A 111,518-nucleotide genomic window follows, 5' to 3' on the forward strand; every position below is an offset into this window, starting at 1 on the left:
GGTCAGCCGTCAGACCGATCTGGCGCTTGAAGGTGCGGAAGTTTTTCCGTCGCTGGCTGCGGCGGTGGAACGGGCCGAGGCCTGGGCGCTGGAGCAGGGCGTGGATGAGCTGATGCTGATCGGCGGTGCGCAGTTGTATGCGCAAGGGTTGGAGCAGGCGGATCGCCTGTATCTGACGCGGGTTGCGTTGAGCCCGGACGGGGACGCGTGGTTTCCCGAGTTTGATCTGAACCAGTGGAAGCTGGTGTCGAATGTCGAGAACCCGGCCGAGGGCGATAAGCCCGCGTACAACTTCGAAGTCTGGGAAAAAGCCTAAAAGCATCGGGGGCAAGCCCCCTCCCACAGTTGACCGAGTGAACGCGATCAAGTGTGGGAGGGGGCTTGCCCCCGATAGCGGTCTATCAGGCCTGCGCTAACTCAGCGTGCTCATCGGCATTGAGCAACGCTTTATCCGTCTGCCCCATGATCTGGCTGGTAATCGCGCCCGCCGTCATCGAACCGTTCACGTTCAGCGCCGTACGGCCCATGTCGATCAGCGGCTCCACGGAAATCAGCAGCGCCACCAGTGACACCGGCAAGCCCATCGCCGGCAGTACGATCAGCGCGGCAAAGGTCGCGCCGCCGCCAACACCGGCCACACCGGCTGAACTCAAGGTCACGATTGCGACCAGCGTCGCGATCCACAGCGGGTCGAGCGGGTTGATGCCCACGGTCGGTGCAACCATCACCGCGAGCATGGCCGGGTAGAGACCGGCGCAACCGTTCTGGCCGATGGTCGCGCCAAACGAGGCGGCGAAACCGGCAATCGATTGCGGGATACCCAGGCGGCGGGTCTGCGCTTCAATGCTCAGCGGGATGGCGGCTGCGCTGGAGCGGCTGGTGAAGGCAAAGGTCAGCACTGGCCACACCTTGCGGAAGAAGCGCAGCGGGTTGACCCCGGCCAGCGACAGCAGCAGGCCGTGCACCACAAACATCAGGCCCAGCGCCAGGTACGACACCACCACAAAACTGCCGAGTTTGATGATGTCTTGCAGGTTGGAGCCGGCGACCACTTTGGTCATCAGCGCCAGCACGCCGTAGGGCGTCAGCTTCATCACCAGGCGCACCAGGCGCATCACCCAGGCTTGCAGGGTGTCGATGGCGTTGAGCACTTTCTGGCCTTTTTCCACGTCGTCCTTGAGCAGTTGCAGTGCGGCAACCCCGAGAAACGCAGCAAAAATCACCACGCTGATGATCGACGTCGGCTTGGCCCGGGCCAGGTCGGCAAACGGATTGGCTGGCACGAACGACAGCAGCAGCTGCGGGATATTCAGGTCGGCGACCTTGCCTGCGTAATCATTCTGGATCACTTGCAGGCGCGCCATTTCCTGGGTGCCGGCCACCAGGCCTTCGGCGGTGAGGCCGAACAGGTTGGTCAGGCCGATACCGATCAGCGCCGCAATTGCCGTGGTGAACAGCAGCGTACCGATGGTCAGGAAGCTGATCTTGCCCAGGGACGAGGCGTTATGCAGGCGTGCCACGGCGCTGAGGATCGAGGCGAATACCAGCGGGATCACGATCATTTGCAGCAACTGCACGTAACCATTGCCGACCAGATCAAACCAGCTGATCGAGGCTTTGAGCACCGGGTTGCCGTCGCCATAAATCGTGTGCAACGCCGCGCCGAACAGCACGCCGAGCACCAGCGCGAACAGGACCTTCTTGGCGAGGCTCCAGTGTGTGCGGCGGGTTTGTGCCAGGCCCAAAAGCAGGGCCACGAACACCAGTACGTTGAGAATCAGGGGCAGATTCATTGAAGCTCCGTTGAGAAGGCAGCCAATCGCGTGAGCCTGCGATTGCGAACCAGAAAGCCTAACAGCTTGAAATATATTGATTTAATACCGATATGGAATGGTGACTGTCGTTTTTGGAATAAGCCTTTGACGCTCAGGCACACGCCCTTGGCGCAATCACGACGCAAGCGGTCGTGCTCGGGCGATAACTGTCACACAGATTTGTTAGCGTCGATGTCTTTCACTCAGGGAGAAATCGCTTATGAAGTTCGCGCCAACACTACTGGCCGCCGCCTTCTGCTTGGGCCTCGCCAGCCAGGCATTTGCCGCCACCGAGTTGAAGCACTGGCCGGCGCCTGCCGCCGAGCAACTGAACAAGATGATCGCCGCCAACGCCAACAAGGGTAACTTCGCGGTGTTCGACATGGACAACACCAGTTACCGCTACGACCTCGAAGAGTCCCTGCTGCCGTACCTTGAGAACAAAGGCCTGATCACCCGCGACACCATGGACCCGTCCCTCAAGCTGATTCCGTTCAAAGACACCGCCGACCACAAGGAAAGCCTGTTCAGCTACTACTACCGACTCTGCGAAGTGGACGACATGGTCTGCTACCCGTGGGTTGCGCAGATTTTCTCCGGCTTCACCCTCAAGGAACTCAAGGGCTATGTCGACGAGATGATGGCGTCGGGCAAGCCGGTGCCGGTCACCTATTACGACGGTGACGTGGTCAAGACCATGGACGTGCAGCCGCCGAAAGTCTTCACCGGCCAGGCTGAGCTGTTCAACAAGCTGATGGAAAACGGCATCGAGGTGTATGTGATGACCGCCGCGTCCGAGGAGTTGGTGCGCATGGTCGCTGCCGATCCGAAGTACGGTTACAACGTCAAACCCGAGAACGTCATCGGCGTGAGCACCTTGCTCAAGGATCGCAAGACCGGCGAGCTGACCACCGCGCGTAAGCAGATCGCCGCCGGCAAGTATGACGAGAAGGCCAACCTCGGCCTGGAACTGACCCCGTACCTGTGGACCCCGGCGACCTGGATGGCCGGCAAGCACGCGGCGATCCTCACCTACATCGATGAGTGGAAAAAACCGGTGATCGTGGGCGGTGATACACCGACCAGCGACGGTTACATGTTGTTTCACGATGTGGACGTGGCCAAGGGTGGCGTCCACCTGTGGATCAACCGCAAGGATAAATACATGACCCAACTCAACGGCATGATGGCCAAACACGCGGCGGCCCAGGCCAAGGAAGGGCTGCCGGTGACGGCGGACAAGAACTGGGTGATCGTCAAGCCGGACGAGATTCAGTAAGACCGAGCCGCCTGCTTCGCGAGCAAGCCCGCTCCCACATTTTGACCGCATGCTCATGGTGGAACCCGGTCACCTGTGGGAGCGGGCTTGCCCGCGAAGGCGGCGTGTCAGGCCCTACATGAGTCGTCGGACCCACCGCTATCCCAGGCAAGCCAGCTCCCACATTCGACCGCATACTTAAGTTCGAACCCGGTCACCTGTGGGAGCGGGCTTGCCCGCGAAAGCGGTGTGTCAGTCAGTACAAGAGTCGGCTGGCCCACCGCTATCGCAGGTCAGCCCGCTCCCACATTCGACCGCATTCTTAAGGTGGGACCCGATCCACTGTGGGAGCGGGCTTGCTCGCGAAGGCGGTGTGTCAGGCAGTACATGAGTCGTCGGGCCCACCGCGATCGCAGGCAAGCCAGCTCCCACAGGGGGGTTCAGTGTTCTGAAGGGTTTATCCAGACAAAAAAATGCCCCGCACGTGGCGGGGCATTTTTATGCGCGGGGCTTACAGGCCGTCGAGCATCGCTTTGTTACGCACAGCGCCTTTGTCGGCGCTGGTGGCCAGCAAGGCGTAAGCCTTCAACGCAGTGGTGACCTTGCGCGGACGCTTCTCGACCGGTTTCCAGCCTTTCTTGTCCTGCTCAACCCGGCGGGCGGCCAGTTCTTCGTCGCTGATCAACAGGTTGATCGAGCGGTTCGGAATGTCGATCAGCACTTTGTCGCCGTCCTGCACCAGGCCAATCGCGCCGCCGGCAGCCGCTTCTGGCGAAGCGTGGCCGATGGACAGGCCCGAGGTGCCGCCGGAGAAACGGCCGTCGGTGAGCAGGGCGCAGGCTTTGCCCAGGCCTTTGGATTTCAGGTACGACGTCGGGTAGAGCATCTCTTGCATGCCCGGGCCGCCTTTCGGGCCTTCGTAGCGGATGATCACGATGTCGCCGGCTTTGACTTCGTCGGCAAGGATGCCGCGCACGGCGCTGTCCTGGCTTTCGAAGATCTTGGCGTTGCCTTCGAACACGTGGATCGACTCATCCACACCGGCGGTTTTCACCACGCAGCCATCCAGTGCGATGTTGCCGTACAGCACGGCCAGGCCGCCTTCTTGCGAGTAGGCGTGCTCGACACTGCGGATGCAGCCGTTTTCACGGTCGTCATCGAGGGTGTCCCAGCGGGTGGACTGGCTGAACGCCGTTTGCGTCGGGATGCCGGCCGGGCCTGCCTTGAAGAAGTGATGCACGGCTTCGTCGGTGGTCTGGGTGATGTCCCACTTGGCGATGCCCTCGGCCATGCTCGTGCTGTGCACGGTCGGCAGGTCGGTGTGCAGCAGGCCGCCACGGGCCAGCGAGCCGAGGATCGAGAAGATCCCGCCGGCGCGGTGCACGTCTTCCATGTGGTACTTCTGGATGTTCGGCGCGACTTTGCACAGTTGCGGCACGTGCCGGGACAGACGGTCGATGTCGCGCAGGTCGAAATCGATCTCGGCTTCCTGAGCGGCGGCCAGCAAGTGCAGGATGGTGTTGGTGGAACCGCCCATGGCGATGTCCAGGGTCATGGCGTTTTCGAACGCCTTGAAGTTGGCGATGTTGCGCGGCAGCACCGACTCATCGTTGTCGGTGTAGTAACGCTTGCACAGCTCGACGATGGTACGGCCGGCCTGCAGGAACAGCTGCTCGCGGTCGCTGTGGGTGGCCAGCGTGGAACCGTTGCCCGGCAAGGCCAGGCCCAGGGCTTCGACCAGGCAGTTCATCGAGTTGGCGGTGAACATGCCGGAGCACGAGCCGCAGGTTGGGCAGGCGCTGCGCTCGTATTCCGCGACTTTCTCGTCAGACGCGCTGGAATCGGCGGCGATGACCATGGCGTCCACCAGGTCGAGCCCGTGGGAGGCCAGTTTGGTCTTGCCGGCTTCCATCGGGCCGCCGGAGACGAAGATCACCGGGATGTTCAGGCGCAGGGCAGCCATCAGCATGCCGGGGGTGATTTTGTCGCAGTTGGAGATGCACACGATGGCGTCGGCGCAGTGGGCGTTGACCATGTATTCCACGGAGTCGGCGATGATCTCGCGGCTCGGCAGCGAATACAGCATGCCGTCATGGCCCATGGCGATGCCGTCATCCACGGCGATGGTGTTGAATTCTTTGGCCACGCCGCCGGCGCGTTCGATCTCGCGGGCGACCAGTTGGCCCAGGTCCTTGAGGTGGACGTGGCCGGGTACGAACTGGGTGAACGAGTTGGCAATCGCGATGATCGGCTTTTTGAAGTCGTCATCTTTCATCCCCGTGGCACGCCACAGTGCGCGCGCGCCGGCCATGTTGCGGCCGTGGGTGGATGTTTTCGAGCGGTAATCAGGCATGGAGCACTCCGGGCGGCTAATCAAGTACTAAAGGGAAGTGAGCTTCTATTGACGTCTGGAACACTCAGAAAATGGCCGTGTGTCCAAACGTTGCCACTCGCGTCGCGGGATCGCCGCGTGCTTGGGCCTCGAGCTCATAAACCCGCCGGGGGATGACTGGCGATGAATAGCGTCGATTCTACACCGCTGGCGGCCGGAGGGAATGGCCGCCAGCGTGTAGATAGCGCTTACGAGACGTGTGGGTGTGCAAGTTTCATGGTCAGCGGCCGACCCGCGCGTTCGTCATCACGCCCCAAACGCTGAGCACGATGAAGCTGATGGCGATGGTCATCAGCAGGTTGGCCCCGGCTTGGGCGAGGGCGGCGCTGCTGACGGCAGCGGTGATGAACATGATGCTGTTGCCGGCCGAGGCGGCGGTGCCGGCGCTGCTGGAGAACAGCAACATGGCGGCGGAAATCGCGGCGGGGCGAACCAGAGTTACGGCCAGGGCGCTGATCAGCATCGGGATCAGCAGGGTGATGGTGGTGATGGCTCCAAGACCGACGATCAGCATCAGAAGCACGCCTGCGATAAGCAGCAATCCAAGGCCGATGTTGATTTGCCGGGACAGCGAGATGCGTTTTTGAAGATACGACGCCGCCAAGCCACCGAGCAGATAGGCCACGCCATACACCATGAGTACCAGTGCGTACTGGTATTCGGAGAGTTTCAACGAGTCCATGAAAATCAACGGTGTCACGCTGATCAAGGCGAAGTAGCAGGCGAACACCAACGCGGCGATCCACCAGTAACGCAGGAAGTCGCGATTGGTCGCGACATCTTTCAGCGTGCCGATGATCGACACCGGCGTGCGGTGCGGGCTGGCGGACTTGGAGGGCAGTATGCAGAACGCATGGATCAACATCCCCAACGCCATCAGTGCGAATCCATAGAAACTACCTTGCCAATCGAAGGTGGTTTGCAACCAGGAGCCGATCAGCGGTGACAAGGCGACGAACGAGCCGCTCAGGGTCATGTAGTAGAGGCGCACACGGGCTCGATCCTGTTCTTCGAACAGGTCTTCCACTAACGCGTGGCCCAGTACGAAGAAGCCGCAACCCATGGCCTGGACCGAGCGAAACAGCAGGAAACTCAGGTAGTCCGTCGATAATGCGCAACCTATCGCACCCAGGATCGACAGCGTGATGCAACCGAGCAGGACTTCCTTGCGGCCCCATTTATCCGACAGCGGGCCGGCAACCAATTGGGACACTGAAAACACCAGCGTGAACAGACTGATCGACAGTGCGATTTCTGCGGTAGGTGTGTCGAACCTGGCAGCCAGTGCGGGAAACGAGGGAAGCAGAATGTTGATAGGGAAAAAGCTGATCAGGGAAATGCAGGTGATGAGGATGAAGCGGGAGAGGTAGGGCCCAGACATTGTTTTGGTTTCCGGAGTAATTCCAGAAACCGATACTAGTCTGCGAAATGTGGAATTCAATCAAAACCGTTGAAGGAAGGTTCCCGAATTGTTGTGGTTTGCGGTGATAGGAAAGTTGCCCTGACACACCACAAACCAAAATGTGGGAGCGGGCTTGCTCGCGAATACGTAGTGTCAGTCAACTCATTCATCGACTGACTTGCCGCTTTCGCGAGCAAGCCCGCTCCAACATTTAGCCCGCGTTCAATCAGCTATTAGGCAACAACCGGCACGTAATGCTCTTGATGTAGCGCGTTTCGGCAATCGCCGGGTGCACCGGGTGATCCGGCCCCTGGCCGCCGCGTTCGAGCATCTGGATATTGCGGTCCAGGTGACGGGCGCTGGTCAGCAGGATGTTTTGCAGGTCGTCTTCCGGCAAGTGCATCGAGCAGGATGCGCTGACCAGGATGCCGTCCCTGCTGAGCAGGCGCATGGCTTGCTCGTTCAGGCGGCGGTAGGCGCCTTCGCCGTTTTTCATGTCTTTTTTGCGTTTGATGAAAGCCGGTGGGTCGGCCACGATCACATCGAAGCGTTCTTCGCTGGCTTTCAGCTCTTTGAGGGCTTCGAACACATCGCCTTCGATGCAGGTCATCTTCTCGGCAACGCCGTTCAGCGCAGCGTTGCGCTCCACGCCGTCGAGGGCGAAGGCGGAGGCGTCGACGCAGAACACTTCACTGGCGCCGAAGGCTGCAGCTTGCACGCCCCAGCCGCCGATGTAGCTGTAAAGGTCCAGCACGCGTTTGCCTTTGGCATACGGCGCCAGGCGGGCGCGGTTCATGCGGTGGTCGTAGAACCAGCCGGTCTTCTGGCCCTGAATTACCGGGGCTTCGAATTTCACGCCGTTCTCTTCCAGCGCGACCCACTCCGGCACCAGGCCGAACACGGTTTCAACGTAGCGGTTGAGGCCTTCGGCGTCGCGCGCGGCGGAGTCGTTCTTGAACAGGATGCCGCTTGGCTTGAGCACTTGGGTCAGGGCGGCGATCACGTCTTCTTTGTGGGCTTCCATGGTCGCCGAAGCGATCTGGACGACCAGGATGTCGCCGAAACGGTCAACCACCAGGCCCGGCAGCAGGTCGGAGTCGCCGTACACCAGGCGGTAGAACGGCTTGTCGAACAGGCGGTCACGCAGCGACAGCGCGACGTTGATGCGGTGCACCAGCAGCGACTTGTCCAATGGCAACTTGATGTCGCGCGACAGCAGACGGGCACAGATCAGGTTGTTCGGGCTCATGGCCACGATGCCCAGGGTCTTGCCGCCGGCCGCTTCCAGGATAGCCTGGTCGCCTGCCTGGAAGCCGTGAAGTGGGGTGGCGGCCACGTCGATTTCGTTGCTGTAGACCCACAGGTGGCCGTTGCGCAAACGACGATCGGCGTTGGCTTTGAGACGCAGGCTTGGCAGGGACATGACGTCGCTCCGGAAAAAAGAGCGGGAGTATACCGTGTTGTGCATGAATTCGCGGCGCCGCCGGACATGTGGGAGCGGGCTTGCTGGCGAAAGCGGTGGATTAGCCACTGTATTCGGTGACTGACACCGAGCGTTCGCGAGCAAGCCCGCTCCCACATTTGATCCGGTTTCAGTTCGGCATTTGGGTGTCGGTCAAGTCTTCATAAGGGTTAGAATCGCCGCCTAGCCCAGAGTGTGTACTTATGTCCCAAGAGCTTTCCGCCGAACAGATCCAACAGGCCCTGCAAGGCATCAGCGTGCCGCCTCAACCGCAAATCATGGTGGATTTGCAGATGGAGCAGTACATGCCCGACCCGGACCTGGAAGTGATCGCGCGGTTGATCTCCCAGGACCCGGGCCTGTCCGGCGCATTGCTGAAGATCGTCAACTCGCCGTATTACGGCCTGAGCAACAAGATTGCCTCGATCCAGCGCGCGGTGAACCTGCTGGGCAGCCGTTCGATCATCAACTTGATCAACGCACAGTCGATCAAAGGCGAGATGAGCGACGACACCATTGTCACCCTCAACCGCTTCTGGGACACCGCCCAGGATGTGGCCATGACCTGCCTGACCCTGGCCAAGCGCACCGGCTCGCAGGCGGTGGACGAAGCTTATGCCCTGGGGCTGTTCCACGATTGCGGCGTGCCGTTGATGCTCAAGCGGTTCCCCAATTACATGACGGTGCTGGAGCAGGCCTACGCCAATGCCGGGCCCGATTGCCGCGTGGTCGACACCGAGAACAACGCGTTCAACACCAACCATGCCGTGGTCGGCTACTACACCGCCAAATCCTGGCGCCTGCCGGAGCATGTGACCGACGCGATCGCCAACCACCACAACGCGTTGGCGATTTTCAGCGATGAGTCGTCGCGCACGCCGCAACTTAAAAACCTGCTGGCCATCCTGAAAATGGCTGAGCACATCTGTTCGTCCTGTCGCGTGCTGGGTAACCAGGCCGTGGACCATGAGTGGAATGCCATCGGCCATCTGGTGCTGGATTACGTGGGCCTGTCGGACTACGACTTCGAAAGCATGAAGTTGTCGATCCGCGAACTGGGCGCGCACTGACCCTTTTTTCACGAGGTACACATGCCCGAGTTACCAGAAGTCGAAACCACCCGGCGCGGGATTGCGCCGCACCTGGAAGGCCAGCGCGTCAGCCGTGTGGTGGTGCGTGAGCGGCGCCTGCGCTGGCCGATCCCGGAAGACCTGGATGTGCGCCTGTCCGGGCAGCGCATCGTGCTGGTGGAGCGGCGGGCCAAGTACCTGTTGATCAATGCCGAAGTGGGCACTTTGATCAGCCACTTGGGCATGTCGGGCAACCTGCGGCTGGTGGAAGCCGGTTCGCCCGCGCTCAAGCATGAGCATGTGGACATCGAGCTGGAGTCGGGAATGGCGCTGCGCTACACCGACCCGCGGCGCTTCGGTGCGATGCTCTGGAGCCAGGACCCGCACAACCATGAATTGCTGATTCGCCTGGGGCCGGAGCCGTTGACTGACCTGTTTGACGGCGAGCGGCTGTTCCAGCTGTCTCGCGGCAAGTCCGTGGCGGTGAAGCCGTTCATCATGGACAACGCGGTGGTGGTGGGCGTGGGCAATATCTATGCGACCGAAGCGCTGTTTGCCGCCGGGATTGATCCGCGTCGCGCCGCCGGTGGCATTTCACGCGGGCGTTACTTGAAGCTGGCAGTTGAGATCAAGCGTGTGCTGGCCGCCGCCATCGAGCGTGGCGGCACCACATTGCGGGACTTTATCGGCGGTGACGGGCAGCCGGGGTATTTTCAGCAGGAACTGTTCGTCTACGGCCGGGGCGGCGAGGCGTGCAAGGTCTGCGGCAGCGAGTTGCGCAATGTGGTGTTGGGGCAGCGGGCGAGTGTGTTTTGCCCTAAGTGCCAGAGCTGAGTGTTGTGTGAGGGGCTGATGCCGCCATCGCAGGCAAGCCAGCTCCCACACTTGACCGTATTCACACGTTTAAATGTGGGAGCTGGCTTGCCTGCGATGAGGTCCGGATGGGCGCCACAGAGTCTCAGGCCTTACCGGTAATCTTCCGGTACTTCTCCATCAACTGCTCTTCAGTCTCAGGGTGTGCTTCATCCAGCGGAATGCAATCCACCGGGCACACTTGCTGGCACTGAGGCTCGTCGTAGTGGCCGACACATTGGGTGCACAGGTTGGGGTCGATCACGTAGATCTCTTCACCCTGGGAAATCGCAGCGTTCGGGCACTCAGGTTCGCAGACGTCGCAGTTGATGCAATCGTCGGTGATGATCAGGGACATGGAAACTCCTGCCAGGGCTGTCAGCCAGGGCATCTGAAAACGAATGCGCGCAATTGTGCCGCATTGGCGCCCGCAGTGCGAGCTGTGGCGATCGCTGGGCTTGTTGTAGGGAGCGCCGTGCCTATTGTGGCGAGCTCCGTGCTTGTTGTGGCGAGCGGGCTTGCCCCGCGTTGGGCTGCGAAGCGGCCCTGAAAACAGGCGGCCGTGTTTTGACTGAAACTACGCGGTGGGTTTATTGGGGCTGCTTCGCAGCCCAACGCGGGGCAAGCCCGCTCGCCACAATAAGCCCGCTCAGCACAGACAAACCAGGCTCAGCATGAACAAGTCAGGCTCAGCACAGACAAGCCCGCGCTTCAGAAATTATTTCTTGAAGCGCAGTGTCAGCGCATCCGCCACAGCCGGGTGTACGAACTTGGTGATATCTCCGCCCAAAGCGGCGATTTCACGGACCAATGTCGAGGAAATGAACGAGTAACGCTCCGACGGCGTGAGGAACAGGCTTTCCACGTCCGGCGCCAATTGGCGGTTCATGTTGGCCAGCTGGAATTCGTATTCGAAGTCCGACACCGCGCGCAGGCCACGCAGGAACACATTGGCGTTCTGCTCCTTGGCGAAGTGTGCCAGCAGCGTCGAAAAACCCACCACTTCCACATTAGGCAGGTGTTTGGTGACCTCACGCGCCAGCTCCACGCGCTGTTCCAGGGGAAACAGCGGGTTTTTCTTGGGGCTGGCAGCGACCGCGATGATCACATGGTCGAACAGGCGAGAGGCGCGTTCGACCAGATCGCCATGGCCTTTGGTAATCGGGTCGAAGGTACCTGGGTACAACACTCGGTTCATCGCGTCGTCCTGGCGGAGTCCGTTGGGGAACCGGATGGTATCGCAGCCATCCCGGTCGGCCAAGTCAACTTATGCAGAAGAAAGCACTATAGACACCGCGAATAACCTGTTTTTTCACGCTGTTTTCAGACGTTCGGCCAACGCTGTCGCCAGTTGCGCGGTTAATCCATACACCGACAATTGCGGGTTAGCCCCAATGCTGGTGGGGAATAACGAGCCATCGTGGATCGACAGATTGCGCAACTGGTGATGGCGACCGAGGCTGTCAGCCACGGCGTTTTTCGGGTCTTCGCCCATGGCGCAACCGCCCATCACGTGGGCGCTGCCCAGGGTGGTTCGATGCAGTTCCAGGCTCAGGCCGTCGATCAGGCTGCGTGCCTCGGCCAGGGTGCTGACGTAACGCGCGTCGTGATGCAACGGCTTGACCGACTTGGCGCCCGCCGCGAACTGGATCTCGGCCATGCTGTGGAAGGATCGGCGCAGGCCGTCCCAGGCGTAGGGCGATACTGCGTAATCGAGAACCGGCGTACCGTCACCGCGTAATTCCACCGTGCCGCCAGGGCTGTCGGGATGAAAGCCATCACGTAAAAGGGCAAGCATGGCGTGGGTATGGGGCAACTGGCTCATATCCAGCGCGTTGCCGGTGCCGTAACCGCCGAATAGCGTGCTGGCCAACCCTGGGTGCAAGGGCGGTGCCTCCAGCTTGTAGGACATTTTGCCGGTGGTGCCGTCCAGCCACTGGAAGTGATCGGAATAAATTGACTGCGGCGCGCCGTAGAACGGGTTGATCACCTCGTCAAACTGCCCGGCAGAGAAATTCACCAGATGCAGGAACGTGCGCTTGCCCACGCGCGAATGCGGGTCGGGCGCGTCCGAACGCATCAGCAGCGCCGGGCTGTTGATGCCGCCGCCCGACAGCACGTAATGCCTGGCCTTGACGGTTATCTTGCGACCGGTGGGCGCGACGCAACGCTCGTCCATGGCCACGCATTCCAGGCTGCTGATGGTGTCGCCGCTGTACTTGAGCCGTTCTGCGCGGGCGAGATACAGCAGTTCGCCGCCCTTTTCCAGGGTGGACGGAATGGTAGTCACCAGCATCGACTGCTTGGCGTTGACTGGGCAACCCATGCCGCAATACCCCAGGTTGAAACAGCCGCGCACGTTGCGTGGGATCACGTGCCAGCTGTAACCGAGCTTTTCGCAGCCTTTGCGGATCACATCATTGTTGGCATTCGGTGGCATGGCCCACGGGGCGATGCCCAGGCGCTGTTCCATCTTCTCGAACCACGGCGCCATCTCGGCGCTGCTGTGGCCTTTTACCGCGTACTCACTGGCCCAGTGGGTGAGGGTGGCGTCCGGCGTTCGGAAGCTGGAGGTCCAGTTGATCAATGTGGTGCCGCCCACCGCCCGGCCCTGCAGGATGGTTATCGCGCCGTCTTTGCTCATGCGGCCAATGCCTTCCTGGTACAGGCTGGCGTAGGCCTCGTCTTCGAGCAGCTTGAAGTCGCTGCTGGTCTTGAGCGGGCCCTCTTCGATCAGCAGCACCTTGTAGCCGGCGGCGCTGAGGATTTCGGCAGTGGTGCCACCGCCGGCACCGCTGCCGATGATCACCACATCGGCTTCCAGCGTCAGGTCGCTGTCGAGTGCGGCGCCATTGTGGGTTTTCCAGCCGCGGGCCAGGCCGTCGCGGAACAGATCGGGTACGGGCATAGGTGTGCACTCTTATTTTTTTTGTACGAAGTTGCGACCAGTGTGGGAGCTGGCTTGCCTGCGTTAGCGGTTTGCCTGCCGATCAATTCATCGCTGATACACCGCCATCGCAGGCAAGCCAGCTCCCACATTTTCTAATCGGGTTGTCAGGCCTAAATCTTCGGCGGGCCGGGGTAGCCGCAATGGGCCCAGGATTGCGGGCGGAAGTACCAGGCCATGATCACCAGCTTGAGCAACGAGCCCTGACCCATGCGCAGCAGGTTCAGGTAGCTGTTTTCCCAGCGGTGCAGGAAGTTGCGGATCTGTTCACTGCTGGCATTTTCCCAACTGCCCCAGATCCCCGTCAGCGGGCCACGGGTGATGCCCATGCCCAGCACGTCGAACAGTTGCTGGGTAAGCTTGAACATCTCCGGCGACAGGTGCTGCAGGCTGTAGTCGAGTTTTTTCAGGGTGTCTTCAATCCCGGCGACCACGTCCTGGGCGCTGGCCACGCCCTCGAGCAGCACCGGGATCACCGCGCGCAAGAACGGCAAGTCACTGCTGCGCAGCATTGCAAAGCCGCTGGCCGGGGTGCTGCTGGAACAGCCGCTGAGGCTGGCGCCCAGCCCGGCAGTGGCCAGGAACGCGCTGGCACACAGGCCGATTTTCAAGACGCCGCGCCGCGACAGCGCAGGTGTTTCAGTCAGGCTAGGGTTCATTATTATTGTTGTCCCGAGAGTGGCGGAATCAGCGTACAAACAACTTCTGAATCAACTTCTGGATCGACTTGCCATAGGGCGGGTAGATCAATTTCGCCGCGTTCAGGCGCTGTTTCACCAGTACGCCCTTGGCCTTGCTGAATGTGAGGAACCCTTCGTGGCCGTGGTAGTGGCCCATGCCGGAAGGTCCGATGCCGCCGAAGGGCATGTCATCCTGGGCCACATGCAGCAGGGTGTCGTTCAGGCACACGCCGCCGGAGTGGGTTTCATGCAGCACGCGGTTCTGCTCGCCCTTGTTGTAGCCGAAGTAATACAGGGCCAGCGGACGAGGGCGCTGGTTGACGTAGGCAAAGGCCTGATCAATGCCGCGATACGGCACGATCGGCAGCACCGGGCCGAAGATTTCGTCCTGCATCACAGTCATTTCATCGCTGACATTCAGCAATAGGCTGTGGGACATGCGCCGTGCCTGGCCTTGGTCGTACAAGGTGATCAGGGTGGCGCCTTTGTCGGTGGCGTCTTTGACGTAGGCATTCAGCCTGGCCTGTTGCCGATCATTAATGATGGCGGTGTAGTCCGGGTTGTCGGTCAGGGTCGGGTAAAACCCGCGAACTATCTTGCTGTAAGCCTCGACGAACCCCTCGATGCGATCTTCGGGCACCAGCACGTAGTCCGGCGCCACGCAGGTTTGCCCGGCATTCAGGCATTTGCCGAAGGCGATACGCTCGGCGGCGTCCTTGAGTGGCACATCGGCGGAGACTATTGCCGGCGACTTGCCGCCCAGCTCCAGCGTCACCGGGGTCAGGTGTTCAGCCGCCGCACGCATCACGTGTTTGCCGATGCTGGTGGCGCCGGTGAACAGCAGGTGATCGAAGCGCAATTTGGAAAACGCCATGCCCACTTCGGCCTCGCCCAGCACCACGCACACCAGGTCTTCGGGGAAGATTTTCGCCAGCAGCGCCTTGAGCAGTTCACCCGTAGCGGGCGTGGATTCGCTGAGCTTGAGCATCACCCGGTTACCGGCCGCCAACGCGCCGACCAACGGGCCGATGGCCAAATACAACGGGTAGTTCCACGGCACGATCACGCCGACCACGCCCAATGGTTGATAGATGACCTTGGCGGATGCCGGTTGGAAGGCGATGCCTACAGCGCGGCGGGAAGGTTTCATCCAGCCTTTGAGGTGTTTGCTGGCGTAGTGAATGCCATGCAGGCTCGGCATCAACTCGGCGAACAGGGTTTCGTCTGCGCTACGGTGGCTGAAGTCCTGGCTGATCGCGTCGATCAGGGCCTGGCGTTCGTCGCTGAGCACATCGCGCAATGCCTTGAGCCATTGTTGGCGCTGCGCCGCCGGTGGCATCGGGTTGGCGGCATAGGCGCGACGCTGTGCGTCGAAAAGGTCCTGGAGTTGATCCAGCGCCTGGGAATCTTGCAGGTAGGCAACGTTGGCAGACATGGCGCAGTTCCCGATTGTTATAGGTCTGCCTGGATTTTTAGAGTCATTGCTCTAAATTGTCAAATATCATTGCAGCAACATGCGGATTTATCCAGACAAGGATAGGCCGTAAGATGCCCCATCACGTGTTTAGAAGCTGATCCCCTATGGCACCACGAGTAAAGACCAGCGAGCGCATTGTGCAAACCAGCCTGGAGCTTTTTAACCAGCAGGGCGAGCGCAGTGTCAGCACCAACCACATTGCCGCCCACATGGAAATTTCCCCGGGCAACCTGTACTACCACTTCCCCAACAAGCAGGCGATCATCGCCGTGCTGTTTCGCGAATACGAAGCCCTTGTGGACAGTTTCCTGCGCCCGCCCCAGGGCCGCGCCGTCACCGTCGAAGACAAGCGTTTTTACCTGCAGGCCGTGCTGGCGGGCATGTGGCGCTATCGCTTCCTGCACCGCGACCTGGAACACCTGCTGGAAAGCGACCCGGAACTGGCCACCGGCTACCGGCGCTTTTCCCAGCGTTGCCTGATCCAGGGCGGCGCTATCTATCAAGGGTTTGTCGATGCCGGCATCCTCAATATGGACCCGGTGCAAACCGAGGCGCTGACCCTCAATGCCTGGATCATCCTCACCTCGTGGGTGCGATTTCTGTGCACCACCAATGAAAATTCCGCCCACTTGAGCGCCGAGGCGATCAAGCGAGGGGTGTACCAGGTGCTGGTGCTGGAGGCGGGGTTTGTCACGCCCCAGGCCAAAGAGGCGGTAGACGCTTTGTTCAAAGAGTTTTACGTGCCGTTGAATCAGGCACTGGAAGAAGTGAAGTAGGACCTTTCCCGAATCTGTTCACAGGAGTCCGTCATGCCGCTTGCCCAACTGATCAGCCCCCAGCAACTCGCCGAGCGCCAGAAGGCGGCCGGGCTGGTGATCCTGGATTGCCGCTTTGCCCTGGAAGACCCGGACTACGGGCTTTGCAGCTACGCCGAAGGGCATATCGAAGGTGCGCAATATGCCGACCTGGAACGCCACCTCAGCGGTGCGGTGACAAAGGGCGTGACCGGGCGTCATCCGTTGCCGGCGGCGGACACCTTGGTCGCGCAACTGCGGGCCTGGGGCATCAATGCCGACACGGACATCGTGCTGTATGACGACGGCCCCGGCGCCTATGCCGCCCGCGCGTGGTGGTTGCTGGCCTGGCTGGGCAAGCGCGATGGCGTGTTTATTCTGGACGCAGGCCTCAAGGCCTGGCACGCGGCCGGCTTCCCGCTGAGCCTGGACGCGCCCGTGGTTGAGCCGGGGACGTTTGCCGGTTCGCCGGACAATCACTTGGTGCTGGACGCCGAACACCTGCAAAAACGCCTCGGCGAACCGGGCATGACCTTGATCGATGCCCGCGCCCAAGCGCGTTTTCGCGGCGACGTGGAGCCTATCGACCCGATTGCCGGGCACATTCCGGGCGCCCAATGTGCGGCGTTCAGCGAAAACCTGGGCAGTGACGGTCGCTTCCTGCCAACTGAGCAGCTCAAACAGCGTTTCGCCGCGCAGTTGCAGGGCCGTTCGCCGGATGAGCTGGTGGCGTATTGCGGTTCGGGTGTGACCGCGTGCCATAACCTGTTCGCCCTGAGCCTGGCGGGTTACCCGCTGGGCAAGCTGTATGCGGGGTCGTGGAGCGAGTGGATTACCGATCCGGCGCGGCAAATCGCAACCGGCGACTAAGCCGCCAGCCCTGCAAACCCAATCAAAATGTGGGAGCGGGCTTGCTCGCGAATGCAGAGTGTCAGTCGATAGATTTGTGACTGATACACCGCCTTCGCGAGCAAGCCCGCTCCCACATTTTTTAACCGCGTTGTGTCAGTAGCCATTGCGGGATTCGGCGTTCGAGGTAGTAGCTCGGGCGTCTGAGAGAACCATCGACAAACCCCACATGCCCACCCTTGGCCAGCAGCTCAAACTCTGTGCAGTCCGACAGTTCGCTGGCCTCCGGCAGGCTGTGGGCGAACACAAACGGGTCATCGGCCGCCTGGATAATCAGCGTCGGCGTGCGAATATCGCCCAGGTAATAGCGACTCGACGCGCGGCGGTAATAGTCCTCGGCGCTGAGGAAACCGTGCAGCGGCGCCGTCACCCGCCCGTCGAAGTCCCAAAACGTGCGCATCTTCTCCAGCGAGCCCAGTGCCTCGAGGGTTTTCAGCCCGTCAGCTTGGCCATCCTGTAAAAAGCGCCGTTGCTTGACGCGGATATACGCCAGCATCTCGCGCATAAAGTGCTTCTGATACACCCGCGAAAACCCCAGCCCGATGCGATCCGCACACTGATCCAGGCGAAACGGCACCGACACCGCGGCCGCGCCATGCAGCCCCGAGGCTTCGCCGGTTTCGCCCAAGTGCTTGAGCAGCACATTGCCGCCCAGCGAATAACCCACGGCATACAGCGGCGCCAACGGTCGCTTGGCGCGCAGATGCGCAATCGCTGCTGCCAGGTCTTCGCTGGCGCCCGAGTGGTAACTGCGCGCCAGCAGGTTGGGCTCACCCGAGCACCCGCGCCAGTTCAACGCGGCGCTTGCCCAGCCCTGGGCGGCGAGGACTTTTTGCAAGCCGGCCACGTAGGGCGAATTGGACGAGCCGGTCAGCCCGTGCAGCACCAGCACCAATGGCGCTTGCGCGTCATGGGGGCCATGCCAGTCGAGATCGAGGAAGTCGCCGTCGTCCAGCCACAAGCGTTCGCGTTGGCGTTCGATATGCGTGGTGGGACGCCACAACGGCCCCCACAGCGTTTGCAGGTGTGGGTTGCCGAGGCCGAAAGCGGGTTTGAACAGGTCGACGGAAGGGGTCATGGACATCTCTGTGGCGAGCAGGCTTGTTGTGGCAAGCGAGGCTTCACGTGGCGAGCAGGCTTGCCCTGCGTTGGGCTGCGCAGCAGCCCCGGCTCAGTCACCGCGATCCGACAGAGTGAATGCGGTGACTGTTTTGGGGCCGCTTCGCAGCCCAACGCGGGGCAAGCCCGCTTGCCACACATCAGGCGGCGTTTTCGACCAGGCGGTGCCACAACGCGTAATACACCCGGCCGGACTTCTGCTCGCGGTGCAGGCGCCAGGCGCCCGGCAGGCCGAGGGTAGACGGCGCGGTTTCACTTTCAGTGTAGATCCACGCATCCGCCGCCAGCCACTGACGCTCTTCCAGCAATGCACACACGGTCGGCAACAGGTTCTGATTGAACGGCGGGTCGAGAAACACCACGTCATATTCAGTCGCCGCCTGGGTTTCCAGGTAGCGCAGCGCGTCGGCGGTCTGGACCTGGCCGGTGGTGCAGCGCAGGGTGCCCAGGTGTTCCTTGAGGCTGGACACCGCCACATTGCTGGCGTCCAGCGCCTGACCCTGGGCCGCGCCACGGGACAGCGCCTCCAGGAACAGCGCGCCGCTGCCGGCGAACGGGTCCAGCACCTTGGCGCCGCCGATGTACGGCGCAAGCCAGTTGAACAGGGTTTCACGCACGCGATCCGGCGTCGGGCGCAGGCCTACGACGTCGGGGAAGCTCAGCTTGCGGCTGCCCCATTCACCGCCAATGATGCGCAGTTGGCCCACACCGTTATGCACGTTGTGGACGGGTTTTTTCGGGCGAGATGAACTGGCCATTAGTGCTCCGGAACCCCGAGCGGCTGCTCGGCAGGTTTATCAGTGGGGGGCGGTAGTGGCTTTTGCGCAATCGTCGGGCCGGCGGTCACGATGACCATCTTGTCGGCGCTCAAGTGTTTATTCATTGCAGCCTTGACCTGCTCTACGGTCAGGGCCTGGGATTGTTTCATGAAATCCTCAAGATAGCTCAGCGGCAGGTTGTAGAAACCCATGGCGCCCAGCTGTCCGACGATATCGGCGTTGCTCGCGGTGGACAGCGGGAAGCTGCCGGCCAGCTCACGCTTGGCGTCGTCCAGTTCCTTTTGCGTCGGGCCGGTCTTGAGGTAGTCGGCCAGCACGTCTTCAACCAGGCGTAATGTGCCGCCGCTCATTTCGGCGCGGGTCTGCAGGTTGATCATGAATGGGCCGCGCACCTGCATCGGCGAGAAGCCGGAGTACACACCGTAGGTCAGGCCGCGTTTTTCACGCACTTCGCTCATCAAGCGGGTGCCGAAACCACCGCCGCCCAGGATCTGGTTACCCAGCGACAAGGCCGCGTAGTCCGGATCGGCGCGGTCGATGCCCAATTGCGCGAACAGCAGGTGGGTCTGCTTGGACGGGAACTCGATATGGCTCAGGCCGGCTTGCGGTTCGCTCGGTTGGGCGATCTTCGCCAGGGCCGGGCCTTTAGGCAACGACGCGGAGACCTTGGCCGTCATGGCTTCGGCCTCGACGCGCGTCAGGTCACCGACCACTGCAATCACCGCATTGCCCGCCGCATACGCCTTGGCGTGGAACGCCTGCAATTGCGCGAGGTTAATCTTCGCAATGCTGTCGGGCGTGCCTTCGCTTGGGTGGGCGTAAGGATGGTCACCGTACAGGCGCTTGAACAGCTCAAGGCTGGCCAGCTTGGCCGGGTTCTGCTTCTGGTATTCAAAGCCTGCGAGGATCTGGTTTTTGATCCGCGCCAGGGAATCGGCAGGAAAGGTCGGCTTGCCGATCACATCGTCGAACAGCGCCAGGGCCGCGTCGCGCTTGTCGCTGTCGCTCAGGCTGCGCAGCGAAACCAGCGCCATGTCGCGGTAAGCACCATTGCCGAAGTCGGCGCCCAGGCCTTCAAAGCCGCTGGCGATCTGGCTGACATCCTTGCCCGGTACACCTTCGTTGAGCATCGCATTGGTCAGCAGCGCCAGGCCGGGCGTGTCGCCGTCCTGGCTGCTGCCGGCGGCGAACAGGATGCGCATGTCGAACATCGGCAATTCGTGGGCTTCGACGAACAGCACCTTGGCGCCTTCAGCGGTGGTCCAGGTTTGCACGTCGAGCTTGCGGTTGGTCGGCGCCTTGCCATCCAGTTCCGCCAGCGATTGCAGTTTGTTCGCCGATTCAGCTTTATCCAGGGCCTGGCTGGCGACGGATTCGCTTGGGCGCAGGAAGTACACGGCACTGGCGGCGATCAGGGTGACGACGACCAGGCCAGGAAAGATCAGGCGGCTGCTTTTACGATCACTCATGAGCGGTCTCCTCAGGCAAAACATGGGCGACGCTCAAACGCTCGCGGGTGAAATAAGTCTGTGCGGCTTTCTGGATATCTTCCGGCGTCACGCTTTGCAGGTCGGCCAGTTCGGTGTCCATCAGTTTCCAGGACAGGCCGACGGTTTCCAGGGAGCCGATAGCCGTTGCCTGGCTGGTGATGGAGTCACGCTGGTAAACCACGCCTGCAATCACTTGAGCGCGGATACGCTCCAGTTCTTCGCTGGTCGGCGGCTTGGCTTTCAACTCGTCCAGCAGGCGCCACAGGCCGGCTTCGGCTTGGGCAATGGTCTTTTTCTTCTGCTGGTTCGGCGTGGCCGTCAGGGTGAACAGGCTGTCACCCCGGGTGTAGGCGTCGTAGCTGGTCGAGGCGGCGGACACCAACTCTTCACCGCGCTCCAGTTGCTCCGAGATACGCGCGCTGTAGCCGCCATCGAGCAGCGCCGAGAGCAGGCGCAGGGCTTGTACCGAGCGCTTGTCTTCGGCGGTGGCGAGGCCCGGCACGTTGAAACCAAGGATCACGCTCGGCAGTTGGGTCTGCACGTGCATCGTCAGCAGGCGTTCGCCGGGTTCGGCGAGTTCCAGCGGGATTTTCGCGGGTGGCACGTCACGCTTGGGGATAGGGCCGAAATAACGCTGGGCAAGGTTCTTGACCTCGTCCGGGGTCACATCACCGACCACTACCAGCGTGGCGTTGTTTGGCACATACCAGGATTGATACCAGTGACGCAGCTCTTCGACTTTCATGCGTTCCAGGTCCGCCATCCAGCCGATGGTCGGCGTGTGGTAGCCGCTGGCCGGGTAGGCCATGGCCTTGAAGCGCTCGTAGGCCTTGGACATCGGGTTATCGTCGGTGCGCAGGCGGCGCTCTTCCTTGATCACCTCGATCTCGCGGCTGAACTCGTCGGCCGGCAGGCGCAGGCTGGCCATGCGGTCGGCTTCCAGCTCGAAGGCAACGCCCAGGCGATCACGGGCCAGCACTTGGTAGTAGGCGGTGTAGTCGTCGCTGGTGAAGGCGTTTTCTTCGGCGCCCAGGTCGCGCAGGATCAGCGAGGCTTCGCCGGGGCCGACTTTGGCACTGCCCTTGAACATCATGTGTTCCAGGGCGTGGGACAACCCGGTCTGGCCGGGTGTTTCATAGCTCGAACCAACCTTGTACCAAACCTGTGAAACCACCACCGGCGCGCGATGATCTTCGCGCACGACCACTTTGAGGCCGTTATCCAGGGTGAATTCGTGGGTGGGTTGTGGGTCGGCAGCCAAGGCTGAAAGGGGCAGACAAACTGTGCTGAGCAGCAGGCCTGCAGCGCGGCGGGCTAGAGCATTCATTCGTTTTTAAACCTGTTGGGCTGCCCGCTTGGTCTTAGCGTCGGCGGGCGAGGAGGTGCTAGGATACTGATCCGATTTAGGGACGGCCACTGCGGCGGCCATCTTGTCCCGGATCCAGTCGTAGAAATGTTGGAATAGAGGGTGGTTTTCCCCGATGATCTTCCACTTTTCGCCGATTTTATCGCTTCAGTCCTTTATTGAAACGATTTGTTGAGGCCTTTATTTACGCCTTGCAGAATGTTGCGCATGAACAAGCAAGCGTTAAAGCAGTCTGTTCTGCATCGAATTTATTTACCGAGGCGCCCTGGCGCATCGCTACTTTGAGATAGCCGTCCTCCATGTTTGGTTCCAACGACGACAAGAAGAGCCCAGCTGCGGCTGGCGAGAAAAAAGGCCTGTTCGGATGGCTGCGCAAAAAGCCGCAGGAAACCGTCGTCGAACAGCCACAGGTTCAGCCTGAGCCGATTCCCGAACCTATAGTTGACGCCGAACCGGTCGCTGAAATCCCGGCGCCGGTGGTGTTGCCGATGGCCGAGCCGGTGTTGCAGCCGGTGGTTGAGGAAGTGCCGGAACCCGAGCCTGAGCCTGAACACAAACCGTGGCTTGAGCTGCCGGTTGCCGAGGAGCCTGTGGCACTGGTCGAGGATGTGCAGGCTGAGCACGTGACGCCGCCGATTCCGGTCGTGGTCGAGCCGGTGGCCGTTGTGGTCGAGGCGCCAGCCGTCATCCAAACGCCTGCGCCGGCAGTGGTTGAGCCAGCGCCAGCTCCTGTCGTCGTTGTCGCGCCTGCCGTGATCGAGCCGCCCGTTGCACCGGAGCCGGTCGCCCCTGCCGCTGAAACCAGCAAAACCGGCTTCTTTGCCCGCCTCAAGCAGGGTCTGAGCAAGACCAGCGCGAGCATCGGCGAAGGCATGGCCAGCCTGTTCCTGGGCAAAAAGGTCATCGATGACGAGTTGCTGGAAGACATCGAAACCCGCCTGTTGACCGCCGACGTGGGCGTCGAAGCCACTGCGGTGATCATCCAGAGCCTGACCCAGAAGGTTGCGCGCAAACAGCTGACCGACGCCGACGCGCTCTACAAATCGCTGCAGGCTGAGCTGGCTGCGATGCTCAAACCCGTGGAAGCGCCGCTGGTGATCACGCCGAACAAGCCGTTCGTGATTCTGGTGGTCGGTGTCAACGGCGCCGGCAAAACCACCACCATCGGCAAGCTGGCCAAAAAGCTGCAGTCGGAAGGCAAGAAAGTCATGCTCGCCGCCGGCGACACCTTCCGCGCCGCCGCCGTGGAGCAGCTGCAGGTCTGGGGTGAGCGCAACAAAATTCCGGTCATCGCCCAGCACACCGGTGCCGACTCCGCGTCCGTCATCTTCGATGCCGTGCAAGCCGCCAAGGCCCGTAACATCGACGTATTGATTGCCGATACCGCCGGTCGTCTGCACACCAAAGACAACTTGATGGAAGAGTTGAAAAAGGTCCGCCGCGTCATCAGCAAGCTCGATGCCGATGCGCCGCACGAGGTGTTGCTGGTGCTTGACGCCGGCACCGGCCAGAACGCCATCAGCCAGGCCAAACAGTTCAACCAGACGGTGCAACTCACCGGCCTGGCATTGACTAAGCTCGACGGCACGGCCAAGGGCGGCGTGATCTTCGCCCTGGCCAAACAGTTCGGGTTGCCGATTCGTTACATCGGCGTCGGTGAAGGCATCGACGACCTGCGCACCTTTGAAGCCGAACCCTTTGTACAGGCACTTTTCGCCGAGCGGGAGCGTTCATGATTCGATTCGAACAGGTCGGTAAACGCTACGCCAACGGGCATGTGGGCTTGCATGAGCTGAGCTTTCGAGTGCGTCGCGGCGAATTCTTGTTTGTAACCGGTCATTCGGGCGCGGGCAAAAGTACGCTGCTGCGACTGCTGCTGGCCATGGAGCGCCCGACCACCGGCAAGTTGCTGCTGGCGGGTCAGGATCTGGCCACCATCAGCAATGCACAGATTCCGTTCCTGCGCCGTCAGATTGGCGTGGTGTTCCAGAATCACCAGTTGCTGTTTGATCGCACCGTGTTCAACAACATTGCGCTGCCGTTGCAGATTCTCGGGCTGTCCAAGGCCGAGATCGTCAAGCGGGTGGACTCGGCCCTTGAGCGCGTGGCGCTGTCGGACAAGACCGACCTGTATCCGGGCGACCTGTCTACCGGCCAGCAACAGCGCGTCGGCATCGCCCGCGCCATTGTTCACCGCCCGGCCTTGCTGTTGGCGGACGAACCTACCGGTAACCTCGACCCGCGCCTGGCGGCCGAGATCATGGGTGTATTCGAAGATATCAATCGCCTGGGCACCAGCGTGCTGATCGCCAGTCACGACCTGGCGCTGATCGCGCGCATGCGCCACCGCATGCTGACCCTGCAACGCGGCCGTCTGATCGGCGATGGGGAGGCCGGCGTATGAGTGCAACACGCAGCCCTAAAGTGTCCGAGCGTGTGGCGCCTAAAGCCGCCGACCCGCAGCCGCAGAAGAAAAAACGCGACGAAGACGATGGCCCGGATTTCAGCACGCTGCTGCGCGCCTGGATCGAAAGCCATCGCGCCAGCCTGCTCGACAGCCTGCGCCGCCTGGGCAAGCAGCCCATCGGCAGCTTTTTCACCTGCCTGGTGATGGCCGTGGCACTGAGCCTGCCGATGGGTTTGTCGCTGCTGCTTAATAATGTCGAGCGCCTGGGTGGTTCCTGGCAGCGTGCGGCGCAGATTTCGCTGTACCTGAACCTCGACGCCAGCGCCAAAGACGGCGAGAACTTGCGCGACGACATCAAGAACCTGCCGGGTGTGGCGGACGCCGAGTACATCAGCCGCGACCAGGCGCTTGAGGAGTTTCAGCAGCAATCCGGCCTGGGTGAGGCGCTTAAAGAGTTGCCGCAAAACCCGCTGCCTGGCGTGGTGCTGGTGACGCCTAATGAAGTCGACAAGCCGGCGCTGGAGGCCTTGCGGCAAAAACTCGCAGAGATGCCGAAGGTACAACAGGCGCAACTTGATCTAGTCTGGGTAGAGCGCCTTGCTGCGATTCTCAAGCTGGGCGACCGCTTTGTGTTCGGCCTGACGGTCTTGTTGGTGTCTGCATTACTTTTGGTGATAGGTAATACCATTCGTCTTCATATTGAAAACCGTCGCACCGAGATAGAAGTGATTAAACTGGTCGGCGGCACGGACAGCTATGTGCGTCGTCCTTTTCTGTACATGGGCGCGCTTTATGGCTTTGGTGCCGGGATTTTGTCCTGGGGCGTGCTGGCTTTTGGCCTTGACTGGCTGAACGACGCGGTAGTCGGGCTTGCCGGCTTGTACGGCAGCGATTTTGCTCTGGCCGGCGTGCCGGTCGCCGATGGGCTGTCACTCTTGCTTGGCGCGGTATTGTTGGGGTATATCGGTGCGTGGATTGCGGTCGCTCGTCACTTACGTGAGCTGGCGCCGAAGTAGTTAATGTCAGATTAATGTGGTTTCGTTTGTATTGACCGTATCAGTGGTTTAGGGAACTTGTCCTACGGTTCCCGGTCAATTTTCGCAGTGCTGAACTGCACGAGTTATGTGAGTCGGAGGTTTTTTTGTATGACCACTTCTTTGCAACCTGCTTATGCTCTGGTCCCGGGTGCGAACCTGGAGGCCTATGTGCACACGGTCAACAGCATTCCTTTGCTGACGCCCGAGCAGGAGCGTGAACTGGCCGAGAGTCTCTACTATGAGCAGGATTTGGGGGCGGCTCGGCAGATGGTGCTCGCCCACCTGCGTTTTGTCGTACATATCGCCCGTAGCTATAGCGGCTACGGTCTGGCCCAGGCTGACCTGATCCAGGAAGGCAACGTTGGCCTGATGAAGGCTGTAAAACGCTTCAACCCTGAAATGGGTGTGCGTCTGGTGTCGTTTGCTGTGCACTGGATCAAGGCGGAAATTCACGAGTTCATCCTGCGCAACTGGCGCATCGTGAAAGTCGCGACCACCAAGGCCCAGCGCAAACTGTTCTTCAACCTGCGCAGCCAGAAGAAACGCTTGGCGTGGCTGAATAACGAGGAGGTCCACCGTGTGGCCGAAAGCCTCGGTGTGGAGCCCCGTGAAGTGCGCGAGATGGAAAGCCGCCTGACCGGCCATGACATGGCGTTCGACCCGGCCGCCGAAGCGGACGACGACAGCGCCTTCCAGTCGCCTGCCAACTACCTGGAAGACCACCGGTACGACCCGGCGCGTCAACTGGAAGATGCCGACTGGAGCGACAACTCCAACCACAACCTGCACGAAGCGCTGGAAGTGTTGGACGACCGTAGCCGTGACATCCTCTACCAGCGCTGGCTGGCAGAAGAAAAAGCCACGCTGCACGACTTGGCGCAGAAGTACAACGTGTCGGCCGAGCGGATTCGTCAGCTTGAGAAAAGCGCGATGAACAAGCTGAAACTGTCCATCGCCGCCTAAACGCTGCGAAAAGGCAAAAAAATGCCCCGATCGAAAGATCGGGGCATTTTTGTTTGAAGTCGAAAAATCCGATATCCAGCGCGGTTCTCTGTGGGAGCTGGTTTGCCTGCGATGAGGCCTTTTCAGCCAGCCTCTCTGCAAACTGACATTTCGCTATCGCAGGCAAGCCAGCTCCCACAGGGGTTGTGTTGTGTCAGTCAGCCCAAGGTGCCTTGCGCGAATTGTTCAGTTCGACCAGATAACTATCGCCACCCAACTGGCTCATCTGCTGGCGAATCCACGCCGCGCGTCGCGCCACGTAGGCGGTTGGATGACTGGCGCTCCACACCCGAGGGTTGGGCAACACCGCCGCCAAGTAACTGGCCTGCTGACGGGAAAGCCCCTTGGCACTCACGCCAAAGTGATGCCGAGCTGCCGCTTCGGCGCCAAACACACCTTCATCCCATTCGACGCTGTTGAGGTACACCTCAAGAATTCGCTGCTTGGGCCACAGCACCTCAGTCAGCGCGGTAAACCAGGCCTCCAGGCCTTTGCGCAAATAGCTGCGGCCGGTCCACAGAAACAGGTTTTTCGACACCTGCTGGCTCAGCGTGCTGGCGCCGCGAATCGAGCCGCCGCGTTCGTTGTGCAGCAGCGCCGCTTGAATCGCGTCAAAGTCGAAGCCCCAATGCTGCGGGAAACGCTGGTCTTCACCGGCCATCACCGCCACTTTAAGGTCGTCGGAGATCTCGTCCCACGCCACCCACGTGCGTTGCAGGTCAATCGGCTCGCCGTCGACCCAGGATTCGACCTTGCGCTCCACCATCAATGCGGTGAACGGTGGCGGCACGACACGAAACAGCAACACCAGCAGCACACTGCCGATGGCAAACCATTTCACGACTTTGAGAAAACGCTTGAAGAGGAGACGCAGCATAGAGATGGCTTGGCCGAACCCGTTGAGCGGGCCATTATACAGACCCGGCCCTTTGAGTCTGACTGGAGTTCCTCATGCTGCGTAGCTTTCTGATGCTGGCTGCCTTTTTCGGCTTCACCGGCGTTGCCCTCGGTGCTTTTGCGGCTCATGCCCTGAAAAACCGCTTGAGCGCCGAGTACCTGGCGATCTTCCATACCGGCGTGACGTACCAACTGGTGCACGCCCTGGCGCTGTTCGGCGTGGCGCTGCTGGCCGCGCACATTCCTGGCCGGCTGGTCAGCTGGGCGGGCATCTCGTTTACCGTCGGTATCCTGCTGTTTTCCGGCAGCTTGTATGCGCTGACCCTGACCGGCATCAGCAAACTCGGCATCATTACGCCGTTTGGCGGACTGGCATTCCTGTTGGGCTGGTTCCTTCTTGGCCTGACCGCATGGCGCCTGCAGGTCATCTGACCGAGGGGCTTGGGCCGACAACGCCAATCGGGCTAGAATGCTGGCCCCTAAAAACGATGGCGGCCCGTGGCATGCGCATTCAGTTGAATGGCGAATCCTTTGAACTGCCCGACGGTGAAACCGTTGCGGCCCTGCTGACCCGTCTGGACTTGACCGGGCGTCGCGTCGCAGTGGAGCTCAACCTGGATATCGTCCCGCGTAGCCTGCACGCCGAGACCGCGCTCACCGAAGGTGATCAGGTCGAAGTGGTCCATGCCATCGGCGGCGGCTAGTCGCCCGGCGCGCCAGCGCGCCAACCCGCATTCTGCAGAACCTCATCCCACCTCGAGGATTTCCCATGAGCATCGTTCGTAGCGACAAGCCCTTCGTTCTGGCCGGTCGTACCTACCAGTCCCGTCTGCTGGTCGGCACCGGCAAGTACCGCGACATGGAAGAAACCCGCCTGGCCATTGAAGCCTCGGGCGCCGAGATCGTTACCTTCGCCGTGCGCCGCACCAACCTCGGGCAGATCGAGGGAGAGCCGAACCTGCTCGAAGTGCTGTCGCCGGACCGCTACACCTTCTTGCCGAACACCGCCGGGTGCTACGACGCGATTGAAGCGGTGCGCACGTGCCGCCTGGCTCGCGAGCTGCTCGACGGCCACAACCTGGTGAAGCTGGAAGTGCTGGCCGACCAGAAAACCCTGTTCCCCAACGTGATCGAAACCCTGAAGGCCGCCGAAACGCTGGTCAAGGAAGGCTTCGACGTGATGGTCTACACCAGCGATGACCCGATCATTGCCCGCCAACTGGCAGAAATCGGCTGCATTGCGGTGATGCCGCTGGCCGGTCTGATCGGTTCCGGCCTGGGTATCTGCAACCCCTACAACCTGCAGATCATCCTCGAAGAAGCCAAGATTCCGGTGCTGGTGGACGCGGGCGTAGGCACGGCCTCCGACGCCACCATTGCCATGGAGCTGGGTTGCGATGCGGTGCTGATGAACTCGGCCATCGCGCATGCCCAGCAGCCGATCATGATGGCGCAAGCCATGAACCATGCGATCGTCGCGGGCCGCCTGGCCTACCTCGCCGGCCGTATGCCGAAAAAACTCTATGCCAGCGCCTCTTCGCCGCTGGATGGTCTGATCAAGTAAGAGCTATTGATGACTGAATCAAACGAAACGCCGAACACCGTGGAAGAGGGCGACGAGTCCAAGCACCGCCGCATCAAGAGCTTTGTGATGCGCGCGGGCCGTATGACCGAAGGTCAGCAAAAGGGCCTGGAGCAGGGCACGCCGCTGTTCGTCTTGCCATTGGCCGACGTGCCAGTGGACTACGACCAGGTGTTTGGCCGTTCGGCCCCGCGCTCCCTGGAAATCGGTTTCGGCATGGGTCACTCCTTGCTGGAAATGGCCGCGGCCTCGCCGGAGCAGGACTTCATCGGTGTGGAAGTACACCGTCCGGGTGTCGGCGCGTTGCTCAACGGCGTGCTGACCCAAGGCCTGACCAACCTGCGGGTCTACGACTGCGACGCGATTGAAGTGCTCAACCGCTGCATCGCCGACAACAGCCTCGATCGCCTGATGCTGTTCTTCCCGGACCCGTGGCACAAAGCCCGTCACCACAAGCGTCGCATCGTGCAAGCTTCGTTCGCGGAGCTGGTGCGCAGCAAGCTTAAGGTCGGTGGCATCCTGCACATGGCGACCGACTGGGAACCGTACGCCGAGTACATGCTGGAAGTGATGAACGTCGCCCCTGGCTATCGCAACCTGGCCGAAGACGGCAAATGCGTGCCACGCCCGGCTGAGCGTCCGATCACCAAGTTCGAGCGCCGCGGCGAGCGGTTGGGGCATGGGGTTTGGGATTTGAAGTTCGAGAAGCTGGCTTAATTAGCTGCACATCTGAAATGCAATCCAATGTGGGAGCTGGCTTGCCTGCGATAGCATCACCTGGGTATCACTGATACACCGAGGTGTGTGCATCGCAGGCAAGCCAGCTCCCACATTTGGTTTTGTGTTGGGTTCGGGTTCAGCGACGGTCTGCCACAACCCCAATCAACACCAGCACCACCACCAACACCGGCGCCAGGCTGTAGTTATTGAACTGGCTCAACCCCCGCACAATCCATGGCGTGGCGTAGATCAACGCCGCACCGCTGCCGATCATGCACACCAGCGCCATCAAAGGAACGCGCAATGCGCCCGCGATGCTGCCCAGGCGGGCCTCGACCCAGCCTTTGATATCGGCGCCGAACAACACCAGTAAGCAGCCGACAAGAGCCAGAGAGATTTCCGACAGGTTGCTACGGCTCCAGCGGGATACGGTGGCGAGCAGGTCGAGTACCAAATCCATTCGAATTCCTTAGAGCGTCAGCTCAAAAACTTCTGCAACAGGTCATTGAGAAAGAGTTGCCCGCGGTCAGTCGCCGCCAGGCGTGACGGTTCGACCTGCATTAAGCCACTTTGTTCTGCCTCACGGCGGCCCTCGTCAAGGCTCGCCAGATCAAGGCCGGTGCGTTCGGCGTAGAGCCTGGCGTCGACGCCTTCGGTGAGCCGCAGCGCGTTCATGAGGAACTCGAATGGAAGCTCTTCATGGGTCAGTTCTTTCGCCCCGGCCTGAAAGCTTTTGGCCGGGTTGAGGTAGTCCTTGGGGGCTCGCGTCTTCCAGGTGCGCACGATGCGCCCGTCCGGGTGGCTGAGCTTGCCGTGGGCGCCGGCGCCGATGCCGATAAAATCGCCAAAGCTCCAGTAATTCAGATTGTGCCGCGCCGGGCGGCCCGGTTGGGCATACGCCGAGACTTCATATTGCGCGTAACCGTGTTCGGCCAGCAGCGCCTGACCGGCCTCCTGAATGTCCCACAGCGTGTCGTCTTCCGGCAGCACGGGCGGCTGGTTCCAGAACACGGTGTTGGGTTCCAGGGTCAGCTGGTACCACGACAAGTGCGTCGGCTTGAGGGCGATGGCCTGGCGCAAGTCGCTCAGGGCGTCGTCCAGGGTTTGATCGGGCAAGCCATGCATCAGGTCCAGGTTGAAGTTATCAAACCCGGCCTGGCGCGCCATGCCGGCGGCACGCACGGCTTCGTCACCGTTGTGAATGCGGCCCAAGGCTTCGAGCTTCTCCTGCTGGAAACTCTGGATGCCGATGGACAGGCGATTGATGCCCAGCGCGCGGTAGGCCACGAACTTCTCTTGCTCGAAGGTCCCGGGGTTGGCTTCCAGGGTGATTTCGATGTCGCCGGCAAACGGGATGCGTGCTTCCACGCCCTTGAGCAAACGGCCCAGTGCAGCGGCGCTGAACAGGCTGGGCGTGCCGCCACCGAAGAAGATCGAGCTGAGTTCACGGCCGTAAACCGCGTGCAGGTCTTGATCAAGGTCAGCCAGCAACGCGTCTACATACTCTTCTTCCGGCAGCACCTTGCTGGCGGTGTGGGAGTTGAAGTCGCAATACGGGCATTTGCGCACACACCACGGAATGTGGATGTACAGCGCCAAGGGCGGCAGGTGCGGCAGGGCCGCCCGAGGCGTTTGCGCGCCGCCGTGGATCAGCGGCTGCGCGGAGGTGTTCTGGGTCATTTCAGGCTCAGGCGTTGGCGCAGCAAATCCATTGCGCGGGCGCGGTGGCTGATCTGGTTCTTGTCGGCCGGGCTCAGTTCTGCGCTGGAAACATTACGCTCCGGCACCCAGAACAGCGGATCGTAGCCAAACCCGTGCTCGCCACTGGCCGCATGCAGGATGCGCCCGTGCCACAGGCCTTCGCAGAGGATCGGCAGCGGGTCATCGGCATGCCGCACCAGCGCCAGCACACAGACGAACTGCGCGCCGCGCATCGCGTCCGGCACATCCTTGAGGGCGTCCAGCAACTTGGCGTTGTTGGCCGCGTCGCCCTTGCCGTCGGCATACCGCGCCGAATAAATGCCAGGTGCTCCGCCCAGGAAGTCCACCGCCAGGCCCGAATCATCCGCCAACGCCGGCAAACCGGAGATACGCGCGGCGTTGCGGGCCTTGAGGATCGCGTTTTCGACAAACGACAGGCCGGTTTCTTCCGGCTCGACCTGGCTGAACTCGCCGATAGAGCGCAGTTGCACGGAATCACCGAGCATCGCCTGGAGCTCTTTGAGTTTGCCGGCGTTATGGCTGGCCAGTACGAGTTGTGTGAGGTTCATCAGTCGGCCGGAAACAGTTCTTGGTTGAATTGGAAGCCGTGGGCTTTGCCGCCGGTTTCAACATTGATGGTGAAAATCTTGGTTTCCTGCTGTGGCACTGCGTACTGGGCAACGTACAGCGTGGAGCCGTTCTGGATGATTTTCTTGAACGTGAGCATCTCGCTCTTGCCGCCCAGGTCTTTGATCGTGCCGGTGACGGTTGCGTCGATCGGTTCGACGCCCTTGTTCACAAACACATTGATCATGCCCAGCTCTTTGCTGCGTACGATCCCGGCTTCCTGAGCCATTTCCGGCGTCAGGAAACTCGTGGTCAGGGTGTTGTAATGCACCGTGATATCGCCGAATTCTTTCTGGCGATTACCATCGATGGCATCCGCCGCCATGGCGCTGACGCCCAGGCACGCGGTGAGTAGAAATACAGCCAAACGACTCATGTTCGTCCTCCTTGAAAATGGTTAGACGGCAATTTGATGGTCTGTGAGGCCAGGACTGCTGACGCGGTAGATCCCGATTTCGCCCAACAGATTGGGCCATAGCTTACTCGCCCAGCCGTGGCGATGCTGTTGATCGACGGCAAGGCGGTTGATGACTTTGGCCTCACGCTCTCCGCACAAGGCTTCGAAGTCTTCGAAGGTGCAGAAGTGGATGTTCGGGGTGTTGTACCACGTGTACGGCAGGAAGTCCGACACCGGCATCCGGCCCTTGGTGGCCAGGTACCAGCGGCAGCGCCAGTGGCCGAAGTTGGGAAAGGTGATGATGCACTGGCGGCCCACACGCAGCATTTCGTCGAGAATGCGGTCCGGGTAGTGCACGGCTTGCAGGGCCTGGGTCATCACCACGATGTCGAAGCTGTTGCTGGCAAAGTTGCCCAGGCCCTTGTCCAGGTCCTGCTCGATCACGTTGATGCCCTTGGCCACGCACTGGGCAATGTTGTCTGGGTCATTTTCCAGGCCGTAGCCGGTGACTTGCTTGTTGTCGCGCAGCCAGCTCAGTAGTTCGCCATCACCGCAACCGAGGTCGAGCACGCGGCTGCCGGCGGGGATCCAGTCTTGGATGATTTCCAGGTCGGCTCTCATGGCGTTCTCACAGAGTTATGCGGTTCATGTAATTGCTGAAAGCCTGCAGGTAGCGCGGGATCGGAATCAGGAAGGCGTCATGGCCTTGCGGAGCATCGATCTCCAGGTAGCAGACATCTTTCTTGGCGGCCATCAGCGCGTCCACCAGCTCACGGGAGCGGGCCGGCGAGAAGCGCCAGTCGGTGGTGAACGACATCACGCAGAACTTGGCGGTGGCGCCCTCAAAGGTTTTCGCCAGGTCGTCGTTGAAGTTGGCGGCCGGGTCGAAGTAGTCCAGCGCCTTGGTCATCAGCAGGTAAGTGTTGGCGTCGAAACGCCCGGAAAACTCTTCGCCCTGATAGCGCAGGTAACTTTCGACCTGGAACTCGACGCTGTGGAAGTCGTAGTTGAGCTTTTCGCTCTTGAGGCCACGGCCGAATTTCTCGCCCATGGAGTCATCGGACAGGTAAGTGATGTGCCCGACCATCCGCGCGAGCATCAAGCCACGCTTGGGGATCACGCCTGCTTCCTGGAACGAACCGCCGTGGAACTCGGGGTCGGTGAGGATGGCCTGGCGGGCCACTTCGTTGAAGGCGATGTTCTGCGCCGACAGTTTCGGCGCCGAGGCGATGGCCAGGCAATGGCGCACGCGGTCCGGGTAGGTGATGGTCCATTGCAGCGCTTGCATGCCGCCCAGGCTGCCGCCGATCACCGCGGCCCATTGGCCGATGCCCAGCAGGTCAGCCAGACGCGCCTGGCTGTGCACCCAGTCTTCCACGGTCAGCACCGGGAAATCCGCGCCGAACGGTTTGCCGGTTTCCGGGTTGAGGCTGCTCGGGCCGGTGGAACCGTTGCAGCCGCCGAGGTTGTTCAGGCTCACCACAAAGAATTTGTTGGTGTCGATGGGCTTGCCGGGGCCGATGCAGCTGTCCCACCAGCCGGGCTTGCGCTCGTCGGCGCTGTGGAAACCGGCGGCGTGATGATGGCCGGACAAGGCGTGGCAGATCAGCACGGCGTTGCTCGCCGTGGCGTTCAGTTGGCCGTAGGTTTCGTAGATCAGGTCATAGGCCGGCAGCGAACGGCCGCAGGCCAGGGCCAGCGGTTCGCTGAAGTGCGCCACTTGGGGCACGACCAGTCCAACAGAATCGGGGGGGAAGGCAGCTGGCATCGACCCTGCTCTCGTTTAAATGAGGCGTAAGTCTAAAGACCGCTGCACCCAGCGGCAAGCAAAGGCCTGCACGGAGTCAATTCAGTACGCGGATACAAAATGTGGGAGCGGGCTTGCTTGCGAATACGGTGTGTCAGTCAGCGAAAATATCGACTGATCGACTGCATTCGCGAGCAAGCCCGCTCCCACACTTATCCGCGTTTCAAATCAGGCCGAACAGTTCTTTAGGCATGAACGCGTAGTAGGCCAGGCGCGGGATCACCCAGCTTTGCAGCAGCTGGATCGCGATAAACGCGAAGATCGGCGAGATATCCAGGCCGCCCAGGTTCGGGATCAACCGACGGAACGGCGCCAGCACCGGCTCGGTGATCTGGGCCACCAGCTCCGCGCCAGGGCTACGGCTGCCGGGTGCGACCCACGAGAGGATCACGCTGATGATCATCGACCAGAAGATGATCTTCAAAAACAGCGAGAAGATACCGATCAGGCCCCATGGCAACAGCAGCGGGGTGAAGGCCTGATAGCCGTTGAGCATCAGGATCACCATAAACAGCAAAATCTGCAGCAGCAGCGCCAGCACCAGCGACGACATGTCCAGGCCGAACAGGCTTGGGATAACGCGGCGCAGCGGTTTGAGCAGCGGTTGGGTGGCTTTCACCACGAACTGGCAGAGCGGGTTGTAGAAGTTCGCCCGCACCAGTTGCAGGATAAAGCGCATCAGCACGATCAGCAGGTACAGGCTGCCCAAGGTCTGGATGATGAAAATGGCAGCGTCATTGATTCCGAGCATGTTTGTTTCCTATCGGGTCCAGTTGCAGGGGACGACTATTTGCCCAGTTGCTCGGCCATCTCGGCCGAACGATGTGCCGCGGCACCCAGGGCTTTTTCCACCAGGGCTTCAAAGCCACCGGCCTGGAACGATTCAATGGCCGCTTGCGTGGTGCCACCCGGCGACGTTACGCGGCGGCGCAGTTCGGCGGCGTCCACGTCGCTGTCGACGGCCATGTTCGCGGCGCCCAGGGCGGTTTGCTCAGCCAGTTGCTCAGCCACTTCGTGGGGCAGGCCCAGCTTCACGCCGGCGGCGGTCATGGCTTCGATCAACAGAAAGAAGTACGCCGGGCCGCTGCCGGACACGGCGGTGACCGCGTCCAGTTGCTGCTCTTGCTCCAGCCACACGGCGATGCCGACGGCGGACAGCAGTTCTTGCGCGTGATCGCGTTGCTCGGCCGTCACTTCGGCGGTGGCGTACAGGCCGCTCACGCCCTTGCGCAGCAGCGCCGGGGTGTTGGGCATGCAGCGCACGATTGGCTGTTCACCGAGCCAGTTGTTCATGCTGGCGCAGGTGATGCCCGCGGCGATGGAGACCACCAGTTGGTGTGGCTGCAGGCTCGGGCGCAGGCTTTCGCACACGGCCTTCATGGCCTGCGGTTTCACCGCCAGCACGATCACGTCGACGCCCTGGATGGCCTCGGCGTTATCGGCAAAGGTTTCAATGCCGTGCTCGCTGCTGACGCGGGCGCGGGTGTCGGCGCCCGGGTCGCTGGCGCGGATCTGCTGGGCTTGCAGGCCCTTGGCCCGCAGGCCGCCGATCAGGCTGGCCGCCATGTTACCGGCGCCGATAAAGGCAATACGCGTGTTGCTCATGACAGGTCCTTATTCAGAGGAAAGTCAGCCATTTCACGGCTGGCCGTAGTCGCGGGCGCCAAACAGGGCGGTACCGATCCGCACCCAGGTGGCACCTTGGGCGATGGCCGACTCGAGGTCGTGGCTCATGCCCATGGAAAGTGTGTCCAGCGCCAGATTCAGGCTGGCTTGCAGGTCTCTCACCGCTGCGAATGCCGCATCTTGCGCGGCGCGATCTTCAGTCGGCTCGGGAATCGCCATCAAGCCGCGCAGTTTCAGGCGCGGCAAGGCGCTGATCGCATGGGCCAGGGCCGGCAAATCGGCGGGCGTACAGCCGGATTTGCTGGCTTCGCCACTGACGTTGACCTGAATGCAGATGTTCAGCGGCGGCAGGTCGGCCGGGCGTTGTTCGGACAGGCGTTGAGCGATTTTCAAGCGGTCCACGGAATGTACCCAAGCGAAGTTCTCGGCGATCGCACGAGTCTTGTTCGATTGAATGGGGCCAATGAAGTGCCAACTCAAGGGCAGGTCGGTTAATTGCGCCTGTTTGCCCAAGGCTTCCTGCAGGTAGTTCTCGCCAAAATCGTGCATCCCGGCGGCGTAGGCTTCGCGCACGGCTTGCGCGGGTTTGGTCTTGCTCACGGCCAGCAGGTGGATGCTGTTTTCGTCACGTTGCACGGCGTGGGCCGCGGCACGGATCCGCTCGCTAACCAGGCCAATGTTGTCTGCTATCGTCGACATTCAAGATGCACCCGTGGATATGGAGTCCGCGGCATTCTACTGGAAATGGAAAGCCCTATGGATATCACTGAATTGCTGACGGCCAGCGTGCGCCGTGGCGCCTCCGACCTGCATTTGTCGGCCGGCCTGGCACCGATGCTGCGTGTTGATGGCGAGGTCTGGCCGCTGGAGGGCCCGGTGCTCACGCCCCCGCAAGTTGCGGAGTTATTGAGCCCTTTGCTCAACCGCTACCAACAAAAGGATTTCGAAACATCTCTTGAAACCGATTTTGCCTTCGAACTGCCGAGCGTGGCGCGGTTCCGGGTGAATGTATTTCAACAGGATCGCGGCATGGGGGCGGTGTTTCGCACCATTCCCGCCGAGGTGCAGAGCCTTGAAAGCCTCGGGCTGGGGGCGGTGTTCCAGCGTATCGCGCAACTGCCGCGCGGCCTGGTGCTGGTCACCGGGCCGACCGGGTCGGGCAAATCCACCACGTTGGCGGCGATGATCGACTATCTCAACGGGCATCGGCGCCAGCACATCCTCACCCTCGAAGACCCCATCGAATTTATCCACAGGCCGAAAATGGCCTTGATCAACCAGCGTCAGGTGCACCGCGATACCCACAGCTTTTCGGCGGCGCTGCGTTCGGCGCTGCGTGAAGACCCGGATGTGATTCTGGTGGGCGAATTGCGCGACCTTGAGACCATCCGCCTGGCGCTGACGGCCGCTGAGACCGGGCACCTGGTATTTGGCACCTTGCACACCACCTCGGCCGCAAAGAGCGTGGACCGGCTGGTGGACGTGTTCCCGGCAGCGGAAAAGCCCATGGTGCGCTCGATGCTGTCGGAGTCGTTGCAGGCGGTGGTGTCGCAAGTGCTGGTCAAGAAGATCGGCGGTGGGCGGGTGGCGGCTCACGAGATCATGCTGGGTACACCGGCTATTCGTAACCTGATCCGTGAAGACAAAGTGGCGCAGATGGTCTCGGCGATCCAGACCGGTGGCGCGCTGGGGATGAAAACGTTGGACATGAGCTTGATGGCGTTGGTCAGCGAGGGGCTGATCAGCCGGGAAGATGCGCGGGGGCAGGCGAGGGTGCCTGGGGACATCTGAGGTCTTGAGGGCAATGAAAATCAAATGTGGGAGCGGGCTTGCTCGCGAATGCGCAGTGTCAGTCACCCTCTTAGTTGACTGATTTAACGCATTCGCGAGCAAGCCCGCTTCCACATTGGTTACCGCATATCAGACTGAAATCAGCGCTGCACAACCCGCAGGTTGTTGTTCTGTTCTTTCGGCAGAACCCGTTTGGCAATCACGTAGTTCTTGTCCCAGAACGGCTTTTTCAACGTGTCGATGCTGACCGACTTGCCACGACGCGGTGCGTGGATAAAGCGGTCGTTGCCCAGGTAGATGGCAACGTGATTGACCTGGCGGCTCTTCAACTTGAAGAACAACAGGTCGCCCGGTTTCAGGTCTTTACGGTCAACCTTTAGCCCGTGACCGGCGGCCATGGCGTTGGAGGTGCGTGGCAAATCCACCGCTTTGACGTCATTAAACGCATATTTCACCAAACCACTGCAGTCGAACCCTTTACTTGGGCTGCTGCCGCCCCAACGATAAGGAGTACCGAGCACATTAACCGCGCGGCTGAGGACGTTGCTGCTTTGTTTGGTGTTAACTGCCATCAGGCCGGGCGTTGCTTTACCGTGGTGGGCCTTGCTCAGTTGAGTCGGGCGGTTGACGGTCAGCTTTACCGATTTGGCGGTGCCTGGCGTGCTGTGAACTTTAGGGGTGAAACCGTTAACGTTAGGAAGACGTTGCTCACGATTGGTGGCGTGGGCGGCCAGTGGCATTAATAGGCAGATGGTTAGCCATGTCTTGAAAAATGGTCGCATTAGGCGTGGCTCTTTTAGGTTTGCGCGCAACTTTATAACAGCTTTTTGTGTCGTTCTTAGGCCGTTTGTCGACTGAACCCTGGGGTCAAATTCAGGAAAAGCGCGACGAATTGCCGCTATCGTCCTGCAGAGGTCAGGTGGCATAAGGCTTTGCGGGAGGGAAGATACCATTTGCCGTGTGTCGGGCGCCCGTAAAAAAGTCACAAAGAAAATGAAAAAATTTATCTATCGAGGCAAAAGAGGTACTCCATGAACACCTATCGACAGGATGTGATGCAGCAGGACACCCACAGCAAGGTGATCGGTTACCTGCTGTGGATTTTCGGTTTTACCGGGGCGCACCGCTTCTATTACGGCAAGCCGGTGACCGGGACGATCTGGTTTTTCACCTTTGGTCTTTTCGGGATCGGCTGGCTGATCGACTTGTTCCTGATCCCTGCCATGGACCGTGAAGCAGACCTGCGTTTCACCGCCGGGCCGATCGAATACAACGTGGCCTGGATACTGTTGGCGTTCCTGGGCGTGTTCGGGCTGCACCGCATGTATCAAGGCAAATGGATCACCGGCCTGATCTACCTGCTGACTGGCGGTTTGTTCCTGGTGGGCGTGCTGTATGACTTCTGGACGCTGAATACGCAGGTTTCGATCCGCAATGCCGAGCGCAATAGCGGACGCTGAGCGCGCATATAAGTCAATGTGAGCACGGTCAATGTGGGAGCCGGGCTTGCCCGCGATAGCATCACCTCGGTCTGGCTGAACAACCGAGGTGCCTGCATCGCAGGCAAGCCAGCTCCCACATGTACTGTCCCACTTCAGGTTTTGCGACTTATCAGGCCTGGTAGCTGATCCGCCCATCGACCAAGGTGTACCGCACCGTCGCCGGCAGGCTATGGCCGATGAACGGGCAGTTTTCGCCCTTGGACAGCCAGTGTTCCCCGGCAACCGTGGAGCTGGCCGGATCAAACAGCACCAGGTCCGCCGCTGAACCCACCGCCACTTTGCCCGCCGGCAGGCGCAAGGCCTCAGCCGGGCCGGCACTCAGGCGCGCCAACAGCGTTGGCAGGTCGAGCAGACCGTCTTGCACCAGGGTCATCGCCAGCGGCAGCAACAGTTCGACACTGCTGATGCCCGGCTCGGTCGCGCCAAACGGCGCCAGCTTGGCATCACGCTCGTGGGGTTGGTGATGGCTGGAGATTGCCGAGACCACACCCGACTTCACGGCCGCGCGCAAACCGTCGCGGTCGGCCAACGTGCGCAGGGGTGGCTGCACGTGGTAAAGGCTGGAGAAATCGATCAGCGCTTCATCGGTCAAAATCAGCTGGTACAACGCCACGTCCGCCGTCACCGGCAGGCCGCGCGCTTGCGCCTGGGCGATCAGGGCCACGCCGCGCGCGCTGGTCAACTGGCTGAAGTGCGCACGCACACCGCTTTGCTCTACCAGCAGCAGATCACGGGCCAGGGCCACGGTTTCAGCGGTTTCGGGAATGCCCGGCAGGCCGAGGAAACTGGCGACGGCGCCTTCATGGGCCAGGCCACCTTCGGCCAGGTCGCGGTCCTGGGAGTGGAAGATCACCGTCAGGTCGAAGGTGGCTGCGTATTCCAGGGCGCGGCACAGCGTGCGCGTGCTGCGAAAACTGTCCAGCCCGTTGCCGAATGCCACGCAACCGGCGTCGCGCAGGGCGATCAGCTCGGCGAGTTGTTCGCCTTCCAGGCCTTTGCTCAGCGCGCCGATGGGGAACACTTTGCAATTGCCGGCTTCGCGGGCGCGGTCCAGGATCAGCTCGGTCACCGCCGAGGTGTCGAGCACCGGCTTGGTGTGCGGCGGGCAGCACAGGCTGGTGACGCCACCGGCAGCGGCGGCGCGGGTTTCGCTGGCGATGGTGCCTTTGCGGCTGTAACCCGGTTCGCGCAGGGCGACGTTCAGGTCGACCAAACCAGGCGCGGCCACCAGGCCTTTGGCGTCGATCGTCTCGCTGGCGCTGAAGCCCGCAGGCGCAGCGCCAATGGCGAGGATTTTGCCGGCTTCCAGGTGAAGATCGGTAACTTGATCCAGGCCACTGGCTGGATCGATGACTCGGGCGCCGAGAATGCTGAGCTTCACTGGGCGTTCTCCTGCTCGAATTGACGTTGCGCGGTTTGCCCGCTCATGGCCATGGACAACACCGCCATGCGCACGGCGATGCCGTAGGTCACTTGGTTGAGGATCACCGATTGGCTGCCGTCGGCCACCGCCGACTCAATCTCAACCCCACGGTTGATCGGCCCTGGGTGCATCACGATGGCATCCGGCTTGGCGCCGGCCAACCGCGCAGTGGTCAGGCCGAACAGGCGGTAGAACTCACCTTCGCTGGGCAGCAGGCCACCGGCCATGCGCTCGCGTTGCAGGCGCAGCATGATCACCACGTCCACGTCCTTGAGGCCTTCGGTCATGTCGGTGTAGACCTTCACGCCGTACTGCTCGATGCCGATCGGCAGCAGGGTTTTCGGTGCGATCACGCGGATGTCCGGGCAACCCAGGGCTTTGAGGGCCAGCATGTTCGAGCGCGCGACCCGCGAGTGCAGGATGTCGCCGACGATGGCTACCGAGAGGTTTTCAAAACCGCCCTTGTGCCGACGGATCGTCAGCATGTCGAGCATGCCTTGGGTCGGGTGCGCGTGGCGGCCGTCGCCACCGTTGATGATTGCCACGTTCGGGCACACATGCTCGGCGATGAAGTGTGCGGCGCCGGAGTCGCCGTGGCGCACCACGAACATGTCGGCGGCCATGGCTTCAAGGTTGCGCAGGGTGTCGAGCAGGGTCTCGCCCTTGCTCGCCGACGAGGTCGACACGTTCAGTGTGATCACGTCGGCCGACAGCCGCTGGGCTGCCAGTTCAAAGGTGGTGCGGGTGCGGGTGGAGTTCTCGAAGAACACATTGCAGATGGTCTTGCCGCGCAGCAGCGGGACCTTCTTCACCGCGCGGCCACCGACTTCGAGGAACGAGTCGGCGGTGTCGAGGATTTCAGTCAGCAGTTCGCGGGGCAAACCGTCGAGGGACAAGAAGTGTTGCAACTGGCCCTGAGCATTGAGCTGCAGCGGGCGCTTGGCATCTAGAGGCGTCATCGCGGGGACTCTGTACAAGGCGGTTTAAAGGGCAAGGTCTTGCAGTTCGAGTTCGAGCGGCGTGGGACCGGACAATTTTACCCGCTGGTGGGCCTCCAGCGACAGGGTGGCACCGACCACATCCGGGCTGATCGGCAATTCGCCAGCGTCCAGGTCGAGCAGGCACACCAGCGTCACGCTGGCCGGGCGGCCGTAATCGAACAACTCGTTCATGGCGGCGCGGATGGTGCGACCGCTCATCAGCACGTCGTCGATCAGCACCAGGTGCTGGCCCTCGATCTCGAACGGCAGGGCCGAAGGGCGCACCTGCGGGTGCAGGCCGTTCTGGCTGAAGTCGTCGCGGTAGAAAGACACGTCCAGCGTGCCCAGCGGCGAATCGCTGCCCAGTTCTTCCAGCAACGCTTGGGCCACCCACACACCACCGGTGCGAATGCCGATAAAGCGCGGTTCGCTGATGGCACGGTGTTGCAGGTGCGCCTTGAGGCGAATCGCCATCTGGCTGATCAGGTCGGCGGGATTGGGCAGGCTCATGGTGGCTCCTTCAAGGCCTCGCGCAGGCAAGGTCCGGGCTCAAACGTAAAAAGACGCGGCAAGCCGCGTCAGTCAGGATTCAAATAAAGCGGTGTTTTCATCCAGCCAACCCTGCAACAGCAGGGCGGCCGCGATGGCGTCCACCGGGTTGTCGCGGTAGCTGCCTTTCTGCCCGCCACGGTCACGGCGCTCACCCTTGGCTTCAAAGGTGGTCAGGCGCTCGTCGTGGGTATAGAAGGGCAGGTTGTAGCGGCCATTGAGGCGGCGGGCGAACTTTTCGGCGCGCAGGCACATGTCGCTGGGGGTGCCGTCCATGTTCAAAGGCAGACCGACCACGACGGCGTCGGGCTTCCACTCCTTGATCAGGGCCTCGACCTGGTTCCAGTCCGGCACGCCGTTCTGGGCTTTCAAGGTGCACAACTCGCGGGCCTGGCCGGTAATCACCTGGCCGACCGCTACGCCGATCTGTTTGGTGCCGTAGTCAAAACCGAGGATCAAACGCAAGGCCATCAGGCGTGCCCCGCCTGGCTGGTCAGCAGGTTGAGGTTGACCCGCAACTTGGCTGCCGCCGCTTCCAGGCGCAGTTCACTGGCTGTGTTGAACAGAATGTCGGCGTCGAACGGGCAAGTCAGCCAGGCATTGCTGGCCAGTTCGGCTTCCAGTTGCCCGGCTTCCCAACCGGCGTAGCCGAGGGTGATCACGCTTTGCTCAGGCCCCACGCCGTCGGCGATGGCGAACAACACGTCTTGGGAAGTGGACAGCGACACGCCTTCCAGGTCGACCGTGGCCTGGAACTTCGGCCCGGTGGGGTGCAGCACAAAACCGCGATCGGTTTGCACCGGCCCGCCGATGTAGATCGGTACATTTTGGCAGCGCGCCGGCGGGTCGATCTCCGGGCGCAGTTGCTCAAGAATATCGGCCAGGTTCAGCTCTTGCGGGCGGTTCACCACCAACCCCATGGCACCATTGGCCGTGTGCTCGACGATGTAGGTCAAGGTCTGCGCAAAGTTCGGGTCGGCCATATGGGGCATGGCGATCAGGAATTGGTGCTTGAGGTAGGTCGGGCTGACATTTTTCATGTCCGCTAGTGTGGCGTCGGAGGGGCGAACTGACAAGCTGCGGCGGACGCTAATTGTGGCGAGCGGGGCTGTCGTGGCGAGCCGGCTTGTCGTGGCGAGCGGGCTTGCCCCGCGTTGGGGCGCGAAGCGGCCCTGAAATCTGGCGCTGTGGTTTTTCAGGCAGAACGCGGTGGCCCTATTGGGGCCGCTTCGCAGCCCAACGCGGGGCAAGCCCGCTCGCCACAAGGGCCCGCTGCCGTTGGCAGAGTGCAGGAGCGATCAGTTACTGGACAGCCGATCACCCCGGGCAAACTTCCAGGTGCGGATGATTTCCAGGCGGTCTATGTCGTTCAGGTCGCCGGTAAACGGCGCGAAGGGCGCGGCCAGGCGCACGATGCGCTGGGCCGCCTGGTCCAGCAACGGTTGGCCGGACGACTCGAGCACCTGCACTTCATATAACGACCCGTCGCGGTTGATCGACACCAGTAAGCGCAAATTGCCATAGATCTGCTGGCGCCGGGCTTCGTCCGGGTAATTGAGGTTGCCGATGCGTTCGACCTTCTTGCGCCATTCGTCCTTATACCAGGCGCCTTTGTCGCGCATGGTCGAGGCGGCGTTCAGGCGATAGATGCGCGGGCGCTTGGCGTACAGCTGTTGTTCGTTGGCCAGTTCGGCTTCGAGGCTGGAAATCTGGTCGGAGAGCTGCGAGCTGTCGAAGGTCGGCGCTGGCTTGACCGGCTCGGGCTGCGGCTCGGTCTTGGTTTTCTCGCGCTGGGTCGGGGCTTTTTGCGGTTTTGGCGCAACAGTGGTCACGGCGGCCTTGGGCGCGGCCTGCTTGACCTCAGGCTTGGGCGTCGGCGGCGGGGTGACTTTATTCACCTTGTTGTCCTGGAACGGCGCCACTTCGGTGGTCTTGGGCACGGCCTTTTTGTCGAGCGTGCCGCTGCCTTGCTGATTGTCCTGGGCCAGAAAGTCAGCCTTTTCAGGCTTTTTTTCGCTTTTGAACGTGGCGAGGGTGATTTCCAGGGTTTTGGTGATCTGCTTGGGCTCGGCAAAGGTGAAACCCAGGCCGAGTAACAAAGCGAGGTGGATCAGCGCTGCCAGAAACAGGGTAAATCCGAGCCGATCAGCCGGGCGCACGCCGCTGTGGGAGAGTTCGGGGGGCAGATCGGGCGGGAGCGTCATGACAAAAAAACCAACATCGCGCGTTTCACAGGTGCCGCATGATAACGCAATGTTGGTGTGTGTCCGGCTGTTCTATGTCACTTGGCTTGCAGCTTGCGCTCGATGGCCGCCATCAGCATTTCGCCGATGTTCGTGCCAAATGCGTTGTCGATCTCGCGAATGCAGGTCGGGCTGGTGACGTTGATTTCGGTGAGGTTCTCACCAATTACGTCCAGTCCTACGAACAGCAGGCCTTTTTCGCGCAGTGTTGGGCCGACTTGGGAAGCGATCCAACGGTCTTTGTCCGACAGTGGACGCGCTTCACCGCGACCGCCGGCTGCCAGGTTGCCACGGGTTTCACCTGCGGCCGGGATACGCGCCAGGCAGTAATCCACCGGCTCACCGTCGATCATCAGGATGCGTTTGTCGCCGTCCTTGATCGCCGGAATGTAAGCCTGGCCCATGATCTGCTGGGTGCCCAGCGCGGTCAGGGTTTCCAGGATCACCGACAGGTTTGGGTCGCCAGCGCGGTGGCGGAAGATCGAGGTGCCGCCCATGCCGTCCAGCGGCTTGAGGATCACGTCGCCGTGCTTGGCGGCGAATTCACGCAACACATCGGCGCGGCGGCTGACCACGGTAGGCGGCGTGCATTGTGGGAACAGGGTGGCGAACAGCTTTTCATTGCAATCGCGCAGGCTTTGCGGCTTGTTGACGATCAGCACGCCAGCGCGCTCGGCCTGTTCCAGCAAGTAAGTGGAGTAAACGAATTCCATGTCGAACGGCGGGTCCTTGCGCATCAGGATCACGTCCAGATCGCTCAAGGGGCTGTCGATTTCATCCGCAAGCTCGAACCACTTTTCAGGGTTGGCAAACACCTGCAGCGGGCGCATGCGTGCGCGGGCCTCGCCGTCGCCCTGATAAAGATCGCGCTGCTCCATATAGAACAGCGTCCAGCCGCGGGCCTGGGCGGCCAGGAGCATAGCCAGCGAGCTGTCCTTTTTATAGGAAATGCTGGCGATAGGGTCCATGACAATGCCGACGCGAACGCTCATGGGGGATTTCCTCTAGCAAATTAGGGCGCATAAAAGTGGCGTCAGAGTGGCGCTGCGGCTGTTGTGGGTCAAGGAAAAACCACCTGGCCGGTTGCTCGATAGATTGCGCCCGGAGACTGTGCTAAAAAGACTCCCACGGTGCAGCAGCCCTTGAATTCCAAGGCTTGCAGCGCTCATCCTGTGCAACATCAGGCAGTACACACCGAAAACCGATTCGCTGTGGCGATGGTAGAGCAGATATGGAACAGCATTCCAACGCCTTGAGAGTGATGGTGATCGACGATTCGAAAACGATCCGCCGCACCGCCGAGACCCTGTTGAAGAACGTGGGGTGCGAAGTCATCACGGCCATCGACGGTTTCGATGCACTGGCCCGGATTGTTGATCATCACCCGCACATTATCTTTGTCGACATCATGATGCCGCGCCTGGATGGCTATCAAACCTGCGCGCTGGTGAAGAACAACCCGGCGTTCAAGTCGATTCCGGTGATCATGCTGTCCTCCAAGGACGGCCTGTTCGACAAGGCCAAGGGGCGCATCGTGGGTGTCGATCAGTTTTTGACCAAGCCTTTCAGCAAGGAAGAACTGCTGAGCGCGATCAAGGCCTACGTGCCCGGCTTCGCCGCAGTAGAACAAGCACACTGACACCGCCTCACAAGGGCCGGCGTCCACCAATGTAGTGGGGAAAACCATGGCACGTGTTCTGATCGTCGACGATTCGCCGACCGAAATGTACAAACTGACCGGCATGCTGGAAAAGCACGGCCACCAGGTCCTCAAAGCCGAAAACGGCGCAGACGGCGTGGCCCTGGCCCGTCAGGAAAAGCCCGACGCCGTACTGATGGACATCGTGATGCCGGGCCTCAATGGCTTCCAGGCTACCCGCCAGCTGTCCAAGGAGCCGGAAACCAACGGCATCCCGATCATCATCATCACCACCAAGGATCAAGAAACCGACAAAATCTGGGGCGCACGCCAGGGCGCCAAGGATTACCTGACCAAACCCGTGGACGAAGAAACCCTGATCGCCACCCTGAACAAGGTGTTGGCCGGCTGACGGCACGCCATCATGACCGAGTCACAAACCGCCTTCGAGCTGCTGCTGGACATCGACCGCCGCTGCCGCCTGCTGGCCGCCGACCTGCCGTCCCAGGAAACCCGCCTGCAACGTTGGAGCGGGATCGGTTTTCGCCTGGGACCGTATTGGTACGTGGCGCCGATGGGCGAAGTCGCCGAGGTGTTGCATGAACCGCGTTGCACCTTGATGCCCGGGGTCAAGCCCTGGGTCAAAGGCGTGGCCAACCTGCGTGGGCGTTTGCTGCCGGTGATGGACCTGGGCGGGTTCCTCGACCTCGGGCTGTCCAGGGCCCGCAAGCAACGGCGAGTGCTGGTGGTGGAATTCAACGACTTGTTTGTCGGGCTGCTGGTGGACGAGGTGGTGGGCATGCAGCATTTCGCACAAGACGCACTGTTGGCGAGCACCGCGCCCACTGCGCCGTTTATCCAGGGCCAGTTCGACAGTGACCAGCTGTGGCAGGTCTTCAGCCCCTTCGCTTTGGCCCAGGCCCCAGGCTTCATGGATGTTGCCGCATGACCACCGCTACCACGCCCAAACCGCAAGCCGCATCGCGCAGCCGTTCGCAGATCATCGTGCTGTTTATCGCGCTGATCGTGTTCATCATGCTGTTGTTCGCCAACTTCGCGTACCTCAATACCCAGTCCACGTACGACAAGCAGTACATCGGCCACGCCGGTGAGCTGCGCGTGCTGTCCCAGCGCATTGCCAAGAACGCCACGGAAGCCGCCGCCGGCAAGGCGGCCGCGTTCAAGCTGCTGGGCGATGCACGCAACGACTTCGCCCAGCGCTGGGGCTATCTGAAAAAAGGCGATACCGAGACCGGCCTGCCGGCTGCACCCAACGCGGTACGCGCCGAAATGCGCGCGGTGCAGACCGATTGGGAAGCACTGCTGAAAAACACCGACGCGATTCTCGCCAGCGAACAGACCGTGTTGTCGTTGCACCAAGTGGCGGCGACGCTTGCCGAAACTGTGCCGCAATTGCAGATGGAATCGGAAAAGGTCGTCGACATTCTGCTGCAACGCGGCGCCCCGGCCAGCCAGGTGGTGTTGGCCCAGCGCCAATCATTGCTGGCCGAACGCATCCTCGGCGCAGTCAACACCGTGTTGGCCGGCGACGAAACCTCGGTGCAGGCCGCCGATGCCTTTGGCCGCGACGCCAACCGTTTTGGTCAAGTGCTTAACGGCATGCTCCAGGGCAACGCCGGCCTGCGCATTGCTCAGGTTGAAGACCACGACGCCCGTGCGCGGTTGGCGGAAATCGCCGAGCTGTTTGAATTTGTCTCCGGCTCCGTGGATGAAATCCTCGAAACCTCGCCGCAGCTGTTCCAGGTACGCGCCTCGGCGAGCAATATTTTCAACCTGTCGCAAACCCTGCTCGATGAAGCCTCGCACCTGGCCACCGGGTTTGAAAACCTCGCCAGCGGGCGCAGCTTCGACACCATCGGCGGCTACGTATTGGGCTTGCTGGCGCTGACCTCGATCATCCTGATTGGCCTGGTCATGGTGCGCGAGACCAACCGCCAGCTGCATGAAACCGCCGAGAAAAACGAGCGCAACCAGAACGCGATCATGCGCCTGCTCGATGAAATCGAGGACCTGGCCGATGGTGACCTGACGGTGACCGCCTCGGTCACCGAAGACTTCACCGGCACCATCGCCGACTCCATCAATTATTCGGTTGACCAGCTGCGCGATCTGGTGGCGACCATCAACCTCACGGCCGGGCAAGTGGCCGGCGCGGTGCAGGAAACCCAGGCCACCGCCATGCACCTGGCCCAGGCCTCGGAGCATCAGGCCCAGCAAATCGCCGAGGCCTCTACCGCGATCAATCAGATGGCCCAATCCATCGACCAGGTGTCGGCCAACGCCGCCGAGTCCTCGGCGGTGGCGGAGCGCTCGGTGGAAATTGCCAACAAGGGCAATGAGGTGGTGCACAACACCATCCACGGCATGGACAACATTCGCGAGCAGATCCAGGACACCGCCAAGCGCATCAAACGCCTGGGCGAATCGTCCCAGGAGATTGGCGACATCGTCAGCTTGATCGACGACATTGCCGACCAGACCAACATCCTTGCTCTCAACGCCGCGATCCAGGCGAGCATGGCCGGTGACGCCGGGCGCGGGTTTGCCGTGGTGGCCGACGAAGTGCAGCGGTTGGCCGAGCGCTCATCCGCCGCCACACGCCAAATTGAAACCCTGGTGCGGGCGATCCAGACCGACACCAATGAAGCGGTTATTTCCATGGAACAGACCACCACCGAAGTGGTGCGTGGCGCGCGGCTGGCGCAAGACGCCGGGGTGGCGCTGGAAGAGATCGAAGGCGTGTCGAAAACCCTGGCGGCGTTGATCCAGAGTATTTCCAACGCGGCGCAGCAACAGACCTCGTCGGCGGGGCAGATTTCCCTGACGATGAACGTGATCCAGCAGATCACCACGCAGACGTCATCGGGCTCGACCGCCACGGCGGAGAGCATCGGCAACCTGGCGAAGATGGCCAGCCAGTTGCGCCGGTCGGTGTCGGGTTTCACCCTGCCACCGCCTAAACAGGTAGACGATTGAAATGCTATCCAAATGTGGGAGCGGGCTTGCTCGCGAATGCGGTGCATCAGTCACCTGATTTATTAGCTGACCCACCGCATTCGCGAGCAAGCCCGCTCCCACACTAGATCTTCATTGGTCTTCAGATCTTGGCAACACACGCAATTCACGAATTCTAAGCGGAGCAGTTATGGTTGATCGGCACGACTACGTGGCCCTCGAATGGGTCAAGGGCGACATTGCCGAAACCCTGAAACAGGCCCGTTCGGCGCTGGACGCGTTTGTCGAAACCCGCGACAGCGACGCCATTGCCGAGTGCCTGGCCGGTATCCACCAAGTGCATGGCGCGCTGCAGATGGTCGAGTTCTACGGCGCAGCGCTGCTGGCCGAAGAGATCGAAGCGCTGGCCCTGGCCCTGCAAGCCGAGCGCGTCAGCCAGCGCGATGAAAGCATCCGCCTGCTGCAACAGGCCCTCGGGCAACTGCCGCTGTACCTCGACCGCGTGCACAGCGCCCGCCGCGACCTGCCGCTGGTGGTGTTGCCGCTGCTCAACGACCTGCGCAGTGCGCGCGGTGAAAGCCTGCTGTCGGAGACCAGCCTGTTCAGCCCGCAGCTGTTGTCGATTGCGCCGTTGCCCGACGAGGCCTTGGCCCAACGCACACTGCCGGACCTTCACGAGCAACTGCGCCAGTGGCATCAACTGCTGCAACAGGCCCTGGTCGGTTTGCTGCGTGAGGACCACGGCCCCAGCAACCTGGAAGACATGGCGCGGGTGTTCGCGCGCCTCGAGGCGTTGTGCCAGGGCGCGCCATTGCTGCCGTTGTGGCAAGTCACCTCGGCGCTGGTCGAAGGCATGCTCACCGGCGTGATCGCCAACAGCCCGGCGCTGCGCAGCCTGCTCAAGGCCAGCGACAAGCAACTCAAGCGTCTGCTGGTCCAGGGCATCGGCGGCATTAACCAGCCCGCGCCGGATGAACTGCTAAAAAGCTTGCTGTTCTACGTGGCCAAGGTCACCCGGCCGACGCCGCGCATGCAAAGCCTCAAGGAACGCTACGGGCTGGATGAAGCCTTGCCCGACAGCGCCGTGGTCGATGCCGAGCGTGCACGTTTGGCCGGACCGGACCGCAATGCCATGGGCTCGGTGCTCGGCGCCTTGTGCGAGGAACTGGTGCGGGTCAAGGAGCGCCTCGACCTGTTCGTGCGCAGCGACCGCCAACACACCAACGACCTCGATGCCCTGCTGGCGCCACTGCGCCAGATCGCCGACACCTTGGCGGTGCTGGGCTTTGGCCAGCCGCGTAAGGTCATCATCGATCAACTGGCGGTGGTGCTGAGCCTGGTGCAGGGCCAGCGCGAACCCAATGACGCGGTGTTGATGGATGTTGCCGGCGCCTTGCTCTACGTCGAGGCCACGCTGGCGGGCATGGCCGGCACCGTCGAGCCGGAGAGCCGCGAAGAGAGCCGCCTGCCCACCACCGACCTGACCCAGATTCATCAATTGGTGATCCGCGAATCCTGCCAATGCCTGCGCCAGGCCAAAGAGCTGGTGATCGATTGCCTTGAGGCCGATTGGGACCGCCAGCGCCTGGAGTCACTGCCCGAGCTGCTCAGCCAGGTGCGCGGCGCGTTGGCGATGATTCCGCTGCCGCGTGCGGCGAGCCTGATGCGTGGTTGCACCGATTATGTCGATGAACAGTTGATGACCGGCGCTGCGCCACCGCCCGAGGCGCAGCTGGCGCATTTCGCCGACGTGGTCAGCAGCCTGGAATACTACCTGGAACGCATGCTCCAGGACCCCGACGCCGCCGGCGAACGCGTGCTGGAGCTGGCCACCCAAGGCCTGGCTGCACTCGGCTATCTGCCGGTCGAAAAGCCTTGGCGCCAGGCGCTGGCCGCGCCGGATGGCGCCCTGTCGACAGAGATCGCGCCGAGCCAGTCCCAATTCGATGCGTTGGCCAACCCCACGTCACGCCTGAATCCGCCTGCCCTGCACCGTCCGGGCAGCCTCTTGCCGCCGCCCGTTGGCGAAGAACCTGTCGACGATGAACTGCGTGAAGTCTTCCTCGAAGAAACCGATGAAGTCCTCGACGTGTTGCACCGCTACTTGCCCAACAGCGCCGACAAAACCGCCCAAAGCGAGATGCGGCGTGCCTTCCACACGCTCAAAGGCAGCGGCCGGATGGTCCGCGCCCTGGTACTGGCCGAGCTGGCCTGGGCGGTGGAAAACCTGCTTAACCGGGTGCTCGAACGCAGCGTGGCGCTCGACGCTGATGTGCAACAGGTGCTGGATGAGGCCGTGGCCCTGCTGCCGGAGTTGATCGCCGACTTTGCGGCCGACGACCAACGCCAGCGCGATGAAGTCGACGCCCTGGCGGCCCGTGCCCACGCCTTGGCCAGCGGCACTCAACCGGCCGCAGAGCCCCATGACCCGATGTTGCTGGAGATCTTTCGCAACGAAGCCCAGAGCCACCTGGAGAGCCTCAACCACTTTCTGCAACAGGCCGCCGAGCATATGCCGCTGCAAGTCAGCGATGAACTGCAACGTGCCCTGCACACCCTCAAGGGCAGCGCCTACATGGCCGGCGTGTTGCCGATGGCCGAACTGGCGCGACCGCTTGATCACCTGACCCGCGAATACAAGGCTCACCGCCTGCCGCTGGACCTGGATGAAGTGGAGCTGTTGCTGGAAGCCGAAGCCCTGTTCCAGCGCGGGTTGCGTCAGCTGGACAGTGATCCGCTGGTGCCGATCAGGGGCGCGGCAGAGTTGATCAGCCGCACGCAAAGCCTGCTCGACCAGCAGCTGCAAGCCTTGCTCGACGCGCCCAACACCGGGCTGCGCATCAAGCGCGACGCGCAGCTGATCAGCAACTTCCTGGCCCAGGGCATGGACATCCTGCTGGATGCCGAAAGTCTGCTGCGCCGCTGGCAGCAACACCCCGGCGAACGCCAGGAACTGACTGCGCTGCTGGACGAGTTGACCACCTTGGGCGAGGGCGCGCACATCGCCGACCTGCACGCCATCGACGAACTCTGCGAAGCCTTGCTCGACCTCTATGGCGCTGTGGAAGAGAGCAGCCTGGCGGTCAGCGAACGGTTTTTCCATGAGGCCGAACAGGCCCATGAAGCGCTGATCAACATGCTCGACCAACTGGCGGCCGGCCAGGAAATCAGCCCGGCGCCGGCGCGGGTAGACGCCCTGCGCGAGCTGCTGGATGAAGCCCTCGACCCGTCCGCCACCGGCCTGATCAAAAGCGACGGCGGGCGCGCCCCTAGCATTTCCGAACTGGGCGCCGCCACGGCCCGGTTGGGCCAGGACACGGCGATGGATGACGAGATCGTCGAGATTTTCCTGGAAGAGGCAGTCGACATCCTCGACAGCGCCGGGCAGTCGCTGAAACGCTGGCTGCTGGAACCGGACAGCGCGGCGCCGTTGTCGTCGTTGCAGCGGGACCTGCACACCCTCAAGGGCGGCGCGCGCATGGCCGAAATCGGCCCGATTGGCGACCTCGCCCATGAGCTGGAATGCCTGTACGAAGGCCTGGTGGACCGCCGCTACAGTTACTCGACCGAACTGTCCCAAGTATTGATGGCCAGCCATGAGCGGCTGGCCTTGCAGCTCGATCAATTGCAAGACCACCAACCCCTGAGCGACTCCAGTGACTTGATCGCCCAGTTGCGCGCGTTGCGCCAGAACAACGCGCCCGCCAACACGCCCACAGAACCTGAAACCGCAGCGGCTGATCCCGAGTTGCTGGATATCTTCCTCGAAGAAGCCGCCGATATTCTCGACAGTTCAAGCAGCGCGTTGCTGCGCTGGCAGGCCGAGCCGAGCAATCGCCAGGAGGTGGAAACCTTGCTGCGCGACTTGCACACCCTCAAGGGCGGCGCGCGCATGGTCGAAATCGGGCCGATTGGCGATTTGGCCCATGAGCTGGAGTTTCTCTACGAAGGCCTGTCTGCCGGTTTGCTTGCGCCGTCGCCGGAACTGTTCGCCTTGCTGCAAGGCTGCCATGACCGCCTGGCGCAGATGATCGACGCGGTGGCGGGCGGTTTGCCGGTGGGGTCGGTGGATAAACTCATCAAGCGCATCAGGAGCCTGGTGCACCCCGGTGACGAGCCGCTGGCGCCCGTAGCCTTGCCGGCCGGCAAGGCCGAAGCGGCGGTGGACCCCGGCGCCGACATGGTGAAAATTTCCGCCGACTTGCTTGATGATCTGGTCAACCTGGCCGGTGAAACCTCGATCTTCCGTGGCCGTATCGAGCAGCAGGTCAACGACGCGCGTATCGCGCTCAACGAAGTCGAAACCACCATCGAGCGTATGCGTGACCAACTGCGCCGCCTCGACACCGAAACCCAGGGCCGCATTCTCAGTCGTCAGCAGGCCGAGGCCGAGCGCCTGGGCTATGAAGAATTCGACCCGCTGGAAATGGACCGGCATTCGCAGCTGCAGCAGTTGTCGCGCGCACTGTCCGAATCGGCCTCCGACCTGCTGGACCTCAAGGAAACCCTCGACCGTCGCAACGGGGATGCACACAACCTGTTGCAGCAACAGGCACGCATCAACACCGAGCTGCAGGAAGGCCTGATGCGCACGCGCATGGTGCCGTTTGAACGCATGCTGCCGCGCCTCAAACGCATCGTGCGCCAGGTGGCGGAAGAGTTGGGCAAGGACGTTGAATTCGTGGTCGGCAATGCCGAAGGCGAGATGGACCGCAACGTGCTGGAGCGCATGGTGGCGCCGCTGGAACATATGCTGCGCAATGCCGTCGACCATGGCCTGGAGTCCCGCGAGGCGCGCGTGTTGGCCGGTAAACCCGAGAAGGGCCGTATCAGCCTGGACCTGACCCACGAAGGCGGCGACATCGTCTTCGACATGCGCGACGACGGTGCCGGTGTGCCCCTGGACGCGGTGCGGCGCAAGGCGATCAAGCGCGGCCTGCTCGCGCCTGATCAAGACATGAGCGACCGCGACGTGTTGCAGTTCATCCTGCAGCCGGGCTTTTCCACCGCCGAAAAAATCACCCAGATTTCCGGGCGCGGCGTGGGCATGGACGTGGTGCACGAGGAAGTGCGCCAGCTCGGTGGCTCGATGTTCATCGACTCGACGCCGGGCGCGGGCGTGCACTTTCGCATTCGCCTGCCGTTTACCGTGTCGGTCAATCGCGCGCTGATGGTGCAATGCGCGGACGACCAATATGCGATCCCGCTCAACACCATTGAAGGCCTGGTGCGCGTGTTGCCCCACGAGCTGGCCGGGCACTATCAGCAAGATCCGCCGCGTTACGAATACGCCGGCCAGCGTTATGAATTGTTCTATTTGGGCGACCTGCTGCACACCGTCGCCCGGCCCAGACTGCTCGGCCAATACCAGCCCGTGCCGGTGCTGCTGGTGCAATGCAACGAGCGGCGCGTGGCGGTGCACGTGGACGCCATGGCCGGTACGCGCGAGATCGTGGTCAAGGGCCTGGGGCCACAGTTTGCCGGCGTGCAGGGTTTGTCCGGGGCGACCATTCTGGGTGATGGTCGCGTGGTGCTGATTATCGACTTGCTGGCGCACATCCGCGCCCGTCAACCGGCGTTGCCGGCCCAGTCGGTGGACGCGCCGCTGATCCTCAACGACCCGTTGAAAAAGCGCCCGCTGCTGGTGCTGGTGGTGGACGACTCGGTCACCGTGCGCAAAGTCACCAGCCGCCTGCTGGAGCGCAACGGCATGAACGTGCTCACCGCCAAAGACGGCATCGACGCCATCGCGTTGCTCGAAGAACACACCCCGGACCTGATGCTGCTCGACATCGAAATGCCGCGCATGGACGGCTTCGAAGTGGCGATCCAGGTGCGCAACGACCCCCGGCTGATGCGCCTGCCGATCATCATGATCACCTCGCGCACCGGCCAAAAACACCGCGACCGCGCCATGGCCATCGGCGTCAACGACTACCTCGGCAAGCCGTACCAAGAGTCGGTGCTGCTGGAAAGCATCGCCTACTGGAGCAAGTCCCATGCTTGACCACCGCACCAGCCAACTCACCGGCCTGCTGCTGCCCCTGGCCGACCGCCATCTGGTGCTGCCCAACGTCGCCATCGCCGAACTGATCGACTTCCAGCGCGGCGAACCGGCCAGCGACGCACCGCCGTGGTACCTGCGGCAAGTCACATGGCGCGACCGGCAGTTGCCGTTGATCAGCTTTGAAGCCGTGTGCGGCGAGGCCAGCGTGACCGGCGAGCGCTCGCGGATTGTGGTGCTGAACGCGCTGGGCGGGCGGCCGACGTTGAAGTTTATTGCGATGGTGATTCAGGGCATTCCGCGTTCGTACAAGCTGGATAGCCAGTTGAGTTACGTGGACGTGCCGCTGTGCCCGCTGGAGCTGGCAGCGGTGCAAGTGGGGGAACATGTGGCGAAGGTGCCCGACCTTATGGGGCTTGAAGCCTTGTTGGTCGAATCCGGCCTGGCCTGACCATAAGCCTTGTGAAGATCCAATGTGGGAGCTGGCTTGCCTGCGATGGCGGCCTGTCAGTCACTGCATCAACAACTGACCCACCGCTATCGCAGGCAAGCCAGCTCCCACACTGAATTGTGCTCGGCCCAAGATGATGATCGTACCTTTTCGCCATTTTGATCTGCTCATGATGCGGATTGACCGCTCACATGTCGGAATGGGATGGAGTTGCTGTAGGCGAGTTCTGCATTTGGATTAGCGGGTTTTCAGGTTTGAGTGGAGTGGCTAGTTTCTGCACTCCATCACTGCCAGCAAGGATCCGAAAATGGCCGTACCGTTTCTGCGTAATTGCCTGCTTGTGGTCTGCCTTATCTATATCGGCGTCAGTTGGATCATATCTCCCGGAACACCGGATCTGGATCAAGTGGTGTTGAAACATTCCTTGGGTAACGGCACCTCGATCTATGGTGCGCGAGACGGGCAGGGCGGTGCGACCGTGGGATTTTCCTACAGGTACTACGTCCATGAAGACTTGGGGAGTGATCAGGAAATACTCACCACATTAGTGTCTGCACGTCCCTTTCTAAAAACCAAAGAGCCCGATGTTCAAGTAAGTGATGAAGGCGGCGCGCTGCATCTGATCATTCAGGGAGAGGTGTATGAGTACCACAGCTATGCGCTGGAGGGCCTTGGAACGGTCAAGGTGATGATGGCTTTGTGATGGGCCAGTCTTCGGATTTTTCCTGCAAGATTTCGGGCTGTGCGTGAACTTGTTGTGGGTAGCCATGGCGGCTAGTCTTCGTCCCGTCATCGAAAAAACGGTGACACGGACGTGCAAGTCCGGTTACATGTCGGCGCACCAACGCCCATAGCCATTCAACGGGCGTTTTTTATGCCTGCTGTATTTGTTATGGCGGCTGTGCGCGGGAGATTCCTTGGAGTCTGCCGGGGTCCGATATGCCCGGTCTTGCACACCTGCGCACGGCTGCCACCCTATTTCGCGTGCAAGCGGATGAGGGCAGCCTCCATCACATATCGGAGCTGTAAATCATGGCTAAACCTACCCCGAATCCGCCTCTCTTCACCGTAAGCCCCCACCAGAACACTGAAACCCTGCTGGTCAACGCCAGCGAAACTTTGTCCTCGCTAAACGCCATGACCTGCAATCTGGCCTTCAACCTGGACACCTCCCAGCGCGCAATCATGCTCGGCATTCAGCAAATGGCAGCGCTCGGGCAGCTATTAGTGGATCGAGCCCTAGAACAAATTTCCCCTTCTTCAGCGGCTTAAAACTGGATCGTTCCCAGAAAGGGACCTGTCGGTCCCTTTCTGGGACTTATTGACCGTCGTCCATGGTGACCGGTATCGGTAAAGCTTCACGTTATGCGGCCGATAATCGAGAACTACTTTTAGGACGGAGTAAAGCCAGCGTGAGGGAGCTTTGGGTTGGAATTATGCGTAACTTTGCGTTTCTCTACGATGCGATTGTAGGGATTCTGTTTCTGTGGTTTTTGGCGGTGGTTTTAACGGCGTTAGTAGTCAGAGTAGGGGGCAAAGGGCGTGGAGCGTTATGGGGAGCTGGAATTTCCCTTCTGGGAGCCGTAGTTATTTTGTTACGTCTTGAGTTGGTGGGAGGGGCTGTAGGCGTAAAAGAGGTGCTGAGCAACTTCATAATAATGAGCTTGGGCGGGTTAGGGTCAGGACTCCTTGCCGTTGCGTTAATGGAGGATACGAACGAGACGGAAGCGTTGAGGTTCAAAGCCGGGCTATTCTGTGTTCTCGATTACGCCTTTGTATGGATGGGATTGTCCTCTCTATCGATGCTGTTCTTTTTCCTTCTCTCGAAACTATCTGGCCAATTCGTTGCAACCGATTATGTACTCGAGGTGATGTTCGTCATTTTCTGCGGAGCCTTCTTGAGTGTTGTTGTCCTTGAGCGGCGCGACAAATTTGGACGTTTGGAAGAGTGGGTAGGGTTGGTCCTTTTTATCTTTTTATTGGCTCTTTCCCTTATTTACGAAGAAACGCTCGCTTGCGTATGGACTCAGGCAGGAGGTTGGATCCTAGCTGTGAATGGCCTACTGACTCTAGCGGTGGGTGGTATCTGGTGGCACTACCGAAAACTAAACTCTGAAACTGTTACTCCAACCGTAACGATCCGCCACTCGGCTTGATTGATACCCCCCACGTTCACTCCTAAGGTACAGCCCACGACAGCAAACCCCGTGGAGCGACCATGACAACAACCATCACCCCCGACTCGCGCTGGACGCGGCGGCGCGACGAGAAGCAGCGGCGCCTCGGGCTGGTCAAAAAATACGCAGACCGGGCGGTGTTGCCCAGTGACAGAATCGTCGAGGCCCTGGAAGCGCTGATCCTCCCTGGCGACCGCGTGGTGCTGGAAGGCAACAACCAGAAGCAGGCCGACTTCCTCTCGCGCTCCCTGGCCAAGGCCGACCCGGCCAAACTCCACGATTTGCACATGATCATGCCCAGTGTCGGCCGTTCCGAGCACTTGGACCTGTTTGAAAAGGGCATCGCCCGCAAGCTCGATTTCTCTTTCGCCGGCACCCAATCCCTGCGCATCAGCCAGCTGTTGGAAGACGGCCTGCTGGAAATCGGCGCGATCCACACCTACATCGAACTCTACGCGCGGCTGGTGGTGGACCTGATCCCCAACGTCGTGCTCTCGGCCGGTTTCATGGCCGACCGCGCCGGTAACATTTACACCGGCGCCAGCACCGAAGACACCCCGGCGCTGATCGAGCCTGCCGCGTTCAGCGATGGCATCGTCATCGTGCAGGTCAACCAGTTGGTGGATGACGTCACCGATTTGCCCCGCGTCGATATTCCCGCGAGCTGGGTGGATTTTGTGGTGGTGGCCGACAAGCCGTTCTACATCGAGCCGCTGTTCACCCGCGACCCGCGCCATATCAAGCCGGTGCATGTGCTGATGGCGATGATGGCGATCCGTGGCATCTATGAAAAACACAATGTGCAGTCGCTCAACCACGGCATTGGGTTCAACACCGCCGCCATCGAATTGATCCTGCCGACTTACGGCGAATCCCTCGGCCTTAAAGGCAAAATCTGCCGCAACTGGACCCTCAACCCGCACCCAACCTTGATCCCTGCCATCGAAAGCGGCTGGGTGGAGAGCGTGCATTGCTTCGGCACCGAACTGGGCATGGAAAACTACATCGCCGCGCGGCCTGATGTGTTCTTCACCGGCCGCGACGGCTCGATGCGCTCCAACCGGATGTTCTGCCAGCTCGCCGGCCAGTACGCCGTGGACCTGTTTATCGGCGCCACCCTGCAAGTGGATGGCGACGGGCATTCCTCCACCGTGACCCGTGGCCGGCTCGCCGGTTTTGGCGGCGCGCCGAACATGGGCCACGACCCGCGCGGCCGTCGGCATGGCACCCCGGCCTGGCTGGACATGCGCCACGATGACGCGCCGCAAGCCCTGCTCGAACGCGGCAAAAAACTCGTGGTGCAGATGGTCGAAACCTTCCAGGAAGGCGGCAAACCCACTTTCGTCGAGACCCTCGACGCCGTCGAAGTGGCGCGCAAAAGCGGCATGCCGCTGGCGCCGATCATGATCTACGGCGACGACGTCACCCACCTGCTCACCGAAGAAGGCATCGCCTACCTGTACAAGGCGCGCTCGCTGGAAGAGCGCCAAGCGATGATCGCCGCCGTCGCTGGCGTCACCGCCATCGGCCTGCGCCACAACCCCAAGGACACCGCGCGCATGCGCCGCGAAGGCTTGATCGCCTTGCCCGAAGACCTCGGCATTCGCCGCACCGACGCCACCCGCGAGCTGTTGGCCGCCAAGAGCGTGGCCGACCTGGTGGAGTGGTCCGGTGGCTTGTACAACCCGCCCGCCAAATTCAGGAGCTGGTAAATGCGCGCGCTCAAACTGCATGAACTGAGTCTGGCTGATCGCCTGGCAGACATGGCCGTCGACGCGCTGATCGATGAGGCGGACCTGTCGCCCAAACCGGCCCTGGTGGACCGCCGCGGTAACGGTGCCCATAGCGATTTGCACCTGGGCCTGATGCACGCTTCGGCGCTGTCGCTGTGGCCGATGTTCAAGGAGATGGCGGAAGCCGCGCTTGAATTCGGTGAAGTCGGTTTGCCCTTGCGCGAAGCCCTCGGGCAGATTGGCCGCGAAGGCGAGCAAGCGATGCTCACCACCACCAACGGCGTGAACACCCATCGCGGCGCGATCTGGGCGCTCGGTTTGCTCACTGCTGCTGCGGCGCTGGAGCCACGCAGCGTCACGCTGACGGCGGCCAAGTTGGCACTGCTCAACGACCGCTACGCCCCGCAGCCGCTGAGCCACGGCGCCCAGGTTGCTCAACGCTACGGCGCGCGCGGCGCCCGTGAAGAAGCACAACTGGGCTTCCCGTCCGTGACGCAACGTGGCCTGCCGCAACTGCACAAAAGCCGCCAGCAAAACGCGGGTGAGCAGAACGCACGCCTGGATGCCTTGCTCGCGATCATGACTGACCTGGCCGACACCTGCGTGCTCTACCGCGCCGGCACCGAAGGCCTGCACGCCATGCAACGCGGCGCCCAAGCGGTGCTGGACGCAGGCGGTAGCGCGACCCTCGCCGGTCGCCGCCAATTGCACGAACTCGACGACCAATTGCTCGCCCTGAATGCCTCCCCCGGCGGCGCCGCTGACCTGTTGGCCGCCTGCCTGTTTATCGACCGCCTCGACGGAGCGTTTTGATGGAAACCTTATCCTTTGAATTCCCCGCCGGGCAGCCGCCCAAAGGCCGTGCGCTGGTGGGTTGCGTCGGCTCCGGCGACCTGGAAGTGCTGCTGGAACCGGGCACGCCCGGCACGCTGACCATTCAGGTGCAGACCTCGGTGAATGGCGCCGAACAGCGCTGGCAGCATCTGTTCGAGCGGATCTTTCAGGAACACACGCCGCCGGCGTTGAAAATCGATATCCACGACTTCGGCGCCACGCCCGGCGTGGTGCGTTTGCGCCTGGAGCAAGGCTTCGAGGAGATCGGCCATGACTGACTTGCTCAACAAACACAGCTTCGTTGAATTGGGAGCACGGCAGCGGGCCAAGGCCTTGCTCGACGCCGACACTTATCGTGAATTGATTGACCCCTTCCAACGCGTGATGTCGCCCTGGCTCAGCCGCCAAGGCGTGGTGCCCCAGGCTGATGACGGCGTGGTGATCGCCAAAGGCAGCATCGCCGGAAGGCCGGTGGTGGTGGCGGCTATCGAAGGCAACTTCCAGGGCGGCAGCCTCGGTGAGGTCGGCGGTGCAAAAATTGCCGGTGCGCTGGAATTGGCGGCTGAAGACAACCGCAAGGGCATCCCGACCGGCGCTGTGCTGTTGCTGGAAACCGGCGGCGTGCGCTTGCAGGAAGCCAACCTCGGCCTGGCGGCGATTGCCGATATCCACGCGGCGATTGTCGACCTGCGCCAGTACCAGCCGGTGATTGGCGTGGTGGCGGGCAGTGTCGGTTGCTTTGGCGGCATGTCCATCGCCGCTGGGCTGTGCAGTTACCTTGTGGTCACTCGCGAAGCACGCCTGGGCCTGAATGGCCCGCAAGTGATCGAGCAGGAGGCAGGCCTGGAAGAATACGACTCCCGCGACCGCCCGTTTATCTGGAGCCTCACCGGCGGCGAGCAGCGCTTCAACAGCGGCCTGGCTGACCGTTACGTGGCGGACGATGTGGCGCAGATCCAACAGACGGTTAACGCGCTGTTGCAACAAGGTATGCCCGAACACCCGCGCAGCCGTCAGGTCGATTTCTACCTGAGGCGCCTGACCGAGCTGGACGCCACGCCGCAAATCGACGCGGCGACGGTGCGCGACCTGTACCAAGGAGATCGCTCATGAGAGGCCTGCAGTGGTTCAACGCATTGAGTGCCGGCGCCACACCTGTGGACGGTTTGCCGGCCTCGCTGAAAGTCGCCGACGGCGTATTGGGTGAGCAAGCCGTGCGCTTCATCGCCGTGGTCACCGACGCGCACAACCGTTTCCCGCGTGCGCGCAATGGCGAAGTCGGCCTGCTCGAAGGCTGGGGCCTGGCCAAAGCCGTGGACGATGCCATCGCCCGTGGCGACAAGCGCCCGATCATCGCCATCGTCGATGTGCCCAGCCAAGCCTATGGCCGTCGCGAAGAAGCCCTCGGCATCCATCAAGCCCTGGCCGCCGCCGCCGACAGCTACGCCCGCGCTCGGTTGGCCGGGCACCCGGTGATTGCGCTGCTGGTGGGCAAGGCCATGTCCGGCGCGTTCCTCGCCCACGGCTACCAGGCCAACCGCCTGATTGCTCTGCGCGATCCCGGCGTGATGGTGCATGCGATGGGCAAGTCGTCGGCGGCGCGGGTGACCCTGCGCAGTGTCGAAGAGCTGGAAGCCCTGGCCGCCAGCGTGCCGCCGATGGCCTACGACATCGACAGTTATGCCAGCCTTGGTTTGCTCTGGGAGACGCTGTCGGTCAGCCAGATTGAACACCCCACGGCGGACGATGTGGTGCGCGTCAGTGATTGCCTGCTGCACGCCATCGACGATGTCGCGGGCCCCGATTTAAAAGGACGCCTGGGCGCCACCAACCGTGCTGCTTCCAGCCACGTACGCCAACTGCTGCGGGAGCAATGGTGAACGCTCACGATTTGCTCTGGGGCATGGCCCCGGCGCATCTGCCCGCCGACGCGCCGGCTTGGGTGTTGGAGGCTATCAACGCCGGTCATCCGGTGGTGGTGCGTCGCGCCATCGCCGAGCCGGGCCGGGTGGCCGTCGGCGTACGCGGGCGTTTGCGTGAGCAGCGGTTTGCGGCCGTGATGCCTGTCGCGGCGGTGCAACGGCGAGTAGTGCCCGAGGCGCTGCGCGCTGTGACCTCACCACGGGATTTACCGGCGTTGCGCGCGCTCGATCTATTGCGGCCAGTGTTGGCGCAGGAGACGTGGGGCGTCACGGGCAGCGCGGGTTTTGAGTTGGCCAGTGGAGTTGAGGCACTGCATGCGCAGAGCGATCTGGATTTGATCCTGCGCACGCCCCAGCGTTTGGAGCGCGGTGATGCCGAGGACCTGCTCGCGATATTGGACACGGCGCCGTGTGCCGTGGACCTGCAACTGCAAACCCCGTTTGGCGCCGTCGCCTTGCGCGAGTGGGCGGGAGGCTCGCGCCGAGTACTGCTGAAAACCGTCAGCGGCGCGCACTTGGTGGTTGACCCGTGGCAGGCGGTGGCATGAGCAGCCTTCTGGTGTTTCCGGGGCAGGGCGCCCAGCGTACGGGCATGCTCCGCGCGCTGGCGGCCGACGTTCTGGATGAAGCCAGTGATGCCTTGGGTGAAGACGTTCGCCTGCTCGATTCGGCGCAAGCCTTGGCGAGTACGCGTGCTGTTCAACTGTGCCTGCTGATTGTCGGCGTGGCCCATGCCCGTCAGCTGCAACACACGCCGGATTACGTGGCGGGCCTGTCCATCGGCGCCTACCCGGCGGCAGTTATCGCGGGCGCCCTGGCGTTTGCCGACGCGGTAAAACTGGTCAGCTTGCGCGGCGAGCTGATGCAAAACGCTTATCCACAAGGCTTTGGGATGACCGCGCTGATCGGCCCTGAGTTATCCACAGTCGAAAACATACTGAGCGACATCCACAGCCCGCAAACGCCGGTGTATTTGGCCAACATCAACGCCGATAACCAAACCGTGATTGCTGGCAGCGATGCGGCGATGAAGCTCGTCGCAGCGCGCATCAAGGGCAATGGCATCGCCAAGCGCCTGGCGGTCAGCGTGCCGTCGCATTGCGCGCTGCTGGAGGCGCCTGCCCAGGCGCTGGCGCAAGCATTCGTCACGCTCAAGGCGCCGCGCATTACCTACCTGAGCAGCACCCGCGCGCGGCCGATTCACAACCCCGAGCAACTGCGCGACGACCTGGCCTTCAACATGTGCCGCATCGTCGATTGGCGCGGCACCGTGCAAAGCGCCTACGAGCGTGGTGTGCGCCTGCAAATCGAACTGCCGCCGGGCGCGGTGCTTACTGGCCTGTCACGCCGCGTGTTTGAGCAGGGCACGGTGATCGCCTGCGAAGGCGCGCGCCTGGACACCCTGCAGGCGCTGCTGCAAGAGGAGGAATGCCGCCACCGATAAAGCTGCACCCAAGGCTTTCGAAGCACAAAAACAACAATTTCGATGAAGCACTTTGAGGACAACAACGATGATTATTTATGGTGTGGCCTTGCTGGCGATCTGCATGTTGGCGGGAGTGATCCTCGGCGACATGCTCGGTGTGTTGCTGGGCGTCAAATCCAATGTGGGCGGCGTCGGGATCGCCATGATCCTGTTGATCTGCGCGCGCTTGTGGATGCAAAAACACGGTGGCATGACCAAAGACTGCGAAATGGGCGTGGGCTTTTGGGGCGCCATGTACATTCCGGTGGTGGTGGCGATGGCCGCACAACAAAACGTGGTGACCGCGCTGCACGGCGGCCCGGTCGCTGTGCTGGCCGCCATCGGTTCGGTGGTGGTCTGCGGTTGCACCATTGCCCTGATCAGCCGCACGCACAAGGGTGAACCCTTGCCCGCCGAAGAGCCGCTGATCGCTGCTGCGGGAGGTCGCTGATATGTGGCCTCTGATTGAAAAAGGTTTGGAAAATAACAGCCTGGTCACCGCGTTTGCCTTCGTCGGTGTGGTGATGTGGGTTTCCGTGGTGCTGTCCAAGCGTCTGACGTTCGGGCGCATTCATGGCTCGGCGATTGCCATCGTGATCGGGCTGGTGTTGGCCTGGGTCGGCGGCACACTCACCGGCGGGCAAAAAGGCCTGGCGGACATGGCGCTGTTCTCCGGCATCGGCTTGATGGGCGGCGCGATGCTGCGCGATTTCGCCATTGTTGCCACCGCGTTTGAAGTGCAGGCCACCGAGGCGCGCAAAGCCGGGCTGATCGGTGTGATTGCGTTGCTGCTGGGCACCATCCTGCCGTTTATCGTCGGCGCGAGCATGGCCTGGGCGTTTGGGTATCGCGATGCGATCAGCATGACCACCATCGGCGCGGGCGCCGTGACTTACATCGTTGGCCCTGTGACCGGTGCGGCGATTGGCGCGACCTCGGATGTGATGGCGCTGTCGATTGCGACAGGGTTGATCAAGGCGATTCTGGTGATGGTCGGCACGCCCGTGGCGGCGCGCTGGATGGGCCTGGATAACCCGCGCTCGGCGATGGTGTTTGGTGGGCTGGCCGGCACGGTGAGTGGGGTGACGGCGGGGCTGGCGGCGACAGATCGGCGGCTGGTGCCGTATGGGGCGTTGACTGCCACTTTCCATACCGGGCTTGGGTGTTTGCTTGGGCCGTCGTTGCTGTACTTCATCGTGCGCGGTTTAGTCGGCTAATTGCTGTTGGTTTTGAGGGCCTCATCGCGGGCAAGCCCGCTCCCACATTTTGATGTGTGAATACAGTCAACTGTGGGAGCTGGCTTGCCTGCGATGGCGGTCTCAAGGCTGCCGATTGGCATACATCCGACACTCTGCCAGCAACGCCAGCAAATTCGGGTCGCGCTCCTTGGCCTTTAAAAACACCACGCCAATGTGCTGCTGCAACCGATACCTGGGTTGCAGCGGTATCAGCTTCACGCGGTTCTCATACACCGCCGCAATCCGCCCCGGCAGCAGCGCATAACCCACGCCCGAACTGACCATGCTCAACAGCGTGAAGATGTCATTGACCTGCATCGCCACCTTCGGCTCAAACCCCGCCTGGTTGAACACCCGGTTGCCGTCCTGGTGCGTGGCGAAGCCTTGGGTGAGGGTGATGAAGGTCGCGTCGCGCACGTCTGCCAGGTCGATTTCCTGCTCGCGGTCCAAGGGTGAATCGGCCGGGGTGGCGAGGAAGATGTCGTCGGTGAACAGCGCGATCTGTTCGCAGTCCGGGTCGTTGGCACGTTCGTCGAGGGAGATCAGGATCGCGTCCACTTCCATGTTCTTGAGCTTGTAGAGCAGGTCGAAGTTGGAGCCCAGGATCAGGTCGATATTGAGTTCGCTGCGCCTGATTTTCAGGCCCATGATCAGCTGCGGTACGGTTTTGACCGTCAGCGAATACAGCGAGCCGAGCTTGAAGCGCTCAGCCGAGAAACCCGCGGCTTCGCGGGTCAGGCGCACGCTGTCGACCACGTCGGCCACCAGCTTTTGCGCGCGCTCTTCCAGCACGTACGCGCTTTCCAGCGGGGTGAGGTTGCGCCCTTCGTGTTTGAACAGCGGGCAGCGCAGCGCGTTTTCCAGCGAGTGGATGGCGCGGTGCACGCTGACGTTGCTGGTTTGCAACTCGGCGGCGGCGCGGGCCAGGTTGCCGGTGCGCATGAACGCCAGGAAGATCTCGAGCTTCTTGAGGGTGAATTCTTCGTCGATCAGCATGGCCGTGGCTCTTAGTCGAATGCGGTCGATTGTGCCTCTAAAAGCAGTTCACTCCCAGCCATGCACTGCCCAGGCCCAGCAGCACGCCGCCGATGATCAGCCAGATCGCGTTGAGCCGCGTGTAATACACCACGGCGGCGCTGGCCAGGGTCAGCACCAGGCTGGTCGCGTTGTTTTCCAGGCTGTTCATCAGGATGTAGGTTGAGGCGAGAATCAGGCCGATGGAGATCGGCAGCAGGCTGCGTTTAACCCGTTGCACCCACGGCGTTCGGGTGTGCCGTTCCAGCCAGCCGGCGCCCAGGTAAGCCAGTACCGAACAGGGCACCAGCTTGGCCAATAACGCCACCAGCGCGCCAGGCAAGCCCGCCGCCTGTTGGCCGATAAACACCAGAAACATGCCGTTGGGCCCAGGCAGCGCCTGGGACAAGGCGAAGAAGGCGACAAATTGCGCGTCGGTGATCCAGTGCATATCGACCACGGTGTAGCGATGGATATCGCCGATGGCCACCGTGTTGCCGCCAATCGCCATCAGCGACCACAGTGCGCATTGGATCATCAGGTGCAACAGCACGGTTTGCATCAGCCGGCCACCTTGTTCGAACCGATAAAGCTCAAGGCCAGGGAGCTGGGAATGCAGATCAGCAAGACCATCCACAGCGGCAACACAAAGACGGCCATCAATACGAAGGTCAACACGAAGGCGCTGTAGTTGGCGAGCGTGCGGGGCATGGCCTTGAGCAGGCGCAGCGTGGTGCCGAGCATCAAACCCGTGGCAATCGGCATCACCGCGCCGAAGATCTGCTGCACCACGTCGTGGCTCCACCACTTGGCATAGGCAAATCCGGCGAGCACGGTGATCAACGAGGGGAACAGGTACAGCCCGCACACGGTCACAACCGCACCGGGCAAGCCATGCAGGCGCCGGCCGTAGATGATGCCGACGTTGGCGATATTGGGGCCGGGGAAGAACTGGCCGGTGGTCAGCAGCTCATTGAAACTTTGCTCGCTGACCCAGCGGCGACGGTCGACCATCATCTGCCGCGCCCAGGGCATCACGCCGCCAAAGCCGAACAGGCCGACCATGGCAAAGTTGTAAAACAGCTGCCATAGGCTGGGGTGAGGCGTGGCGGGTTCTAGCTCGGGCATGGCAATTACCGATAGGACGCTTTTACGTGGGAGCCGGCTTGCCTGCTCCCACAGGATGAAGCGAATCATCTATGGACGTGTGTATTTGGGCAAATGAAGAAAGGGTGTTACCTGATATCGGTAGGGTGGCGTCAGAATGCTCAAGGTGGGAACGGTTATTCGAGGTGAGTGACACATGTATCACGGGGAACGATTTAACGCCTGGAGCCATTTGGTCGGAGCTGTAGCAGCTTTTGTTGGCGCAGTGTGGATGTTGGTGGTGGCAAGCCTGGACGGCAGCCCCTGGAAGATCGTCAGCGTGGCGATTTATGGTTTTACGCTGCTGGTGCTGTACAGCGCGTCCACCGTGTACCACAGCGTGCGCGGGCGACGAAAAGAGATCATGCAGAAGGTCGACCACTTTTCGATCTACCTGTTGATCGCCGGCAGCTACACGCCGTTTTGCCTGGTAACGCTGCGCGGGCCGTGGGGTTGGACACTGTTTGGAATCGTGTGGGGGCTGGCGGTGATCGGCATCCTGCAAGAGATCAAGCCGCGCTCCGAGGCGCGCATTCTGTCGATTGTGATTTACGCGGTGATGGGCTGGATCGTGCTGGTGGCGGTCAAGCCGCTGCTTGCTACGCTGGGCACTGCCGGGTTTGTATGGCTGGCCTCGGGCGGGGTGTTGTACACCGTCGGGATTATCTTTTTTGCCCTGGAAGATCGCCTGCGCCACTCCCATGGGATCTGGCACTTGTTCGTGATCGGCGGCAGCCTGCTGCACTTTGTGGCGATCATGCATTACGTGCTTTAAAAGGCGATGCGGTCAAAAACTGTGGGAGCGGGCTTGCTCGCGAAGGCGGGTTGTCAGTGACACATGAGCTGACTGACCCACCGCCTTCGCGAGCAAGCCCGCTCCCACATTGGTTGTGTGTTGCTCTCACAAGCGTTCCAGCAGTTCACACGCGCGCTTGCCGAAAATCTGCAGCAGGTTCGCCAGCATATGCGGCGGCGGTTCATCGGCGCGGGTCAGCGCGTACAGGGTGATCGGCAGCGGCGGGGTGAGCGTGCGGATGCAGGTGGTGGCCGTCGATGCGCCGAGGGCGGTGAAGGGATCGATCACGGTCAGGCCGGCGCCGGACTCCACCATGGCCCGGGCCAGGGAATAGGTTTGGACAGAAATGGTCACTCGTGGCGGCGGGTCGACATTTTCCAGGTAGCTGTCGAGCTTTGCCGCCAAGGGGTCGGCACTGGACAGGCCAATCAACGGCGCACCCGCCAGGTCAGCCAGTGGCAACGGTTTGCTCAGTTCGGCCTCAGGCCAGTAACCCTTGGAAGCCAGCGCCACCAGCCCCCCATTGGCCAACACTTGTGTGGTCAAACCCGGATGGCCGGAGAAGTTAAGCGTCAGCGCCAGGTCGATCTCACGCATCAACAGCTTCTGCACCAGCTCCCGGCTATGGTCGCTGGACAGCTCGCAGGCGATGTCCGGGTAGGCGCGCTTCCACTCCAGAATCGAAGGCGGTAGCAATGACAATGCCAGGGCAGGGATCGCACCGATGCGCACACTCTGGCCCGGCTCGCGGCGCAAGCTCTTGGCCAGCCGCCGCACACCTTGCAGGCTCTCGGTGACCTTCTCGACTTCGCTTTCCAGCGCCAGGGCTTCCGGGGTGGGCTGCAGTTTGCCGCGCACGCGCAGAAACAGCGGGAAGCCCAGTTGCAGCTCGGCATGCTGCAATACTTTGGTCACCGCCGGTTGCGAGACATGCAGCAACTGCGCGGCGGCACTGACGGAGCCTGTCTGGCGGATGGCCTGGAAGATTTCGATATGACGCAAGCGCATGGCACGTCCATAACCTTTGTTTATAGGTGAGCCATCTTTATTCATTGTCGGTGGCCTGTCACCTGCCCCTAGGCTTGAGGCCTGTCAATTCAATTGCGGGTGAGGGGAATGGCCAAGCGGGTTTGCATCATCGGCGGCGGTGTCATCGGTCTGGCGAGTGCATACGCTTTGGTGCGCGCAGGCCATGAAGTCACGGTGATCGACGCGCGCGACAGCCTGGGCAGCGAAACCAGTTTTGCCAACGGCGGGCAACTGTCTTACCGCTATGTCGCGCCGCTGGCCGACGCCGGCGTGCCCCTGCAAGCGCTGGGCTGGCTGCTGCGTGGGGACTCGCCGTTGACCCTGCGCCCGCGTCTCGATCCCCGACAATGGCGCTGGATGGCGTCCTTCCTGGGCGCCTGCCGGGGATCGGTGAACAAGCGTAACGCCGCTCACCTGCTGCGCCTGGCGTCTTTGAGCCAGGCCACCTTGCAGCAATGGCGCGAGGATGATCGCCTGGACGGCTTCGACTGGCGGCGCAACGGCAAGCTGGTGACCTTTCGCAGGACCGGCACCTTTGAGCTTGCGCGCAGCAAGGTCACCGATTTTCTGCAACAGCAGGTGCTGTCGGCCGCCGATTGCGCGCGCCTGGAGCCGGCGTTGGTGGGGGACGGTTTTGTCGGCGGTATTTACACGCCAAATGAAGAGGTCGCAGATTGCCATGCCTTCTGCCAACGACTGGCCGCGCGGCTTGAGGCCTCCGGGCGCTGTTCCTTTTTGCTTGGCCGCAAGGTTACGGGGCTACGTCACGGCGACGGTGCGGTGCAGGCCATCGATTTAGGCGATGAAACGATGCCGGTGGACCAGCTTGTAATCGCTGCCGGGCATCGCAGCGCCGAGTTAGCGTTGCCGGGCCTGGCCCTTGCGCTGTATCCGCTCAAAGGCTACAGCCTGAGCGTGCCGATTGGCGCGCAGCACCAGGCGCCGAATGTGAGCATCACCGACTACGACCGCAAGATCGTCTACGCGCGGATCGGCGAGCAGCTGCGTGTGGCCGCGATGGTCGACATTGTCGGCTTTGACGCCCGCCTTGAGCCCAAGCGCCTGGCGCTGATCAAACGCCACGCGTTGGAGACGTTTCCCCATGGCGGCGATTACGCCCACGCCGTCGAATGGGCCGGTATGCGCCCGGCCACGCCGACGGGTGTGCCGCTGATTGGCGCGAGTGCTTATCGCAATCTGTGGCTGAACCTGGGCCACGGTGCGCTCGGCTTTACCTTGGCCTGTGGCAGCGGCCAACTGCTGGCCGAGCTGATCGGCCAGCTTGCGCCTTCCATTGATATGCAGGGCCTGGCGCCCCGCGCGGCTTGATTCGTCACACCACCAACGGAGGATAACAATGAAAAAAATCCTGTTGACCGGCTGCACCCTGGGGCTTTTGTTGGGCGCTCAGGTTCAAGCGACTGAAGCACCTCTGGACGGCACCTTGGGCAAGATCGCCAGCGCCAAGTCCATCACGCTGGGTTATCGCGATGCGTCTGTGCCGTTTTCCTACGTAGGTGACCACAGCGGCCAGCCCATGGGTTATTCAGTGGAGTTGGCGAGCAAGATCGTCGAGCGCATCCAGCAGAAAACCGGCGTGCCCAACCTTGGCGTGAAGTACACCCTGGTGACGTCCCAGACCCGCATCCCGCTGGTGCAGAACGGCACTGTGGACCTGGAATGCGGCTCCACCGGGGTGACCGCCGAGCGCCAGAAACAGGTGGCGTTTTCGTACGGGTTTATTTACGTGAAGGGCCAGTTGCTGACCGCCAAGGACAGCGGCATCAACGGGTTTGACGACCTCAAGGGCAGGAACGTGGTGACCACCGCCGGCACCACCAATGAGCGGTACCTCAAGCACTACAACGCCGAACACAAAAGCAACCTGTCGGTGATCAGTGCCAAGGACCACGGCGAAGCCTTCAAGATGCTCGAGACCGGCCGCGCGGCGGCGTTCTACATGGACGATGCGCTGCTCTACGGCGAGCGCGCCAAGGCCCGCGATCCGCACCGCTGGGTGGTGGTGGGCAAGGAGCAGTCGCGGGAGATCTACAGCTGCATGGTGCGCAAGGACGACCCGCAGTTTCTGGCGGTGGTCAACGAGACGCTGGCTGACCTTTACCGCTCCGGGGAAATCAACGGGATTTACCAGCGCTGGTTTGAACAGCCGATCCCGCCCAAGGGCTTGAACCTGGAGTTCCCGATGACGGCTGAGTTGAAGGCGATTATTGCCAGGCCGGTCAGTGACCCGGTGGACTGACAACCCAATCCAAAATGTGGGAGCGGGCTTGCTCGCGAATGCGGTGGATCAGTCAGCCTATTTATCAACTGACACACTGCCTTCGCGAGCAAGCCCGCTCCCACATTGGGTTTGGGTTTGCACAGCGGGGTTAGAAGTCGCCCCACAGTTGCTGGGCGACGGCCAGCGCAACCACTGGCGCCGTCTCAGTGCGCAGCACGCGCGGGCCGAGGCGGGCGGCTTGGAAGCCGGCGCTTTGGGCGGTGTCGACTTCGTTATCGGTCAAGCCACCTTCAGGCCCGATCAAAAACGCCAGGCTGGCAGGCTTGGCATGGCTGATCATCGGCGCGGCCACCGGGTGCAGCACCAGCTTCAACTCCGCCTCGGCCTGCTTCAACCAGTCGGCCAGCAGCAGCGGCGGATGTATCACCGGCACCGTCGAACGCCCGCATTGCTCGCATGCGCTGATCGCCACCTGGCGCCAGTGCAGCAGGCGTTTGTCGGCGCGCTCGTCCTTGAGGCGCACTTCGCAGCGGTCGCTGAAAATCGGCGTGATTTCATTCACGCCCAGCTCCGTGGCTTTCTGAATCGCCCAGTCCATACGCTCGCCCCGGGACAGGCCCTGGCCGAGGTGAATGTGCAGCGGCGATTCGCTCTGGCCTGCGAAGCTTTGCGTGAGCTGCACGCTGACGCGTTTTTTACCGACCTCCAGCAACGTGCCCAAAAACTCCTGGCCGGAGCCGTCGAACAGTTGCACGGCATCGCCTTCGCCCATGCGCAATACACGGCTGATGTAGTGGGCCTGGGCTTCGGGCAGTTCGTGCTCGCCGAGGCTCAGCGGGGTGTCGGTGAAAAAGCGGGACAGTCTCATTTCTGTTCTCTGGAAAATTTAAGTAGGTGCTATCAGCCCGGATCACGGAAGCCTGGGTGGAAGTCTTTTGGCACCGCAACGCTGACTTTATCGTTGGTGGCGATATCGATGCCTTCACTGGCCACTTGCGCCAAAAAGTCGATCTGCTCCGGCGTGATCACATACGGCGGCAGGAAATACACCACGCTGCCCAATGGCCGCAACAGCGCGCCGCGCTCCAGGGCATGTTCGAAGACTTTCAGGCCACGGCGTTCCTGCCACGGGTACGCGGTCTTGGTGGCTTTGTCCTGGACCATCTCGATGGCCAGCACCATGCCGGTCTGGCGCACTTCGGACACGTGCGGGTGGTCCGCCAGGTGCGCGGTGGCGGTGGCCATGCGCTGGGCCAGCGCCTTGTTGTTTTCGATGACGTTGTCTTCTTCGAAAATATCCAGGGTCGCCAGGGCCGCCGCGCAGGCCAGCGGGTTGCCGGTGTAGCTGTGGGAGTGCAGGAAGGCGCGCAGGGTCGGGTAGTCGTCGTAGAAGGCGTCGTAGACGTCGTCGGTGGTGACCACGGCGGCCAACGGCAGGTAGCCGCCGGTGAGGGCCTTGGACAGGCACAGGAAGTCCGGACGGATGCCGGCCTGCTCACAGGCGAACATCGTGCCGGTACGGCCGAAGCCCACGGCGATTTCGTCGTGGATCAGGTGCACGCCGTAGCGGTCGCAGGCCTCGCGCAGCAGCTTGAGGTACACCGGATGGTACATGCGCATGCCGCCGGCGCCCTGGATCAGCGGTTCGACGATCACGGCGGCCACGCTGGCGTGGTTTTCGGCGAGGGTCTGTTCCATGGCCAGGAACATGTTCCGGGAATGTTCTTCCCAGCTCATGCCTTCGGGGCGCAGGTAGCAGTCCGGGCTCGGCACCTTGATGGTGTCCAGCAGCAAGGCCTTGTAGGTCTCGGTAAACAACGGCACATCGCCCACCGACATCGCGGCGATGGTTTCGCCGTGGTAGCTGTTGGTGAGGGTCACGAAGCGCTTTTTGTTCGGCAGGCCGCGGTTGAGCCAGTAGTGAAAGCTCATCTTCAGCGCGACTTCGATGCACGACGAACCGTTATCGGCATAGAAGCAGCGTGTCAGGCCTTCGGGCGTCATTTTGACCAGGCGCTCGGACAGCTCGATCACCGGCTGGTGGCTGAACCCGGCGAGGATCACGTGTTCCAGTTGGTCGACCTGATCCTTGATGCGCTGGTTGATGCGCGGGTTGGCGTGCCCGAATACGTTGACCCACCAGGAACTGACCGCATCGAGGTAGCGCTTGCCTTCGAAGTCCTCCAGCCACACGCCTTCACCGCGCTTGATCGGGATCAGCGGCAGTTGCTGGTGGTCTTTCATTTGGGTGCAGGGATGCCAGAGCACCGCGAGGTCGCGTTGCATCCACTGGTTATTCAAGCCCATCGGTTATCTCCTCGAAGCGGTCCTGCGGCCGGCGCAGGCGTAACAATCGCGCAAGCCTATGCAATGCCAGGCGGTGTCACAACCCATTACGGATGAATTGGCAGTAAACGCGGGACGGTCTGTCACGTTTCTCAGGAATAGTCCTTAATCCATTGTTAACGTACTGTGCATAACCTCTTGATCGTATTTCTCGATATTTCAAAGCGAAATTTTCCGCTTTAATTCGATAGGTAAATCGCTAGTCTTGGGCACAGTTCTTACGGGATTTGGGACATGCAGCTACGTAATTCACCGGCCCGCTATGGTTGGGTCAGCATGGTTTTGCACTGGGGCGTGGCCCTGGTGGTGTTTGGTTTGTTCGCGCTGGGCCTGTGGATGGTCGGTCTCGACTACTACAGCGCCTGGCGCAAAGACGCGCCCGACCTGCACAAGAGCATCGGCATCACGCTGTTCGCCATCATGCTCGTGCGTATCGTCTGGCGTTTGGTCAGCCCGCCACCGCCGCCGCTGGCCAGCTACAGTCGTTTGACCCGTTTGGGTGCTGCGTTTGGCCATGCGTTCCTGTATCTCGGGCTGTTTGCCGTGATGATTGCCGGTTACCTGATTTCCACCGCAGACGGTGTCGGTATCCCGGTGTTTGGCCTGTTTGAGATTCCTGCCGTGGTTTCCGGGCTACCGGACCAGGCAGACACCGCCGGTGTGGTGCACTTGTACCTTGCCTGGGTGTTGGTGGTCTTTGCCGGTTTGCACGGCGTGGCTGCATTGAAACACCACTTTATCGATCGTGATGCGACCCTCCTGCGAATGCTGGGGCGCAAAGCCTGATGTTCAACCTCGACTCACAAGGAATAGAAAGCATGTTGAAAAAGACACTCGCCGCTCTGGCAATCGGTTCTGCTCTGCTGTCCGCCGGTTCAGCGATGGCCGCTGACTACGTGATCGACAAAGAGGGCCAGCACGCCTTCGTCGACTTCAAGATCAGCCACTTGGGCTACAGCTACATCACCGGTACCTTCAAGGACCTGGACGGCAAGTTCAGCTTCGACGCTGCCAAGCCTGAAGATGCCAAGATCGAAGTGAACGTGCGCACCGCCAGCGTGTTCACCAACCACGCCGAACGTGACAAGCACATCGCCAGCAAAGACTTCCTGGACGTTGCCAAGTTTGCCGACGCCAAGTTCGTGTCCACCAAGGTCACGCCAACCGGCAAGAATGCTGATGGCAAAGTCACTGCTGACGTAGCCGGCGACCTGACCCTGCTGGGCGTGACCAAGCCAGTAGTGGTCAAGGCCACGTTCCTGGGTGAAGGCAAGGATCCATGGGGCGGCTACCGTGCCGGCTTCGAAGGCACCACCACCATCAATCGCCAGGACTTCGGCAAGCAGATGGACCTGGGCCCAGCGTCCAACTCGGTTGAGTTGTACGTGACGTTTGAAGGTGTGAAAGCGAAGTAATTTTCGCCTCGCACACAAAAAATGCCCCGCATCTTTGGATGCGGGGCATTTTTTATGGCGCGTTGAAAATCAGCGGTTGCGGGTCAGCAACGCTGGTTTTTCACCACGAGGACGGCCTGGCAGTTGATCCAACTGCTCGGGTGTCGGGAAGCGGTCAGCCTTCGACTCCTTGTGGATGATTTTCGGCGCCGGGCCACCGCGCGGGTTCTGCACGGCAGGTTCGGACGAGCGTGGCTGGTCGTCACGGGCCGGGCGGCGGTTGTTGCTGCGCGAGTCTTCGCGACGGGCTTGACCGTCACGCGGTGCGCCATTGCGTGGGCCGCTACGTTTGGCAGGTGGCGTGCCGGTGGTGCCGCCGCTGCTGTTGCGCGGACCATTCTGACGGCCGCCCTGCGGCTGGCCGCCACGTGGAGCGCCTGCGCCTGCACCCTGTGCCGGTGCACCTGGACGACGGCCACGGCCCTGGGCCGGTTTGGCCTGAGGCACGTAGTCGACGCGGTTACCGAAGTTATCCACGTCGTCGTCGAGGAACTCGTCCGGGGCGCGGTCGGCGGCGGCGCGTGGCGGCTGGCTTGGCTGGCGCTGTTCGCGGGCCGGGGTGCCTTCACGGGGCTTTTGCTCACGGGCTGGGCGTTCGCCACGGCCGTTGGTAGGCGCTTTTTCCTTGCCGCCCTTGTCCTTGCCTTTGTCGCGACGGCCACCGCCACCACCGCCGCCGTTCGGGCCATCGCCCTTCGGACCGCGTGGGTTGCGTGGGTTACGCACATCCGGACGCTCGCGCACTTCAGGCTTTTCAGCCTCTACGGCGCTGGCATCGAAGCCCATCAGGTCGCCGTCGGCGATTTTCTGCTTGGTCATGCGCTCGATGCTTTTCAGCAGTTTTTCTTCGTCCGGGGCGACCAGCGAAATGGCCTCGCCCGAACGACCGGCACGGCCAGTACGGCCGATACGGTGCACATAGTCTTCGTCAACGTTTGGCAGCTCGAAGTTGACCACGTGTGGCAGTTGGTCGATATCCAGGCCGCGCGCGGCGATGTCGGTGGCGACCAGGATGCGCACTTCACCGGCCTTGAAATCGGCCAGGGCTTTGGTGCGCGCGTTCTGGCTCTTGTTGCCGTGGATGGCGACGGCGGTAAGGCCGTGTTTGTCCAGGTACTCGGCCAGGCGGTTGGCGCCGTGCTTGGTGCGGGTAAACACCAGCACTTGTTCCCAGGCGCCGGCGGTGATCAGGTGGGCCAGCAGCGCACGCTTGTGGCTGGCAGCCAGGCGGAATACGCGTTGCTCGATCCGCTCGACCGTGGTGTTCGGCGGCGTGACTTCGATGCGTTCCGGGTTGTGCAGCAGCTTGCCGGCCAGGGCGGTGATGTCCTGGGAGAACGTTGCCGAGAACAGCAGGTTCTGACGTTTGGCCGGCAGGCGGGCGAGGACCTTTTTCACGTCATGGACAAAGCCCATGTCGAGCATGCGGTCGGCTTCGTCCAGCACGAGGATTTCCACGTGGGACAAGTCAACGCTGCCTTGGCCGCACAGGTCGAGCAAACGACCCGGGCAGGCGACCAGCACGTCAACACCGCGGGACATGGCCTGAACCTGTGGGTTCATGCCGACACCGCCGAAGATGCAGGCGCTGACGAACTTCAAGTCGCGGGCATACAGCTTGAAGCTGTCGTGCACTTGGGCGGCGAGTTCGCGGGTAGGGGTCAGGACCAGTACGCGCGGTTGGCGCGGGCCGTGACGCTGGGATTTGTCCGGGTGACCGTTGGGGAACAAGCGCTCCAGAATCGGGAGGGCGAAACCACCGGTTTTACCAGTACCTGTCTGAGCCGCAACCATCAGGTCGCGACCTTGCAACACGGCGGGAATGGCCCGCTGTTGCACCGGAGTAGGCTCGGTATAGCCCGCTGCCTCGATGGCGCGGACTAAAGCCTCGGAGAGACCGAGGGAAGCAAAGGACATGAGTAATCCTGTTTTAGTTAGGGCTTGGCCCAAAGGGATAATCTTGCCGGGCGTGAATGGCGCTTAGGGGAGCGCAACCCCGTCCGGTCCTGCTGCGTCTGGCGGGCACTCCACCGGCTCGCGCGGGCTGAAAGCTGCGCAGTAGCTGGGTTAGGTGCCTTTTTCAAGACCTCAGCGGCCGGGCGTGAGCCTGGCGGAAAGGCCGGAGTATAACAGAGCAATCACGGCGCGCTGCTTTCCTGCTGCTCAACGGTGTGTTCAGAGGCCGTAATGGCCTGGATTCCACCGTATTTTGCGCTCAAGGCGGCGTAAGCCGGCTCTTGTTTGAAGCGCTTGAGCTCGGCGGCGAAGCGCTGCACCAGCAAATCCATGCCGGCGCCACGGCGCACCGCGAGAAACTGCGGCTGGCGGCTGACCACCACGGGTGCCTGGCTGACCTTGCCTTCCAGGCCCATGGCCTTGATCACATGCTGGCCCACTCGGCGGTCCGTAATGACCAGATCGATGCGCCCCAGCGACAGCTTGCCGAAGTTGGCCTCATGGCTGGGCGCCGGCTCGCGGTTGAACAAGGTCGACTCGCTGAAATCTTCGCCGTAGAGGTAGCCCGGGGATGTACCGACGGTGAGCCCGCGCAAATCATCGAGGGTTTCGGCCGGATAAGGGCGGTCGTTGGCGTAGAACAGCACGAACTCGACATCCGACAGCGGCTCGCTTGGGTAAAGCAGCAAGGCGTCGCGCTCATGGCTGTGAAAGATGTCCAGCGCGCCATCGGCATTGCCCTGGTCGAGCATCGCCAGGCAGCGCTTCCAGGGCAGGAATTGCCATTGCACGTCCACGCCCAGGCGTTGGAACACGGTTACCGTGGTTTCGTAATCCAGCCCGCGCATGCTGCCCTTGTCGTCGTAGACGTAGGGGGCCCAGGGCTCGGTGACAATGCGCAGTTTCTCACCGAAAGCGGTGAGGCTCAGGCAAGTAAAAAACACAGCAGTCAACAACTTGAGAATGACAGGCATGCCCTGAGGTTACGACGCTCTTGCGCTAAAGAGAAGCGCTGGCACACGCATTCGCGGCCACGTTGATGTAGCGCATTTAAAACAAAAAGGCCCTCGTATTGACGAGGGCCTTTGAGTCACGGAGCAAGCCTCAGCGTGGCAGCTTGAGGTTGTTCCAGATGGCCAGGCTCGGTTCGGCCTGGTTCAGGGTGTAGAAGTGCAACCCTGGCGCGCCACCTTGCAGCAGTTGTTCGCACATCTGGGTGATGACCTGCTCGCCAAACGCCTGGATGCTTTTGACGTCGTCGCCGTAAGCTTCCAGTTGCTTGCGCACCCAGCGCGGAATCTCAGCGCCGCAAGCGTCGGAGAAACGCGCCAGCTTGCTGTAGTTGGTGATCGGCATGATGCCCGGCACGATCGGGATGTTCACACCCATGGCCCGTACACGCTCGACGAAGTAGAAGTAGCTGTCGGCGTTGAAGAAGTACTGGGTGATCGCGCTGTCGGCACCGGCGTTGGCCTTGCGCACGAAGTTCCGCAAATCGTCTTCGAAATTGCGTGCCTGGGGATGCATCTCCGGGTACGCCGCCACTTCGATATGGAAGTGATCGCCGCTTTCTTCACGGATGAAACTCACCAGGTCATTGGCGTAGCGCAGCTCACCGCTGGCCATGCCCATGCCGGACGGCAAATCGCCACGCAGGGCGACGATGCGCTTGATGCCGGCTTGCTTGTACTGGGTCAGCAGGCCGCGCAGGTCGGCTTTGCTGTCGCCCACGCACGACAAGTGCGGAGCGGCGGGAACTTTGACTTCGCTTTCCAGCTGCAACACGGTGTTGATCGTGCGATCACGGGTCGAACCGCCGGCGCCGTAGGTGCAGGAGAAGAAGTCGGGGTTGTAGCTGGCCAACTGCTTGGCAGTCGCCATCAGTTTTTCATGCCCAGCATCGGTCTTGGTCGGGAAGAACTCGAAGCTGTAGCGACGGTCTTGGGACATGGTAATACCCTTGGAAACTCATAGAGCCGGGAGATGTACACCGTCAATGTGGGAGGGGGCTTGCCCCCGATGACGATGTATCAGTCGACATAGTTGTTAACTGACATTCCGCTATCGGGGGCAAGCCCCCTCCTACATTAGAAGCCCGCTCCCACAAGGGGAGCGGGCAGCAGGCATATCAGTAGCGGTAAGCGTGCGGCTTGAACGGACCTTCAACCGTCACGCCGATGTAGTCGGCCTGGGTCTTGGTCAGTTGAGTCACCACGCCGCCGAAGCCGCGGACCATTTCCAGGGCCACTTCTTCGTCGAGTTTCTTGGGCAGTACTTCCACGGTCAGGCGCTCGGCTTTCTGGGCTGGCGACAGGTCGGCGTACTTCTGGCCAAACAGGAAGATCTGCGCCAGAACCTGGTTGGCGAACGAGCCGTCCATGATGCGGCTTGGGTGGCCAGTGGCGTTGCCCAGGTTAACCAGACGGCCTTCAGCCAGCAGGATCAGGTAGTCGTCGTTCTGCGGATCGAAGTCACCGGCGCCGGTACGGTGAACCTTGTGTACCTGCGGCTTCACTTCTTCCCATGCCCAGTTCTTGCGCATGAAAGCGGTGTCGATTTCGTTGTCAAAGTGACCGATGTTGCACACCACAGCGCGCTTTTTCAGGGCTTTGAGCATGTTCGCGTCGCACACATTCACGTTACCGGTGGTGGTCACGATCAGGTCGATCTTGCCCAGCAGGGCCTTATCGATGCTCGCTTCGGTGCCGTCGTTCTGGCCGTTGATGAACGGCGAAACCACTTCGAAACCGTCCATGCACGCTTGCATGGCGCAGATCGGGTCAACTTCGGAGACTTTAACGATCATGCCTTCCTGACGCAGGGACTGGGACGAACCCTTGCCCACGTCGCCGTAGCCGATCACCAGGGCTTGCTTGCCCGACAGCAGGTGGTCGGTGCCGCGCTTGATGGCATCGTTCAGGCTGTGACGGCAGCCGTACTTGTTGTCGTTCTTGCTCTTGGTCACCGAGTCGTTGACGTTGATGGCGGGGATTTTCAGCTCGCCCTTGGCCAGCATGTCCAGCAGGCGGTGCACGCCGGTGGTGGTTTCTTCGGTCACGCCGTGGACGCGGTCGAGGATCTGCGGGTATTTCTTGTGCAGCAGCTCAGTCAGGTCGCCGCCGTCGTCGAGGATCATGTTGGCGTCCCATGGCTTGCCATCTTTGAGGATGGTTTGCTCCAGGCACCACTCGTACTCTTCTTCGGTTTCGCCTTTCCAGGCATAAACCGCGATGCCGGCAGCAGCGATAGCAGCAGCGGCCTGGTCTTGAGTCGAGAAAATGTTGCAGGACGACCAACGCACTTCGGCACCCAGGGCAACCAGGGTTTCGATCAGCACGGCAGTCTGAATGGTCATGTGGATGCAGCCGAGAATCTTCGCGCCTTTGAGCGGTTGCTCAGCGGCGTATTTGCGACGCAGGCCCATCAGGGCAGGCATTTCGGATTCGGCGATAAAGGTTTCGCGACGGCCCCAGGCAGCGAGGGACATGTCGGCGACTTTGTAGTCGGTAAAACCTGCAGGCGAGATTACAGCGCTCATGAAGAGCCTCCATTCGTAGTGTGCGAATGGGCGCCGTTGTGCGTTTAGTATCAAACCCGATAAACCAGGCCTGACAACGCCCCATCCGAGCCTGACAGGTCGAGCCTGCTGCAGCGCCCCTCGGACAGGTGGCGGGAGAACGGTATCAATCACAGATGACCGTTTTGAAGCGGTGGCGATTATAGCTGTGTGCGCCAGACTTCCCAAGCCTTTCTGTCGGGCATATGAAGATCGCTCATGGGCTTGATAGGCAATGGCTCATAGAGCTTGGGCCCGGGCTCTGCCATGATGTTGCCCATCATTTCGCAACGCGCTTTGGAGTGACCATGAACTTCCACACCCGCAAATGGGTAAAACCAGAAGACCTCAACCCCAACGGCACCCTGTTCGGCGGCAGCCTGCTGCGCTGGATCGACGAAGAAGCGGCCATCTACGCGATTGTGCAATTGGGCAACCAGCGCGTGGTGACCAAGTACATCTCCGAAATCAACTTCGTCAGCGCCTCGCGCCAGGGCGACATCATCGAGCTGGGCATCACCGCCACCGAGTTCGGCCGCACCTCGATTACCCTGACCTGCGAAGTGCGCAACAAGATCACGCGCAAAAGCATCCTGACCGTAGAAAAAATGGTCTTCGTCAACCTCGGCGAAGACGGCTTGCCGGCGCCCCACGGTCGCACTGAGATCAAGTACGTGAAGGACCAGTTCCAGGAAGACGGCATCAAGGACTAATCCTGTCGCTGGCCAGTGAACGCTATTGATAGGTCAAAGGTCGTACCTGAACAACGCCCCCCGTTCAGGTATCACCATGGCTACGCAAGCAGACGGCAAGACCCCTAACCTGTCGCAGGAAGAACAGCACGACGTCGACAAGAACCAGCCGCCCCGCGCGGCGGTTCTGCATGAAATCATCCGCACCCAGGGCGATCAGGAACTGGAACGCACCGTGGCCGCATTGTGGTGGTCGGCGCTGGCCGCCGGCCTGACGATGGGCCTGTCGTTGATGGGCATGGGCCTGCTCAATTCGCGGCTACCGGACGGCGAAGGGTTCAAAGTGATCGCCAGTTTCGGGTACTGCGCAGGTTTCCTGGCGGTAATCCTCGCCCGTCAGCAATTGTTTACCGAAAACACCCTGACGGCCGTGCTGCCGGTGATGAGCAAGCCAACCCTGGCCAACGCTGCACGATTGCTGCGCCTGTGGGCAGTGGTGCTGGTGGGCAACCTGTGCGGCACCTTGCTGGTGGCGTATGTGATGCTGCATTTGCCGATCTTCGACACCAAGACTGACATGGCCTTCCTCGAAATCGGTCGCAAAGTCATGGAAAACGACACCGGTCAGATGTTTGCCAAGGGCATTATTTCCGGTTGGATGATCGCCACCATGGTGTGGATGATCCCGTCCATGGAAAGCGCGAAAATGTTCATCATCATCCTGATCACCTACCTGATGGCGCTGGGTGACTTCACCCATATCGTCGTCGGTTCGGCGGAAGTCTCGTACCTGGTGTTTGCGGGCGAACTGCCGTGGAAGGATTTTTGGCTGGTGTTCGCCGGCCCGACGCTGGCCGGCAACATCATCGGCGGCAGTTTTATTTTTGCGCTGATCAGCCACGCACAGATTCGCAGCGAAAACAGTCTGCCGGGCGAGACCGCAGACCCGCGCCATCCCCAGCAGGTCAACAAGGAGCGGTAAGCCGATTCGTCATAAATGAATGGCAAAGTCGCTGTGCGGCTTTCCATTCATGAAAGAGGAATCTTTATGCGGGCGTCTCCTTTTTTACGGGTGCGCAATGGGTGCGCGCTGACCGTGGCGCTGGGCGTGTTCGGCATGGCGCAGGCCAGGGACGATGCGGCGGATCGCTCGGTGACCATCGAAAAGAATACTCAAGGTGCCCAAGACCGTTTCGCTTAAGGGCGCGGATGTTACCTACGACGCCCGTTACGAGCGCAGCGGCAACACCGTACTGGTTTCCCGCACCCTGGCGTTCAGTCATCCCGAAGCGGTGTGCAGCCCTGCGTGGTTCAAGGCGATGCAGCCGATGATAGAGGCGATGTTCAATGACCTGAAAAGCCAGATCATTGTGCAGACCCTCTGACCGTAATGCGGGCGGCGAAGTCAGCTCGCCGCCCGCGTCCATCAGTGGGTATCGGTCTGCGGAGCCGGTTCATCCTTGGTCACGTGTTTGACCAGCTTGCCGATGCTCAAACCCTGCAGCAGGATCGACGACAGCACCACGATGTAGGTGATGCTCAGCAACAAGTCACGCTCCGGCCCCAATGGCAAGGCCAATGCCAGTGCCACCGACACCCCGCCACGCAAGCCGCCCCAGGTAAGGATGCGGATAGTGCCGCGCGGTACGGTGCGCCAGCGGCGCAGCAACAGGATCGCCGGGGCCACGGTCAGCAGGCGTGAAAGCAGGATCGCCACCGCCAGCAAACTGGCCGCCAATACGTGCAGCCAGTTGAACGGCAACAGCAACAGCTCCATGCCGATCAACGCGAACAGGAGCGCGTTGAGCATGTCATCGAGCAATTCCCAGAAACCGTCCAGGTAGCGTCGGGTCATGTCGTTCATCGCCAGCTTGCGGCCCAGGTTACCGATGATCAGGCCGGCAACCACCATCGCAATCGGTGCCGAGACGTGCAGCTCGGTGGCCAACGCCGAGCCGCCGATCACCAGCGCCAAGGTCAGCATCACTTCAATCTGGTGCTGCTCGATGCTTTTGATCATCAAGTACACCAGGTAGCCGATCAGCCCGCCGAACACCACCCCGCCAATCGCTTCATGGGCGAACAGCATGGCCGTGGCGCCGACGGTTGGCGTTTCACCCAACTGCGCGATGCCCAACAGCACGGTAAACACCACGACCGCGGTGCCGTCATTGAACAGCGATTCGCCGACGATGGTGGTTTTCAGCGGTTTCGATGCATTGGCCGTTCGCAGCACGCCCAGCACCGCAATCGGGTCGGTGGGCGAGATCAGCGCGCCGAACAGCAGGCAGTAGAGGAAGCTCACGTGCCAGCCGAACAGGGCAAAGATGTAGAACGCCAGGCTGCCGATGACCACGGTGGCAATCAACACGCCGAAGGTTGCCAACAGGCCGATGGGCCAGCGATAACTGCGCAAGTCATTCAGGTTGACGTGCAAGGCGCCGGCGAACAGCAGGAACGAAAGCATCCAGTTCATCAGCAGATCGCCAAAGTCGATCTGGCCGATCAATTGCTGAATACGCTCCTCCAGGCCTGGGTAGCCGATGAAGCTCAGGCCTTGCAGGATCAGTGAGAACAGCAGGGCGGTGACCATCACGCCAATGGTGGGCGGCAGGCCGATAAAACGGAAGTTCACATACGTGAGCAGGGTAGTGAGGCAAATGAAGGCGGCGACAAGTTCAAGCATCCGGGGTCCTTGGAAGGTGAAGTGAGCGTTGGTTAATGGGTGGATGGACCGCAGCAGCGGCGGGATGTTGCAGGCCATAGGGCAAAAGGCCGGTAGAACCTTTGGCGGTGGCGCGGTTCATAGCGGTTAAGTGCGGTGTGGCATTTTTAGTGCTAAAACTCTAACCGCTGGCTAAAACTACAAAAGGAATCGGTGATGACGGTGGCTTTCTGGTGTGTGTTGATCGCAATTTTCCTGCCTTATTTGTGCACGGGTGTGGCCAAGTTCAGCGGCGGCAAGTTCGGGCCTCGGCAGAACCATGACCCTCGGGCTTTCCTGGACACGCTCGATGGGTTCGCCAAACGTGCTCACAGTGCGCAACTCAACAGCTTCGAAGTGACGCCGGCATTTGCGGCGGCAGTAATCATTGCGCACTTGGCCGGCACGGCATCACTGGTGACCATCAATGTGCTGGCGGTGCTGTTTATCACCAGTCGGCTGCTGTACATCATTTGCTACCTGGCAGACTGGGCGATGCTGCGTTCGCTGGTCTGGGCATTGGGCATGGCATTGATCGCGAGTTTCTTTTTTGTCTCGATCTAAGGCCCGATGCGATTTCATCGTGTGAGCTGGCTTGTTGTGGCGAGCCAGTTTGTTGTGCCGATCCAGTTTGTTGTGGCGAGCGGGCTTGCCCCGCGTTGGGGCGCGAAGCGCCCCTAAAATCGGACACCCAGTTCCTCCTGAAAGAACTCGGCGCCTCTATTGGGGCTGCTTCGCAGCCCAACGCGGGGCAAGCCCGCTCGCCACATCAATCCCGCTCGCCACACACGCGTGCTCAGCACCATGAATCGCGCTACCGGAAGCACTTAGGTACCGGCAGGTGCATCCGGCACCTGCGGCAACGCTGCGCCTTTAGGCCACAGCATCCAGATCTGGCCCTGCTGTTTCATATTCCCCGCCAACTCACCCGCTGCATCACCGGTGCCCCAGAACAGGTCTGCGCGCACTTCGCCGGTGATTGCACCGCCGGTGTCCTGTGCGGCCACGGGCCGGGCAATGGGCGAGCCGTCAGGTTGGGTGGTCGACAGCCATAACAGGCTGCCCAGCGGAATCACCTTGCGATCCACCGCCACGCTGTAGCCAGCCGTCAGCGGCACATTCAGTGAGCCGCGCGGGCCTTCATTGCTGTCCGGGCGAGCGCTGAAAAACACGTAGCTGGGGTTGCTCGCCAGCAGTTGTGGAATGCGTTGCGGGTTAGCCTTGGCCCAGGCGCTGATGGCGCCCATGGTCACGTCTTCTTTTTTCAACTCGCCTTGCTCTACCAGCCAACGGCCGATCGGGCGGTACGGGTAGCCGTTCTGGTCGCCATACCCCACACGCAGTTGGCGCCCGCCGGCGAGCTGAATTCGGCCCGAGCCCTGGATCTGCAAGAACTGCAGGTCCATCGGGTTGGTCAGCCAGGCAATCGGTTTGGCGGTGGAGCCTTGGCCATTGATGGTGCTGGCGTCGTCATAAGGCTTGAGCACGCGCCCCTCAAGGCGGCCGCGCAGGCGCTTGCCCTTGAGTTCCGGGTAGATGCTTTCCAGGTTGACGATGATCAGGTCATCCGGCACCCCGTACACCGGCACATGGGCGGTGGCGGTTTCGGTCAGGCTGCCGGGGTAGACCGGTTCGTAGTAGCCGGTGATCAGGCCGTTCGGCGTGTTGTCGGCCGAGCGCAGGCCGAACACGTCCAGGCGCTCCTTGAGAAAGCTGCGCACCGCCGGGGCGTTGCCCGGCACGCTGGTCGCTGCTGCGCAGGTCGCGCCCCAGATCGGGTCGGCCTTCAGGCGTTGGCAGGCGCTGCGCCAGGATTCAAACCCGGCGAGCAGGTCGCTGTCGGATACAGCCGGCAGCGCTTCCCACGGTGCACTTACATAAGTGGCGACAGCATGGGGTTTAACGGTTTCATCTTTGCCGGCGTCTTTGTTGCCATCGCAGCCGGCCAGCAGTGCAATGATCGGCAGAGCCCACGCCAGGCGGCGGCTCCAGGGTTTCAAGGTGACATTCATACAAACACTTCCTGAAGCGATTGCCCGCGCCGCAGCACGTTTGGGCAACCCTTATTATTAATAGGGCTATTGGTCTTTACGGGCGGGGCGAGGATACTGGCCGCCGTTCCCGTGACCTGAAGCCATCATGACTTTTAAAACACTGACCGTTGTATTGCTGGCCTGCCTGACGTTATCCGCTTGTGGCGGTGTTGATCCGAATTCACCTCTGGGTCAGCGCAAGGCAATCTTCAAGCAAATGCTCAAGACCGGTGAAGACCTGGGCGGCATGTTGCGTGGGCGCATCCCTTTTGATGGCGCGAAGTTCGCCGAAGGCGCGGTCAAGCTTGACGCGTTGTCCCACGAGCCTTGGAAGCATTTCCCGAGCGTGCGCGAAGAAGATCACACCAGCGCCAAGGACAGCGTGTGGCAACAACAGGCACGGTTCCAGGCGTTGGCCCGAAACCTTGAAACGGCCACCGGTGAGCTGGTGATCGCCAGCCAGGTGCAGCCTTACAAAGCCAGCAACCTGGGGCCTGCGGTGCAGAAAGTCGAAGATGCTTGCACGGCTTGCCATAAGCAGTTTCGGGATCACTGACCGGGTTTACTGGTCGAGTTCTTCAACAGCGTCCTGCAGCTCTTTGCGTGACTGCGCCAACTTGTCTTTACGCTTGTTGATCTTGTCCGCGTCACCCTTTTTCATCGCCTTGTCGAGGTCGGCCTGACGGCGGCTGACTTCGTGCTTGGCGTCGAGCACCTTGTTTTCGCGTTCTTTTCTCAGGGATGCATCGGTGCAGTTGGCGGTGACTTCGCTCAGGGCTTTTTCAAGGCCAGCCTGTTGTTCGCTGTTGCCGTGTGCCTTGGCTTGCTCGATCTGAGTGCTGATGGCTTGGCGCTTGGCGGCGCAGCCGGTGAGTTCCGGCACCTCTTCGGCGGCCAGCAGCGGTGTCGCCATGAAGCTTGCAACCGTTAACAAGGCAAAAGGGGCAAGAAATTTCATAAAGGCTCCAGGGTGCAATCAAATGGCAGGATGAATTCTGCCGTTGGTTAAAAAGTGGTCGGTCCAAGTTAGAACCCGTCTATCCCCGCCTCGCGGAGTGTCTGAGCCAACGCCTGTACCTGCGGGTCGCGAAAAAAGGCGCTCAATTGCGCTGCGCGGCCCGGGCCGATGCCATCGGTGGCCAGCCAGGCCTGGGTGTCTCTGGCGGCCAGGGTCTGCCAGCCGCCGTCCAGGTCGTTACGTGCCGAGGGCGGTACACCCAAGGCTTTGAGCCATTGTGCAAAGGGACGTTGCCGAGCGTTTTGAATGCTTTCGAGCACCCGCGCGCGGCTGCGTTCGCCTAAGCCGTCAATGTTAGCAAGCTCTGCCGCATCCAGGGTCAACCAATCGAGAATGCCGGCGATTAGACCGGCCTGGATCAATATGTTCCAGGTTTCGCGGCCAATATGCGGCATGGCCAGGCCTTGATTGCCGCTCAGCCAGGTCAGGCGGGCCAGCAATTGCTCCTCGCAACCGGGGTCCAGTTGCCAGCAGCTCAAGGCGTGAAAGTCTCGGGCATCGGGCGCTCGTACTTCCACCCTGTTTTCGTTGCGCAGGATCACGTGCTCCAACCGGGGGATCACATGGCCGGCAAGGCTGATGGACACCTGATCGCCGGGGCGGATATCCAGCACTTGCCAGCGTTTCAGGGAGCCGACGCTCACGCGGTGAATGTGCCGGTCATCCAGTCGCACCGGTTCCAGCTCAAGAATGGGCGTAATGCGCCCGGTGCGGCCGATGTTGAACCGCACATTACGCACCAGCGCGAGCGCCTTGGCGGCCGGGTATTTCCAGGCCACCGCCCAGTAGGGGGCACTGGCTTGCCAGCGTTTGGCGGGCGCATGCACAGCCTGGTGCAATACCACGCCATCGCTGGCAAAAGGCAGCGGATGGTTGTACCAGTAACTGCGCCAGTGTGAGGCTTCAGCGATGTTTTGAATGGGCTGGCTGTAGCGATGGCTATCGGTGAAGCCCCAGCGTGCGAGGGTGGTCAGGCGCTCGTTGAAGTCGGTCGGGCCGTCGGGCCAGGCCCAGACAAAAAGCCCGATCCCCGCGGCATCGGTGTCGCTCAACTGAAGGCGGTTCATCAGCCCGGCCATCTTGCTGCGAGCATTCAGCCCGCCTTGTGTCGCCTGCACATGAGCGTCGAGGCGCCAATAGAGTTCGCCTTGCAGCACCAGGTCGATGGGCTCCGGCAGTTGCTGGACAATGCCGGGGATCCGGCGTGCGGCGGTCGACCAATCCTGGCCGAGGCGTCCGTCACCCCGGCTGATGAGCCGACTCAACCGGCCCTGACGATAGACCAGCGTCACCGCAACACCATCGACCTTGGGTTGAATCCATACGTCTTGCCGGGTCCTGAGCCATTCATCGACCGCCTGTTCATCCAGTAACTTTTCAAGGCCGGTATGCGCGACCGGGTGAGGCCGTGTACCCCGCGAGCTGGCGAGTGGCTTGTCAGCCGTCAGGCTGTTATTGGGGAAACACGTTCGCCAGTGGTCCAAGCGGTGGCGCGCCTGATCGTAGAGTTCATCGCTGACCGGGGATTGGCCGAGCCGGTGGTAGCTGTCATCCCACAGCGTGATCTGCCTGGCCAGCGCGCCGACCTGTGACCGGGCGTCCTCGGGGCAGTCTTCTGCCCACACCAGAAAGGGCAAGGCACTGAGTAACAGAGCAATCAATAAACGCATCATGAGCATCCTTGCTCGGAAGGGGCGCCCAGCCTAAGTGATCCAGGCGGCCACAAAAAAGCCCCGACAGTGCGGGGCTTTTTACCGGGTGTTTCGAATTGCTTGAACAGGCCGCCCAACGCTTTCACTGCGTCGTTTTTATCCATCCTGGCTTCCTGTGTTTGCTACCTGGCGTCGACTTTGACTTGGGCGTCGGCCAGTTTGTTACAACTTTTGACCTGCTCTTGTGCGGCGTTAAAAGCCTGCACGCTCAGCAAGTCGTTGTTGGCTTGCGGCTGGCAATCCCCGGATTTGCCGCCCGTTGAGTGCTTAGGGCGCCGAACGTGTGATGCCTGTCGCGCAGGCAATAAAAAAGCCCCGCCGGGCGAACCCGGCGGGGCTTTTGGGGAGCGCGTGCTTACAGGCCGGCGGCAGTGCGCAGGTCGTTGGCGCGGTCGGTTTTTTCCCAGGTGAACGTGGTGAAGGTGTCGTCGCCGACAGTCTTCTGCGCAGGGGTACGGCCGAAGTGGCCGTAGGCTGCGGTTTCCTGGTACATCGGGTGCAGCAGGTCAAGCATGGTGGTGATCGCGTAAGGGCGCAGGTCGAAGATCTCGCGCACCAGCTTGACGATTTTGTCGTCGCTGATCTTGCCGGTGCCAAAGGTGTTCAGCGAGATCGACGTAGGCTGGGCCACACCGATAGCGTAGGAAACCTGAATCTCGCAACGCTCAGCCAGGCCGGCCGCGACGATGTTCTTGGCCACATAACGACCGGCGTAGGCCGCCGAACGGTCAACCTTGGATGGGTCTTTACCCGAGAACGCGCCACCGCCATGACGGGCCATGCCGCCGTAGCTGTCGACGATGATCTTGCGGCCGGTCAGGCCGCAGTCGCCCACCGGGCCACCGATGATGAACTGGCCAGTCGGGTTGATGTGGAACTGGGTGTCCTTGGTCAGCAGTTCGGCCGGCAGCACGTGCTTGACGATCAGCTCCATCACGCCTTCGCGCAGGTCGGCGTAAGACACGTCCGGGTTGTGCTGGGTCGATAGTACAACGGCGTCGATACCCACGACTTTGCCGCCTTCGTAACGGCAGGTCACCTGGGATTTGGCATCCGGGCGCAGCCACGGCAGCAGGCCGTTTTTGCGAGCCTCGGCCTGACGTTGCACAAGCTGGTGCGAGAAGGTGATCGGCGCCGGCATCAGCACCTCGGTTTCGTTGCTGGCGTAGCCGAACATCAGGCCCTGGTCGCCAGCGCCCTGATCTTCAGGCTTGGCGCGGTCCACACCCTGGTTGATGTCGGGCGACTGCTTGCCGATGATGTTCATCACGCCGCAGGTTGCGCCGTCGAAACCGACGTCGGAACTGTTGTAGCCAATCTTGGTGATGACGTCACGGACGATCTGTTCCAGATCGACCCACGCGGTGGTGGTGACTTCACCGGCGATGATCGCCACGCCCGTTTTCACCAGAGTCTCGCACGCCACACGGGCGAACTTGTCTTCAGCAATGATGGCGTCCAGCACCGCATCAGAAATCTGGTCGGCGATTTTGTCCGGATGCCCTTCAGACACGGACTCGGAGGTGAAAAGGGAGTATTCGCTCATCTCGATGTTTTCCTGATATTTACCGATGGTGAGTGTCGCCAGCCGGCCGCTGAAAATGGCGGACCTGAATCTGGAAACCATTACGTAAACCTACATAGAGGCTTTCCCCGGGAACGAGTCCCGCAGCGGTGGCCCAACGGGCCAGATCGTCCTGTTCAAAACCCAACCAGAGATCACCGCAGGCCTCCCTGGCCCAATTCTGGTTGTGGCTGCATAAATCTGTGACCAGCAGGCTACCGCCGGGTTGCAGCAAGTTTGCCATCTGCTTGAGGGCGTCGGCGGGGGCGGCGAAATGGTGCAAGACCATGTTCAACACCACGCAATCGGCCCGCAGGTTTGTGTCATTCAATGCGTCCGCCAGCTGCAGGCTGACATTGCCCAGCGCCTCGCGCTCGCACAACTGGCGCGCCAGTTCGAGCATCGCCGGGCTGTTGTCCAGCGCCGTCACCTGCTTGAAGCGGCGCGCCAGCTCCGGCAGGAAACCGCCATCGCCAGGGCCCACTTCCAGCGCCGTGGCCGAATGACTGAAGCTCAGTTTGTCCAACAGCGCCAGTACGCTTTCGCGGTATTGCGGCAAGCCTGCGATCAGGTCCTGTTGGGCGCGAAACTTCTCGGCGACCCGTGAGAAAAAATCCTGGCTGGCAGCAGCGCGTTGCCCATGAACTTGGCTGATGCGCGACTGCACGTCGCCGGGCAGGCACAAACTGTCCACCTCTTCCAGCAACGCGGCGTGCAGTTTGCCGCCGAGCAGCTCGGTGTGGGGCAGGGCGCGACGGTAAAAAATCGCATTACCTTCGCGGCGGGTGGCCACCAGGTCAGCCTGGGCCAGGACCTTCAGATGGTGGCTCATGCCGGACTGGCCAATGGCGAAGATCTGCGCCAGTTCCAGTACGCCGAAAGAATCGTTGGCCAGCGCGCGCAACACGTTCAGACGTAACGGATCACCAGCGGCCTTGCATAAGGCTGCTAGGTCGTCGCCGTCGTCAGGACGCAGGGAGGGCACGGGTAGGTTCATAAGGCCAGCAGTCTAGTGACGGGTGGATATCCCCGCAAGGTCAATATCAAAAAGTTTTGATATTGGTCGATAATCGGTAGTTATAAGCACCCGCTATAACCTTTAGACGAAGCAGTCAGGCTTTTCTGCAAGCGATTGGCGGGCAAAGCGCAGGAAAAACACCTCAAGTGACTATCTGTGATTGCCCGCAGGCGGTGGCTGAGGGAAAATGCCGATCCTTTTTTCCGTTTCTTTTAAGCAACCCCAGGAGATCAGCGATGCCCAGCCGTCGTGAGCGTGCCAACGCCATTCGTGCCCTCAGCATGGATGCCGTGCAAAAAGCCAACAGCGGCCATCCCGGTGCCCCGATGGGCATGGCGGATATCGCCGAGGTACTTTGGCGTGACTACCTGAAACACAATCCGAGCAACCCGTCGTTCGCCGACCGTGACCGCTTCGTGCTGTCCAACGGCCACGGCTCGATGCTGATCTATTCGCTGCTGCACCTGACCGGCTACGACGTCACCATCGATGACCTCAAGAGCTTCCGTCAGCTGCACAGCCGCACCCCGGGTCACCCGGAATTCGGCTACACCCCAGGCGTCGAGACCACCACCGGTCCCCTGGGCCAAGGCCTGGCCAATGCTGTTGGCTTCGCACTGGCTGAAAAAGTCCTGGGCGCGCAGTTCAACCGCCCTGGTCACAACATCGTCGACCACCACACCTATGTGTTCCTGGGTGATGGCTGCATGATGGAAGGCATTTCCCATGAAGTGGCGTCCCTGGCCGGTACCCTGGGCCTGGGCAAGCTGATTGCCTTCTACGATGACAACGGCATCTCCATCGACGGCGAAGTCGAAGGCTGGTTCACCGATGACACCCCGAAGCGTTTCGAAGCCTACAACTGGCAAGTGATCCGCAACGTCGACGGCCACGATCCGGAAGAGATCAAGACCGCCATCGACACCGCGCGCAAGAGCGAGCAGCCGACCCTGATCTGCTGCAAGACCACCATCGGTTTCGGCTCGCCGAACAAGCAAGGTAAAGAAGACTGCCACGGCGCCCCACTGGGTGACGCGGAAATCGCCCTGACCCGTGAAGCGCTGAAGTGGAACCACGGCCCGTTCGAAATCCCGGCTGACATCTATGCCGAGTGGAACGCCAAGGAAAAAGGCCTGGCGACCGAAGCCGAGTGGGACCAGCGTTTTGCGGCCTACTCCGCCGAATTCCCAGAGCTGGCCAACGAACTGGTGCGTCGCCTGGCCGGTGACCTGCCTGCCGACTTCTCGGAAAAAGCCTCGGCCTACATCGCCGAAGTGGCGGCCAAGGGCGAGACCATCGCCAGCCGTAAAGCCAGCCAGAACACCCTGAACGCTTTTGGCCCGTTGCTGCCGGAGATTCTCGGCGGTTCGGCCGACCTGGCCGGTTCCAACCTGACCCTGTGGAAAGGTTGCAAAGGTGTCTCGGCCGAAGACGCCAGCGGCAACTACATGTACTACGGCGTGCGCGAGTTCGGCATGAGCGCCATCATGAACGGCGTGTCCCTGCACGGCGGCCTGGTGCCTTACGGCGCGACCTTCCTGATGTTCATGGAATACGCGCGCAACGCCGTACGTATGGCCGCGCTGATGAAAAAGCGCGTGATCCATGTGTACACCCACGACTCCATCGGTTTGGGCGAAGACGGCCCGACGCACCAGCCGGTCGAGCAACTGACCAGCCTGCGTACCACGCCGAACCTGGATTGCTGGCGCCCAGCCGACGCGGTCGAATCCGCCGTGGCCTGGAAGCACGCCATCGAGCGTAAGGACGGCCCTTCGGCGCTGATCTTCTCGCGTCAGAACCTGCAGCACCAAGTGCGTACCGACGCGCAGATCGCTGCGATCAGCCGTGGTGGCTACGTGCTCAAGGACTGCGTTGGCGAGCCGGAACTGATCCTGATCTCCACCGGTTCCGAAGTCGGCCTAACCGTTCAGGCCTACGACAAGCTGACTGCCCAGGGCCGCAACGTGCGCGTTGTGTCCATGCCGTGCACCAGCCTGTTCGAAGCCCAGGACGCCGACTACAAGCAATCGGTTCTGCCGTTGCAGGTCAGCGCGCGTATCGCCATCGAAGCGGCTCACGCCGACTACTGGTACAAGTACGTGGGCCTGGAAGGCCGCGTGATCGGCATGACCACTTACGGTGAGTCGGCGCCGGCGCCAGCGTTGTTCGAAGAGTTCGGTTTCACCCTGGAAAACATCCTGGGTCAGGCTGAAGAACTGCTGGAAGACTAAGTCAGTCTGCGTTGTCTGTACTGGCGCTATCGCGGGCAAGCCCGCTCCCACATTCGATCTCGGTCTAAGGTGGGAGCGGGCTTGCCCGCGATGGCGTCAGAACATTCAACACCGAACTAACATTGATCGAGAACCCCATGCCCCAACCGCGTCCCTACAAAGTTGCACTCAACGGCTACGGCCGCATTGGTCGTTGCGTCTTGCGTGCTCTGTTTGAGCGAGGGGCGGCGGCAGGGTTTGAAATTGTTGCGATCAACGATTTGGCCGACATGGCCAGCATCGAATACCTGACACGCTTTGACTCCACCCACGGCCGGTTTCCCGGCGAAGTGCGCGTAGATGGCGACTGTCTGCATATCAATGGCGACTGCGTGAAAGTCCTGCGCAGTGCCACTCCCGAGGGCATCGACTGGGCGGCGCTGGGCGTCGACCTGGTGTTGGAATGCTCCGGTGCTTACCACACCCGTGCCGATGGCCAGCGTTTTCTCGACGCCGGCGCACCGCGTGTGCTGTTTTCCCAGCCGATGGCCAGCGAGGCGGATGTCGACGCCACCATCGTCTATGGCATCAACCAGGATTGCCTGACCGGCAACGAGCTGCTGGTGTCCAACGCCTCCTGCACCACCAACTGCAGCGTGCCGCTGTTGCGCCTGCTGGATCAGGCGATTGGCCTGGATTACGTGTCGATCACCACGATTCACTCGGCGATGAACGACCAGCCGGTCATCGACGCCTATCACCACGAAGACCTGCGCCGCACGCGTTCGGCCTTCCAGTCAGTGATTCCGGTGTCTACCGGCCTGGCGCGAGGTATCGAAAGATTGTTACCGGAACTTGCCGGGCGAATTCAAGCCAAAGCCGTACGGGTGCCGACGGTGAACGTGTCTTGCCTGGACATCACCATGCAGACTGTCAGCGACACTGACGCGACGGAGGTCAACCGGATTCTGCGCGACGCCGCCACCAGCGGCCCGCTCAAGGGTTTGCTGGCCTACACCGAGTTGCCGCATGCCAGTTGCGATTTCAACCATGACCCGCATTCGGCGATTGTCGATGCCAGCCAGACCCGCGTTTCCGGCCCCAGGCTGGTGAACATCCTGGCCTGGTTCGACAACGAATGGGGGTTTGCCAACCGAATGCTGGATGTTGCCGAACATTATCTGCACATCGCCTCCACACAACCTCAACAGTAATTCAGGAACTGCGACCCATGACCGTGTTGAAGATGACCGACCTCGATCTGCAAGGTAAGCGCGTACTGATTCGCGAAGACCTCAACGTCCCAGTCAAGGACGGTGTTGTCACCAGCGATGCGCGAATCCTGGCCTCGCTGCCGACCATCAAGCTGGCCCTGGAAAAAGGCGCGGCCGTGATGGTCTGCTCCCACCTGGGTCGTCCGACCGAAGGTGAGTTCTCCGCCGAAAACAGCCTCAAGCCGGTAGCCGACTACCTGAGCAAGGCCCTGGGCCGCGACGTGCCGCTGGTGGCTGACTACCTGGGCGGCGTTGACGTCAAGCCAGGCGATATCGTGCTGTTCGAAAACGTGCGCTTCAACAAAGGCGAGAAAAAGAACAGCGACGAACTGGCTCAGCAATACGCGGCCCTGTGCGACGTGTTCGTGATGGACGCCTTCGGCACCGCGCACCGCGCCGAAGGTTCGACCCACGGCGTGGCCAAGTTCGCCAAAGTCGCCGCCGCCGGCCCACTGCTGGCCGCAGAACTGGATGCACTGGGCAAGGCCCTGGGCGCTCCGGCGCAGCCAATGGCGGCCATCGTGGCCGGTTCCAAAGTGTCCACCAAGCTCGACGTGCTCAACAGCCTGAGCCAGATCTGCAACCAATTGATCGTCGGCGGCGGCATTGCCAACACCTTCCTGGCCGCCGCCGGCCACCCGGTGGGCAAGTCCCTGTACGAGCCGGACCTGCTCGACACCGCGCGCGCCATCGCGGCCAAAGTCAGCGTGCCGCTGCCGGTGGACGTGGTGGTTGCCAAGGAATTCGCTGAGAGCGCCGAAGCCACCGTCAAGCTCATCGCCGACGTGGCAGCCGACGACATGATCCTGGACATCGGCCCGCAAACCGCGGCCAACTTCGCTGAACTGCTGAAGTCGTCCAAGACCATTTTGTGGAACGGTCCGGTTGGCGTGTTCGAGTTCGACCAGTTCGGCAACGGCACCAAAGTACTGGCCCACGCCATTGCTGAAAGCTCGGCTTTCTCCATTGCCGGGGGTGGCGACACCTTGGCGGCCATCGATAAATATGGCGTTGCTGACCAGATCTCCTACATTTCTACCGGTGGCGGCGCGTTCCTCGAATTCGTCGAAGGCAAAGTGCTGCCGGCCGTTGAAGTGCTGGAAACCCGAGCCAAAGGCTAAGGCTCGTGATCCGGAAAAGGAGTATTCCCATGATCAAGTCGTTGGCACTGGTGATCGCAGCGGGCCTGTTGGCCGGCTGCGGCAGCACGCCAAGCGCGAAGCCTGCGTCTGCAGATCCTGCGCCTACGCAGAAAAAGAGCTGCTACCAGGCTGACTGGCAAGCCGAAACCATGCCGGTGATCAACAAGCGCATCGGCAACGAGCGGCTGGAGCAATACGACGCCGCGCCCAACGGTCAGGAACAGGGTTGCCCTTGACGGGTCTGATCAACTAACCGACAGCTTTGGCGGCCTTTTGGGTCGCCGTTCGAGGATTGGCAATGAAAGGCGTTTTCGCCCTGGCAGCCCTGGCCTTGTTGGCCGGCTGCAGCAGCATGAATATGTTCAACAAGGCAGAGCCGGCCGACAAGTGGACCACCTGGACGTGCGACAGCAAGGCCGAGGTCAACTGGCGCTTTGCCAACCAGGCGCGTTCCGAGGTGGATGTACGCCTCGGCGGTTCGGACCAGGTTTATCGTCTTAAACAGGACGTTGCTGCCTCGGGCGTGCTGTACAGCAACGACCAGTTGGCGTTTCACCAAAAAGGTGAGGAAGGCCTGATTTACTGGGTCGCCACCGATGATTTGATTGGGCGAGGCTGCAAGGCCCAGTAGTGAGCCCAATGAACATCAAATGTGGGAGTGGGCTTGCCCGCGATGACGGTGGGTCAGTTATCGAAGATGTCGACAGACAAATCGCCATCGCAGGCAAGCCAGCTCCCACATTGATCGGGTTTCAAATTGGAGCTTGTGTCAGGTCCGACACTGCAATAACGATTCAGCAGGCCAAGCCTTAACCCCTTGATCTGCAATAACTTGAATAGCAGCCGCCGCTACGGCAGGCTTGCACGATTAACGACCCACGATCGGGAGAGACAACACAATGGCACTTATCAGCATGCGTCAAATGCTGGACCACGCAGCCGAGTTCGGCTACGGCGTCCCAGCCTTTAACGTCAACAACCTTGAGCAGATGCGCGCCATCATGGAAGCCGCTGACAAGACCGACTCCCCAGTGATCGTTCAGGCTTCGGCCGGTGCCCGCAAATACGCCGGTGCCCCCTTCCTGCGTCACCTGATCCTGGCCGCCATCGAAGAATTCCCGCACATCCCGGTGTGCATGCACCAGGACCACGGCACCAGCCCTGACGTGTGCCAGCGCTCCATCCAACTGGGCTTCAGCTCGGTGATGATGGACGGCTCCCTCGGCGAAGATGGCAAGACCCCAACCGACTACGAGTACAACGTACGCGTGACCCAACAAACCGTGGCCATGGCTCACGCCTGCGGCGTTTCGGTTGAAGGCGAGTTGGGCTGCCTGGGTTCGTTGGAAACCGGCATGGCCGGCGAAGAAGACGGCATCGGCGCCGAAGGCGTGCTGGATCACAGCCAGATGCTGACCGACCCGGAAGAAGCCGCTGACTTCGTGAAAAAGACCCAAGTTGACGCCCTGGCCATCGCCATCGGCACCAGCCACGGCGCTTACAAGTTCACCAAGCCGCCTACCGGCGACGTGCTGGCCATCGACCGCATCAAGGAAATCCACAAACGCATCCCGAACACCCACCTGGTGATGCACGGTTCTTCCTCGGTGCCGCAAGAGTGGCTGGCGATCATCAACCAGTACGGTGGCGACATCAAAGAAACCTACGGCGTGCCGGTTGAAGAAATCGTCGAAGGCATCAAGTACGGCGTGCGCAAGGTCAACATCGACACCGACCTGCGCCTGGCGTCCACCGGCGCAATGCGTCGCCTGATGGCCACCAACCCGAGCGAATTTGACCCACGTAAATTCTTCGGTGCCACCGTGACCGCGATGCGTGACGTGTGTATCGCTCGTTACGAAGCGTTCGGTACGGCCGGTAATGCTTCGAAGATCAAGCCGATCTCCCTGGAAGCGATGTACCAGCGTTACCTGAAAGGTGAGTTGAACGCCAAGGTGAACTGAGCCTCAGGCGTTTAAACAAAAGCCCGCAGTGATGCGGGCTTTTTTGTGGCCAGGATTTGACCCTTGTACGTTGCGCCGGGCTTGCTCGCGATGCGCCGTGTCAGTGGCCGAATGGGTTGGCTGACAGTCCGCCATCGCGGGCAAGCCCGGCTCCCACGGGGATCAGCGGCGGGTTCAAGCGCGAATTATCCGTGGAGTCGTAGTGCCAGGCCTGCTTGAAATCAGGCGGCGCTCATTCGTGATCAATATCCAGCTTCGCAAAGGTCACCCGTGCGCCTTCCTTGCTGTTGCCACTGTTGTCCTGCACATACGCGCCGGCCTTGAAATACAGCGGTTTGGCGCCCCACGCGGCACCAATGCGCTCATTCCATTGGCCGTCAGCGGCCTCGACGGTCAACAGCCCGGCCTTATTGAGGTTGATCACGTAGGTGAAACTCTTCTCCAGCGGCACATTGGAGGCCACGATAATCACGCGGCCGTCATCCTCGTCTGGGCGCATGCGCACTTTGGCGACAATGTTGCCGGTCTGGGTCTTTTCCTTGAATTGATATTCGAGCTTGATCAGGGGTTTCTGGCTGTCATAGGCGTGGATCTGACCGATGACCACTTTGCCGCTGGAGGGCACTTGATTGACGGCCAGGGTGGCGCGCAGAAAGTTGTCGGCGTCGGGGTAGGTCCAGTTGCGCAGACGCCCGTCGGCGTAGGTTTCGCGCAATTCGCTGCGCGGGTAGACGGCGTTTTCTGTGCGCGTGCCGGTCACAGGTGTCCAGAATTGCACGTCGCTGCCTTCGGCCTGGAAATATTGGTCCTTGAAGCCGCTAAGCAGTTTCGGGGTGTCGATGGTCGTGGGCGGCGAGCCGACCGGAATGCTCAGGTTCCAGGTGGAAAGGTCGATCATGGTGTTGGCCTTTTTACAGAGGTGAGGCTTTGGCCCGGGGGCCATTCAGGTTCTTTATAGGCGGTGATCGTCCGGTTGTTAAACAATTGCTGGCAATTTATTGGCGTCAGAGGAATGCCAAAAAGCCATGTTTCCCATGGGGCGCGGGCTGTAGCGCTTGACCGTTAGTCGGCTTCCTGAGCTTTGGCGCAATGATGGCACCCGGGTCACTTCTGCTTTTTTAGAACCGGGGCTAGAGTGAGGCCTCAGTGTTTGTCCGGTTTTTATATCAGAAGTGACCGGTACAGCCCTTCAAGGAAGAGACGTAGCATGGATTGCGCTCCACACCCCGGCGACGGCAGTTCGGTTCTTCTGGTGGTTGATGACTACCCGGAAAACCTCATCAGCATGCGTGCGCTTTTGCAGCGTGAAGATTGGCACGTGATGACCGCCGCTTCCGGGCTGGAAGCGTTGGAGTTACTGCTCGCACACGAAGTCGACCTGGTCTTGCTGGATGTGCGCATGCCCGGCATGGACGGCTTTGAGGTTGCGCGCCTGATGCGTGGCAGCCAACGCACGCGCATGACGCCGATTATCTTCCTGACCGCCCATGCCCAGTCGCCTGCCTCCGTATTGGAAGGCTATGCCAGCGGCGCCATTGATTACCTGTTCAAGCCCTTCGACCCACACATTCTCAAGCCCAAGGTGCAGGCGTTGCTGGAACACCAGCGCAACCGCCGTGCCTTGCAGCGCCTGAGCCATGACCTGGAATCCGCGCGCGCCTTTAACGCCTCGGTGCTCGACAACGCCGCCGAGGGCATCCTGGTGGTGGGCGAGGGCAGCGTGATCGAGTACGCCAACCCGGCCATTTCTCGGCTGCTGAATGCGACGATGGCCGAGTTGCAGGGCGAAAGCTTTTTGAGCTTTCTGCAAAAGCCCCATGTACCGGCCTGGCTGGGGTTCCCGATGTACGAGGCGTATCGCAAGGGTGAGACATGGCGCCAGCACGACGCCATTTTACGCACCAGTCGCGGCCAGCAGGTGCCGGTGGCGTTGTCCTGCGCGCCGTTGCCCGCCGAGCAGAAGGCCATGGTCGTGACGGTGCTGGACATGTCCGAGGTGCGCCATCTGCACCAGCAACTGGAGTTCCAGGCGGTGACCGACCCGTTGACCGGCCTGCTGAACCGGCGCGGCTTTCACCAGGCAGTGGAAAACACGTTGCTGCGCAGCGAGCGAAACGAGCAGTCGCTGGTGCTGCTCTACCTGGACCTCGACGGCTTCAAGCGGGTCAACGATTCGTTGGGCCACGACGCGGGAGACCGGGTGCTGCGCTGGGTTTCCGAGCAAATGCAGGCGTGTCTGCGCTCCTACGACATTCTTGGGCGCATGGGCGGGGATGAGTTCACCGCATTGGTGGAGCTGGAATTCCCGGAACAGGCGGCGAAGATTTCGGAAAAACTGATCGAGCGCGTGTCGGTGTGTCAGCAGGTCGACGGTTTGGATGTGATGCTCGGCGTCAGCATTGGCATTGCGACTTTCCCGGACTGCGGCTCTGACCTCAATGGCCTGCTGCGCGCGGCCGACATCGCCATGTACGAAGCCAAGCGTGCGGGGCGTCAGCAATATCGCTATTACGATCAGGAAATGAACGGCCGCGCCCGCTCGCGTCTGATGCTTGAAGACAGCGTGCGTACCGCGATTCAAAACAAGGATTTCACCTTGGTGTACCAGCCCCAGGTCTCGCTGGAAGACGGGCGCTTGCGTGGCGTCGAAGCGCTGTTGCGCTGGCAGCACCCGAGCGTCGGCGATGTGCCGCCGGGTTTGTTTTTGCCGTTGCTCGAAGAGGCGCGGCTGATCAGCCAGTTGAGCGCCTGGATCTACCAGCAGGTCGCCGCCCAACGCCAGGCCTGGCAAACCAGCTTCGATGAAGAACTGGTGCTGAGCGTGAGCCTGAGCAGCAGTCAGTTCAACATGCCCAACCTGGCCGGCCAGCTGCAGCAGGTACTCGAGCGACATGGGTTGCAGGCGCGGCAGCTGGAGGTGGAAATCAGTGAAGACAGCTTGATGAGCAACCTTGATGAAACCAACAAGCAGCTCAGGTTGCTGCGGCGGATCGGCGTGCGTATCGCCCTGGATGACTTTGGTTTGGGCCAGTGTTCCCTGGCCCATCTGCGTGACCTGGAATTCGATACGTTGAAGCTGGACCCGCAATTGGTGGCACGTCTGCCGGGGTCGGTGCGGGACGCCGCAATGGCCCGCAGCATCATCCAGTTATGCGGGCATTTTGATGTGTTGGTGATCGCCGAAGGCGTGGAAACACTCGAGCAGGCGCAGTGGCTGAAGGCCAATGGTTGCTCGTTCGTCCAAGGAGCATGGGCGGCTCAGCCCCTGATTGCTGACGAAGTGGCCGATTGGTCTCACCCCCGTCTGCTTTGAATTCGCTACACTGGCGCCCATTCGAACCCTGTTGCAGACCCCATGACCGCGCTGAAATACCTCCAGGCTTACCCCGCAGCGCTCCAGGAGCAAGTGCGCCAGATGATCGCCAAGGATCAGTTGGGCGCCTACCTGGAGCAACGCTACCCCGAGCGCCATGCGGTGCAAAGTGACAAGGCGTTGTACAGCTATGCCCTGGCCTTGAAGCAGGAACACCTGCGTAACGCGCCGGCTATCGACAAAGTGCTGTTCGACAACCGCCTGGACCTGACCCACCGCGCCCTGGGCCTGCACACCACGATTTCACGGGTGCAGGGCGGCAATCTCAAATCCAAGAAAGAGATTCGCATCGCGGCGTTGTTCAAAGAGGCGGCGCCGGAATTTCTGCGCATGATCGTGGTGCACGAGCTGGCACACTTTAAGGAATCGGACCACAACAAGGCGTTCTACAAACTCTGCGAATACATGATGCCCGGCTACCATCAGGTGGAATTCGACCTGCGGGTGTACCTCACGTATCGCGACTTGCAGGGCAAGCCCTAACCTCACCAGGCGACCAAGCATGGACGTGAGCAAGACCAAAAGCAGTTTCTATCGCCGCCTGTACGTGGCGTACCTGATCGACAGCGGGCTGGCCAGCAGCGTCCCGGCGTTGACCGACGCCACCGGCATGCCGCGGCGCACGGCGCAGGACACGATTGCGGCATTGGCCGACCTGGATATCCTGTGCGAGTTCGAGCAGGAAGACGGCGCGCGCAATCATGCCGGGCGCTATCGGATTCGTAGCTGGGGGGCGATTGACCGCAAGTGGATCGAGGCGAATCTGGGGGCGATCAAGCAGGTGTTGGGTTATCCCTGACACAGGCTGGTAGTTGGTCTGGCCTCATCGCAGGCAAGCCAGCTCCCACCTGTTGAGTTGTGAACGCTGCCAAAGGTGGGAGCTGGCTTGTCTGCGATGGCGCCCTCACTGACGCCGCATACCAATGTGCGGAATATCGTCCTCCAGGTATTCCCCACCCTCCGCCACAAACCCGTACCGCCCGTAATACCCCTGCAAATGCGCTTGGGCTGACAGAAAGATCGGCGTTTCAGGCCAGATGTCGTCAATGCGCTTGAGGGCTTCTTCCATCATTTGATGGCCCAGCCCGGTGCCGCGTGCCACTGGCGCGACGATCACTCGGCCAATCACCACGTCACCTCCCTGGGATTGCGGGTCCAGCAGCCGCAGGTAGGCCACCAGCTCATCATCTTTCCAGGCCATCAGGTGGTGGGTATCACCCGAAAGGTCCTGCCCGTCGAGGTCCGGATACACGCACTGCTGTTCAACGACAAAGACCTCGCTGCGCAAGCGCAGAAGGGCGTAGAGCTGGTCCTTGCCCAAGTCTTCCTGGTGTTTGCAGACCCAACTAACCGTCATGGTGTGTTCTCTTGTTAATGGCTGGAGCCGATAGTAAGCGTGACGGTCAGAACTGTCTAAATTCAGCATTTTTGTGAATGGGGTCAATTTGCCATCATTCCGTGCGCGCGCGGCCCGGTTCTTTGTGTAATCTGCAATGCAGGCTCATTGATGAGCTACTGTTATCAAGCCACTGCCTGCCCGCCAAGGACTTTAAGCATGCCGCGATTTTCTCGTGCCGTTGCTTTGATAGGAGTGTTGTTGCTGGCCACGCCAGCGGTCGCACAACGTCTGCGTTTGGTGGCGGATGCCTGGCCACCGTTTACTGATTCGACATTGATCAACGGTGGGTTGGCCACCGACATTGTCAGCACGGCCCTGGCGCGCGCCGGCTACGCCAGTGACTTTGAGCAGGTACCTTGGGCACGTGCGTTGATGGGCGTGGGTGATGGCCGCTATGACGTGTTGATCAACGCCTGGTACGACGAGGCGCGCACGCAACTGGGGCAGTTTTCCGCTGAGTACTTGCTCAACCGCGTGCGGTTTATCAAGCGCCGGGACGACCCCATTGAGTATCAGAACCTTGAACAGCTGCACGGTGAGCCCATCGCCGTGGTACGCGGGTATGCCTATTCGGCGGCGTTCGACCAGGATGCGCAGTTGCAGAAAGTGCCGGTGCATAACTTCGCCATGGCCGTGCGCATGCTCGCCGCGCAACGCGTGAGGCTGACGCTGGAAGACGAATATGTCGCCCGCTATTACCTGGCGCGCGAGTCGCCACGGGTGCGCAATGCGGTGGAGTTTTTACCCCAGGCGTTGAGTGAAAACAGCCTGCATATTCTGGTCAGCCTGAAGAACCCCGAGCATGCGCAGATTGTTGCCGGTTTCGACCGGGAAATTGCCAAGATGAAGGTCGATGGCAGTTATGCGCGGCTGATGAAGGCGCATGGGATGTGAACGGGGTGAACGCTTTATTGTGCCAAGCAGGCTTCTCGTGGCAAGCGGTCTTCCTGTGGCGGGTGGGCTTCTTGTGGCGAGCGGGCTTGCCCGCGTTGGGCTGCGCAGCAGCCCCAATACCTGACACCTTGATTTACCTGATACACCGCGGCGGCTTATCTGGGGGCCGCTTCGCGCCCCAACGCGGGGCAAGCCCGCTCGCCACAAGAGGCCCACCCGCCACAGGAAGCACCGCAGCCATTAAGCCGCGCGGGTGTCCTTGATCAGGTGCGCCGCCAGCGTGCGCAGCGGCCCCAGTTGCCGGCAGATCAACGCCAACTGCGTCTGCACCAACCGCTGCCCCTCATCGATTTCATCCGGCATCTGCTCCAGGTCCGCTGCCAGGGCTTCTTCGGCGTCGCTTTGAATCGCGATCGGCTGCTTGTTGGCCAGCCCCGTGGCGATCTCGTCGATGCTCGCTGCCAGGCTGTTGCCGGCGCCGTCGATCAAGTGCTCACGCACTTCGGCCGGCAGCTGGGTTTCGCGGTGTGCGCCCAGCCCCGACAGGTAACTGAGCAAGGTGTGCGACAGCACCAAAAAGCGGAAGCCTACGTCAGCTTCTTTGCGAAAGTGCCCAGGCTCCATCAGCATGTTCGCCAGCGTGGTGGACAGCGCCGCATCGGCGTTGTGCGCGTTGCGCCGGGCCAGGCGGTAGGCCAGGTCGTCGCTCTTGCCGGCGGCGTATTGCTGCATGATCTGGCGCAGGTAGATGCTGTTGCAGGTCAGGGTGTTGGCCAGCACCTTGTTCAGGCGCCGGCCCTGCCAGTCCGGCAGGAACAGGAATACCGCCAGGCCCGCGATCAGGCTGCCAATCAGCGTATCGAACAGCCGTGGCAGGAACAGCCCGTAGCCATCACCCACCTGGTTGAAGCAGAACAACACCATCAAGGTGATTGCCGCCGTGGCCAGGGTGTAGCGGGTGGTGCGGTTGATAAAGAACACCAGGCCGGCGGCGATGGCGAACAGCGACTGTACCAGCGGGCTTGGGAACAGGTCGAACAGTGCCCAGGCCACGGTCAGGCCGATAGCCGTGCCGATGATCCGTTGGCCGAGTTTGCGCCGAGTGGCGCCGTAGTTGGGCTGGCACACGAACAGGGTGGTGAGGATGATCCAATAACCCTGGGAGGCGTGAATCGCATGCAGGGTGCCGTAGCCAATGGTCAGCGCCAGGGCCAGGCGCAAGGCATGGCGGAACAGCAGCGAGGTCGGCGTCAGTTGCGTGCGCAGGCGCGTCCACATTTCCTTGAGGTTGCGTGGCGCACGGTCCAGCAGGTTGCTGTCGGTGGCGTCCGCGAGGGCGTCGGGGTTGCTGGCGTCGCCGAGCAGGCGGTCGAGGGTCGACAGGTTGGCTGCCAGGGCGCGCAACGAGCGCAGCAGACCGCGCCAGGCCGGGTTGCTCTGGATGCGCAGGTGTTCCAGCGAGGCATTCAGGTCGCCCAGCGCTTCGGCAAAGCTGTCGTCATAAATGAACGGCTGGCGCAGCTGGATCGACTCGCCCAGGGTCTGGCAGGCCTTGCCTTGCTGGCGCAGCAGGCGCTGGCAGCGGAACAGCACGTCGCTGTGGAAAAAGGCGTCGGCCAGGGCGTTGTACGGGTAGTGCGACGAGCTGGCGCGTTCGTGGATGTCCTGGGCGAGGAAGTACAGCTTCAAGTAGCGGCTGACCTTCGAGCCGGGCCGACCATTGCCCACGCGGTGCAGGATGATTTCCTTCGCCGCATTCAGCGCTGCCACAACGCGCCCGTTTTGCTGGGCGAGTTCCAGGCGGCGCGCTTCCACGTCCAACTGGCGGATCGGTTCGAACAGCGACGATTTGAGCTTGAGATAACGCCCCAACTCACGAAACAGCCGCGCCAGGCTTTGCTGCACCGGCTGGTTGGAAAACAGCACCTGCCACAGCACCGAGAGCACGCCATACCAGGCAGCACCGGCCACCAGCAGCAGCGGTTCATGCCAGAAATCAGAGACGGCGCCACCGCGCTGGTCCACACCAATCATGGTGTACACCGACAGAATCAGCGTCGCCGAAGCAATCGCGCCATAGCGTTCGCCCAGCGCACCCAGCATGGTCAGGCAGAAACTGGCCAGGGCCAGGGCGATCGCGAACATCCACGGGTAAGGGAACAGCAGCTCCACCGACAGCGCGGCGATGCTGAAGCACACCAGCGTCACCGCCAGAGCGTTGAGGCGGCCTTGCCAACTGTCATCGGTCTCGGCCAGGGCGCTGGCGATAATCCCCAGGAACAGCGGGATCAGCAGCGTCATTTCGTCCTGATACCAGCACAGCGCCATGCTGCCGGTGAGGGCGATGAACACCCGTACGCTGTAGCTGAATTTATCCAGCGCCCACAGGCGCCGCATGGACTGCTTGAACGAGGTCGATGACATGAAGTCTGGAGTCTTCCGGGACGATGCCGCTAAATTGAGCTATCAAGGACGCCACGGCAAGCGTAGCGATCACATCGATGCGCAAAATAACTTCCAGGCACACCACAAGACACATGTGGGAGCTGGCTTGCCTGCGATAGCGATGTTGGATTCACCACCGCTATCGCAGGCAAGCCAGCTCCCACAGGGTTTTGCATTTCAAGGTTTAAGCGGCGTCAGGCGTATTGCGCGGCGGCATAACCCGACGCCCAGGCCCACTGGAAGTTGAACCCGCCCAGGTGACCGGTCACATCCAGCACTTCGCCGATGAAGTACAGCCCCGGGCTTTTCAGCGATTCCATGGTCTTGGACGACACTTCGCGCGTGTCAACGCCACCCAGCGTTACCTCGGCCGTGCGATAGCCTTCAGTGCCCGCCGGCACCAGTTGCCAGCTCGACAGCTTTTGCGCGATGTCGGCGATTTCGGCGTGGGTGTACTGCTTCATCGGTTTGGATGCAAACCAGGTGTCGGCCAGCAGGTTGGCCATCTTCTTGGTGAAGATCTCACCCAGCAGGGTTTTCAACTCGCTGTTGGGGCGCTCGACCTGTTGCTGTTGCAGCCAGGCGTGGGCGTCGTGGTCGGGCAGCAGGTTGATTTCCACCGTGTCGCCGGTTTCCCAGTACGAGGAAATCTGCAAGATCGCCGGCCCGCTCATGCCGCGGTGAGTAAACAGAATGTTCTCGCGAAAACTCTGGTCGTTGCAGCTGACCAGGCAGTCCACCGAGGTGCCGGACAGCTCGGCGCACAAGTCCTTGAGCTGGTCGGTAATGGTAAACGGCACCAACCCTGCGCGGGTCGGCAGCAGTTCGTGGCCGAACTGTTTGGCTACCTGATATCCGAACCCGGTAGCGCCCAGGGTCGGAATCGACAGGCCGCCCGTGGCGATCACCAGGGATTCGCAGCGCAGCTCACCCAGAGTGGTTTGCAACTGATAACCGGCTTCAAGCTTGGCAATCTCCTGAACCGACGTGTCCAGGTGCATGCTCACGCCGGCTTGAATGCATTCATCGAGCAGCATGCCGAGGATGTCGCTGGACTTGTTATCGCAGAACAACTGGCCGAGCTTTTTCTCGTGGTACGGCACGCCATGCTTGGCCACCAGACCGATGAAGTCCCACTGGGTGTAGCGGGCCAGCGCAGACTTGCAGAAGTGCGCGTTGTGCGAGAGGAAGTTGGCCGGCTCGGTGTACATGTTGGTGAAATTGCAGCGGCCACCGCCGGACATCAGGATCTTTTTGCCGGCCTTGTTCGCGTGGTCGATCAACATCACCTTGCGCCCACGCCCGGCGGCCGTCAGCGCGCACATCAAGCCTGCGGCGCCGGCGCCAATGATCACAACTTCGGTCGAGCGCACAGCAATGTCCTCACAAAAAAATTGATCTGAAATGCAATCAAATGTGGGAGCTGGCTTCTGTGGGAGCCGGGCTTGCCCGCGATGCAGGCACCTCGGTATATCAGTTACACCGAAGTGATGCTATCGCAGGCAAGCCAGCTCCCACATTGATTCGGTTCCCACAGTGGCTACGCGGTGCTGTTACAGGATGCGCACGCGCAACGAACGGCCTTTGATCTTGCCGTCATTCAAACGCTGCAGCGCCTGCTTGGCGATACCGCGTTCCACGGCCACAAAGGCCTGGAAGTCGAAGATCGCGATCTTGCCGACCTGGGCACCGGGGATGCCGGCGTCACCGGTCAATGCGCCGAGGATGTCGCCCGGGCGAACCTTGTCTTTACGGCCGGCGGCGATGCACAGGGTGCTCATCTGCGGCAGCAACGGGCCGCCGCTTTGTGGCTTAAGGTTGTCCAGCTGGTCCCAGTTCAGCGGCGACTTCTGCAGTTGCTCGATGGCCTGGGCGCGGTGCGCTTCGGACGGCGCCACCAGGCTGATGGCGATGCCGGTTTCGCCAGCGCGGCCGGTACGGCCTACACGGTGAATGTGGATTTCCGAGTCGCGAGCCAGTTCGACATTGATCACCATGTCCAGCGAGTCAATGTCCAGGCCACGCGCGGCCACGTCGGTGGCGACCAGCACCGAGGTGCTGCGGTTGGCGAACATCGCCAGTACCTGGTCACGGTCGCGCTGTTCCAGGTCGCCATGCAGGCCGACGGCGGAGATGCCTTTGGACGTCAGGTGATCCACGGTTTCCTGCACTTGCTGCTTGGTAAAGCAGAACGCCACGCACGAGGCCGGGCGGAAATGCGCCAGCACCTTGGTCACGGCGTCCATGCGCTCTTCCGGCGAGATCTCGTAGAAACGCTGCTCGATCTGGTCGTCGGAGTGGAACGCTTCGGCCTTCACTTGCTGCGGCGCGCGCATGAACTTGGAGGCCAGCTGCTTGATGCTCACCGGGTAGGTGGCCGAGAACAGCAGGGTCTGGCGGCGTGGCGGGGTCTTGCTGATGATGTCTTCGATGGCGTCGTAGAAGCCCATGTCGAGCATGCGGTCAGCTTCGTCGAGAATCAGTGTGTTCAAACCGTCCAGCACCAGCGAACCCTTGCGCAGGTGCTGCTGGATACGGCCCGGGGTGCCGACGATGACGTGGGCGCCGTGTTCCAGCGAGGCAATCTGCGGGCCGAGGGACACGCCGCCGCACAGGGTCAGCACCTTGATGTTGTCTTCGGCACGCGCCAGGCGACGGATTTCCTTGGCCACCTGGTCGGCCAGCTCACGCGTCGGGCACATCACCAGCGCCTGGCAGCCGAAGTAGCGCGGGTTGATCGGGTTCAACAGACCGATGCCGAAGGCGGCAGTTTTGCCGCTGCCGGTCTTGGCCTGGGCAATCAGGTCCAGCCCCTTGAGGATCACCGGCAAGCTTTGCGCCTGGATCTGCGTCATCTCGACATAACCCAGCGAGTCGAGGTTAGCCAGCATGGCGGCGGAGAGCGGCAAAGTATTAAAAGCGGTGGCGATGGTAGTCACGGGACTGGCTCTGCAAAACAAAATGTCGCGCAGTGTACCAGTCTCGTGGGAATTTCCCCGCAAGTTCTAGACGAGAAGCCTGCTAATGCTCGATGTCGTGCTCGGGGCTGACCACGCGTTTGCCGTCTTTTGGCGACAGTTGCAGGAAGATCGCCGCCGCCAGCATCGCCATGATGCCCACGGTGAGAAAGGTCAGCTGGAACGCGCCGAGCACGCTTTCCACCCCGTCGTTGCCCGCTTCGGCAGTAAAACCGCCGAGCAGCGCACCGGCGCACGCTACCCCAAGGCTCAGGGACAGTTGCGCCACCACCGAGAGCAAACTATTGCCGCTGCTGGCCTGGGCGTCATCGAGGTCGATCAGGGTGACGGTGTTCATCGCGGTGAACTGCAAGGAGTTGATCGCACCCAGCACCGCCAGCATTCCCAGTAGAAGCGGATAGGGCGTCTGCTCGCTGACCAGGCCCATGCTCGCCAGCATGATGCCCAGCGCCAGGGTGTTGCCGGTCAGCACAATGCGGTACCCCAGGCGCTCGATCAACGGCCGGGCGATGGATTTGGCAAACATCGCCGCCGCCGCCAGCGGCAACATGCTCATCCCGGCTTCCGAGGGCGAATAACCCAGCGCCACCTGCAACAGCAGCGGTACCAGGAACGGCAGCGCGCCGCTGCCGAGCCGCGCAAACAGGTTGCCGAGAATGCCCACGGCAAAGGTGCGCGTCTTGAACAGCACCGGCGAGAACAGCGGGTTGTCGATATGCCCGGCGCGCAGCCAGTACGCCGCCAGGCACGCCAGCCCGCCAAACAGCAGCAACATCACGCGCAAATGCGGCAAGTGCAGTTCGCCCAGGCCTTCCATGGCGATGGTGATCAGCACCATCGCCGCGCCAAACAGCACGAACCCCACGCTGTCGAAACGCGTGCGCTCGCTGCCGCGCAGGTCGGGGATGAGTTTCCACACGGCGTAACAACCGATCATGCCCACCGGCAGGTTGATCAGGAAGATCCAGTGCCAGGTCAGGTATTGCACCATCCAGCCGCCCATGGTCGGGCCGAGCAACGGGCCGAGCAGGCCGGGAATGGTAATGAAGCCCATGATCCGCACCAGCTCGGAGCGCGGATAAGCGCGTAAGACCACCAACCGCCCCACCGGCAGCATCAGCGCGCCGCCCAAGCCCTGGATGACCCGCGCGCCTACCAGCATGGTCAAGCTGCTGGACAGGGCGCACAGCAACGAGCCAATGCTGAACAGCATGATCGCGCCAAAGAAGATTCTCTTGGTGCCGAAGCGGTCGGCCACCCAACCCGAGGCCGGGATCAGCAAGGCGACGGTGAGCATGTAAGCAATCACCACGCCTTGCATGCGCAGCGGGTTTTCCGCGAGGTCCCGGGCCATGGCCGGCAGTGCGGTGTTGAGAATCGTCCCATCCAGCGACTGCATGAAGAAGGCAATCGCCACCACCCAGGGGAGCCAGCGGGCGGTCTTGGCGTCGAGAGGGGCGCGATTGGGCATGAGCTACCTTTTTGTTAGCAGGCTATGTGTCGGCGATTATGCGCCATCCGTCGCTCCTTTTCCCACTGGCGGTTCGTCTAAATCTGACAATGTCGCGTGCGCTCCGACCAGGAAATCCAGCAGCGCCCGGTGCACCGCCAGCGCAGCCTCGCGGGATTCAAGGTCGAGCAAGTGGCCGGTGTGTTCGGCGACGGCGAAGGTGCTGCGGCCCACGTATTTTTTGAACAGTTGGGCCTCCGCGGCCGGGGTGTAATCATCCAGCGCGCCGTTGATGAAATGCACCGGCGTTTCGATCTGCGTGAGCGCCGGCAGGTAATTGCCATCGCCCAGGCCCAGCACCTGGTGGATATGAAAGCGCGCCTGGCGGTACTCGGTGGTGGCCATGTTCGACAGGTGCCGGTGGTTATTGCGCTTGAGGCGCGGTGACAGGTACTTGCCAACGGTCTCGTTGAGCAGGTGGCCAACGGCAGACTTGTCATCCGCTTCGATCAGCACGCGCACGCGCTCCACGTAGTCGAGCATGGCCTGGTTGAGGTTGGGCGCCAGGGCCATCACCACCGAGCTTTCGATAGAGGGCGGGTTGTGCGCCAGGGTCAGCAGCGTGGAGATGCCGCCCCAGGAGGCCGACACCAGGTGGCTGACCTGGAAGCGTTCCACCAGGGCACGCAGGATTTGGACTTCGTCGTCCTTGGTGACCAGGTCAAGGTTGCTGTTGTGCTCGCGCGAAAGGCCTGAGAACGGCAGATCGAACAGCAGCACATTGAAGTGTTCCGCCAGGCACTTGCTGGTGCGGGCGAAGGAGCGGGTGGTGGACAGTGCCCCATTGACCATCAGGACGGTTTTCTTTTCCGAATCGTTACCGAGCTGCTCAACGTGAACGTTGTAGTGTTTGAACAGCCCTTCTATGACAAAACTTCCATGGTCCATGTCAACGCTCCAGCTTGCCCAATCCAGGCAAGGTCATGCATCACGTGCGCACACGTGGGGTTGGTGGCGGGGTGCCACTAACCGTTATAACGAGGTTTTTTACGGGCGACAACATGCCGCACGGGGAGAAGTATGAGATGGGATTTTTCGGTAGGAAGGAGCTAAACGAGGGTGTAAGGAACGAGCACAGAACAGTGTGGGAGCTGGCTTGCCTGCGATGCAGTCACCTCGGTGTATCAGTGACACCGCAGTGATGCTATCGCAGGCAAGCCAGCTCCCACAGGGGAGTCGCAGTGCTTATAAAGTGAGAGTCAGGCGTTTGACCAACGCGCCTGGCAACAAGTTGGACGCGGTATTGCGCTGGCTATACGTACTGGCCGACAACAGCAACTCCCGCTCAGCCGTCAGCGCTTCCAGCTGGGAACCGAGCAAGTTGTAGACGCTGTCATCAAAACGCATGGTGCTGACCGGCGCCTTGATCTCGCCGTCTTCCACCCAGAACGTGGCAAAGCGCGTCATGCCGGTCAGGCGGGCGGCCGGCAAATCCGAATAGTTCAGGTACCACAGGTTGCTGATGTACAGCCCGGTGCCCAACTGCTTGAGGATATCGGCCTGGG

111 protein-coding genes and 1 riboswitch (2 of these 112 cut by a window edge) are annotated in these 111,518 nt (G+C 61.4%); of the genes, 56 read left to right on the forward strand and 55 right to left on the reverse strand.

Translation table 11 applies throughout. The features are described from left to right. Positions 1-316: the 3' portion of a dihydrofolate reductase gene (locus ACP7B3_RS11195; RefSeq protein ID WP_369301942.1), read on the forward strand. Its footprint begins 197 nt before the window's first position; only the last 316 of its 513 coding nucleotides appear in the window; the start codon falls outside the window, past its left edge; it ends in the stop codon at positions 314-316. Positions 317-401: 85 nt separating this feature from the next. Here ACP7B3_RS11195 and ACP7B3_RS11200 read toward each other — a convergent pair whose 3' ends face one another. Further along, on the reverse strand, positions 402-1,793 hold the full coding sequence (locus ACP7B3_RS11200) for an L-cystine transporter (protein WP_426178801.1): 1,392 nt from the start codon (positions 1,791-1,793) through the stop codon (positions 402-404). A 241-nt stretch (positions 1,794-2,034) separates the two neighbouring features. Between ACP7B3_RS11200 and ACP7B3_RS11205 the strand changes: the two genes are divergently transcribed. After that, positions 2,035-3,093 carry a haloacid dehalogenase-like hydrolase gene (locus tag ACP7B3_RS11205; RefSeq protein ID WP_145157782.1) on the forward strand — a complete coding sequence of 353 codons (1,059 nt, stop codon included), beginning with the start codon at positions 2,035-2,037 and terminating at the stop codon, positions 3,091-3,093. A gap of 490 nt (positions 3,094-3,583) precedes the next feature. Here the strand turns inward: ACP7B3_RS11205 and ilvD are convergent, their stop codons facing one another. The 3 genes from ilvD to ACP7B3_RS11220 all read right to left on the reverse strand — a co-directional run bounded on the left by ilvD (position 3,584) and on the right by ACP7B3_RS11220 (position 8,289). Next, a complete protein-coding gene (gene ilvD / locus ACP7B3_RS11210; RefSeq protein ID WP_426178802.1) occupies positions 3,584-5,425 on the reverse strand; it encodes a dihydroxy-acid dehydratase in 1,842 nt (613 codons plus the stop codon). Positions 5,426-5,684: 259 nt separating this feature from the next. Next, positions 5,685-6,845 (reverse strand): MFS transporter, encoded by a 1,161-nt coding sequence (locus ACP7B3_RS11215; protein WP_145157776.1) that lies wholly within the window; start codon positions 6,843-6,845, stop codon positions 5,685-5,687. A gap of 247 nt (positions 6,846-7,092) precedes the next feature. After that, positions 7,093-8,289, reverse strand: coding sequence for a class I SAM-dependent rRNA methyltransferase (locus ACP7B3_RS11220; RefSeq protein ID WP_426178803.1), 1,197 nt, complete (start codon positions 8,287-8,289; stop codon positions 7,093-7,095). A 296-nt stretch (positions 8,290-8,585) separates the two neighbouring features. Between ACP7B3_RS11220 and ACP7B3_RS11225 the strand changes: the two genes are divergently transcribed. Both ACP7B3_RS11225 and mutM read left to right on the forward strand, forming a co-directional pair. Continuing rightward, on the forward strand, positions 8,586-9,398 hold the full coding sequence (locus ACP7B3_RS11225) for an HDOD domain-containing protein (protein WP_262206628.1): 813 nt from the start codon (positions 8,586-8,588) through the stop codon (positions 9,396-9,398). A gap of 21 nt (positions 9,399-9,419) precedes the next feature. Further along, the gene (mutM, locus tag ACP7B3_RS11230; protein ID WP_369301945.1) at positions 9,420-10,232 is read left to right on the forward strand and encodes a bifunctional DNA-formamidopyrimidine glycosylase/DNA-(apurinic or apyrimidinic site) lyase; all 813 of its coding nucleotides are present in this window, start codon (positions 9,420-9,422) and stop codon (positions 10,230-10,232) included. Between the two features lie 124 nt (positions 10,233-10,356). On the opposite strand, the gene ACP7B3_RS11235 is transcribed toward mutM, so the two are convergent. From ACP7B3_RS11235 to ACP7B3_RS11255, 5 genes are all read right to left on the reverse strand, one after another. Beyond that, positions 10,357-10,608 (reverse strand): YfhL family 4Fe-4S dicluster ferredoxin, encoded by a 252-nt coding sequence (locus ACP7B3_RS11235; RefSeq protein ID WP_003195146.1) that lies wholly within the window; start codon positions 10,606-10,608, stop codon positions 10,357-10,359. A 360-nt stretch (positions 10,609-10,968) separates the two neighbouring features. Then, positions 10,969-11,448 (reverse strand): pantetheine-phosphate adenylyltransferase, encoded by a 480-nt coding sequence (gene coaD, locus ACP7B3_RS11240; RefSeq protein WP_003176711.1) that lies wholly within the window; start codon positions 11,446-11,448, stop codon positions 10,969-10,971. 114 nt (positions 11,449-11,562) lie between these two features. Further along, positions 11,563-13,158: a GMC family oxidoreductase N-terminal domain-containing protein gene (locus ACP7B3_RS11245; protein ID WP_426178804.1), complete on the reverse strand. Its 1,596-nt coding sequence runs from the start codon at positions 13,156-13,158 to the stop codon at positions 11,563-11,565. A 152-nt stretch (positions 13,159-13,310) separates the two neighbouring features. Then, positions 13,311-13,856, reverse strand: a complete 546-nt coding sequence (locus ACP7B3_RS11250; RefSeq protein WP_145157765.1) for a twin-arginine translocation pathway signal protein — start codon at positions 13,854-13,856, stop codon at positions 13,311-13,313. 28 nt (positions 13,857-13,884) lie between these two features. Further along, positions 13,885-15,312, reverse strand: coding sequence for a coniferyl aldehyde dehydrogenase (locus tag ACP7B3_RS11255; RefSeq protein ID WP_426178805.1), 1,428 nt, complete (start codon positions 15,310-15,312; stop codon positions 13,885-13,887). Between the two features lie 146 nt (positions 15,313-15,458). On the opposite strand from ACP7B3_RS11255, the gene ACP7B3_RS11260 reads away from it, so the two are divergent. Together ACP7B3_RS11260 and ACP7B3_RS11265 are read left to right on the forward strand one after the other, a co-directional pair. After that, positions 15,459-16,130, forward strand: coding sequence for a TetR/AcrR family transcriptional regulator (locus tag ACP7B3_RS11260; protein WP_025859550.1), 672 nt, complete (start codon positions 15,459-15,461; stop codon positions 16,128-16,130). 33 nt (positions 16,131-16,163) lie between these two features. Continuing rightward, complete coding sequence (locus tag ACP7B3_RS11265; RefSeq protein ID WP_426178806.1) at positions 16,164-17,018, forward strand: sulfurtransferase; 855 nt, start codon at positions 16,164-16,166, stop codon at positions 17,016-17,018. 121 nt (positions 17,019-17,139) lie between these two features. Here the strand turns inward: ACP7B3_RS11265 and ACP7B3_RS11270 are convergent, their stop codons facing one another. From ACP7B3_RS11270 to ACP7B3_RS11285, 4 genes are all read right to left on the reverse strand, one after another. Beyond that, a complete protein-coding gene (locus ACP7B3_RS11270; protein WP_426178807.1) occupies positions 17,140-18,135 on the reverse strand; it encodes a hydrolase in 996 nt (331 codons plus the stop codon). A gap of 181 nt (positions 18,136-18,316) precedes the next feature. Continuing rightward, entirely contained in the window at positions 18,317-18,934 is a 618-nt protein-coding gene (rsmD, locus tag ACP7B3_RS11275; protein WP_242199815.1) for a 16S rRNA (guanine(966)-N(2))-methyltransferase RsmD, read from the reverse strand. After that, entirely contained in the window at positions 18,934-20,424 is a 1,491-nt protein-coding gene (locus tag ACP7B3_RS11280) for a M16 family metallopeptidase (RefSeq protein WP_426178808.1), read from the reverse strand. The genes rsmD and ACP7B3_RS11280 overlap by 1 nt, the downstream gene beginning before the upstream one ends. Further along, positions 20,417-21,772 (reverse strand): M16 family metallopeptidase, encoded by a 1,356-nt coding sequence (locus ACP7B3_RS11285; RefSeq protein ID WP_145157749.1) that lies wholly within the window; start codon positions 21,770-21,772, stop codon positions 20,417-20,419. Before ACP7B3_RS11285 ends, ACP7B3_RS11280 begins: the two co-directional genes overlap by 8 nt. Positions 21,773-22,110: 338 nt before the next feature. Between ACP7B3_RS11285 and ftsY the strand changes: the two genes are divergently transcribed. The 4 genes from ftsY to rpoH all read left to right on the forward strand — a co-directional run bounded on the left by ftsY (position 22,111) and on the right by rpoH (position 26,218). Then, positions 22,111-23,547, forward strand: a complete 1,437-nt coding sequence (ftsY, locus tag ACP7B3_RS11290; protein WP_426178809.1) for a signal recognition particle-docking protein FtsY — start codon at positions 22,111-22,113, stop codon at positions 23,545-23,547. Next, the gene (ftsE, locus tag ACP7B3_RS11295) at positions 23,544-24,215 is read left to right on the forward strand and encodes a cell division ATP-binding protein FtsE (RefSeq protein ID WP_003213784.1); all 672 of its coding nucleotides are present in this window, start codon (positions 23,544-23,546) and stop codon (positions 24,213-24,215) included. Before ftsY ends, ftsE begins: the two co-directional genes overlap by 4 nt. After that, complete coding sequence (gene ftsX, locus ACP7B3_RS11300; RefSeq protein WP_145157743.1) at positions 24,212-25,234, forward strand: permease-like cell division protein FtsX; 1,023 nt, start codon at positions 24,212-24,214, stop codon at positions 25,232-25,234. The genes ftsE and ftsX overlap by 4 nt, the downstream gene beginning before the upstream one ends. Positions 25,235-25,363: 129 nt before the next feature. Then, positions 25,364-26,218, forward strand: coding sequence for an RNA polymerase sigma factor RpoH (gene rpoH, locus ACP7B3_RS11305; RefSeq protein ID WP_003176698.1), 855 nt, complete (start codon positions 25,364-25,366; stop codon positions 26,216-26,218). 193 nt (positions 26,219-26,411) lie between these two features. Here rpoH and mtgA read toward each other — a convergent pair whose 3' ends face one another. After that, positions 26,412-27,134: a monofunctional biosynthetic peptidoglycan transglycosylase gene (gene mtgA, locus ACP7B3_RS11310; protein WP_145157741.1), complete on the reverse strand. Its 723-nt coding sequence runs from the start codon at positions 27,132-27,134 to the stop codon at positions 26,412-26,414. Between the two features lie 74 nt (positions 27,135-27,208). On the opposite strand from mtgA, the gene ACP7B3_RS11315 reads away from it, so the two are divergent. The 4 genes from ACP7B3_RS11315 (at position 27,209) to trmB (ending at position 29,453) form a co-directional block, all read left to right on the forward strand. Beyond that, the gene (locus ACP7B3_RS11315) at positions 27,209-27,586 is read left to right on the forward strand and encodes a DUF423 domain-containing protein (protein ID WP_426178810.1); all 378 of its coding nucleotides are present in this window, start codon (positions 27,209-27,211) and stop codon (positions 27,584-27,586) included. Between the two features lie 71 nt (positions 27,587-27,657). Further along, a complete protein-coding gene (gene thiS / locus ACP7B3_RS11320; RefSeq protein ID WP_015886354.1) occupies positions 27,658-27,858 on the forward strand; it encodes a sulfur carrier protein ThiS in 201 nt (66 codons plus the stop codon). 65 nt (positions 27,859-27,923) lie between these two features. Further along, positions 27,924-28,718 carry a thiazole synthase gene (locus tag ACP7B3_RS11325; protein ID WP_017530960.1) on the forward strand — a complete coding sequence of 265 codons (795 nt, stop codon included), beginning with the start codon at positions 27,924-27,926 and terminating at the stop codon, positions 28,716-28,718. Between the two features lie 9 nt (positions 28,719-28,727). Continuing rightward, on the forward strand, positions 28,728-29,453 hold the full coding sequence (trmB, locus tag ACP7B3_RS11330) for a tRNA (guanosine(46)-N7)-methyltransferase TrmB (RefSeq protein WP_426178811.1): 726 nt from the start codon (positions 28,728-28,730) through the stop codon (positions 29,451-29,453). Positions 29,454-29,592: 139 nt separating this feature from the next. Here the strand turns inward: trmB and ACP7B3_RS11335 are convergent, their stop codons facing one another. The 9 genes from ACP7B3_RS11335 to ACP7B3_RS11375 all read right to left on the reverse strand — a co-directional run bounded on the left by ACP7B3_RS11335 (position 29,593) and on the right by ACP7B3_RS11375 (position 36,313). Further along, a complete protein-coding gene (locus ACP7B3_RS11335; protein WP_016972961.1) occupies positions 29,593-29,916 on the reverse strand; it encodes a DUF3392 domain-containing protein in 324 nt (107 codons plus the stop codon). A 17-nt stretch (positions 29,917-29,933) separates the two neighbouring features. Further along, positions 29,934-31,136, reverse strand: coding sequence for a radical SAM family heme chaperone HemW (gene hemW / locus ACP7B3_RS11340; RefSeq protein ID WP_242199819.1), 1,203 nt, complete (start codon positions 31,134-31,136; stop codon positions 29,934-29,936). Beyond that, the gene (gene rdgB / locus ACP7B3_RS11345; RefSeq protein ID WP_049711104.1) at positions 31,133-31,729 is read right to left on the reverse strand and encodes an RdgB/HAM1 family non-canonical purine NTP pyrophosphatase; all 597 of its coding nucleotides are present in this window, start codon (positions 31,727-31,729) and stop codon (positions 31,133-31,135) included. The genes hemW and rdgB overlap by 4 nt, the downstream gene beginning before the upstream one ends. Next, entirely contained in the window at positions 31,726-32,160 is a 435-nt protein-coding gene (locus ACP7B3_RS11350) for a DUF4426 domain-containing protein (protein ID WP_106575685.1), read from the reverse strand. Before ACP7B3_RS11350 ends, rdgB begins: the two co-directional genes overlap by 4 nt. Positions 32,161-32,181: 21 nt before the next feature. After that, positions 32,182-32,802, reverse strand: a complete 621-nt coding sequence (gene metW / locus ACP7B3_RS11355) for a methionine biosynthesis protein MetW (RefSeq protein WP_003213768.1) — start codon at positions 32,800-32,802, stop codon at positions 32,182-32,184. 7 nt (positions 32,803-32,809) lie between these two features. After that, complete coding sequence (gene metX, locus ACP7B3_RS11360) at positions 32,810-33,949, reverse strand: homoserine O-succinyltransferase MetX (protein ID WP_145157735.1); 1,140 nt, start codon at positions 33,947-33,949, stop codon at positions 32,810-32,812. 202 nt (positions 33,950-34,151) lie between these two features. Continuing rightward, positions 34,152-34,739 (reverse strand): YggT family protein, encoded by a 588-nt coding sequence (locus ACP7B3_RS11365; protein ID WP_145157732.1) that lies wholly within the window; start codon positions 34,737-34,739, stop codon positions 34,152-34,154. A 35-nt stretch (positions 34,740-34,774) separates the two neighbouring features. Continuing rightward, entirely contained in the window at positions 34,775-35,593 is an 819-nt protein-coding gene (proC, locus tag ACP7B3_RS11370; protein WP_426178812.1) for a pyrroline-5-carboxylate reductase, read from the reverse strand. 33 nt (positions 35,594-35,626) lie between these two features. Then, positions 35,627-36,313, reverse strand: coding sequence for a YggS family pyridoxal phosphate-dependent enzyme (locus tag ACP7B3_RS11375; RefSeq protein ID WP_404485684.1), 687 nt, complete (start codon positions 36,311-36,313; stop codon positions 35,627-35,629). Positions 36,314-36,370: 57 nt separating this feature from the next. Between ACP7B3_RS11375 and ACP7B3_RS11380 the strand changes: the two genes are divergently transcribed. Further along, the gene (locus ACP7B3_RS11380; protein WP_426178813.1) at positions 36,371-37,405 is read left to right on the forward strand and encodes a type IV pilus twitching motility protein PilT; all 1,035 of its coding nucleotides are present in this window, start codon (positions 36,371-36,373) and stop codon (positions 37,403-37,405) included. Between the two features lie 140 nt (positions 37,406-37,545). Here the strand turns inward: ACP7B3_RS11380 and ACP7B3_RS11385 are convergent, their stop codons facing one another. Then, positions 37,546-38,187 carry a C40 family peptidase gene (locus ACP7B3_RS11385; RefSeq protein ID WP_177017842.1) on the reverse strand — a complete coding sequence of 214 codons (642 nt, stop codon included), beginning with the start codon at positions 38,185-38,187 and terminating at the stop codon, positions 37,546-37,548. Positions 38,188-38,436: 249 nt separating this feature from the next. Between ACP7B3_RS11385 and ACP7B3_RS11390 the strand changes: the two genes are divergently transcribed. Then, the gene (locus tag ACP7B3_RS11390) at positions 38,437-38,865 is read left to right on the forward strand and encodes an NINE protein (protein WP_145157723.1); all 429 of its coding nucleotides are present in this window, start codon (positions 38,437-38,439) and stop codon (positions 38,863-38,865) included. 151 nt (positions 38,866-39,016) lie between these two features. Here ACP7B3_RS11390 and ACP7B3_RS11395 read toward each other — a convergent pair whose 3' ends face one another. The 7 genes from ACP7B3_RS11395 to gshB form a co-directional block, all read right to left on the reverse strand. After that, positions 39,017-40,288, reverse strand: coding sequence for a dihydroorotase (locus ACP7B3_RS11395; RefSeq protein WP_262206993.1), 1,272 nt, complete (start codon positions 40,286-40,288; stop codon positions 39,017-39,019). Beyond that, positions 40,285-41,289 (reverse strand): aspartate carbamoyltransferase catalytic subunit, encoded by a 1,005-nt coding sequence (locus tag ACP7B3_RS11400; protein ID WP_159960639.1) that lies wholly within the window; start codon positions 41,287-41,289, stop codon positions 40,285-40,287. The genes ACP7B3_RS11395 and ACP7B3_RS11400 overlap by 4 nt, the downstream gene beginning before the upstream one ends. A gap of 24 nt (positions 41,290-41,313) precedes the next feature. Further along, complete coding sequence (gene pyrR / locus ACP7B3_RS11405) at positions 41,314-41,820, reverse strand: bifunctional pyr operon transcriptional regulator/uracil phosphoribosyltransferase PyrR (RefSeq protein ID WP_106575674.1); 507 nt, start codon at positions 41,818-41,820, stop codon at positions 41,314-41,316. 72 nt (positions 41,821-41,892) lie between these two features. Next, entirely contained in the window at positions 41,893-42,330 is a 438-nt protein-coding gene (ruvX, locus tag ACP7B3_RS11410) for a Holliday junction resolvase RuvX (RefSeq protein ID WP_003195067.1), read from the reverse strand. Then, positions 42,330-42,899 carry a YqgE/AlgH family protein gene (locus ACP7B3_RS11415; RefSeq protein ID WP_106575672.1) on the reverse strand — a complete coding sequence of 190 codons (570 nt, stop codon included), beginning with the start codon at positions 42,897-42,899 and terminating at the stop codon, positions 42,330-42,332. The genes ruvX and ACP7B3_RS11415 overlap by 1 nt, the downstream gene beginning before the upstream one ends. A 258-nt stretch (positions 42,900-43,157) precedes the next feature. Further along, on the reverse strand, positions 43,158-44,063 hold the full coding sequence (locus ACP7B3_RS11420) for an energy transducer TonB (RefSeq protein WP_106575671.1): 906 nt from the start codon (positions 44,061-44,063) through the stop codon (positions 43,158-43,160). Positions 44,064-44,140: 77 nt separating this feature from the next. Continuing rightward, the gene (gene gshB / locus ACP7B3_RS11425; RefSeq protein WP_099550340.1) at positions 44,141-45,094 is read right to left on the reverse strand and encodes a glutathione synthase; all 954 of its coding nucleotides are present in this window, start codon (positions 45,092-45,094) and stop codon (positions 44,141-44,143) included. A 239-nt stretch (positions 45,095-45,333) separates the two neighbouring features. On the opposite strand from gshB, the gene pilG reads away from it, so the two are divergent. From pilG to madM, 18 genes are all read left to right on the forward strand, one after another. Next, the gene (gene pilG / locus ACP7B3_RS11430) at positions 45,334-45,741 is read left to right on the forward strand and encodes a twitching motility response regulator PilG (protein WP_106575669.1); all 408 of its coding nucleotides are present in this window, start codon (positions 45,334-45,336) and stop codon (positions 45,739-45,741) included. Positions 45,742-45,787: 46 nt separating this feature from the next. Continuing rightward, on the forward strand, positions 45,788-46,153 hold the full coding sequence (gene pilH / locus ACP7B3_RS11435) for a twitching motility response regulator PilH (protein WP_014720320.1): 366 nt from the start codon (positions 45,788-45,790) through the stop codon (positions 46,151-46,153). A gap of 12 nt (positions 46,154-46,165) precedes the next feature. Further along, the gene (locus ACP7B3_RS11440; RefSeq protein WP_119737459.1) at positions 46,166-46,690 is read left to right on the forward strand and encodes a chemotaxis protein CheW; all 525 of its coding nucleotides are present in this window, start codon (positions 46,166-46,168) and stop codon (positions 46,688-46,690) included. Next, positions 46,687-48,738: a methyl-accepting chemotaxis protein gene (locus tag ACP7B3_RS11445; RefSeq protein WP_145157715.1), complete on the forward strand. Its 2,052-nt coding sequence runs from the start codon at positions 46,687-46,689 to the stop codon at positions 48,736-48,738. The genes ACP7B3_RS11440 and ACP7B3_RS11445 overlap by 4 nt, the downstream gene beginning before the upstream one ends. Before the next feature lie 169 nt (positions 48,739-48,907). Beyond that, a complete protein-coding gene (locus tag ACP7B3_RS11450; RefSeq protein ID WP_426178814.1) occupies positions 48,908-54,724 on the forward strand; it encodes an Hpt domain-containing protein in 5,817 nt (1,938 codons plus the stop codon). Then, entirely contained in the window at positions 54,717-55,172 is a 456-nt protein-coding gene (locus ACP7B3_RS11455) for a chemotaxis protein CheW (RefSeq protein ID WP_053258465.1), read from the forward strand. Before ACP7B3_RS11450 ends, ACP7B3_RS11455 begins: the two co-directional genes overlap by 8 nt. 307 nt (positions 55,173-55,479) lie before the next feature. Further along, entirely contained in the window at positions 55,480-55,875 is a 396-nt protein-coding gene (locus tag ACP7B3_RS11460) for a hypothetical protein (RefSeq protein WP_426178815.1), read from the forward strand. 329 nt (positions 55,876-56,204) lie between these two features. Further along, the gene (locus ACP7B3_RS11465; RefSeq protein WP_426178816.1) at positions 56,205-56,444 is read left to right on the forward strand and encodes a DUF6124 family protein; all 240 of its coding nucleotides are present in this window, start codon (positions 56,205-56,207) and stop codon (positions 56,442-56,444) included. Positions 56,445-56,506: 62 nt separating this feature from the next. Then, positions 56,507-57,328 carry a hypothetical protein gene (locus ACP7B3_RS11470; protein ID WP_426178817.1) on the forward strand — a complete coding sequence of 274 codons (822 nt, stop codon included), beginning with the start codon at positions 56,507-56,509 and terminating at the stop codon, positions 57,326-57,328. A gap of 62 nt (positions 57,329-57,390) precedes the next feature. Continuing rightward, complete coding sequence (mdcA, locus tag ACP7B3_RS11475; RefSeq protein WP_426178818.1) at positions 57,391-59,061, forward strand: malonate decarboxylase subunit alpha; 1,671 nt, start codon at positions 57,391-57,393, stop codon at positions 59,059-59,061. After that, the gene (locus tag ACP7B3_RS11480) at positions 59,062-59,895 is read left to right on the forward strand and encodes a triphosphoribosyl-dephospho-CoA synthase (RefSeq protein WP_262206971.1); all 834 of its coding nucleotides are present in this window, start codon (positions 59,062-59,064) and stop codon (positions 59,893-59,895) included. Next, entirely contained in the window at positions 59,895-60,194 is a 300-nt protein-coding gene (locus ACP7B3_RS11485) for a malonate decarboxylase subunit delta (protein WP_056857713.1), read from the forward strand. Before ACP7B3_RS11480 ends, ACP7B3_RS11485 begins: the two co-directional genes overlap by 1 nt. Continuing rightward, positions 60,187-61,029 carry a biotin-independent malonate decarboxylase subunit beta gene (locus ACP7B3_RS11490; RefSeq protein ID WP_426178819.1) on the forward strand — a complete coding sequence of 281 codons (843 nt, stop codon included), beginning with the start codon at positions 60,187-60,189 and terminating at the stop codon, positions 61,027-61,029. Before ACP7B3_RS11485 ends, ACP7B3_RS11490 begins: the two co-directional genes overlap by 8 nt. Next, positions 61,026-61,796 (forward strand): biotin-independent malonate decarboxylase subunit gamma, encoded by a 771-nt coding sequence (gene mdcE, locus ACP7B3_RS11495; protein WP_242199833.1) that lies wholly within the window; start codon positions 61,026-61,028, stop codon positions 61,794-61,796. Before ACP7B3_RS11490 ends, mdcE begins: the two co-directional genes overlap by 4 nt. Then, positions 61,790-62,386 (forward strand): malonate decarboxylase holo-ACP synthase, encoded by a 597-nt coding sequence (locus ACP7B3_RS11500; RefSeq protein WP_426178820.1) that lies wholly within the window; start codon positions 61,790-61,792, stop codon positions 62,384-62,386. Before mdcE ends, ACP7B3_RS11500 begins: the two co-directional genes overlap by 7 nt. Beyond that, positions 62,383-63,282 carry a malonate decarboxylase subunit epsilon gene (mdcH, locus tag ACP7B3_RS11505; RefSeq protein WP_426178821.1) on the forward strand — a complete coding sequence of 300 codons (900 nt, stop codon included), beginning with the start codon at positions 62,383-62,385 and terminating at the stop codon, positions 63,280-63,282. Before ACP7B3_RS11500 ends, mdcH begins: the two co-directional genes overlap by 4 nt. Before the next feature lie 67 nt (positions 63,283-63,349). Next, positions 63,350-63,754: a malonate transporter subunit MadL gene (madL, locus tag ACP7B3_RS11510; RefSeq protein ID WP_106575654.1), complete on the forward strand. Its 405-nt coding sequence runs from the start codon at positions 63,350-63,352 to the stop codon at positions 63,752-63,754. Position 63,755: 1 nt separating this feature from the next. Beyond that, positions 63,756-64,520, forward strand: coding sequence for a malonate transporter subunit MadM (gene madM, locus ACP7B3_RS11515; protein WP_145157686.1), 765 nt, complete (start codon positions 63,756-63,758; stop codon positions 64,518-64,520). 102 nt (positions 64,521-64,622) lie between these two features. Here the strand turns inward: madM and ACP7B3_RS11520 are convergent, their stop codons facing one another. Genes ACP7B3_RS11520 through ACP7B3_RS11530 form a run of 3 tightly spaced genes read right to left on the reverse strand, consistent with a single transcriptional unit; the run spans position 64,623 to position 66,683 of the window. Continuing rightward, positions 64,623-65,537 carry a LysR family transcriptional regulator gene (locus tag ACP7B3_RS11520; protein ID WP_242199842.1) on the reverse strand — a complete coding sequence of 305 codons (915 nt, stop codon included), beginning with the start codon at positions 65,535-65,537 and terminating at the stop codon, positions 64,623-64,625. A 37-nt stretch (positions 65,538-65,574) separates the two neighbouring features. Continuing rightward, the gene (locus tag ACP7B3_RS11525) at positions 65,575-66,117 is read right to left on the reverse strand and encodes a chromate transporter (protein ID WP_145157682.1); all 543 of its coding nucleotides are present in this window, start codon (positions 66,115-66,117) and stop codon (positions 65,575-65,577) included. Then, positions 66,117-66,683, reverse strand: a complete 567-nt coding sequence (locus ACP7B3_RS11530) for a chromate transporter (protein ID WP_145157680.1) — start codon at positions 66,681-66,683, stop codon at positions 66,117-66,119. The genes ACP7B3_RS11525 and ACP7B3_RS11530 overlap by 1 nt, the downstream gene beginning before the upstream one ends. A gap of 175 nt (positions 66,684-66,858) precedes the next feature. Here ACP7B3_RS11530 and trhA point away from each other — a divergent pair, with 175 nt between their 5' ends. Beyond that, entirely contained in the window at positions 66,859-67,476 is a 618-nt protein-coding gene (gene trhA / locus ACP7B3_RS11535; RefSeq protein WP_145157678.1) for a PAQR family membrane homeostasis protein TrhA, read from the forward strand. A gap of 126 nt (positions 67,477-67,602) precedes the next feature. Here the strand turns inward: trhA and ACP7B3_RS11540 are convergent, their stop codons facing one another. After that, on the reverse strand, positions 67,603-68,505 hold the full coding sequence (locus ACP7B3_RS11540; protein WP_426178822.1) for a LysR family transcriptional regulator: 903 nt from the start codon (positions 68,503-68,505) through the stop codon (positions 67,603-67,605). A gap of 108 nt (positions 68,506-68,613) precedes the next feature. Here ACP7B3_RS11540 and ACP7B3_RS11545 point away from each other — a divergent pair, with 108 nt between their 5' ends. Beyond that, positions 68,614-69,855, forward strand: a complete 1,242-nt coding sequence (locus tag ACP7B3_RS11545) for a D-amino acid dehydrogenase (protein ID WP_426178823.1) — start codon at positions 68,614-68,616, stop codon at positions 69,853-69,855. A 28-nt stretch (positions 69,856-69,883) separates the two neighbouring features. Beyond that, positions 69,884-70,786: a transporter substrate-binding domain-containing protein gene (locus tag ACP7B3_RS11550; RefSeq protein WP_426178824.1), complete on the forward strand. Its 903-nt coding sequence runs from the start codon at positions 69,884-69,886 to the stop codon at positions 70,784-70,786. A gap of 130 nt (positions 70,787-70,916) precedes the next feature. Here the strand turns inward: ACP7B3_RS11550 and ACP7B3_RS11555 are convergent, their stop codons facing one another. Then, positions 70,917-71,636: a 16S rRNA (uracil(1498)-N(3))-methyltransferase gene (locus tag ACP7B3_RS11555; RefSeq protein ID WP_369301971.1), complete on the reverse strand. Its 720-nt coding sequence runs from the start codon at positions 71,634-71,636 to the stop codon at positions 70,917-70,919. Positions 71,637-71,668: 32 nt separating this feature from the next. After that, the gene (locus ACP7B3_RS11560; protein WP_262206954.1) at positions 71,669-73,075 is read right to left on the reverse strand and encodes an adenosylmethionine--8-amino-7-oxononanoate transaminase; all 1,407 of its coding nucleotides are present in this window, start codon (positions 73,073-73,075) and stop codon (positions 71,669-71,671) included. A gap of 273 nt (positions 73,076-73,348) precedes the next feature. On the opposite strand from ACP7B3_RS11560, the gene ACP7B3_RS11565 reads away from it, so the two are divergent. Together ACP7B3_RS11565 and ACP7B3_RS11570 are read left to right on the forward strand one after the other, a co-directional pair. Next, positions 73,349-73,900: a cytochrome b gene (locus ACP7B3_RS11565; protein WP_106575643.1), complete on the forward strand. Its 552-nt coding sequence runs from the start codon at positions 73,349-73,351 to the stop codon at positions 73,898-73,900. A 32-nt stretch (positions 73,901-73,932) separates the two neighbouring features. Then, entirely contained in the window at positions 73,933-74,529 is a 597-nt protein-coding gene (locus ACP7B3_RS11570) for a YceI family protein (protein ID WP_106575642.1), read from the forward strand. Positions 74,530-74,598: 69 nt separating this feature from the next. Here the strand turns inward: ACP7B3_RS11570 and ACP7B3_RS11575 are convergent, their stop codons facing one another. The 4 genes from ACP7B3_RS11575 to ahcY all read right to left on the reverse strand — a co-directional run bounded on the left by ACP7B3_RS11575 (position 74,599) and on the right by ahcY (position 80,062). Further along, complete coding sequence (locus tag ACP7B3_RS11575; protein ID WP_145157662.1) at positions 74,599-76,485, reverse strand: DEAD/DEAH box helicase; 1,887 nt, start codon at positions 76,483-76,485, stop codon at positions 74,599-74,601. A 221-nt stretch (positions 76,486-76,706) separates the two neighbouring features. Further along, complete coding sequence (locus ACP7B3_RS11580) at positions 76,707-77,498, reverse strand: substrate-binding periplasmic protein (RefSeq protein ID WP_369301973.1); 792 nt, start codon at positions 77,496-77,498, stop codon at positions 76,707-76,709. A 130-nt stretch (positions 77,499-77,628) separates the two neighbouring features. After that, positions 77,629-78,474, reverse strand: coding sequence for a methylenetetrahydrofolate reductase [NAD(P)H] (gene metF, locus ACP7B3_RS11585; RefSeq protein ID WP_145157656.1), 846 nt, complete (start codon positions 78,472-78,474; stop codon positions 77,629-77,631). A 178-nt stretch (positions 78,475-78,652) separates the two neighbouring features. After that, a complete protein-coding gene (ahcY, locus tag ACP7B3_RS11590; protein ID WP_145157652.1) occupies positions 78,653-80,062 on the reverse strand; it encodes an adenosylhomocysteinase in 1,410 nt (469 codons plus the stop codon). A gap of 21 nt (positions 80,063-80,083) precedes the next feature. After that, positions 80,084-80,190, reverse strand: a riboswitch (S-adenosyl-L-homocysteine riboswitch). 198 nt (positions 80,191-80,388) lie between these two features. On the opposite strand from ahcY, the gene ACP7B3_RS11595 reads away from it, so the two are divergent. From ACP7B3_RS11595 to ACP7B3_RS11610, 4 genes are all read left to right on the forward strand, one after another. Continuing rightward, complete coding sequence (locus ACP7B3_RS11595; RefSeq protein WP_064454506.1) at positions 80,389-80,793, forward strand: acyl-CoA thioesterase; 405 nt, start codon at positions 80,389-80,391, stop codon at positions 80,791-80,793. A 76-nt stretch (positions 80,794-80,869) separates the two neighbouring features. After that, a complete protein-coding gene (locus tag ACP7B3_RS11600; protein WP_145157649.1) occupies positions 80,870-81,754 on the forward strand; it encodes a formate/nitrite transporter family protein in 885 nt (294 codons plus the stop codon). Between the two features lie 66 nt (positions 81,755-81,820). Next, positions 81,821-81,973 (forward strand): hypothetical protein, encoded by a 153-nt coding sequence (locus tag ACP7B3_RS11605; protein ID WP_426178825.1) that lies wholly within the window; start codon positions 81,821-81,823, stop codon positions 81,971-81,973. Continuing rightward, a complete protein-coding gene (locus ACP7B3_RS11610; protein WP_178119642.1) occupies positions 81,951-82,157 on the forward strand; it encodes a hypothetical protein in 207 nt (68 codons plus the stop codon). The genes ACP7B3_RS11605 and ACP7B3_RS11610 overlap by 23 nt, the downstream gene beginning before the upstream one ends. A gap of 41 nt (positions 82,158-82,198) precedes the next feature. On the opposite strand, the gene ACP7B3_RS11615 is transcribed toward ACP7B3_RS11610, so the two are convergent. Further along, a complete protein-coding gene (locus ACP7B3_RS11615) occupies positions 82,199-83,458 on the reverse strand; it encodes a cation:proton antiporter (RefSeq protein ID WP_242199849.1) in 1,260 nt (419 codons plus the stop codon). 195 nt (positions 83,459-83,653) lie between these two features. On the opposite strand from ACP7B3_RS11615, the gene ACP7B3_RS11620 reads away from it, so the two are divergent. Further along, positions 83,654-84,040 (forward strand): MAPEG family protein, encoded by a 387-nt coding sequence (locus ACP7B3_RS11620; protein WP_106575634.1) that lies wholly within the window; start codon positions 83,654-83,656, stop codon positions 84,038-84,040. A gap of 263 nt (positions 84,041-84,303) precedes the next feature. Here the strand turns inward: ACP7B3_RS11620 and mltA are convergent, their stop codons facing one another. Continuing rightward, entirely contained in the window at positions 84,304-85,488 is a 1,185-nt protein-coding gene (mltA, locus tag ACP7B3_RS11625) for a murein transglycosylase A (protein WP_262206946.1), read from the reverse strand. A 127-nt stretch (positions 85,489-85,615) separates the two neighbouring features. Between mltA and ACP7B3_RS11630 the strand changes: the two genes are divergently transcribed. Continuing rightward, positions 85,616-86,065 carry a c-type cytochrome gene (locus ACP7B3_RS11630; protein ID WP_145157640.1) on the forward strand — a complete coding sequence of 150 codons (450 nt, stop codon included), beginning with the start codon at positions 85,616-85,618 and terminating at the stop codon, positions 86,063-86,065. Positions 86,066-86,071: 6 nt separating this feature from the next. Here ACP7B3_RS11630 and ACP7B3_RS11635 read toward each other — a convergent pair whose 3' ends face one another. Both ACP7B3_RS11635 and ligB read right to left on the reverse strand, forming a co-directional pair. Further along, complete coding sequence (locus ACP7B3_RS11635; RefSeq protein ID WP_145157637.1) at positions 86,072-86,467, reverse strand: DUF1090 domain-containing protein; 396 nt, start codon at positions 86,465-86,467, stop codon at positions 86,072-86,074. A gap of 68 nt (positions 86,468-86,535) precedes the next feature. Beyond that, complete coding sequence (gene ligB / locus ACP7B3_RS11640; RefSeq protein WP_426178826.1) at positions 86,536-88,200, reverse strand: NAD-dependent DNA ligase LigB; 1,665 nt, start codon at positions 88,198-88,200, stop codon at positions 86,536-86,538. A gap of 95 nt (positions 88,201-88,295) precedes the next feature. Between ligB and ACP7B3_RS11645 the strand changes: the two genes are divergently transcribed. Further along, positions 88,296-88,502: a hypothetical protein gene (locus ACP7B3_RS11645; protein ID WP_426178827.1), complete on the forward strand. Its 207-nt coding sequence runs from the start codon at positions 88,296-88,298 to the stop codon at positions 88,500-88,502. A gap of 92 nt (positions 88,503-88,594) precedes the next feature. Here ACP7B3_RS11645 and metK read toward each other — a convergent pair whose 3' ends face one another. Both metK and ACP7B3_RS11655 read right to left on the reverse strand, forming a co-directional pair. Next, a complete protein-coding gene (metK, locus tag ACP7B3_RS11650; protein WP_099234792.1) occupies positions 88,595-89,785 on the reverse strand; it encodes a methionine adenosyltransferase in 1,191 nt (396 codons plus the stop codon). A 19-nt stretch (positions 89,786-89,804) separates the two neighbouring features. Then, positions 89,805-90,800, reverse strand: coding sequence for an ArsR/SmtB family transcription factor (locus ACP7B3_RS11655; RefSeq protein WP_262206941.1), 996 nt, complete (start codon positions 90,798-90,800; stop codon positions 89,805-89,807). Between the two features lie 257 nt (positions 90,801-91,057). On the opposite strand from ACP7B3_RS11655, the gene tkt reads away from it, so the two are divergent. The 6 genes from tkt to fba all read left to right on the forward strand — a co-directional run bounded on the left by tkt (position 91,058) and on the right by fba (position 97,414). Beyond that, positions 91,058-93,055 (forward strand): transketolase, encoded by a 1,998-nt coding sequence (gene tkt / locus ACP7B3_RS11660; RefSeq protein ID WP_124418633.1) that lies wholly within the window; start codon positions 91,058-91,060, stop codon positions 93,053-93,055. 137 nt (positions 93,056-93,192) lie between these two features. Continuing rightward, a complete protein-coding gene (gene epd / locus ACP7B3_RS11665; RefSeq protein WP_145157628.1) occupies positions 93,193-94,248 on the forward strand; it encodes an erythrose-4-phosphate dehydrogenase in 1,056 nt (351 codons plus the stop codon). A 17-nt stretch (positions 94,249-94,265) separates the two neighbouring features. Continuing rightward, on the forward strand, positions 94,266-95,429 hold the full coding sequence (locus ACP7B3_RS11670) for a phosphoglycerate kinase (protein WP_106575625.1): 1,164 nt from the start codon (positions 94,266-94,268) through the stop codon (positions 95,427-95,429). Between the two features lie 29 nt (positions 95,430-95,458). Continuing rightward, a complete protein-coding gene (locus ACP7B3_RS11675; RefSeq protein WP_426178828.1) occupies positions 95,459-95,686 on the forward strand; it encodes a hypothetical protein in 228 nt (75 codons plus the stop codon). Between the two features lie 62 nt (positions 95,687-95,748). Further along, a complete protein-coding gene (locus tag ACP7B3_RS11680; RefSeq protein WP_119737525.1) occupies positions 95,749-96,081 on the forward strand; it encodes an MliC family protein in 333 nt (110 codons plus the stop codon). Positions 96,082-96,349: 268 nt separating this feature from the next. After that, a complete protein-coding gene (gene fba, locus ACP7B3_RS11685; protein WP_003177554.1) occupies positions 96,350-97,414 on the forward strand; it encodes a class II fructose-bisphosphate aldolase in 1,065 nt (354 codons plus the stop codon). A 232-nt stretch (positions 97,415-97,646) separates the two neighbouring features. Here the strand turns inward: fba and ACP7B3_RS11690 are convergent, their stop codons facing one another. Next, entirely contained in the window at positions 97,647-98,312 is a 666-nt protein-coding gene (locus ACP7B3_RS11690; RefSeq protein WP_242200602.1) for a polysaccharide lyase family 7 protein, read from the reverse strand. A 309-nt stretch (positions 98,313-98,621) separates the two neighbouring features. On the opposite strand from ACP7B3_RS11690, the gene ACP7B3_RS11695 reads away from it, so the two are divergent. From ACP7B3_RS11695 to ACP7B3_RS11705, 3 genes are read left to right on the forward strand one after another with little or no spacing between them, the layout of a single operon-like run. Next, entirely contained in the window at positions 98,622-100,727 is a 2,106-nt protein-coding gene (locus tag ACP7B3_RS11695) for a putative bifunctional diguanylate cyclase/phosphodiesterase (RefSeq protein ID WP_416364845.1), read from the forward strand. Positions 100,728-100,769: 42 nt separating this feature from the next. Beyond that, the gene (locus ACP7B3_RS11700; protein WP_094949103.1) at positions 100,770-101,270 is read left to right on the forward strand and encodes a M48 metallopeptidase family protein; all 501 of its coding nucleotides are present in this window, start codon (positions 100,770-100,772) and stop codon (positions 101,268-101,270) included. 19 nt (positions 101,271-101,289) lie between these two features. After that, positions 101,290-101,586 (forward strand): winged helix-turn-helix domain-containing protein, encoded by a 297-nt coding sequence (locus ACP7B3_RS11705; RefSeq protein WP_106575620.1) that lies wholly within the window; start codon positions 101,290-101,292, stop codon positions 101,584-101,586. Positions 101,587-101,691: 105 nt separating this feature from the next. Here ACP7B3_RS11705 and ACP7B3_RS11710 read toward each other — a convergent pair whose 3' ends face one another. Further along, on the reverse strand, positions 101,692-102,144 hold the full coding sequence (locus ACP7B3_RS11710; protein ID WP_426178829.1) for a GNAT family N-acetyltransferase: 453 nt from the start codon (positions 102,142-102,144) through the stop codon (positions 101,692-101,694). Positions 102,145-102,342: 198 nt separating this feature from the next. Here ACP7B3_RS11710 and ACP7B3_RS11715 point away from each other — a divergent pair, with 198 nt between their 5' ends. Next, entirely contained in the window at positions 102,343-103,080 is a 738-nt protein-coding gene (locus ACP7B3_RS11715; protein WP_426178830.1) for a substrate-binding periplasmic protein, read from the forward strand. A gap of 240 nt (positions 103,081-103,320) precedes the next feature. Here ACP7B3_RS11715 and yccS read toward each other — a convergent pair whose 3' ends face one another. The 6 genes from yccS to ACP7B3_RS11745 all read right to left on the reverse strand — a co-directional run. After that, entirely contained in the window at positions 103,321-105,504 is a 2,184-nt protein-coding gene (gene yccS, locus ACP7B3_RS11720) for a YccS family putative transporter (protein WP_145157603.1), read from the reverse strand. Positions 105,505-105,719: 215 nt separating this feature from the next. Next, positions 105,720-106,898 (reverse strand): NAD(P)/FAD-dependent oxidoreductase, encoded by a 1,179-nt coding sequence (locus ACP7B3_RS11725; RefSeq protein WP_426178831.1) that lies wholly within the window; start codon positions 106,896-106,898, stop codon positions 105,720-105,722. A gap of 180 nt (positions 106,899-107,078) precedes the next feature. Then, positions 107,079-108,416: an ATP-dependent RNA helicase DbpA gene (dbpA, locus tag ACP7B3_RS11730; protein ID WP_231999012.1), complete on the reverse strand. Its 1,338-nt coding sequence runs from the start codon at positions 108,414-108,416 to the stop codon at positions 107,079-107,081. A 130-nt stretch (positions 108,417-108,546) separates the two neighbouring features. Then, entirely contained in the window at positions 108,547-109,974 is a 1,428-nt protein-coding gene (gene mdtD / locus ACP7B3_RS11735; protein ID WP_404485579.1) for a multidrug transporter subunit MdtD, read from the reverse strand. Positions 109,975-110,010: 36 nt separating this feature from the next. Continuing rightward, positions 110,011-110,901 (reverse strand): alpha/beta fold hydrolase, encoded by an 891-nt coding sequence (locus ACP7B3_RS11740; protein ID WP_426178832.1) that lies wholly within the window; start codon positions 110,899-110,901, stop codon positions 110,011-110,013. Between the two features lie 297 nt (positions 110,902-111,198). Next, a protein-coding gene (locus ACP7B3_RS11745) for a TldD/PmbA family protein (protein WP_426178833.1) crosses the window boundary here: on the reverse strand, positions 111,199-111,518 show its final stretch. The gene runs 997 nt beyond the window's last position; 320 of the gene's 1,317 nt are visible here — the last part of the coding sequence; its start codon lies beyond the right edge, outside the window; the stop codon is at positions 111,199-111,201.

It is taken from the genome of Pseudomonas sp. TWRC1-2, from assembly GCF_049896685.1.
GTDB lineage: Bacteria > Pseudomonadota > Gammaproteobacteria > Pseudomonadales > Pseudomonadaceae > Aquipseudomonas.

Bases quoted from the DNA above. Each gene is read 5' to 3' on its own strand.
- ACP7B3_RS11200 (WP_426178801.1), bottom strand. From the start codon at position 1,793: ATGAATCTGCCCCTGATTCTCAACGTACTGGTGTTCGTGGCCCTGCTT.
- ACP7B3_RS11205 (WP_145157782.1), top strand. From the start codon at position 2,035: ATGAAGTTCGCGCCAACACTACTGGCCGCCGCCTTCTGCTTGGGCCTC.
- ilvD (WP_426178802.1), bottom strand. From the start codon at position 5,425: ATGCCTGATTACCGCTCGAAAACATCCACCCACGGCCGCAACATGGCC.
- ACP7B3_RS11215 (WP_145157776.1), bottom strand. From the start codon at position 6,845: ATGTCTGGGCCCTACCTCTCCCGCTTCATCCTCATCACCTGCATTTCC.
- ACP7B3_RS11220 (WP_426178803.1), bottom strand. From the start codon at position 8,289: ATGTCCCTGCCAAGCCTGCGTCTCAAAGCCAACGCCGATCGTCGTTTG.
- mutM (WP_369301945.1), top strand. From the start codon at position 9,420: ATGCCCGAGTTACCAGAAGTCGAAACCACCCGGCGCGGGATTGCGCCG.
- ACP7B3_RS11235 (WP_003195146.1), bottom strand. From the start codon at position 10,608: ATGTCCCTGATCATCACCGACGATTGCATCAACTGCGACGTCTGCGAA.
- coaD (WP_003176711.1), bottom strand. From the start codon at position 11,448: ATGAACCGAGTGTTGTACCCAGGTACCTTCGACCCGATTACCAAAGGC.
- ACP7B3_RS11245 (WP_426178804.1), bottom strand. From the start codon at position 13,158: ATGCCCGTACCCGATCTGTTCCGCGACGGCCTGGCCCGCGGCTGGAAA.
- ACP7B3_RS11250 (WP_145157765.1), bottom strand. From the start codon at position 13,856: ATGAACCCTAGCCTGACTGAAACACCTGCGCTGTCGCGGCGCGGCGTC.
- ACP7B3_RS11255 (WP_426178805.1), bottom strand. From the start codon at position 15,312: ATGTCTGCCAACGTTGCCTACCTGCAAGATTCCCAGGCGCTGGATCAA.
- ACP7B3_RS11260 (WP_025859550.1), top strand. From the start codon at position 15,459: ATGGCACCACGAGTAAAGACCAGCGAGCGCATTGTGCAAACCAGCCTG.
- ACP7B3_RS11265 (WP_426178806.1), top strand. From the start codon at position 16,164: ATGCCGCTTGCCCAACTGATCAGCCCCCAGCAACTCGCCGAGCGCCAG.
- ACP7B3_RS11270 (WP_426178807.1), bottom strand. From the start codon at position 18,135: ATGACCCCTTCCGTCGACCTGTTCAAACCCGCTTTCGGCCTCGGCAAC.
- rsmD (WP_242199815.1), bottom strand. From the start codon at position 18,934: ATGGCCAGTTCATCTCGCCCGAAAAAACCCGTCCACAACGTGCATAAC.
- ACP7B3_RS11280 (WP_426178808.1), bottom strand. From the start codon at position 20,424: ATGAGTGATCGTAAAAGCAGCCGCCTGATCTTTCCTGGCCTGGTCGTC.
- ACP7B3_RS11285 (WP_145157749.1), bottom strand. From the start codon at position 21,772: ATGAATGCTCTAGCCCGCCGCGCTGCAGGCCTGCTGCTCAGCACAGTT.
- ftsY (WP_426178809.1), top strand. From the start codon at position 22,111: ATGTTTGGTTCCAACGACGACAAGAAGAGCCCAGCTGCGGCTGGCGAG.
- ftsE (WP_003213784.1), top strand. From the start codon at position 23,544: ATGATTCGATTCGAACAGGTCGGTAAACGCTACGCCAACGGGCATGTG.
- ftsX (WP_145157743.1), top strand. From the start codon at position 24,212: ATGAGTGCAACACGCAGCCCTAAAGTGTCCGAGCGTGTGGCGCCTAAA.
- rpoH (WP_003176698.1), top strand. From the start codon at position 25,364: ATGACCACTTCTTTGCAACCTGCTTATGCTCTGGTCCCGGGTGCGAAC.
- mtgA (WP_145157741.1), bottom strand. From the start codon at position 27,134: ATGCTGCGTCTCCTCTTCAAGCGTTTTCTCAAAGTCGTGAAATGGTTT.
- ACP7B3_RS11315 (WP_426178810.1), top strand. From the start codon at position 27,209: ATGCTGCGTAGCTTTCTGATGCTGGCTGCCTTTTTCGGCTTCACCGGC.
- thiS (WP_015886354.1), top strand. From the start codon at position 27,658: ATGCGCATTCAGTTGAATGGCGAATCCTTTGAACTGCCCGACGGTGAA.
- ACP7B3_RS11325 (WP_017530960.1), top strand. From the start codon at position 27,924: ATGAGCATCGTTCGTAGCGACAAGCCCTTCGTTCTGGCCGGTCGTACC.
- trmB (WP_426178811.1), top strand. From the start codon at position 28,728: ATGACTGAATCAAACGAAACGCCGAACACCGTGGAAGAGGGCGACGAG.
- ACP7B3_RS11335 (WP_016972961.1), bottom strand. From the start codon at position 29,916: ATGGATTTGGTACTCGACCTGCTCGCCACCGTATCCCGCTGGAGCCGT.
- hemW (WP_242199819.1), bottom strand. From the start codon at position 31,136: ATGACCCAGAACACCTCCGCGCAGCCGCTGATCCACGGCGGCGCGCAA.
- ACP7B3_RS11350 (WP_106575685.1), bottom strand. From the start codon at position 32,160: ATGAGTCGTTTGGCTGTATTTCTACTCACCGCGTGCCTGGGCGTCAGC.
- metW (WP_003213768.1), bottom strand. From the start codon at position 32,802: ATGAGAGCCGACCTGGAAATCATCCAAGACTGGATCCCCGCCGGCAGC.
- metX (WP_145157735.1), bottom strand. From the start codon at position 33,949: ATGCCAGCTGCCTTCCCCCCCGATTCTGTTGGACTGGTCGTGCCCCAA.
- ACP7B3_RS11365 (WP_145157732.1), bottom strand. From the start codon at position 34,739: ATGCTCGGAATCAATGACGCTGCCATTTTCATCATCCAGACCTTGGGC.
- proC (WP_426178812.1), bottom strand. From the start codon at position 35,593: ATGAGCAACACGCGTATTGCCTTTATCGGCGCCGGTAACATGGCGGCC.
- ACP7B3_RS11375 (WP_404485684.1), bottom strand. From the start codon at position 36,313: ATGTCGACGATAGCAGACAACATTGGCCTGGTTAGCGAGCGGATCCGT.
- ACP7B3_RS11380 (WP_426178813.1), top strand. From the start codon at position 36,371: ATGGATATCACTGAATTGCTGACGGCCAGCGTGCGCCGTGGCGCCTCC.
- ACP7B3_RS11385 (WP_177017842.1), bottom strand. From the start codon at position 38,187: ATGCGACCATTTTTCAAGACATGGCTAACCATCTGCCTATTAATGCCA.
- ACP7B3_RS11390 (WP_145157723.1), top strand. From the start codon at position 38,437: ATGAACACCTATCGACAGGATGTGATGCAGCAGGACACCCACAGCAAG.
- ACP7B3_RS11400 (WP_159960639.1), bottom strand. From the start codon at position 41,289: ATGACGCCTCTAGATGCCAAGCGCCCGCTGCAGCTCAATGCTCAGGGC.
- pyrR (WP_106575674.1), bottom strand. From the start codon at position 41,820: ATGAGCCTGCCCAATCCCGCCGACCTGATCAGCCAGATGGCGATTCGC.
- ruvX (WP_003195067.1), bottom strand. From the start codon at position 42,330: ATGGCCTTGCGTTTGATCCTCGGTTTTGACTACGGCACCAAACAGATC.
- ACP7B3_RS11415 (WP_106575672.1), bottom strand. From the start codon at position 42,899: ATGAAAAATGTCAGCCCGACCTACCTCAAGCACCAATTCCTGATCGCC.
- ACP7B3_RS11420 (WP_106575671.1), bottom strand. From the start codon at position 44,063: ATGACGCTCCCGCCCGATCTGCCCCCCGAACTCTCCCACAGCGGCGTG.
- gshB (WP_099550340.1), bottom strand. From the start codon at position 45,094: ATGAGCGTTCGCGTCGGCATTGTCATGGACCCTATCGCCAGCATTTCC.
- pilG (WP_106575669.1), top strand. From the start codon at position 45,334: ATGGAACAGCATTCCAACGCCTTGAGAGTGATGGTGATCGACGATTCG.
- pilH (WP_014720320.1), top strand. From the start codon at position 45,788: ATGGCACGTGTTCTGATCGTCGACGATTCGCCGACCGAAATGTACAAA.
- ACP7B3_RS11440 (WP_119737459.1), top strand. From the start codon at position 46,166: ATGACCGAGTCACAAACCGCCTTCGAGCTGCTGCTGGACATCGACCGC.
- ACP7B3_RS11445 (WP_145157715.1), top strand. From the start codon at position 46,687: ATGACCACCGCTACCACGCCCAAACCGCAAGCCGCATCGCGCAGCCGT.
- ACP7B3_RS11450 (WP_426178814.1), top strand. From the start codon at position 48,908: ATGGTTGATCGGCACGACTACGTGGCCCTCGAATGGGTCAAGGGCGAC.
- ACP7B3_RS11455 (WP_053258465.1), top strand. From the start codon at position 54,717: ATGCTTGACCACCGCACCAGCCAACTCACCGGCCTGCTGCTGCCCCTG.
- ACP7B3_RS11460 (WP_426178815.1), top strand. From the start codon at position 55,480: ATGGCCGTACCGTTTCTGCGTAATTGCCTGCTTGTGGTCTGCCTTATC.
- ACP7B3_RS11465 (WP_426178816.1), top strand. From the start codon at position 56,205: ATGGCTAAACCTACCCCGAATCCGCCTCTCTTCACCGTAAGCCCCCAC.
- ACP7B3_RS11470 (WP_426178817.1), top strand. From the start codon at position 56,507: ATGGTGACCGGTATCGGTAAAGCTTCACGTTATGCGGCCGATAATCGA.
- mdcA (WP_426178818.1), top strand. From the start codon at position 57,391: ATGACAACAACCATCACCCCCGACTCGCGCTGGACGCGGCGGCGCGAC.
- ACP7B3_RS11480 (WP_262206971.1), top strand. From the start codon at position 59,062: ATGCGCGCGCTCAAACTGCATGAACTGAGTCTGGCTGATCGCCTGGCA.
- ACP7B3_RS11485 (WP_056857713.1), top strand. From the start codon at position 59,895: ATGGAAACCTTATCCTTTGAATTCCCCGCCGGGCAGCCGCCCAAAGGC.
- ACP7B3_RS11490 (WP_426178819.1), top strand. From the start codon at position 60,187: ATGACTGACTTGCTCAACAAACACAGCTTCGTTGAATTGGGAGCACGG.
- mdcE (WP_242199833.1), top strand. From the start codon at position 61,026: ATGAGAGGCCTGCAGTGGTTCAACGCATTGAGTGCCGGCGCCACACCT.
- ACP7B3_RS11500 (WP_426178820.1), top strand. From the start codon at position 61,790: ATGGTGAACGCTCACGATTTGCTCTGGGGCATGGCCCCGGCGCATCTG.
- mdcH (WP_426178821.1), top strand. From the start codon at position 62,383: ATGAGCAGCCTTCTGGTGTTTCCGGGGCAGGGCGCCCAGCGTACGGGC.
- madL (WP_106575654.1), top strand. From the start codon at position 63,350: ATGATTATTTATGGTGTGGCCTTGCTGGCGATCTGCATGTTGGCGGGA.
- madM (WP_145157686.1), top strand. From the start codon at position 63,756: ATGTGGCCTCTGATTGAAAAAGGTTTGGAAAATAACAGCCTGGTCACC.
- ACP7B3_RS11520 (WP_242199842.1), bottom strand. From the start codon at position 65,537: ATGCTGATCGACGAAGAATTCACCCTCAAGAAGCTCGAGATCTTCCTG.
- ACP7B3_RS11525 (WP_145157682.1), bottom strand. From the start codon at position 66,117: ATGCAAACCGTGCTGTTGCACCTGATGATCCAATGCGCACTGTGGTCG.
- ACP7B3_RS11530 (WP_145157680.1), bottom strand. From the start codon at position 66,683: ATGCCCGAGCTAGAACCCGCCACGCCTCACCCCAGCCTATGGCAGCTG.
- trhA (WP_145157678.1), top strand. From the start codon at position 66,859: ATGTATCACGGGGAACGATTTAACGCCTGGAGCCATTTGGTCGGAGCT.
- ACP7B3_RS11540 (WP_426178822.1), bottom strand. From the start codon at position 68,505: ATGCGCTTGCGTCATATCGAAATCTTCCAGGCCATCCGCCAGACAGGC.
- ACP7B3_RS11545 (WP_426178823.1), top strand. From the start codon at position 68,614: ATGGCCAAGCGGGTTTGCATCATCGGCGGCGGTGTCATCGGTCTGGCG.
- ACP7B3_RS11550 (WP_426178824.1), top strand. From the start codon at position 69,884: ATGAAAAAAATCCTGTTGACCGGCTGCACCCTGGGGCTTTTGTTGGGC.
- ACP7B3_RS11555 (WP_369301971.1), bottom strand. From the start codon at position 71,636: ATGAGACTGTCCCGCTTTTTCACCGACACCCCGCTGAGCCTCGGCGAG.
- ACP7B3_RS11560 (WP_262206954.1), bottom strand. From the start codon at position 73,075: ATGGGCTTGAATAACCAGTGGATGCAACGCGACCTCGCGGTGCTCTGG.
- ACP7B3_RS11565 (WP_106575643.1), top strand. From the start codon at position 73,349: ATGCAGCTACGTAATTCACCGGCCCGCTATGGTTGGGTCAGCATGGTT.
- ACP7B3_RS11570 (WP_106575642.1), top strand. From the start codon at position 73,933: ATGTTGAAAAAGACACTCGCCGCTCTGGCAATCGGTTCTGCTCTGCTG.
- ACP7B3_RS11575 (WP_145157662.1), bottom strand. From the start codon at position 76,485: ATGTCCTTTGCTTCCCTCGGTCTCTCCGAGGCTTTAGTCCGCGCCATC.
- ACP7B3_RS11580 (WP_369301973.1), bottom strand. From the start codon at position 77,498: ATGCCTGTCATTCTCAAGTTGTTGACTGCTGTGTTTTTTACTTGCCTG.
- metF (WP_145157656.1), bottom strand. From the start codon at position 78,474: ATGTCCCAAGACCGTCGCTACAGCTTCGAGTTCTTCCCGACCAAGACC.
- ahcY (WP_145157652.1), bottom strand. From the start codon at position 80,062: ATGAGCGCTGTAATCTCGCCTGCAGGTTTTACCGACTACAAAGTCGCC.
- ACP7B3_RS11595 (WP_064454506.1), top strand. From the start codon at position 80,389: ATGAACTTCCACACCCGCAAATGGGTAAAACCAGAAGACCTCAACCCC.
- ACP7B3_RS11600 (WP_145157649.1), top strand. From the start codon at position 80,870: ATGGCTACGCAAGCAGACGGCAAGACCCCTAACCTGTCGCAGGAAGAA.
- ACP7B3_RS11605 (WP_426178825.1), top strand. From the start codon at position 81,821: ATGCGGGCGTCTCCTTTTTTACGGGTGCGCAATGGGTGCGCGCTGACC.
- ACP7B3_RS11615 (WP_242199849.1), bottom strand. From the start codon at position 83,458: ATGCTTGAACTTGTCGCCGCCTTCATTTGCCTCACTACCCTGCTCACG.
- ACP7B3_RS11620 (WP_106575634.1), top strand. From the start codon at position 83,654: ATGACGGTGGCTTTCTGGTGTGTGTTGATCGCAATTTTCCTGCCTTAT.
- mltA (WP_262206946.1), bottom strand. From the start codon at position 85,488: ATGAATGTCACCTTGAAACCCTGGAGCCGCCGCCTGGCGTGGGCTCTG.
- ACP7B3_RS11630 (WP_145157640.1), top strand. From the start codon at position 85,616: ATGACTTTTAAAACACTGACCGTTGTATTGCTGGCCTGCCTGACGTTA.
- ACP7B3_RS11635 (WP_145157637.1), bottom strand. From the start codon at position 86,467: ATGAAATTTCTTGCCCCTTTTGCCTTGTTAACGGTTGCAAGCTTCATG.
- ligB (WP_426178826.1), bottom strand. From the start codon at position 88,200: ATGATGCGTTTATTGATTGCTCTGTTACTCAGTGCCTTGCCCTTTCTG.
- metK (WP_099234792.1), bottom strand. From the start codon at position 89,785: ATGAGCGAATACTCCCTTTTCACCTCCGAGTCCGTGTCTGAAGGGCAT.
- ACP7B3_RS11655 (WP_262206941.1), bottom strand. From the start codon at position 90,800: ATGAACCTACCCGTGCCCTCCCTGCGTCCTGACGACGGCGACGACCTA.
- tkt (WP_124418633.1), top strand. From the start codon at position 91,058: ATGCCCAGCCGTCGTGAGCGTGCCAACGCCATTCGTGCCCTCAGCATG.
- epd (WP_145157628.1), top strand. From the start codon at position 93,193: ATGCCCCAACCGCGTCCCTACAAAGTTGCACTCAACGGCTACGGCCGC.
- ACP7B3_RS11670 (WP_106575625.1), top strand. From the start codon at position 94,266: ATGACCGTGTTGAAGATGACCGACCTCGATCTGCAAGGTAAGCGCGTA.
- ACP7B3_RS11675 (WP_426178828.1), top strand. From the start codon at position 95,459: ATGATCAAGTCGTTGGCACTGGTGATCGCAGCGGGCCTGTTGGCCGGC.
- ACP7B3_RS11680 (WP_119737525.1), top strand. From the start codon at position 95,749: ATGAAAGGCGTTTTCGCCCTGGCAGCCCTGGCCTTGTTGGCCGGCTGC.
- fba (WP_003177554.1), top strand. From the start codon at position 96,350: ATGGCACTTATCAGCATGCGTCAAATGCTGGACCACGCAGCCGAGTTC.
- ACP7B3_RS11690 (WP_242200602.1), bottom strand. From the start codon at position 98,312: ATGATCGACCTTTCCACCTGGAACCTGAGCATTCCGGTCGGCTCGCCG.
- ACP7B3_RS11695 (WP_416364845.1), top strand. From the start codon at position 98,622: ATGGATTGCGCTCCACACCCCGGCGACGGCAGTTCGGTTCTTCTGGTG.
- ACP7B3_RS11700 (WP_094949103.1), top strand. From the start codon at position 100,770: ATGACCGCGCTGAAATACCTCCAGGCTTACCCCGCAGCGCTCCAGGAG.
- ACP7B3_RS11705 (WP_106575620.1), top strand. From the start codon at position 101,290: ATGGACGTGAGCAAGACCAAAAGCAGTTTCTATCGCCGCCTGTACGTG.
- ACP7B3_RS11710 (WP_426178829.1), bottom strand. From the start codon at position 102,144: ATGACGGTTAGTTGGGTCTGCAAACACCAGGAAGACTTGGGCAAGGAC.
- ACP7B3_RS11715 (WP_426178830.1), top strand. From the start codon at position 102,343: ATGCCGCGATTTTCTCGTGCCGTTGCTTTGATAGGAGTGTTGTTGCTG.
- yccS (WP_145157603.1), bottom strand. From the start codon at position 105,504: ATGTCATCGACCTCGTTCAAGCAGTCCATGCGGCGCCTGTGGGCGCTG.
- dbpA (WP_231999012.1), bottom strand. From the start codon at position 108,416: ATGCTGGCTAACCTCGACTCGCTGGGTTATGTCGAGATGACGCAGATC.
- mdtD (WP_404485579.1), bottom strand. From the start codon at position 109,974: ATGCCCAATCGCGCCCCTCTCGACGCCAAGACCGCCCGCTGGCTCCCC.
- ACP7B3_RS11740 (WP_426178832.1), bottom strand. From the start codon at position 110,901: ATGGACCATGGAAGTTTTGTCATAGAAGGGCTGTTCAAACACTACAAC.